Annotated in this window: 120 protein-coding genes and 1 pseudogene (1 of these 121 only partly in view); 71 read left to right on the top strand and 50 right to left on the bottom strand. The window is 68.6% G+C overall.

What is annotated here, in order from left to right; genetic code table 11:
• From AB0L60_RS29600 to AB0L60_RS29580, 5 genes are all read left to right on the top strand, one after another.
• Window positions 1-96, top strand: the final stretch of a protein-coding gene (locus AB0L60_RS29600) for a hypothetical protein (protein ID WP_364620360.1). It extends 258 nt beyond the left edge of the window; the window shows 96 of its 354 coding nt (coding positions 259-354); its start codon lies off the left edge, out of view; the stop codon is at window positions 94-96.
• Window positions 97-200: 104 nt separating this feature from the next.
• Window positions 201-1004, top strand: coding sequence for an ABC transporter ATP-binding protein (locus tag AB0L60_RS29595; protein WP_364620358.1), 804 nt, complete (start codon window positions 201-203; stop codon window positions 1002-1004).
• A gap of 11 nt (window positions 1005-1015) precedes the next feature.
• A complete protein-coding gene (locus AB0L60_RS29590; RefSeq protein WP_364620355.1) occupies window positions 1016-1777 on the top strand; it encodes an ABC transporter permease subunit in 762 nt (253 codons plus the stop codon).
• Window positions 1777-2619, top strand: a complete 843-nt coding sequence (locus AB0L60_RS29585; RefSeq protein ID WP_364620353.1) for an ABC transporter permease subunit — start codon at window positions 1777-1779, stop codon at window positions 2617-2619. Before AB0L60_RS29590 ends, AB0L60_RS29585 begins: the two co-directional genes overlap by 1 nt.
• A gap of 79 nt (window positions 2620-2698) precedes the next feature.
• Entirely contained in the window at window positions 2699-3796 is a 1098-nt protein-coding gene (locus AB0L60_RS29580; protein WP_364620350.1) for an ABC transporter substrate-binding protein, read from the top strand.
• Window positions 3797-3835: 39 nt separating this feature from the next.
• On the opposite strand, the gene AB0L60_RS29575 is transcribed toward AB0L60_RS29580, so the two are convergent.
• From AB0L60_RS29575 to AB0L60_RS29565, 3 genes are all read right to left on the bottom strand, one after another.
• Window positions 3836-4861, bottom strand: coding sequence for an XdhC family protein (locus AB0L60_RS29575; protein WP_364620347.1), 1026 nt, complete (start codon window positions 4859-4861; stop codon window positions 3836-3838).
• A gap of 13 nt (window positions 4862-4874) precedes the next feature.
• Window positions 4875-5534, bottom strand: a complete 660-nt coding sequence (locus AB0L60_RS29570; RefSeq protein WP_364620344.1) for an NTP transferase domain-containing protein — start codon at window positions 5532-5534, stop codon at window positions 4875-4877.
• A 535-nt stretch (window positions 5535-6069) separates the two neighbouring features.
• Window positions 6070-6546, bottom strand: a complete 477-nt coding sequence (locus AB0L60_RS29565) for a DUF1772 domain-containing protein (RefSeq protein ID WP_364620341.1) — start codon at window positions 6544-6546, stop codon at window positions 6070-6072.
• Between the two features lie 528 nt (window positions 6547-7074).
• Between AB0L60_RS29565 and aceA the strand changes: the two genes are divergently transcribed.
• The 7 genes from aceA to AB0L60_RS29530 all read left to right on the top strand — a co-directional run bounded on the left by aceA (window position 7075) and on the right by AB0L60_RS29530 (window position 14132).
• Entirely contained in the window at window positions 7075-8364 is a 1290-nt protein-coding gene (aceA, locus tag AB0L60_RS29560; RefSeq protein ID WP_364620339.1) for an isocitrate lyase, read from the top strand.
• Window positions 8365-8896: 532 nt separating this feature from the next.
• Window positions 8897-9781: a 3-hydroxybutyryl-CoA dehydrogenase gene (locus tag AB0L60_RS29555; protein WP_364620337.1), complete on the top strand. Its 885-nt coding sequence runs from the start codon at window positions 8897-8899 to the stop codon at window positions 9779-9781.
• 274 nt (window positions 9782-10055) lie between these two features.
• Window positions 10056-12371 carry a 5-methyltetrahydropteroyltriglutamate--homocysteine S-methyltransferase gene (metE, locus tag AB0L60_RS29550; protein ID WP_364620334.1) on the top strand — a complete coding sequence of 772 codons (2316 nt, stop codon included), beginning with the start codon at window positions 10056-10058 and terminating at the stop codon, window positions 12369-12371.
• A gap of 129 nt (window positions 12372-12500) precedes the next feature.
• Entirely contained in the window at window positions 12501-12626 is a 126-nt protein-coding gene (locus AB0L60_RS29545; protein WP_364620331.1) for a hypothetical protein, read from the top strand.
• A 43-nt stretch (window positions 12627-12669) separates the two neighbouring features.
• Window positions 12670-13374, top strand: a complete 705-nt coding sequence (locus AB0L60_RS29540) for a WYL domain-containing protein (RefSeq protein WP_364620328.1) — start codon at window positions 12670-12672, stop codon at window positions 13372-13374.
• Window positions 13375-13483: 109 nt separating this feature from the next.
• Window positions 13484-13864: a VOC family protein gene (locus AB0L60_RS29535; RefSeq protein ID WP_354847054.1), complete on the top strand. Its 381-nt coding sequence runs from the start codon at window positions 13484-13486 to the stop codon at window positions 13862-13864.
• 76 nt (window positions 13865-13940) lie between these two features.
• On the top strand, window positions 13941-14132 hold the full coding sequence (locus AB0L60_RS29530; protein ID WP_364620324.1) for an antitoxin: 192 nt from the start codon (window positions 13941-13943) through the stop codon (window positions 14130-14132).
• A gap of 56 nt (window positions 14133-14188) precedes the next feature.
• Here AB0L60_RS29530 and AB0L60_RS29525 read toward each other — a convergent pair whose 3' ends face one another.
• Window positions 14189-15241 (bottom strand): NAD(P)-dependent alcohol dehydrogenase, encoded by a 1053-nt coding sequence (locus AB0L60_RS29525; RefSeq protein ID WP_364620322.1) that lies wholly within the window; start codon window positions 15239-15241, stop codon window positions 14189-14191.
• Between the two features lie 106 nt (window positions 15242-15347).
• Here AB0L60_RS29525 and AB0L60_RS29520 point away from each other — a divergent pair, with 106 nt between their 5' ends.
• Together AB0L60_RS29520 and AB0L60_RS29515 are read left to right on the top strand one after the other, a co-directional pair.
• A complete protein-coding gene (locus AB0L60_RS29520) occupies window positions 15348-16085 on the top strand; it encodes a ZIP family metal transporter (protein ID WP_364620319.1) in 738 nt (245 codons plus the stop codon).
• Window positions 16086-16149: 64 nt separating this feature from the next.
• The gene (locus AB0L60_RS29515) at window positions 16150-17298 is read left to right on the top strand and encodes a trypsin-like peptidase domain-containing protein (RefSeq protein WP_364620316.1); all 1149 of its coding nucleotides are present in this window, start codon (window positions 16150-16152) and stop codon (window positions 17296-17298) included.
• On the opposite strand, the gene AB0L60_RS29510 is transcribed toward AB0L60_RS29515, so the two are convergent.
• The 5 genes from AB0L60_RS29510 to AB0L60_RS29490 form a co-directional block, all read right to left on the bottom strand.
• Window positions 17295-17861, bottom strand: a complete 567-nt coding sequence (locus AB0L60_RS29510) for a vitamin K epoxide reductase family protein (RefSeq protein WP_364620313.1) — start codon at window positions 17859-17861, stop codon at window positions 17295-17297. The genes AB0L60_RS29515 and AB0L60_RS29510 overlap by 4 nt on opposite strands.
• The gene (locus tag AB0L60_RS29505; RefSeq protein WP_364620310.1) at window positions 17861-18655 is read right to left on the bottom strand and encodes a thioredoxin domain-containing protein; all 795 of its coding nucleotides are present in this window, start codon (window positions 18653-18655) and stop codon (window positions 17861-17863) included. The genes AB0L60_RS29510 and AB0L60_RS29505 overlap by 1 nt, the downstream gene beginning before the upstream one ends.
• 162 nt (window positions 18656-18817) lie before the next feature.
• Complete coding sequence (locus tag AB0L60_RS29500; RefSeq protein ID WP_354847038.1) at window positions 18818-19669, bottom strand: polyphosphate kinase 2 family protein; 852 nt, start codon at window positions 19667-19669, stop codon at window positions 18818-18820.
• A 67-nt stretch (window positions 19670-19736) separates the two neighbouring features.
• A complete protein-coding gene (locus tag AB0L60_RS29495; RefSeq protein ID WP_364620306.1) occupies window positions 19737-20444 on the bottom strand; it encodes an ESX secretion-associated protein EspG in 708 nt (235 codons plus the stop codon).
• Window positions 20445-20570: 126 nt separating this feature from the next.
• On the bottom strand, window positions 20571-21200 hold the full coding sequence (locus AB0L60_RS29490; RefSeq protein WP_364620303.1) for a TetR family transcriptional regulator: 630 nt from the start codon (window positions 21198-21200) through the stop codon (window positions 20571-20573).
• Between the two features lie 83 nt (window positions 21201-21283).
• Here AB0L60_RS29490 and AB0L60_RS29485 point away from each other — a divergent pair, with 83 nt between their 5' ends.
• Window positions 21284-22240 (top strand): hypothetical protein, encoded by a 957-nt coding sequence (locus tag AB0L60_RS29485; protein ID WP_364620300.1) that lies wholly within the window; start codon window positions 21284-21286, stop codon window positions 22238-22240.
• A gap of 6 nt (window positions 22241-22246) precedes the next feature.
• On the opposite strand, the gene AB0L60_RS29480 is transcribed toward AB0L60_RS29485, so the two are convergent.
• The 3 genes from AB0L60_RS29480 to AB0L60_RS29470 all read right to left on the bottom strand — a co-directional run bounded on the left by AB0L60_RS29480 (window position 22247) and on the right by AB0L60_RS29470 (window position 25770).
• The gene (locus tag AB0L60_RS29480) at window positions 22247-23488 is read right to left on the bottom strand and encodes a saccharopine dehydrogenase NADP-binding domain-containing protein (RefSeq protein ID WP_364620297.1); all 1242 of its coding nucleotides are present in this window, start codon (window positions 23486-23488) and stop codon (window positions 22247-22249) included.
• 25 nt (window positions 23489-23513) lie between these two features.
• Window positions 23514-24947 carry an AarF/ABC1/UbiB kinase family protein gene (locus tag AB0L60_RS29475; protein ID WP_364620294.1) on the bottom strand — a complete coding sequence of 478 codons (1434 nt, stop codon included), beginning with the start codon at window positions 24945-24947 and terminating at the stop codon, window positions 23514-23516.
• A 112-nt stretch (window positions 24948-25059) separates the two neighbouring features.
• Entirely contained in the window at window positions 25060-25770 is a 711-nt protein-coding gene (locus AB0L60_RS29470; RefSeq protein ID WP_354847181.1) for a TetR/AcrR family transcriptional regulator, read from the bottom strand.
• 216 nt (window positions 25771-25986) lie between these two features.
• Between AB0L60_RS29470 and AB0L60_RS29465 the strand changes: the two genes are divergently transcribed.
• From AB0L60_RS29465 to AB0L60_RS29440, 6 genes are all read left to right on the top strand, one after another.
• On the top strand, window positions 25987-27282 hold the full coding sequence (locus tag AB0L60_RS29465; protein WP_364620491.1) for a DUF445 family protein: 1296 nt from the start codon (window positions 25987-25989) through the stop codon (window positions 27280-27282).
• Window positions 27283-27418: 136 nt separating this feature from the next.
• Entirely contained in the window at window positions 27419-27955 is a 537-nt protein-coding gene (locus AB0L60_RS29460; RefSeq protein ID WP_364620291.1) for a helix-turn-helix transcriptional regulator, read from the top strand.
• Window positions 27952-28620 carry a heparin-binding hemagglutinin gene (locus AB0L60_RS29455; RefSeq protein WP_364620288.1) on the top strand — a complete coding sequence of 223 codons (669 nt, stop codon included), beginning with the start codon at window positions 27952-27954 and terminating at the stop codon, window positions 28618-28620. The genes AB0L60_RS29460 and AB0L60_RS29455 overlap by 4 nt, the downstream gene beginning before the upstream one ends.
• A gap of 179 nt (window positions 28621-28799) precedes the next feature.
• Window positions 28800-29096, top strand: a complete 297-nt coding sequence (locus AB0L60_RS29450; protein WP_354847175.1) for a DUF2516 family protein — start codon at window positions 28800-28802, stop codon at window positions 29094-29096.
• Window positions 29097-29273: 177 nt separating this feature from the next.
• Complete coding sequence (locus tag AB0L60_RS29445) at window positions 29274-30296, top strand: alpha/beta hydrolase (RefSeq protein WP_364620284.1); 1023 nt, start codon at window positions 29274-29276, stop codon at window positions 30294-30296.
• 147 nt (window positions 30297-30443) lie between these two features.
• Entirely contained in the window at window positions 30444-31448 is a 1005-nt protein-coding gene (locus tag AB0L60_RS29440; protein WP_364620282.1) for an alpha/beta hydrolase, read from the top strand.
• Window positions 31449-31505: 57 nt separating this feature from the next.
• Here the strand turns inward: AB0L60_RS29440 and purU are convergent, their stop codons facing one another.
• Window positions 31506-32387, bottom strand: coding sequence for a formyltetrahydrofolate deformylase (gene purU / locus AB0L60_RS29435; RefSeq protein WP_364620280.1), 882 nt, complete (start codon window positions 32385-32387; stop codon window positions 31506-31508).
• Between the two features lie 82 nt (window positions 32388-32469).
• Window positions 32470-33018, bottom strand: a complete 549-nt coding sequence (locus tag AB0L60_RS29430) for an N-acetyltransferase (RefSeq protein ID WP_364620277.1) — start codon at window positions 33016-33018, stop codon at window positions 32470-32472.
• A gap of 72 nt (window positions 33019-33090) precedes the next feature.
• Here AB0L60_RS29430 and deoC point away from each other — a divergent pair, with 72 nt between their 5' ends.
• Window positions 33091-33750 (top strand): deoxyribose-phosphate aldolase, encoded by a 660-nt coding sequence (deoC, locus tag AB0L60_RS29425; RefSeq protein ID WP_364620275.1) that lies wholly within the window; start codon window positions 33091-33093, stop codon window positions 33748-33750.
• Here deoC and AB0L60_RS29420 read toward each other — a convergent pair.
• On the bottom strand, window positions 33747-34910 hold the full coding sequence (locus AB0L60_RS29420; RefSeq protein WP_364620272.1) for a DUF2993 domain-containing protein: 1164 nt from the start codon (window positions 34908-34910) through the stop codon (window positions 33747-33749). The two genes, deoC and AB0L60_RS29420, sit on opposite strands and share 4 nt — an antisense overlap.
• Window positions 34911-35022: 112 nt before the next feature.
• On the opposite strand from AB0L60_RS29420, the gene AB0L60_RS29415 reads away from it, so the two are divergent.
• Window positions 35023-35640 (top strand): hypothetical protein, encoded by a 618-nt coding sequence (locus AB0L60_RS29415; RefSeq protein ID WP_364620270.1) that lies wholly within the window; start codon window positions 35023-35025, stop codon window positions 35638-35640.
• A 72-nt stretch (window positions 35641-35712) separates the two neighbouring features.
• Window positions 35713-37203, top strand: a complete 1491-nt coding sequence (locus AB0L60_RS29410; protein WP_364620268.1) for a hypothetical protein — start codon at window positions 35713-35715, stop codon at window positions 37201-37203.
• Between the two features lie 24 nt (window positions 37204-37227).
• Here AB0L60_RS29410 and AB0L60_RS29405 read toward each other — a convergent pair whose 3' ends face one another.
• The 3 genes from AB0L60_RS29405 to AB0L60_RS29395 form a co-directional block, all read right to left on the bottom strand.
• Window positions 37228-38028: a class I SAM-dependent methyltransferase gene (locus tag AB0L60_RS29405; protein ID WP_364620265.1), complete on the bottom strand. Its 801-nt coding sequence runs from the start codon at window positions 38026-38028 to the stop codon at window positions 37228-37230.
• Complete coding sequence (locus tag AB0L60_RS29400) at window positions 37998-38513, bottom strand: DUF2505 domain-containing protein (RefSeq protein ID WP_364620262.1); 516 nt, start codon at window positions 38511-38513, stop codon at window positions 37998-38000. The genes AB0L60_RS29405 and AB0L60_RS29400 overlap by 31 nt, the downstream gene beginning before the upstream one ends.
• A 75-nt stretch (window positions 38514-38588) precedes the next feature.
• A complete protein-coding gene (locus AB0L60_RS29395; RefSeq protein WP_364620260.1) occupies window positions 38589-39074 on the bottom strand; it encodes a DUF2505 domain-containing protein in 486 nt (161 codons plus the stop codon).
• 41 nt (window positions 39075-39115) lie between these two features.
• On the opposite strand from AB0L60_RS29395, the gene AB0L60_RS29390 reads away from it, so the two are divergent.
• The 3 genes from AB0L60_RS29390 to AB0L60_RS29380 all read left to right on the top strand — a co-directional run bounded on the left by AB0L60_RS29390 (window position 39116) and on the right by AB0L60_RS29380 (window position 42845).
• Window positions 39116-40210 (top strand): UDP-N-acetylmuramate dehydrogenase, encoded by a 1095-nt coding sequence (locus AB0L60_RS29390; RefSeq protein WP_364620488.1) that lies wholly within the window; start codon window positions 39116-39118, stop codon window positions 40208-40210.
• A gap of 64 nt (window positions 40211-40274) precedes the next feature.
• On the top strand, window positions 40275-41516 hold the full coding sequence (locus AB0L60_RS29385; protein WP_364620258.1) for an Ig-like domain-containing protein: 1242 nt from the start codon (window positions 40275-40277) through the stop codon (window positions 41514-41516).
• 15 nt (window positions 41517-41531) lie between these two features.
• Window positions 41532-42845: a hypothetical protein gene (locus AB0L60_RS29380; protein ID WP_364620256.1), complete on the top strand. Its 1314-nt coding sequence runs from the start codon at window positions 41532-41534 to the stop codon at window positions 42843-42845.
• On the opposite strand, the gene AB0L60_RS29375 is transcribed toward AB0L60_RS29380, so the two are convergent.
• The 5 genes from AB0L60_RS29375 to AB0L60_RS29355 form a co-directional block, all read right to left on the bottom strand.
• Complete coding sequence (locus tag AB0L60_RS29375; RefSeq protein ID WP_364620253.1) at window positions 42813-44384, bottom strand: class I adenylate-forming enzyme family protein; 1572 nt, start codon at window positions 44382-44384, stop codon at window positions 42813-42815. The two genes, AB0L60_RS29380 and AB0L60_RS29375, sit on opposite strands and share 33 nt — an antisense overlap.
• Window positions 44381-45133: a glycosyltransferase gene (locus AB0L60_RS29370; RefSeq protein ID WP_364620250.1), complete on the bottom strand. Its 753-nt coding sequence runs from the start codon at window positions 45131-45133 to the stop codon at window positions 44381-44383. Before AB0L60_RS29370 ends, AB0L60_RS29375 begins: the two co-directional genes overlap by 4 nt.
• A 32-nt stretch (window positions 45134-45165) precedes the next feature.
• The gene (locus AB0L60_RS29365; protein WP_364620247.1) at window positions 45166-46065 is read right to left on the bottom strand and encodes a hypothetical protein; all 900 of its coding nucleotides are present in this window, start codon (window positions 46063-46065) and stop codon (window positions 45166-45168) included.
• A gap of 6 nt (window positions 46066-46071) precedes the next feature.
• Complete coding sequence (locus AB0L60_RS29360; protein ID WP_364620245.1) at window positions 46072-47106, bottom strand: 3-oxoacyl-[acyl-carrier-protein] synthase III C-terminal domain-containing protein; 1035 nt, start codon at window positions 47104-47106, stop codon at window positions 46072-46074.
• A gap of 137 nt (window positions 47107-47243) precedes the next feature.
• A complete protein-coding gene (locus tag AB0L60_RS29355) occupies window positions 47244-47978 on the bottom strand; it encodes an SDR family NAD(P)-dependent oxidoreductase (RefSeq protein WP_364620242.1) in 735 nt (244 codons plus the stop codon).
• A 59-nt stretch (window positions 47979-48037) separates the two neighbouring features.
• Between AB0L60_RS29355 and AB0L60_RS29350 the strand changes: the two genes are divergently transcribed.
• The 6 genes from AB0L60_RS29350 (at window position 48038) to AB0L60_RS29325 (ending at window position 55098) form a co-directional block, all read left to right on the top strand.
• Window positions 48038-48862, top strand: a complete 825-nt coding sequence (locus AB0L60_RS29350) for an alpha/beta hydrolase (RefSeq protein WP_364620239.1) — start codon at window positions 48038-48040, stop codon at window positions 48860-48862.
• A gap of 119 nt (window positions 48863-48981) precedes the next feature.
• The gene (gene mshA / locus AB0L60_RS29345) at window positions 48982-50349 is read left to right on the top strand and encodes a D-inositol-3-phosphate glycosyltransferase (protein ID WP_364620236.1); all 1368 of its coding nucleotides are present in this window, start codon (window positions 48982-48984) and stop codon (window positions 50347-50349) included.
• Window positions 50346-50936 carry a YbjN domain-containing protein gene (locus AB0L60_RS29340; RefSeq protein ID WP_364620233.1) on the top strand — a complete coding sequence of 197 codons (591 nt, stop codon included), beginning with the start codon at window positions 50346-50348 and terminating at the stop codon, window positions 50934-50936. Before mshA ends, AB0L60_RS29340 begins: the two co-directional genes overlap by 4 nt.
• A gap of 180 nt (window positions 50937-51116) precedes the next feature.
• Window positions 51117-52040 (top strand): ROK family protein, encoded by a 924-nt coding sequence (locus AB0L60_RS29335; RefSeq protein ID WP_364620230.1) that lies wholly within the window; start codon window positions 51117-51119, stop codon window positions 52038-52040.
• On the top strand, window positions 52037-52774 hold the full coding sequence (locus tag AB0L60_RS29330) for a phosphoglyceromutase (RefSeq protein WP_364620226.1): 738 nt from the start codon (window positions 52037-52039) through the stop codon (window positions 52772-52774). The genes AB0L60_RS29335 and AB0L60_RS29330 overlap by 4 nt, the downstream gene beginning before the upstream one ends.
• Before the next feature lie 275 nt (window positions 52775-53049).
• On the top strand, window positions 53050-55098 hold the full coding sequence (locus AB0L60_RS29325; protein WP_364620222.1) for a CocE/NonD family hydrolase: 2049 nt from the start codon (window positions 53050-53052) through the stop codon (window positions 55096-55098).
• An 87-nt stretch (window positions 55099-55185) separates the two neighbouring features.
• Here the strand turns inward: AB0L60_RS29325 and AB0L60_RS29320 are convergent, their stop codons facing one another.
• The 3 genes from AB0L60_RS29320 to AB0L60_RS29310 all read right to left on the bottom strand — a co-directional run bounded on the left by AB0L60_RS29320 (window position 55186) and on the right by AB0L60_RS29310 (window position 57603).
• Window positions 55186-56217 carry a medium chain dehydrogenase/reductase family protein gene (locus AB0L60_RS29320; RefSeq protein WP_364620220.1) on the bottom strand — a complete coding sequence of 344 codons (1032 nt, stop codon included), beginning with the start codon at window positions 56215-56217 and terminating at the stop codon, window positions 55186-55188.
• 80 nt (window positions 56218-56297) lie between these two features.
• On the bottom strand, window positions 56298-56861 hold the full coding sequence (locus AB0L60_RS29315; RefSeq protein ID WP_364620217.1) for a TetR/AcrR family transcriptional regulator: 564 nt from the start codon (window positions 56859-56861) through the stop codon (window positions 56298-56300).
• 16 nt (window positions 56862-56877) lie between these two features.
• Window positions 56878-57603 (bottom strand): NAD(P)-binding domain-containing protein, encoded by a 726-nt coding sequence (locus AB0L60_RS29310; RefSeq protein ID WP_364620214.1) that lies wholly within the window; start codon window positions 57601-57603, stop codon window positions 56878-56880.
• Between the two features lie 88 nt (window positions 57604-57691).
• Here AB0L60_RS29310 and AB0L60_RS29305 point away from each other — a divergent pair, with 88 nt between their 5' ends.
• From AB0L60_RS29305 to AB0L60_RS29295, 3 genes are all read left to right on the top strand, one after another.
• A complete protein-coding gene (locus tag AB0L60_RS29305) occupies window positions 57692-58078 on the top strand; it encodes a helix-turn-helix domain-containing protein (protein WP_364620212.1) in 387 nt (128 codons plus the stop codon).
• A gap of 165 nt (window positions 58079-58243) precedes the next feature.
• Entirely contained in the window at window positions 58244-59494 is a 1251-nt protein-coding gene (locus AB0L60_RS29300; RefSeq protein ID WP_364620210.1) for an ATP-binding protein, read from the top strand.
• A complete protein-coding gene (locus tag AB0L60_RS29295) occupies window positions 59491-60180 on the top strand; it encodes a response regulator transcription factor (protein ID WP_154790977.1) in 690 nt (229 codons plus the stop codon). Before AB0L60_RS29300 ends, AB0L60_RS29295 begins: the two co-directional genes overlap by 4 nt.
• 105 nt (window positions 60181-60285) lie before the next feature.
• On the opposite strand, the gene AB0L60_RS29290 is transcribed toward AB0L60_RS29295, so the two are convergent.
• From AB0L60_RS29290 to AB0L60_RS29265, 6 genes are all read right to left on the bottom strand, one after another.
• Window positions 60286-60642, bottom strand: coding sequence for a hypothetical protein (locus AB0L60_RS29290; protein ID WP_364620206.1), 357 nt, complete (start codon window positions 60640-60642; stop codon window positions 60286-60288).
• 256 nt (window positions 60643-60898) lie between these two features.
• Window positions 60899-61393 carry a hypothetical protein gene (locus tag AB0L60_RS29285; RefSeq protein ID WP_364620203.1) on the bottom strand — a complete coding sequence of 165 codons (495 nt, stop codon included), beginning with the start codon at window positions 61391-61393 and terminating at the stop codon, window positions 60899-60901.
• A 22-nt stretch (window positions 61394-61415) separates the two neighbouring features.
• Window positions 61416-61871: an Ig-like domain-containing protein gene (locus tag AB0L60_RS29280; RefSeq protein ID WP_364620200.1), complete on the bottom strand. Its 456-nt coding sequence runs from the start codon at window positions 61869-61871 to the stop codon at window positions 61416-61418.
• A 174-nt stretch (window positions 61872-62045) separates the two neighbouring features.
• Window positions 62046-62693: a hypothetical protein gene (locus AB0L60_RS29275; protein WP_364620197.1), complete on the bottom strand. Its 648-nt coding sequence runs from the start codon at window positions 62691-62693 to the stop codon at window positions 62046-62048.
• Window positions 62694-62731: 38 nt separating this feature from the next.
• A complete protein-coding gene (locus AB0L60_RS29270; protein ID WP_364620194.1) occupies window positions 62732-63484 on the bottom strand; it encodes a hypothetical protein in 753 nt (250 codons plus the stop codon).
• Between the two features lie 106 nt (window positions 63485-63590).
• Entirely contained in the window at window positions 63591-64556 is a 966-nt protein-coding gene (locus AB0L60_RS29265; RefSeq protein WP_364620191.1) for a hypothetical protein, read from the bottom strand.
• Window positions 64557-64621: 65 nt separating this feature from the next.
• Here AB0L60_RS29265 and AB0L60_RS29260 point away from each other — a divergent pair, with 65 nt between their 5' ends.
• The 9 genes from AB0L60_RS29260 to AB0L60_RS29220 all read left to right on the top strand — a co-directional run bounded on the left by AB0L60_RS29260 (window position 64622) and on the right by AB0L60_RS29220 (window position 73189).
• A complete protein-coding gene (locus AB0L60_RS29260; RefSeq protein ID WP_364620188.1) occupies window positions 64622-65614 on the top strand; it encodes a Ppx/GppA phosphatase family protein in 993 nt (330 codons plus the stop codon).
• Entirely contained in the window at window positions 65611-67323 is a 1713-nt protein-coding gene (locus tag AB0L60_RS29255; RefSeq protein ID WP_364620185.1) for a hypothetical protein, read from the top strand. The genes AB0L60_RS29260 and AB0L60_RS29255 overlap by 4 nt, the downstream gene beginning before the upstream one ends.
• A gap of 22 nt (window positions 67324-67345) precedes the next feature.
• Window positions 67346-68266: a sugar phosphate isomerase/epimerase gene (locus tag AB0L60_RS29250; RefSeq protein WP_364620485.1), complete on the top strand. Its 921-nt coding sequence runs from the start codon at window positions 67346-67348 to the stop codon at window positions 68264-68266.
• A gap of 99 nt (window positions 68267-68365) precedes the next feature.
• Window positions 68366-69262 carry a thioesterase family protein gene (locus tag AB0L60_RS29245; RefSeq protein ID WP_364620182.1) on the top strand — a complete coding sequence of 299 codons (897 nt, stop codon included), beginning with the start codon at window positions 68366-68368 and terminating at the stop codon, window positions 69260-69262.
• An 85-nt stretch (window positions 69263-69347) separates the two neighbouring features.
• Window positions 69348-70166 carry a pyrroline-5-carboxylate reductase gene (gene proC, locus AB0L60_RS29240; RefSeq protein ID WP_364620179.1) on the top strand — a complete coding sequence of 273 codons (819 nt, stop codon included), beginning with the start codon at window positions 69348-69350 and terminating at the stop codon, window positions 70164-70166.
• A gap of 209 nt (window positions 70167-70375) precedes the next feature.
• Complete coding sequence (locus AB0L60_RS29235) at window positions 70376-70621, top strand: helix-turn-helix domain-containing protein (protein ID WP_071812431.1); 246 nt, start codon at window positions 70376-70378, stop codon at window positions 70619-70621.
• Between the two features lie 192 nt (window positions 70622-70813).
• A complete protein-coding gene (locus AB0L60_RS29230) occupies window positions 70814-70915 on the top strand; it encodes an AURKAIP1/COX24 domain-containing protein (RefSeq protein WP_003402602.1) in 102 nt (33 codons plus the stop codon).
• A gap of 226 nt (window positions 70916-71141) precedes the next feature.
• Entirely contained in the window at window positions 71142-72173 is a 1032-nt protein-coding gene (locus AB0L60_RS29225) for an NAD-dependent epimerase/dehydratase family protein (protein WP_354847164.1), read from the top strand.
• Entirely contained in the window at window positions 72170-73189 is a 1020-nt protein-coding gene (locus tag AB0L60_RS29220; RefSeq protein WP_364620176.1) for a lysophospholipid acyltransferase family protein, read from the top strand. The genes AB0L60_RS29225 and AB0L60_RS29220 overlap by 4 nt, the downstream gene beginning before the upstream one ends.
• 185 nt (window positions 73190-73374) lie before the next feature.
• Here AB0L60_RS29220 and AB0L60_RS29215 read toward each other — a convergent pair whose 3' ends face one another.
• A complete protein-coding gene (locus tag AB0L60_RS29215; protein ID WP_364620480.1) occupies window positions 73375-74325 on the bottom strand; it encodes an HAD-IB family hydrolase in 951 nt (316 codons plus the stop codon).
• 183 nt (window positions 74326-74508) lie between these two features.
• On the opposite strand from AB0L60_RS29215, the gene AB0L60_RS29210 reads away from it, so the two are divergent.
• From AB0L60_RS29210 to AB0L60_RS29185, 6 genes are all read left to right on the top strand, one after another.
• Complete coding sequence (locus tag AB0L60_RS29210) at window positions 74509-74769, top strand: glutaredoxin family protein (protein ID WP_364620173.1); 261 nt, start codon at window positions 74509-74511, stop codon at window positions 74767-74769.
• A gap of 323 nt (window positions 74770-75092) precedes the next feature.
• Window positions 75093-75857, top strand: coding sequence for a redox-sensing transcriptional repressor Rex (locus tag AB0L60_RS29205; RefSeq protein ID WP_364620171.1), 765 nt, complete (start codon window positions 75093-75095; stop codon window positions 75855-75857).
• Window positions 75854-77242, top strand: a complete 1389-nt coding sequence (locus AB0L60_RS29200) for a glutamyl-tRNA reductase (protein WP_364620168.1) — start codon at window positions 75854-75856, stop codon at window positions 77240-77242. Before AB0L60_RS29205 ends, AB0L60_RS29200 begins: the two co-directional genes overlap by 4 nt.
• A complete protein-coding gene (gene hemC, locus AB0L60_RS29195; protein ID WP_364620166.1) occupies window positions 77239-78303 on the top strand; it encodes a hydroxymethylbilane synthase in 1065 nt (354 codons plus the stop codon). Before AB0L60_RS29200 ends, hemC begins: the two co-directional genes overlap by 4 nt.
• Entirely contained in the window at window positions 78300-79862 is a 1563-nt protein-coding gene (locus AB0L60_RS29190) for a bifunctional uroporphyrinogen-III C-methyltransferase/uroporphyrinogen-III synthase (RefSeq protein ID WP_364620163.1), read from the top strand. The genes hemC and AB0L60_RS29190 overlap by 4 nt, the downstream gene beginning before the upstream one ends.
• A 185-nt stretch (window positions 79863-80047) precedes the next feature.
• Complete coding sequence (locus tag AB0L60_RS29185; protein WP_364620160.1) at window positions 80048-80299, top strand: hypothetical protein; 252 nt, start codon at window positions 80048-80050, stop codon at window positions 80297-80299.
• 66 nt (window positions 80300-80365) lie between these two features.
• Here the strand turns inward: AB0L60_RS29185 and AB0L60_RS29180 are convergent, their stop codons facing one another.
• A complete protein-coding gene (locus AB0L60_RS29180) occupies window positions 80366-80686 on the bottom strand; it encodes a hypothetical protein (protein ID WP_354846878.1) in 321 nt (106 codons plus the stop codon).
• Window positions 80687-80894: 208 nt separating this feature from the next.
• Between AB0L60_RS29180 and hemB the strand changes: the two genes are divergently transcribed.
• From hemB to AB0L60_RS29155, 5 genes are all read left to right on the top strand, one after another.
• Window positions 80895-81872, top strand: coding sequence for a porphobilinogen synthase (gene hemB, locus AB0L60_RS29175; protein ID WP_364620156.1), 978 nt, complete (start codon window positions 80895-80897; stop codon window positions 81870-81872).
• Between the two features lie 22 nt (window positions 81873-81894).
• Window positions 81895-82407, top strand: a complete 513-nt coding sequence (locus AB0L60_RS29170; protein ID WP_364620153.1) for a hypothetical protein — start codon at window positions 81895-81897, stop codon at window positions 82405-82407.
• 277 nt (window positions 82408-82684) lie between these two features.
• Complete coding sequence (locus AB0L60_RS29165; protein WP_364620151.1) at window positions 82685-83251, top strand: hypothetical protein; 567 nt, start codon at window positions 82685-82687, stop codon at window positions 83249-83251.
• The gene (locus tag AB0L60_RS29160) at window positions 83248-83487 is read left to right on the top strand and encodes a hypothetical protein (RefSeq protein WP_364620148.1); all 240 of its coding nucleotides are present in this window, start codon (window positions 83248-83250) and stop codon (window positions 83485-83487) included. The genes AB0L60_RS29165 and AB0L60_RS29160 overlap by 4 nt, the downstream gene beginning before the upstream one ends.
• A gap of 82 nt (window positions 83488-83569) precedes the next feature.
• Window positions 83570-83794: a hypothetical protein gene (locus AB0L60_RS29155; RefSeq protein WP_364620146.1), complete on the top strand. Its 225-nt coding sequence runs from the start codon at window positions 83570-83572 to the stop codon at window positions 83792-83794.
• Between the two features lie 101 nt (window positions 83795-83895).
• Here AB0L60_RS29155 and AB0L60_RS29150 read toward each other — a convergent pair whose 3' ends face one another.
• Window positions 83896-84243, bottom strand: coding sequence for a hypothetical protein (locus AB0L60_RS29150; RefSeq protein WP_364620143.1), 348 nt, complete (start codon window positions 84241-84243; stop codon window positions 83896-83898).
• Between the two features lie 551 nt (window positions 84244-84794).
• On the opposite strand from AB0L60_RS29150, the gene hemL reads away from it, so the two are divergent.
• From hemL to AB0L60_RS29115, 7 genes are all read left to right on the top strand, one after another.
• A complete protein-coding gene (gene hemL, locus AB0L60_RS29145; RefSeq protein ID WP_364620140.1) occupies window positions 84795-86132 on the top strand; it encodes a glutamate-1-semialdehyde 2,1-aminomutase in 1338 nt (445 codons plus the stop codon).
• 446 nt (window positions 86133-86578) lie between these two features.
• Window positions 86579-87259, top strand: a complete 681-nt coding sequence (locus tag AB0L60_RS29140) for a histidine phosphatase family protein (RefSeq protein ID WP_364620478.1) — start codon at window positions 86579-86581, stop codon at window positions 87257-87259.
• A 70-nt stretch (window positions 87260-87329) separates the two neighbouring features.
• Complete coding sequence (locus AB0L60_RS29135; RefSeq protein ID WP_364620137.1) at window positions 87330-87965, top strand: TlpA disulfide reductase family protein; 636 nt, start codon at window positions 87330-87332, stop codon at window positions 87963-87965.
• Between the two features lie 5 nt (window positions 87966-87970).
• A complete protein-coding gene (locus AB0L60_RS29130; RefSeq protein ID WP_364620475.1) occupies window positions 87971-88795 on the top strand; it encodes a cytochrome c biogenesis CcdA family protein in 825 nt (274 codons plus the stop codon).
• Between the two features lies 1 nt (window position 88796).
• Window positions 88797-90416 (top strand): cytochrome c biogenesis protein ResB, encoded by a 1620-nt coding sequence (locus tag AB0L60_RS29125; RefSeq protein WP_364620134.1) that lies wholly within the window; start codon window positions 88797-88799, stop codon window positions 90414-90416.
• Window positions 90416-91405, top strand: a complete 990-nt coding sequence (ccsB, locus tag AB0L60_RS29120) for a c-type cytochrome biogenesis protein CcsB (protein ID WP_364620131.1) — start codon at window positions 90416-90418, stop codon at window positions 91403-91405. The genes AB0L60_RS29125 and ccsB overlap by 1 nt, the downstream gene beginning before the upstream one ends.
• A gap of 166 nt (window positions 91406-91571) precedes the next feature.
• Window positions 91572-92762, top strand: a complete 1191-nt coding sequence (locus AB0L60_RS29115) for a Rieske 2Fe-2S domain-containing protein (RefSeq protein ID WP_364620127.1) — start codon at window positions 91572-91574, stop codon at window positions 92760-92762.
• Window positions 92763-92822: 60 nt separating this feature from the next.
• Here the strand turns inward: AB0L60_RS29115 and AB0L60_RS29110 are convergent, their stop codons facing one another.
• Window positions 92823-93245, bottom strand: a complete 423-nt coding sequence (locus AB0L60_RS29110) for a hypothetical protein (protein ID WP_364620125.1) — start codon at window positions 93243-93245, stop codon at window positions 92823-92825.
• A 91-nt stretch (window positions 93246-93336) separates the two neighbouring features.
• Between AB0L60_RS29110 and AB0L60_RS29105 the strand changes: the two genes are divergently transcribed.
• The gene (locus AB0L60_RS29105) at window positions 93337-93915 is read left to right on the top strand and encodes a TetR family transcriptional regulator (RefSeq protein WP_364620122.1); all 579 of its coding nucleotides are present in this window, start codon (window positions 93337-93339) and stop codon (window positions 93913-93915) included.
• Here AB0L60_RS29105 and AB0L60_RS29100 read toward each other — a convergent pair.
• Entirely contained in the window at window positions 93903-94529 is a 627-nt protein-coding gene (locus tag AB0L60_RS29100; RefSeq protein ID WP_364620119.1) for a TetR/AcrR family transcriptional regulator, read from the bottom strand. The genes AB0L60_RS29105 and AB0L60_RS29100 overlap by 13 nt on opposite strands.
• A 110-nt stretch (window positions 94530-94639) precedes the next feature.
• Here AB0L60_RS29100 and AB0L60_RS29095 point away from each other — a divergent pair, with 110 nt between their 5' ends.
• Window positions 94640-95041, top strand: coding sequence for a Dabb family protein (locus tag AB0L60_RS29095; protein WP_364620116.1), 402 nt, complete (start codon window positions 94640-94642; stop codon window positions 95039-95041).
• A gap of 92 nt (window positions 95042-95133) precedes the next feature.
• On the opposite strand, the gene AB0L60_RS29090 is transcribed toward AB0L60_RS29095, so the two are convergent.
• Together AB0L60_RS29090 and AB0L60_RS29085 are read right to left on the bottom strand one after the other, a co-directional pair.
• A complete protein-coding gene (locus AB0L60_RS29090; protein ID WP_364620113.1) occupies window positions 95134-95322 on the bottom strand; it encodes a hypothetical protein in 189 nt (62 codons plus the stop codon).
• A 69-nt stretch (window positions 95323-95391) separates the two neighbouring features.
• The gene (locus AB0L60_RS29085; RefSeq protein WP_051152909.1) at window positions 95392-95625 is read right to left on the bottom strand and encodes a BldC family transcriptional regulator; all 234 of its coding nucleotides are present in this window, start codon (window positions 95623-95625) and stop codon (window positions 95392-95394) included.
• Window positions 95626-95875: 250 nt separating this feature from the next.
• On the opposite strand from AB0L60_RS29085, the gene AB0L60_RS29080 reads away from it, so the two are divergent.
• Both AB0L60_RS29080 and AB0L60_RS29075 read left to right on the top strand, forming a co-directional pair.
• Window positions 95876-96187: a DUF4229 domain-containing protein gene (locus tag AB0L60_RS29080; RefSeq protein ID WP_364620108.1), complete on the top strand. Its 312-nt coding sequence runs from the start codon at window positions 95876-95878 to the stop codon at window positions 96185-96187.
• On the top strand, window positions 96184-97269 hold the full coding sequence (locus AB0L60_RS29075; protein WP_364620106.1) for a PLP-dependent cysteine synthase family protein: 1086 nt from the start codon (window positions 96184-96186) through the stop codon (window positions 97267-97269). The genes AB0L60_RS29080 and AB0L60_RS29075 overlap by 4 nt, the downstream gene beginning before the upstream one ends.
• Here the strand turns inward: AB0L60_RS29075 and AB0L60_RS29070 are convergent.
• Window positions 97241-98191, bottom strand: a complete 951-nt coding sequence (locus tag AB0L60_RS29070; protein ID WP_364620103.1) for a helix-turn-helix domain-containing protein — start codon at window positions 98189-98191, stop codon at window positions 97241-97243. The genes AB0L60_RS29075 and AB0L60_RS29070 overlap by 29 nt on opposite strands.
• 272 nt (window positions 98192-98463) lie before the next feature.
• Between AB0L60_RS29070 and AB0L60_RS29065 the strand changes: the two genes are divergently transcribed.
• The 3 genes from AB0L60_RS29065 to AB0L60_RS29055 all read left to right on the top strand — a co-directional run bounded on the left by AB0L60_RS29065 (window position 98464) and on the right by AB0L60_RS29055 (window position 99727).
• Window positions 98464-98685 (top strand): hypothetical protein, encoded by a 222-nt coding sequence (locus tag AB0L60_RS29065; RefSeq protein ID WP_040813561.1) that lies wholly within the window; start codon window positions 98464-98466, stop codon window positions 98683-98685.
• Window positions 98685-99275 (top strand): Clp protease N-terminal domain-containing protein, encoded by a 591-nt coding sequence (locus tag AB0L60_RS29060; RefSeq protein ID WP_364620099.1) that lies wholly within the window; start codon window positions 98685-98687, stop codon window positions 99273-99275. Before AB0L60_RS29065 ends, AB0L60_RS29060 begins: the two co-directional genes overlap by 1 nt.
• Before the next feature lie 71 nt (window positions 99276-99346).
• Window positions 99347-99727 carry a phage holin family protein gene (locus AB0L60_RS29055; RefSeq protein WP_364620096.1) on the top strand — a complete coding sequence of 127 codons (381 nt, stop codon included), beginning with the start codon at window positions 99347-99349 and terminating at the stop codon, window positions 99725-99727.
• Window positions 99728-99744: 17 nt separating this feature from the next.
• On the opposite strand, the gene AB0L60_RS29050 is transcribed toward AB0L60_RS29055, so the two are convergent.
• Together AB0L60_RS29050 and AB0L60_RS29045 are read right to left on the bottom strand one after the other, a co-directional pair.
• Window positions 99745-100614, bottom strand: a complete 870-nt coding sequence (locus tag AB0L60_RS29050; RefSeq protein ID WP_364620094.1) for a 1,4-dihydroxy-2-naphthoate polyprenyltransferase — start codon at window positions 100612-100614, stop codon at window positions 99745-99747.
• A gap of 70 nt (window positions 100615-100684) precedes the next feature.
• Entirely contained in the window at window positions 100685-101140 is a 456-nt protein-coding gene (locus tag AB0L60_RS29045; RefSeq protein WP_364620091.1) for an SRPBCC family protein, read from the bottom strand.
• Between the two features lie 215 nt (window positions 101141-101355).
• Between AB0L60_RS29045 and AB0L60_RS29040 the strand changes: the two genes are divergently transcribed.
• Window positions 101356-104928, top strand: coding sequence for a BTAD domain-containing putative transcriptional regulator (locus tag AB0L60_RS29040; RefSeq protein WP_364620088.1), 3573 nt, complete (start codon window positions 101356-101358; stop codon window positions 104926-104928).
• Between the two features lie 40 nt (window positions 104929-104968).
• On the opposite strand, the gene AB0L60_RS29035 is transcribed toward AB0L60_RS29040, so the two are convergent.
• From AB0L60_RS29035 to AB0L60_RS29000, 8 genes and pseudogenes are all read right to left on the bottom strand, one after another.
• Window positions 104969-105808 carry an ABC transporter permease gene (locus tag AB0L60_RS29035; protein ID WP_364620085.1) on the bottom strand — a complete coding sequence of 280 codons (840 nt, stop codon included), beginning with the start codon at window positions 105806-105808 and terminating at the stop codon, window positions 104969-104971.
• On the bottom strand, window positions 105805-106815 hold the full coding sequence (locus AB0L60_RS29030) for an ATP-binding cassette domain-containing protein (protein ID WP_364620082.1): 1011 nt from the start codon (window positions 106813-106815) through the stop codon (window positions 105805-105807). Before AB0L60_RS29030 ends, AB0L60_RS29035 begins: the two co-directional genes overlap by 4 nt.
• Before the next feature lie 144 nt (window positions 106816-106959).
• A complete protein-coding gene (gene menE / locus AB0L60_RS29025; protein ID WP_364620473.1) occupies window positions 106960-108096 on the bottom strand; it encodes an o-succinylbenzoate--CoA ligase in 1137 nt (378 codons plus the stop codon).
• A gap of 109 nt (window positions 108097-108205) precedes the next feature.
• On the bottom strand, window positions 108206-108499 hold the full coding sequence (locus AB0L60_RS29020; RefSeq protein ID WP_364620470.1) for a DUF3349 domain-containing protein: 294 nt from the start codon (window positions 108497-108499) through the stop codon (window positions 108206-108208).
• 94 nt (window positions 108500-108593) lie between these two features.
• Complete coding sequence (locus AB0L60_RS29015) at window positions 108594-108863, bottom strand: hypothetical protein (protein WP_364620080.1); 270 nt, start codon at window positions 108861-108863, stop codon at window positions 108594-108596.
• A 9-nt stretch (window positions 108864-108872) separates the two neighbouring features.
• A complete protein-coding gene (locus AB0L60_RS29010) occupies window positions 108873-110114 on the bottom strand; it encodes an inorganic phosphate transporter (RefSeq protein ID WP_364620077.1) in 1242 nt (413 codons plus the stop codon).
• Window positions 110115-110210: 96 nt separating this feature from the next.
• Window positions 110211-110600 carry a VOC family protein gene (locus tag AB0L60_RS29005; RefSeq protein ID WP_364620074.1) on the bottom strand — a complete coding sequence of 130 codons (390 nt, stop codon included), beginning with the start codon at window positions 110598-110600 and terminating at the stop codon, window positions 110211-110213.
• Window positions 110601-110640: 40 nt separating this feature from the next.
• Window positions 110641-110733, bottom strand: a pseudogene (locus AB0L60_RS29000) (1,4-dihydroxy-2-naphthoyl-CoA synthase); the annotation flags it as partial.

Below are 110733 nucleotides of genomic sequence, written 5' to 3'. Positions count from 1 at the left end.
CCGGGGCCGCTGGGGCCGCTGGTCTCGCTGGCGGTGATCGTGCTGCTGTTCCGCCGGGAGGCGCGCGACTGGTTCGAACCCCCGGCCTGGTGGTGAGACCCAACTCTGGCAAGTTTCGCATTCCCGCTGCGTAACAAATAGGTCATCTCGTCTGCTCATTTGCAATCTGCGTGCAATTCCCGGCACTTACCGTTGGCGCTATGAGTTCGGAAGCCGCCGCGGGGACGGGTATTCACATCAGCGGGCTGAGCAAGACCTTCCGCTCCGGGCGGCGGGTGGTGCCGGCCCTGGACACGGTGGATCTGCATACCGCGCAGGGCGCGTTCCTGTCGCTGCTGGGGCCCTCCGGGTGCGGGAAGTCCACCATCCTGCGGATTCTCGCGGATCTGGAGTCGCCCTCGGCGGGGACCGCGAAGATCAATGGTGAGACGCCGGCCGAGCTGCGCAGGCGGCACGAGTTCGGGATCGCGTTCCAGGATTCGGCGCTGTTGCCCTGGCGCAGTGTGGAATCCAATATCAAGCTGCCGCTGCAGGTGGCGGGGCTGCCCGCGGACCGGGAGCTGGTCGCGGATCTGATCCGGCTGGTCGGCCTGGAGGGCTTCGAGAAGGCCAAGCCCGCGCAGCTGTCCGGCGGTATGCGGCAACGGGTTTCGATCGCCCGCGCGCTGGTGGTCCGGCCGACGGTGCTGCTGCTGGACGAACCCTTCGGCGCGCTCGACGATATGACCCGGCAGCGGCTGAACCTCGAACTGCTACGCATCTGGACCGAAAAACCCGCCACCACACTGATGGTCACGCACGGCATCGCCGAGGCGGTCTTCCTCTCCGACGTGGTGGCCGTCATGAGCCCGCGGCCCGGGCGGGTGGTGGAGGTCGTGAACATCGACCTGCCGCGGCCCCGCACACCGGAGATGATGCGCACGCCCGAATTCCACAAGCTGCACGACTATCTGTCGGAGCTGCTGTTCGGGCGCAGTGGCCGGGGCGGGGTGGCATCGGAATGAACTGGGGCGCAATGAGAGAGAGTCTGCGGATAACCAGGCTGGGCGGCTTGGCGGGCATTCTCGTGCTACTGGCGCTGTGGACCCTGCTCGCCGAACTGCGCGTCGCGGGCGGCACCGTCCCGAGCCCGTGGACCGTGCTGCACACCATGTACACCGACGGCTGGGCGCTGTACGGACCCAACTTCCGGATCACGGCCTGGGGTGCGCTGCAAGGGTTTCTGTGGGGCAATGCGCTGGCCATCGCGTTGGCGGTGCTGGTGGTGCTGATCCCGCCGATCGAAATGCTGGTCACCCAGCTGGCCATCCTGAGCTACTGCACGCCGCTGCTGGCGCTGGGGCCGATCATCCTGGTGGTGTTCGGCGGGCGCACGCCGACGGTGTTCCTGGCGGCCATGTACTGCTTCTTCACCACCATGGTCGGCACCGTATCCGGATTGCGGTCCGCGGACCGCACCAGCCTGGATCTGGTGCGCGCCTACGGCGGCGGCCGCTGGCAGCGGCTGACCCGGGTACAGCTGATCGCCGCCCTGCCGAATACCTTGGCCGCCTTGAAGATTGCCGCGCCCTCCGCGGTACTGGGTGCGATCATCGGCGAGTACCTGGGCGGCGTGGACAGCGGCATCGGGGTGGCCCTGACGGCCGCGCAGACCGCCTACAACGTGCCGCGCACCTGGGGCATGGCGCTGGCCGCGGCCGCGCTGGCCGGGCTCGGCTATGCGCTGGTGGCGCTGGTGGCGCGGGTGGCCGTGCCGTGGACGCGAGCGGAGGCATGATGACCGACAAGGTCGCGAACCCGGCGGCGGGCCGGGCCGGGCAGCTGCTGAACCTGCTGCGGCCGATCGGGAGATTCCTGCTGCCACTACTGGTTTCGCTGATTCTGCTGGTGGCCCTGTGGTACGGCTTCCTGAAGCTGTATCCGCAGGTCGGGCTGGTCGGCAAGAGTCCGGGGGACGTGTGGAAGTACCTGGTGACCGGACCGACTTCCGCCGGCGCCCGTCAGGTGATTTTCGACGAAATGCGAATCACCCTGCGGGACGCGGTGATCGGCTTCGGCGCGGGCATGGGCGCGGCACTGGTGGTGGCGGCGCTGTTCATCGGCGTTCCCGCGGTGGCGCAGGCGTTCATGCCGGTGGCGATGCTGCTGCGATCGGTCCCGCTGGTGGCCATCACCCCGATCATCGTGCTGGTGTTCGGGCGCGGACTGCTCGGCGTCACCGTCATGGCCGCCATCGTGGTGTTCTTCCCGGCCCTGGTGATGATCATGACCGGCTTGCGATCCGCGCCCCGGCAGGCCACGGAACTGGTACTGGCCTACGGGGGTTCGAACTGGACGGCCATGCGCATGGTGGCGGTCCCGGCCGCACTGCCCGCGGTGTTCGCGGCCGCCCGGGTCTCGGTGCCGGGCGCGCTGATCGGTGCGCTGCTCGGCGAATGGCTGGGCAGCGGAACCGGTTTGGGCGCGGGGCTGATCCGCGCCATCCCCACCTTCCAGTACAACCGGCTCTGGGCGTCGATCGCGCTGGTCACGGTGGTGTCGGTGTTCGCCTACGCGGTGGTGGGCGTGCTGGAAAACCTGGTGCTGGCGCGGTTCTCGCCGGAACGGAGCCGGGAATGAGCACACGAGTTAACGCGGCGCACACAAATACCTGCGGAAAAGCAAAAAATCGGAAATCGAAACGGCTTACATTCGCCGCATGAGTGGTGTGTTCCGGCCGGATTCGGCCTCGCAGTTGTCCATGGGTCGGCGATCCTTCCTCCGCTACGCCGGATTGACCGGTGCGGCGGTGGGCGGGGCCGGATTGCTGGCCGCGTGCGGTAAGGACTCCTCGGGCTCCGGCAATGGCTCGGTCGCCGACGGTTCCAAGTACGGGACGGTGGCCGTGCAGCTGTCCTGGTTGAAGAACATCGAATTCGCCGGTGAGTACTTCGCCGATTCCAAGGGCTATTACAAGGACGCCGGATTCGGGTCGGTGAATCTGATCGCGGGCGGCGCGGCCAGCACCTCCGTGGAGGCGGGGCTGGGCACCGGCAAGATCTGGATCGGCATGTCCGCGCCGCAGACCACCGCGCCCGCGATTCTGGAGGGCCTGTCCGCCAAGATCGTCGGCACCACGTATCAGAAGAATCCCTTCTGCATCGTGAGCTCCAGCAAGAGTCCGATCCTCAATCCGCAGGGCATGAAGGGGCGCAAGATCGGTGTGCAGGACACCAATCAGCTCATCTTCAATGCGCTGCTGACCGCCAATGGCATGTCGCCCTCCGACGTCACCATCGTGCCCGCGCAATACGATCCGACGCCGCTGGCCAACGGTGAGGTGGACGGCTGGGTGAGCTACGCGACGAATGAGCCGATCACCCTGGCCACCAAGGGGTTCCAGAACTACAACTTCCTGTTCGCCGACTTCGGGCTGCCGCTGGTCGCGGAGACGCTGACGGTGAGCCAGCAGACCATCGACAAGGAGCGCGACAAGCTCAAGGCGTTCCTGACGGCGGAGATCAAGGGCTGGAAGGACGCCGTCGCCAACCCGGGCGAGGCGGCGCGGCTGGCCGTCGAGGTGTACGGCAAGGATCAGCGCCTGGAGCTGCGCGAGCAGACCATGGAGGCGCAGGCGCAGAACGGGCTGGTCGAATCGGCCGACTCCAAGGCCAACGGGCTGTTCACCATGACCGACGCGCTGATCGAGCAGAACATCGTGGCGCTGGCCAAGGCCAAGATCGATATCAAGGCGGACAAGCTGTTCGACCTCTCGGTGCTCAGAGAGGTCTTCGCCGAGCACCCCGAATTGAAGTAGCTCAGCGCATCAGAGTCGAGTCAGCGCATCAGTGCCGAGTCAGCGCGCCAGCTGCACGTGCCGGCGGCCCCCGCCGGAGGAGGCGGACAGCGGTTCGGCGGAGGTGCCGTTGCGGACCGCCAGCAGTTCGGCGGCGATCGACACGGCGGTCTCGGCGGGGGTGCGGGCGCCCACGTCGAGACCGGCGGGGGAGTGCAGGCGGGACAGGGTCTCGTCGGTGAAGCCGCCCGCCTGCAGGGCCTCCAGCCGATGTGCGTGCGATGCCGGGGTGCCCAGGGCGGCCAGGTACCCCAGCTCGGGTAGTCGCAAAGCCACGGTGAGCAAAGGGATTTCGAACTTCGGGTCGTGCGAGAGCACCACCATGGCGGTGTCGGTGCCGATCTCCCCGGCCGAGGCGAGGGTGTTGAGGTAGCGGTGCGGCCAGTCGACCACCACCTCGCAGCCCGGGTAGGCGGTCGGATTGGCGAAGGTGGGGCGGGCGTCCACGATGGTGATCCGGTAGCCGAGCAGCCGGGCCTGGGTGGCAAGCGCGCTCGCGAAAGCGTTGGCCCCCACCAGGATCAGGTGCGGCGGGCGGGCGAACGAGGACACGAAGACATCGGAGTCGGGGAGCGAGACCAGCTCGGTGCCGTGCTTGCGGTCGGTGATGAGGTGCTGGCCGATCACATCCGGGTCCGAATGCCAGACCACGGTGAAGACGGTGACCTGCCGCTGGGCCGCCATATCGGCTGCCACATCCGGGAATTCGGGAAAGTGCCTGCGGGAGAAGGGTTCGGTGAACACGTCCAGAGTGCCGACACAGTCCATCTGCGCGTCGAGCCCGCTGCCCGGTCCGAATCTCTGCAGCCCGCGCCGTCCGGTGTGCGCCGAGTCGATGGCGGCCTCGTAGGCTGCGGCCTCGGCGCAGCCCGCCGAGATCGATCCGAAGGCCCGCCCGTCGGCGTCCACCACCATGGCCGACCCGATCGGCACGGGTGTAGCGCCTTGTGTCCGAACCAGAGTGGCCAGCCCCCCGGTGCGCCCGCTGTGCCAAATTCGAAGAAGGTCGTCGACGATTTCCCGCATCACATGCTCCCGATCACAGTGCGGTGTCCGCCGGATAATCCCGATCGATCCCCGTTGCGAGGTCATCGCACGTGACGCACACCATATCCGCTCGTTGTCGTAAATAAGTGCCTGCCCCCGAATTTCCCTCCGCGCTCGCGCACACCCCCGCCCAGTGCGCGCGTCCCAGCACCACCGGATGCCCGGGCGTGGTCCCGAAGAACGCCCGCGCCAACCGGCTCTCGCTCGCCCGCGCCGCCGCGATCACCCGCTCGACCACCGCGGGCCCGACGTCCGGCGTATCCACCGGCATGATCGCGACCAATTCCGCGGGGGCTGTGCCGTGATTCGTCGCCGTGGCACTCCCGGCGCTGAGGCCCGGTGCCGCGGCCGCCGCCAGACCCGCCCGCGTGGAGGCGCTCAGGCCGAGGTCCCAGTCCGCCGCCCAGACCGGGTGGACTTCCTCGGGCAGGGCGATGCCCGAGGTTTGCGATACCTGCCACTCGCCGCCCGGTGCGCGGTAGGCGGGCCCGGTTGCCCCCAGTACCACGAAGATTCGCGCGCACCCGCCGTCCCGCAGCGCCGCCACCGCCCCGCGTAGCCAGCGACCGTCCTCGGCCAGCACTTTCGGCATGCCATATCGCCGACCGGCACCGGCCGCGAGCAGAATTCCATCGCAGCGTTCGGGACTCACGCGAGCAGGGTAGTCCCGCCCGCGCACCTTCGCTGACCAAGCGACCATCAGGGATTGCCTCACCGCCCGGACCCTGGCAACCGGCAGCGCGCCGCCGCGTCATCGGAGACCTCCTCGCCCGCCCGGCCGCGCCCGGCAGTCGGAGATCGGGCTGTATTCAGTTGGCAGACAGCTGGATTCGCGTCCGGCGTAGCGAAGAAGTCGTCCGCCCGCGGGGAAACAAAGGCGGTCGCCCGGCAGTCCGCCGCAGGTCACGGCCGGATCGGGCGGAGAACAAATCCCGGGTCGATCGGGTAGCGGCCCGGCCGCTCCGGGGCGATCCAATGGAGGTGTCGGGCGGTGCCGGGTCGGGGCGGGGTCCGAATCGAACGGAGGATCGGATCGATGGCAATCACTGCGGGGTGGACGTGCCCGAGCCCGGCGGCCGCTACCCAGCCGCTGATCCCGTCTCGTCCGGGCAACAACGAGGCCCCGCACCGAGTTTGGTGCGGGGCCTTCGTGTGCGGGTGGCTCAGCAGCGGCGAATGCGGGTGGCTCAGAAGAGGGCCAGGGCGGCGAGCAGGCCGGACAGGGCGATGAACTGCAGGGCCACCCGGAGGTTGATGATGCTGTCCCACCTGTCCTGCAGCGCACGGGCATCGGCGGGGATGACCCCGGACTGGGCGGCGGCCTTCTGGGCGGTGTTCACCGGCTTGGCCACCTTCACGTAGAAGGCCAGCCAGGCGATCAGGGCGACCAGTGCGACGGCGGCGGCGACGGCCGCGCCGGTGTGGCCGGAGACCACGGCGACGATCAGCGTGAGGGCGGCGGTGACGACGCCGCCGGCGCCGAAGATCGGCATGCGCTTGTCGCCGTAGTAGTGGCCCCAGCCGGCGCTGACGGTGACGGAGGCGTCGTCGAGGCGGCGGTAGACGGATCGCATGATGAGGGCGGCGCACCAGTCGGTGCCGTAGACGACGGCATTGGCGAGGACGGCGAGGGCGGCGAGGAACTGGCCGGTCAGGACGAGCATGGGGGCCTCTTTCGGCGTGATCTAGCTGTGCTAGGAACTGAAGCAACGATAACAAGGCGGAGCTATATTGTCTAGCGGTGCTAGATCACGAGTCTTCAGTTCAACCGAATGGTCCGAAGCGGGCACCCTGGTGGCTCGCCTCACAACCATCAAGATCGGAATGCTCTGTGAAGGTGCTCACATCCGGACTGCCGTCGGCGCGTCATGCGCCGGTGGCCCCCGTCACGCAAACAGTACGGGCGTTATGCAAAACCGCACGTCAGCGCTACTGGCAAGTAGATTTCACCGCTGCTATTCGCAAGCAAATTTTGCAGGCTTAGCAAAATGCTGGTGAAAGCTAGCGGGGATTCACACTTGCAACAGGTAGACGCATATTTTTTCCTGTGCCATCGTGTGGAAGTACACCTCGCGGGCCTAGCAAGTCTGCAAATTGCCGCTCCAGCAGTGGTCGAACATCCTCGCTCCCTCATCCGGCGCATGGTTCGATCCGCGGGGCTACCGAGACCGAACGAAGAAGTGGAGTCAGAGATGTCGAAGGTCGGCACCCCGAAGACCGCTGCGGAAATCCAGCACGATTGGGACACCAACCCCCGCTGGAAGGGCGTCACCCGCAACTACACCGCCGAGCAGGTCGTGAAGCTGCAGGGCACTGTCGTCGAGGAGCACACCCTCGCCCGTCGCGGTGCCGAGATCCTCTGGGATCTCGTCAACAACGAGGACTACATCAACTCCCTGGGCGCCCTCACCGGTAACCAGGCCGTGCAGCAGGTCCGTGCCGGCCTGAAGGCCATCTACCTGTCGGGTTGGCAGGTCGCCGGTGACGCGAACCTGTCCGGCCACACCTACCCGGACCAGTCGCTGTACCCGGCCAACTCGGTTCCGGCCGTGGTCCGCCGCATCAACAACGCGCTGCTGCGCGCCGACGAGATCGCCAAGGTCGAGGGTGACACCTCGGTCGCCAACTGGCTGGCCCCGATCGTCGCCGACGCCGAGGCCGGCTTCGGTGGCGCGCTGAACGCCTACGAGCTGCAGAAGGCCATGATCGCCTCCGGCGCGGCCGGCGTGCACTGGGAGGACCAGCTGGCCTCCGAGAAGAAGTGCGGCCACCTGGGCGGCAAGGTGCTGATCCCCACCCAGCAGCACATCCGCACCCTGACCTCCGCGCGTCTGGCCGCCGACGTCGCCGACGTGCCGTCGGTGATCATCGCCCGCACCGACGCCGAGGCCGCCACCCTCATCACCTCCGATGTGGACGAGCGCGACCGTGAGTTCCTGGATGGCACCCGTACCGCCGAGGGCTTCTTCGGTACCAAGAACGGCATCGAGCCCTGCATCGCGCGTGCCAAGGCCTACGCCCCCTACGCCGACCTCATCTGGATGGAGACCGGCGTGCCGGACCTCGAGGTCGCGCGCAAGTTCGCCGAGGCCGTCCGTGGCGAGTTCCCGGACCAGCTGCTGGCCTACAACTGCTCGCCGTCCTTCAACTGGAAGGCGCACCTGGACGACGCGACCATCGCGAAGTTCCAGCGTGAGCTCGGCGCCATGGGCTTCAAGTTCCAGTTCATCACCCTGGCCGGCTTCCACTCGCTGAACTACGGCATGTTCGACCTGGCCTACGGCTACGCCCGCGAGGGCATGACCGCCTTCGTCGACCTGCAGGAGCGCGAGTTCAAGGCCGCCGCCGAGCGTGGCTTCACCGCCGTCAAGCACCAGCGTGAGGTCGGCGCCGGCTACTTCGACACCATCGCCACCACCGTTGACCCCAACACCAGCACCGCTGCGCTGAAGGGCTCGACCGAAGAGGGCCAGTTCCACTGAGTTTCCCAAGGTGACAACTGATTTCGTGAGAATCCGGTAACTCCCCGGTGACGATCGAAATTGGTTCGCCACCCAACCGCCGGCTCGGGTGCATGGCGACGACGGCTCTTGGCCGCCCGCTGAATACCCGGAGAGGCGGTGGCGTGGACAACCCTCGGGGCGGCAGTCGCATCACAACCTCGGCCGCCCCGGGGACCCGGAACTTCGCCGGGAGGGGATGGCAAGCCCTCTCCCGGCGAAGTTCACCCGCCCTTCCCGTCGACAGCCCCGGCGGGGAGGGCATCTTCCTATAGCGTTTTTTGCAAAGACCTTAAGAAGGCGCAGGGTCGAAAAAGTTAGTCCGACGCCTTCACCCACAGCCACGACGGCCGACTGGCGGCGTTCGATACGTGACAACTGATTTCGTACCGGTAGGGGTAACTCACCGGGTACGACCGAAATCGGTTCGGCACTCGACGCAGGCACGGATGCAGAAGTGGCAACGGCACTCAGCCGCCCGCAAAAGTTGCGGGGAGGCGGAACGGAGCGGGACGTGAGCAGCGAAAAGATTCAGCGCGTCGGCATTATCGGCGCCGGACAGATGGGTGCGGGGATCGCAGAAGTCTGCGCCCGGGCACATGTCGATGTCCTCGTCTTCGAACAGACCCGGGAACTCGCCGCCGCCGGCCGTGCCCGCATTTTGCGGTCGCTGGACCGCGGGGTGTCCAGCGGCAAGATCACCGAGCGCGAGCGGGAGCAGGCCGCCTGGCGGCTGCGCTTCACCTCCGACCTCGGCGACTTCGCCGACCGTCAGCTGGTCGTCGAGGCCGTCGTGGAGAACGAGGACGTGAAGACCGCCATCTTCGCCGAACTCGACAAGGTCGTCACCGATCCGAACGCGGTGCTGGCCTCCAACACCTCCTCCATTCCGATCATGAAGATCGCCGTGGCGACCAACAACCCGGAGCGGGTGGTCGGCATGCACTTCTTCAACCCGGTGCCGGTGCTGCCGCTCGTCGAGCTGGTCACCACCCTCAAGACCACCGAGACCGTCACCAAGCGCGCCGAGCAGTTCGCCGCCGACATCCTGGGCAAGCAGGTCGTGCGCTCCGCCGACCGCTCCGGCTTCGTGGTGAACGCACTGCTGGTGCCCTACCTGCTCTCCGCCATCCGCATGGTCGAATCCGGTTTCGCCACCAAGGAAGACGTCGACAAGGCCATGGTGCTGGGCTGTGCCCACCCGATGGGCCCGCTGGCGCTCACCGACCTGGTCGGCCTCGACACCGTGAAGTCCATCGCGGACTCCATGTACGCGGAGTTCAAGGAGCCGCTGTACTCCGCGCCGCCGCTGCTCATGCGCATGGTCGAGGCCGGCCTGCTGGGCAAGAAGGCCGGTGCCGGCTTCTACCAGTACAATTCCGCCTCCCCGCGTACTTAGCGGGCGGCTGAGAGCCGTCGGCGTCTCGCACCCGTGCCGGCGGTTGGGTGCCGAACCGACTTTGGACGCACCCGGCGAGTTACCCCGAACCTTGCGAAATCAGTTGTCGCGTTGGGTCGCGGAGCTCGCCGGGCCTTCGGCCACGGCGCCGTGAGAGTGCGGAGCATCTTTTACCAAGGTGCGCGTCGCCGGGCTTGTGGCGGCGTGCACCTCAACCGGGCATAAGCTGCAAACAGGTCGAGCAGGACCGGCAGCTCGGAAGGAGTGTCCGTTCATGGTCAACGTCAGCGGTGGGTTCGGATCGAGCATCCTGGGTTACCCGCGAATCGGAGAGCACCGGCAACTCAAGCGTGCTTTGGAGTCATATTGGCACGGCACGCTTTCTCGTGACGAACTGCTCGCGGTCGGGCGCGAGATCCAGGAGAGCCAGTATCTGGAGCTGGCCGCCACCGGGTTGACCCAGGTCCCGGGCAACACCTTCTCCTTCTACGACCACATTCTCGACAACGCGCTGCTGTTCGGGGCGGTCCCCCAGCGGTTCGAGTCCTTCCGAGAAGGCTTGGACCCGTTGGACTTCTACTTCCTGATGGCTCGCGGCCGGCCGGATCTGCCGCCGCTGGAGCTGGTGAAGCTGCTGAACACGCCGTACCACTACCGGCAGCCGGAACTCGAGCCCGACACCGAATTCTCGCTGCACCCCGAGGCGCTGCTGGACGAGTTCGATCGCGCCAAAGCGGCCGGCATCGAGCTGCGGCCGGTGATCCTCGGACCGCTGTCGCTGCTGCTGCTGTCCAAGACCGGCCATGTTCCCGGCGAGACCGAATTCGACAAGCTGGTGCTGCTGGACAAGCTGCTGCCGGTGTACGAGGAACTGTTCGAGATCCTCGCCAAGCGCGGCGCCACCTGCGTGCAGCTGGACGAGCCCTGTTTCACCAGCGACCGTTCGCCGTCCACGATGGAGCTGTTCGAGAAGACCTACCAGCGGCTGTCCAAGGCCCCGCTGCGCCCGCGCATGCTGGTCACCGGGCAGTACGGCGATTTCGGCGCGGCCATCGAAATCCTGTGCCGCACTGCGGTGGAGGCCATCGGTCTCGACCTGGCCAGCTACCGGGTCGTGCCGGAGGAACTGGCCAAGATCCCCGGCATCAAGCGCAAGCGGCTCTACGCCGGTGTCATCAGCGGCACCAATGTGTGGCGTGCCGACCGGTTCGTGACGCTGGAATACCTGAACGCCCTCGCCCAGGTCTGCCCCGACATGGTGGTCTCCACCGGCGCCACGCTGCTGCACGTGCCCTACGACGTGCTCGTCGAATACGAGCTCGAGGGTCCCGTCGCCGACCGCCTCGCCTTCGCCAAACAGAAGGTGCTGGAAGTGGTTTCGCTGGCCAAGGCGCTCACCGAGGGCCCCTCGGAGAAGTGGCGCCGGAAGCCGACCTCGGTGCACTTCAAGCAGAAGCACGCGGTGCGCCAGCGCGTCTACGCCGTCACCCCGCAGATGCGGGTGCGCGAGCCCTACGAGACGCGAAAGGTCGCGCAGCAGGCCAAGCTTCGGCTGCCGGTGGTGCCCGCCACCACGCTGGGCTCGTTCCCGCAGACCGAGACGGCCCGGCAGGCGCGCCACGACCTCGGCCAGGGCCGGCTGTCCTACGAGGAGTACCGCAAGCGCATCGAAGCCGAGATCGAGTCCACCATCCGGCTGCAGGAGGACATCGGCCTCGACGTGCTGGTGCACGGCGAGCACGAGCGCAACGACATGATCCAGTACTTCGCGGAGCTGCTGGACGGCTTCGCCACCACCCACTTCGGCTGGGTGCAGGTGTACGGATCCCGATGCGTGCGACCGCCGATCGTGTACGGCGACGTGTCGCGCCCCGAGCCCATGTCGGTGTCCTGGACCACCTACGCCCAGTCCCTCACCGACAAGCCGGTCAAGGGCATGGTCACCGGACCGGTCACCATGCTGGCCCGCTCCTTCGTGCGCCAGGATCAGCCGCTCTACGAGACCGCCGACCAGGTGGCGCTGGCCATCCGCGACGAGGTGGTGGATCTGGAGAAGGCGGGCATCGCCATCATCCAGGTGGACGAGCCGTCCATCCGCGAGCTGCTCCCGCTGCGCAAGAAGGGCCAGGCCGAATACCTGCGCTGGGCCGTCGGCGCGTTCAAGCTGGCCACCTCCGGCGTCGCTCCGGAAACCCAGATCCACACGCACATCGGCTATTCCAGCCGCGGTGACGTGGTGGCGGCCATCGAGGAACTCGACGCGGACGTCACCGCCATCGTTGCCACCCGCTCCATCGAGTGGGTGCTGGAGGCGCTGAAGGAGGACTGCGCCGAAGGCCGCGGTCTCACCCACGGCGTCGGCCCGGGTGTGTACGAGTCCCGCTCCGCCCGGATCCCGGACATCGACGAGCTGGACGAATTGCTCACCGCCGCAGCGGAGGCCGTCACCCCGGAACGCCTGTGGGCCAACCCGGACGGCGGCCTGAAGACCCGCCACCACTGGCAGCTCGACCCGTCCCTGCGCAATATGGTCGCCGCGGCCCGCCGCGTCCGCCGCCGCGCGGAGGCCGCCGCAGGCGAGACCGCCTGAGGCAGTAGCGCTCCCGGAACCCCGGTCCGATCCTCCGATCGGGCCGGGGTTCCGTGCGTCCGGGTCACGAATCGGTCATGAACCGACGATTAGCGTGCGGGACACAGGTTTTCGAGAAAGGCAGTGGGCATGGATCCGACGGGTAAGAGCGATCAGCCGGTGGACGATCCCGAAACCGAGAAGCAGTACAACGACACCTACAACCAGAAGGGGGATCAGGTGCCGCCGGATCCGCCCTGGAAGTCGGGTCGTTGAGCGCCGACCCGGGATTGTCGGTGGGTGCCGCTACCGTGTGGGCGTGAACCGCACGGATCGGCTCTACGCGATTGTCGAGGAGTTGCGGGCAGTGTCCCCGCGGCTGCGGACCGCACGGGAATTGGCCGCGCGGCACGGGGTGAGCGTGCGCACCGTCGAGCGGGACATCAGCGCGCTGCAGCAGTCGGGGGTGCCCATCTACGCCGATGTGGGGCGGCGGGGTGGGTACGCGCTGGAGAAGAGCATGTCGCTGCCGCCGCTGAACTTCACCGCGGCCGAGGCGGTGGCGCTGGCGGTCGCCGTGGCCCGCGCCGACGATGGGCCCTTCGCGGCGGCCGGGCGCAGTGCCCTGCGCAAGATCCTGGCCGCCATGTCCCAGCAGAATGCCGACGCGGCACGGCAATTGGCGTTGCGGGTCCGCCTGCTGGAGTCGCCGGAGGCCGTCGCGCCGATGCCGATCCCGGCCGAGGTGGAGCAGGCGGTGGTGGCGCGGCGCGTGCTGCGCATCGAATATCTGGATGGCTCGGGGGTGCTCAGCGAGCGTGAGGTGGAGCCGGTGGCGCTGCTGCACGGGACCAATGGCTGGTATCTGCTGGCCTGGTGCCGGCTGCGCGACGAACCGCGCAACTTCCGGCTCGACCGGATGAAGGGCATCGAGCTGACGGAGTGGACGGGGCCGGAGCGGACCATCGACATGTGCCGCCCGGACGAGGCGGTGCACGAGGTGCGGATGATCTCGCTCGGCTAGGCGGGCGAAGACCGACAAATAATCCGGAAACACCGACACAGGGTTGTCGCCGGGCCTGGAGATCGTGGTGCGGCAAGGAAATCCACCACGACTCTTCAGGGAGACAGAGATGACCACTCCGCCCTTCAACACCGTCGCCTGGTTCCAGGTCGGGAGCAATGAGCCCGAACAGGTGAAGGCCTTCTACCGGGAACTGTTCGGCTGGAACTTCGCTCCGGACCCGGACGAAGACGGCAAGTACGACATCGTCACCTACCCGGGCAACGAGATGCCCGCGGGCGGTATCGCACATCAGGACGACGCCTCCGGCAACCACGCCATCTTCTATGTGCTGGTCCAGGACGTGCCCGCGGTACTGGCCGCGGCCGAGCAGGAAGGCGGCAAGGTCTTCCTGCAGCCCGTCACCGCCAAGAACGGCCTGGTCTTCGCCGAGCTGCTCGACACCTCGGGCAACCGCTTCGGCGTCTTCAGCCCGCCGCCCGCGAACTGAGCCCCGCCGCTCCCTCCGCGCCGCGGAGATAGCCTGTCACGGAGGTTGATTCGAGACAGGAGTGTGGATCGTGGGCATGTTCGACCAGTTGAAGGATGCGGCGGGCAAGGCGGCGGAGCTGGCGGGTCAGCACGCCGACAAGCTGGAGCCGCTGATCGACAAGGCCGGCGATCTGGTGGACCAGCAGACCGACGGCAAGTTCGCCGGTGCGGTCGACAAGGTGCAGGACGCCGCCAAGCAGGCCCTGCGCGAGCAGTCGGGACACTAAGCGGCACAGGGTGTTTCGCGTCGGCCGTGCGGCCGGCGCGAAACCCGCCCGCGGCCTCACATGGTGGCGGCGTCGATCACGAAGCGGTAGCGCACGTCGGAGGCGATCACCCGCTCGTAGGCCTCGTCGATGCGGTCGGCGGCGATCACCTCGATCTCCGCGCCGATGCCGTGCTCGGCGCAGAAGTCCAGCATCTCCTGGGTCTGCGGAATGCCGCCGATCATCGAGCCGGACAGCGAACGGCGGAGGCCCGCCAACGCGGAAGCCCGCACGCTGTAGGGCTGCTCGGGTAGCCCGAGCGCCACCAGGCTGCCATCCAGCCGCAGCAGTTTGAGGTAGTCCTCGATCGGCAGATCGGCGGAGACGGTATTGATGATGAGGTCGAAGGATCCGCGCAGCTTCTTGAAGGTGTCGCGGTCACCGGTGGCGTAGTAGTGGTGCGCTCCGAACCGCAGGCCGTCCTCCTGCTTGGAGAGCGAGTGGCTGAGCACGGTGACCTCCGCGCCCATGGCCGCGGCGATCTTCACGCCGATGTGCCCGAGCCCGCCCATACCGATGATGGCGACCCGCTTGCCCGGCCCGGCGTGCCAGTGCCGCAGCGGCGAGAACAGGGTGATGCCCGCGCACAGCAGCGGCGCGGCCACATCCAGCCCGATGCCCTCCGGAATGGCCAGCACGAAGCTCTCGGTCACCACGATCTGCGTGGCGTAGCCGCCGAGGGTGCGCCCGCCCGCCTGCTGTTCGGCGGGCACCGGGCTGTTGTAGGTCCAGACCGCCCCGTTCTCGCAGTACTGCTGTTCGCCGGCCAGACAGGGGTCGCAGTGTCCGCAGGAGCCGACCAGGCAGCCCACCCCGACTCGATCGCCGACCCGGTGCCGGGTCACCTCGGAGCCCACCGCGGCCACGATGCCGGCGATCTCGTGGCCGGGCACGCACGGGTAGGCAGTCCCACGCCACTCGTTGCGGGCGGTGTGGATGTCGGAGTGGCAGATACCCGCGTACTTGACGTCGATCAGCACGTCGTACAGGCCCAGCTCGCGGCGCTCGATGGCGATTTTCTCGAAGGCCGCGTCGGGGGCGGAGACCGCGTAGGCGGTAGCAGTGCTCATGAAGTCATGCCTACTCCCGCATGCCCGAAATGACCAACCGATCGTTCGATTTCTCACCAGCGGCGCGGCATGGCAATCGGGCCGCCAACGGCGTCATGCTGGCGGAATGGCCATTCTGCTGTCCCTGCTCTCCATGTGCGCGACCCTGATCGGCGGGCTGCTGGCGGTGCGCATCGGTGATCGCAAACGGCTGGTGCTCGGCCTGGCCGCGGGCGTCATGCTGGGCGTGGTGGCCTTCGATCTGATGCCCGACGCGCTGGAACAGGACAGGCGCATCGTGCTCGGCGTTCCGGTGCCACTACTGGCCGCGGTGGTCGGTTTCTTCACCGTGCACGTGATCGAGCGCTCGATGGCCCTGCACACCGGCTACGAGGACGAATTCGTCGCGCACCGGCACAATCACGACTTCTCCTCGCTGGGCCTGCTCGCGGGCGCGGGCCTGGTGTTCCACTCCACCCTCGACGGCCTCAGCATCGGCTTCGGTTTCCAGGCCGGCGTGGCGGTCGGCGTGGCGGTGGCCATCGCGGTCATCTGCCACGACTTCGCCGACGGATTCAACACCTTCACCCTGACCACGCTGTACGGCAATGCCCGCACACGCGGCCTGATCATGCTGGGGCTGGATGCCGTCGCCCCGGTGGTCGGCGCGATCATCGGCACGCTGGTGCGGGTGCCCGCCGAACTCGTCGGCCTGTATCTCGGCTATTTCGCGGGCTTCCTGCTCTATCTCGCCACGGCCGATATCCTGCCCGAGGCACATGCGGGCAAACCCGCCCGGGGACCGCTGCTGTGCACCCTGGCCGGGGTGCTGGCCATGTTGGCTGTTGCGGCACTGAGCCATTGAAATACTGGTACATCAATAGACAGACATGCTCGAGCAGGCGGGCGAACCGCAATCGGGAGGGTCCGTGGACAGCGACACGCGCGGGGTTGATCCGGCGGGCGGCGCTACCGGCCCCTACCCGGCCCGGGGCCGTCGGCCCGGCCGGGGCGGGCGCGCCCTGGCACTGGTCGTCGCCGCAGTCCTCGGCATCACCGGATTCCTCGGCTACCGCGGCGAACTGCCGCGCTGGCCGTTCCGCGACGATGCCACCACCGCCGAGCTGGCCGGTCCGTCGCTGCCGCCGCTGGATGTCGATCTGGTCTCGCGGGTGGCCGAACCTGCGCTGGTGAACATCACCGCCGGCATCCGCCCCTATGGTCTGGGCGCGGCCGGCTCCGGTATCGTGCTGACCGCCGAGGGCGAGGTGCTCACCAGCCACCACGTCATCAAAGGCGCTGACACCGTGACGGTTTCGGATGTCGGCACCGGCGTGACCTATACCGCCACCGTCGCCGGCTACGACTCCGGCGCCGATATCGCCGTGCTGGATCTGAACGGTGCCGGCGGGCTCCCGGTCGCCCATATAGGCAACTCCGCCCCACTGCACCTGGGCGACGCCGTGCTGGCCATCGGCAATGCGGGCGGCACCGGCTCGCCGACCGCGGTGGGCGGACCCATCACCAATCTGGATTCGGCCATCGTCGCCCGCAATGCCGCCGACCTGTCGCGGAAATCGCTGCACGGCATGATCGAGGTCGCGGCCGCGGTGGCCGCCGGGCAGTCCGGCGGCGCGCTGGTGGACCGCTACGGCTCGGTCATCGGCGTCATCACCGCCGCCTCGGGCGACATGCAGAAGGCAACGGGCAAGGGCCCCAACGGTTATGCCGTGCCCATCGACACCGCCATGAACGTGGTCCGCCAGATCCGTTCCGGCACACCGACCGACGCCGTGCACATCGGCCCCACCGCCACCCTGGGCATCCTCACCTCCGACGCGCAGCCGGCCGGCGCGCGCATCGACGTGTCCATCTACGGGCTGCCAGCCTACGAGGCCGGACTCACCGACGGCGAGGTCATCACCGCCCTCGACGACCGCCCCATCACCAGCTCACAAATGCTGAAAGCCGCACTCAACGCCCATCGACCGGACGATGTGGTGCGGCTCGAGGTCAGCGAACCGAACGGCGGGCACCGGACGGTGAACGTGACGCTCACCGTCGGCCCGCCCAACTAGAACTTGCTGTCCCAGTACGACTGGAACTGGAGGTACACGATCAGGATGACCACCGCGTAGAAGACGGCGACCAGCGTCCACCGCCACTCCACCAGGATCTGCAGCAGTCCCCGCGAGCGTCCCCACAGCAGGTTGGTCACGATGGCCAGCAGCGCCGGCGTCACCGCCCACACCACCATGCACCATGGGCACAGCGCGTGAATCTTGAACACCGCTTCCCACGCCAGGTAGCAGATGAACACCACACCGAGCAGCAGGCCGAACCACAGGGCGCCGAAGAACCAGCGCGGCAGGGCGATTCCGCACACCACCAGCACGCCGATGGTGACGACCACCGAGAACCCCACCACGCCGATGATCGGATTGGGGAATCCGAACATCGCCGCGGTCGGCGATTCCATGACCGTCGAGCACGAGACGGTCTGATCGATGGAGCAGATCGGCTTGTAGCCGGGCTCGGTCAGCAGCTTGAACTTCTCGACCAGCAGCGTCACCGACGCCGCCCAGCCGATCAACGCACCCAGCAGCAGCGGCCAGGCAGAGCGGGGACCCGCTGCGATCATCACTTGCTCGCGTTCTCGATCGCCGAGGTCATGCCGCCCGGGCTCATGAGCGTCTTGGCATCCTGCACCTGGCTGCCGTTCACGTACACGGTCGGGGTGGACTGCAGGCCGGTGGCGAAGACCGCCTTGGTCTCGTCCTTCACGAACTGGATGTACTTGCCGTCCCGAATGTCCTGTGCCACCTGCGGATCGGTGTATCCGGCGTCGGCCGCGATCTGGATGAGCTGGTCATCGGTCATGCCGTTGCCGTTCTCCGGCGGCTGCTTGCCGAACATGGTGCCCAGCCAGGCCTGGAACTTCGACGGGTCCGCGGCCGCGACCACATAGGCGGCATTGGCCGCGCGGGTCGAGTACTGGTTGCCGTTGGAGGCCCGGTCCAGGAAGGAGATGATGTTGTAATCGATGGTGGCGGAACCGTTCTGGACCGCTTTGGCCAGCACGTCGGAGTTGTAGCCCTCGAACATCTTGCAGGCCGGGCACTGCAGGTCGGCGACGACCTGGATCTTCGCCTTGGCGTCCGGATTGCCGATGCGGATGGCGCCGCCGGGGGTGACGTTCGGCGGAGTCGCGCCCGTGCTCGGATCGTGGGTGACGGCTGGGGCGAACGACGCCGACGACGCGGCCGGCGCGCCCTTGTTGTCGTCGTGCTTGCGGATCGCCAGACCGATGCCGATGGCCGCCACCAGACCGACCAGGACCGCGGCCACGCCGACCTGGATGAAGATCTTGCGGTTGCGTTCGGCCCGCGCCGCCTTCGCGAGCGGATTTTTACGGTCACCCGGTTTAGTGCTCACCTCTGTGCTCACCACGCCTTCCGTTGTCACGACACGTGCGCGCCCATCTTCACCCGAGAACCTGAGAGATTCCTGCATGTGCGCGTGCCGAGTCGCGCCCGGTCTGCGACGACGAGCGATTTTCCGTGGTCAGCGGCGAGAATTCACCCGGTGGGGTGTGAATCACCCCTGGATGAGACGTTTTTTCTGTTCGGCGATATCGAACTCCGCGGGCGGCCAATCCAGCTTCAAGCCCTGCAGGGCGTCGATGAGCAGTTCGGTGACGGCCAGCCGCGCGTACCACTTGGAATCGCAGGGCAGCACGTACCAGGGCGCGTAGTCGGTATTGGTGCGATCCAGTACCGCCTGGTACGCCTCCTGGTACTGCGGCCAGTACGCGCGCTCGTCGATGTCGCCCGGGTTGAACTTCCAGTACTTGTCGGGCCGGTCCAGCCGCTGCATGAGCCGCTTCTTCTGTTCGTCCAGCGAGACGAACATGGCCACCTTCACCACGGTCGTGCCGTCGTCCACCAGCTTGCGCTCGAACTTGTTGATCTCGTCGTAGCGCTTCCCCCACACCTCCGGCGCGACCAGATCGTGCACCCGCACCACCAGCACGTCCTCATAGTGCGAGCGGTCGAACACGCCGAGCTGCCCGCCGCGGGGCAGCTTCTTGCGAATGCGCCACAGGTAGTGGTGCTTCTGTTCCTCCGGCGTCGGCACCCCGAAGGCCGCGTGGTCCACGCCCTGCGGGTCCACCGAACCGATCACGTGCCGGACGATGCCGCCCTTGCCCGCGGTGTCCATGCCCTGCAGCACCAGCAGCACACTGCGGGTGTCACCGGAACGGCCGTTGGCGTAGAGCTTTTCCTGCAGATCCGACAACACCGCGCGGCGTTCCTCGAGCAGGGCCTCGCCGGCGCGCTTGTCGCCCTTGAAACCCGGAGTCGCGGATGTATTCAGATCCTTCACCCTGACGCCATCGGCGCGTAGCGCCTTGGTGACCGGTTTCGACCAGGATGTCGCCTTCGCCATTCCTCATGCCTAGCACGGGGGCGTGGTTTCCCGCAGGCACCGTGCCGAACTTGATCGGTGCCCGCACTCACACCCGGGCCAGCTGCACCAGGTGCGCGGCCAATTCCTCATCGGTGACCGGGGTCAGGGTGAGGTCGGCGGCCGTGGTCAGCAGATAGCGGCCGTCGCCGGAGAAGTCCAGCCAGGTGCGGTGCCGGGTCGGCGGCGACAGCGGATTCGCCGGTTCGACCGTGACGGTGATGAATCCGCGCCCGTCCACCGGTTCCCGCAGTTTGCGGCGGAAGCGGTCGGCCTCCGCGCCGGTGCCGGCGGCGTCGGGATACAGCACCGCCTGCTGCGGTTCGCGCAGCGGCTCCAGCCGTCCCGGCGGCGCCGACCCGATGACCTCGACCAGTTCTCGCCCCAATTGCTCAGCGGGACACAGCGATACCGTCACCGCGTCCGGCAGTGAGACCAGGATGCCCACCCGCTGCTGGGCCACCGCCGCGAAGGCGAGAATGCGCCGGGCCTCCGGGCCGGCGGTGCGCTCGCCGTACAGGGTGACGGTGGTGGTGTCGGTGCGGGCGCACAGGGTCAGTGCCGCGGCCAGGTCGGGATCGGTGCGGCGCAGGAAGCGCGCCGGCGCCGCACCCGGGGTGACCGGCCCGAATTGCGATGCGTCGTCGAGGTTCTCGGGTGCCGCCGGAGTCGTGTCGAGTGGATAGGGACGGCGTTCCAGATCGGTTTCGCGGGTCCAGATCATCGCGAACTCGTCCGGGGTCAGGATCCATTTCACGTGGCCGCCCCCCCTTTCTTGGGTACCACCTCCGTCCCGTCCGCGACCCTACCGGAGAGATTCTGCGGGTGCTGCCTGTCACCGGCACGCGCAATCTGTGACCTGCCGCACTCATTCGGCGGGTTGCTATCGCCGGGTGGCGTAATCGGCGAGTCCCGCTACCGCCGTGTCGAATCCGTCGGTCGCCGCTCGGATCACGGTGGCGCGCACCGTCTCCGGGTCCGCGCCCGCCAGCGTGGCCCGGCGGATCTCCGCGTGCAGCGTGCGATCCAGGCCCGCGAGGGCGGCCGCGACGAGCCGCGCGGTGGGGTCGTCCGGGCTGGTACCGGTGGCCTCGGCGAGCGCCTCGGCCAGCGCCGTCTCGGTCTGCTCGCCGAGCCGGCGCAATCGGGCCTGCAGGGCGGGACTGTCGTCGATCAGGCGCCAGAAGGTGGTGGCGCCGGGGGAGAGGCCGAGGGTGGGATCGTCGCGCCGCACCCGGTCGAGGAAGGCCCGCCGCACGGCCGCGGCCGCCGACTCGCCCGGCACCCGGTCGCGCACCGCGGTGGCGAGCCGGTTCGCGACCTCGTCCTGGCGGTCGAAGAACAGGTCCTCCTTGGTCGGGAAGTAGTTGAACGCCGTGTTGACCGAGACGTTCGCGGCGCGCGCCACCTCGGCGACGGTCACCCTGTCGAAGCCCTTCTCCGCGAACAACGCCATGGCGGCGTCGGCCAGCGCGGTCCGGGTGGCGCGCTTCTTCTCCTCGCGCAGTGCCAACGGCCTCTCCTTCCTGTCGCAGAGCAGTATAGGTGTGACACTAAAATTGGTGTGACACCAAAATGTGGGCTACGGTCGGACCCATGACGCTCAGATTCGGCATCTATGCCGGCGGACTCGCCGGCGATCAGTTCGGCAATGTCACGCCCGGCCCACCGGAACAGGCCGACCGCATCACGGCGGCCCTGGACGAACTGCACGGCGAGCATCCGTTCGTGGTGCGCGGCTACGTCCTCTACAGCGACGCGCGCGGTGGATTCCAGGAGGCTCCGCCGCAGCCCTGGCAGTACGCCACGGCGCACCGGAAACTCGATCTGGTGGTGTGCTTCCACGAACCCGGCGACGACCTCACCGGCTGGCTCGCGTTCCTGCGCAAGCAGATTCGCGACTACGGACCGGTGCTCTGCGCACTGCAGATCGCGGAGGAGCCCAACCATGCCGGACCCGGCGGCAACGGCGGCTACCCGCAGGTCCGGCAGGCCATCATCGAGGGGGTGCGCGCCGCCCGCGCGGAGGTCGACCGGCTCGGCCTCGCGGTCCGCATCGGCTGCAACTCGACACCGATCTTCGATCCGGCCCAGGAGTTCTGGACCGATCTGGGCCGCCGGGGCGGGCGCGAATTCGCCGCCGCGCTCGACTATGTCGGCCTGGATTTCTTCCCCGACGTCTTCCGTCCGATCGCCGCCGAGAGCCTGGAAGCCGCCATCACCGCGGTGGTGACCGCCTTCCGCCGCGAAAGCCTGGCCGCCGCGGGCATTCCGGCCACCACCCCCATCCACATCACCGAAAACGGCTGGGCCACCGGGCCGGACCGGTCCTATGCGCGGCAGGCCGAGATGCTCGGGACCGTGGTGCGCCTAGTCGACGGCCTGGCCGGCGAGCTCAACATCACCACCTACGAGCACTTCGGTCTGCGCGACTCCTACAGCGGTCAGGGCGATATGAACCTCGAATTCGGGCTCCTGCGTTCGGATTACACGCCGAAGCCCGCCTTCGATCGGTACCGCGAGCTCATCGCGGAATACAGCACTCCGGCGTGATCGCCGTCAGACGGGCGCGACCTCGATGGTGATGCCCGCCGCGCGCAACCGCTCGGTCAGCGCGTCACCCATGGCCGAGGCCGGGGTGAGAATGCCCGCCAGCTCCGGCAGGCTGTCGAAGGCCAGGCACAGGCCGGACTGGCCCAGCATGACCGAGGTGGCCTGATAGCCCGGGTCGCCCTTGCCGGCGAAGGTGCACTCGTACTTCGCGCCCGAGGTGGTGTGTGCGAAGGTGCGCATGGTGAACCAGCCGCTGCGCCGGGCCTGCTCGCTCGGCCCGGTGCCCGGCTTGGGCACGATGCGGTCGATCAGCTTGCGGCCCACGGCCACTCGCGAGAGCACGGCGCCCGCCGCCATGGTGGCCACGATCCCGCCCGCGATGCCCGCGGCGACCAGCGGCGCGGTGGCCGAGGATCCCGCGCTCATGACCTCCCGGTAGCGGAAATTCTTGCCGTACGGCCAGCCCAGGAGGCCATTGGAGCGGCGCACGATCTTGGTATTGTGCGCGCCCATGACGAAGGTCGCCACCCAGCCGTCCAGGCTCGGATCGATGGCCGAGGCCCGCGAGAGCGCCTGATCGCTCTGGCGGCCGACATCGGGCTCCATCGCCTTGTCGGGGCTCAGCGAATACGGGTGCGACATCACCGACGCCTTGCTCGGATCCTCCGCGATGGCCTCCATCATGGCCCGCCCGGAATCGATGGTGCCGCCGCTGGCGCCACCCTTGAGCCAGGCCACCAGGGTGACGTCGGTGAGCTCGCCGGCATTGTCCGCGACACTGCGCTTGTACAGCTGATACACGCTCAGATCCGACGGAATCGAGTCGTAGCCACAGGAATTCACGATCTTCGCGCCGGTCTCGGCGGCCCGCTCGCCGAAGCGGTCGATGCACTCCCGGATGAACAGCGGCTCACCGGTGAGATCGGCGTAGTGCGTACCCTTCTCGGCACACGCCTGCACCAGCGGCAACCCGTAGCGCAGGTACGGGCCCACGGTGGTGACCACCACCGAGGTGCGCGCCGCCAGCGCGTCCAGGCTGGCCTGATCGGTGGAATCCGCCTGCACCAGCGGCCATTCCGCCGCCGCGGCCCCGAGTTCCGTGCGCACGGCGGCCAGCTTCTCCGGCGACCGCCCGGCCAGCGCGATGCGCGCACCGGCCGGTGCCGCCTCGGCGAGATACTGCGCGGTCAGCTTGCCTACGAAGCCGGTCGCCCCGAATAGGACGATGTCGAATTCCCTGTTGGCCATGGCCCTCTTTCCCGTCGGTGAGGTTTCACGCCTTGGCGGCGCGCTTACGGGTCTTCTTGGTCGGCCCCCCGGTGGTCGGCGCCGGCGCCGGGCGGCTTGCCAGCCAGTCATGATGGGCGCGGCCGAGTTCGGTGACCGGCTCGTCCCCGTAGAGCCACTCGCGCGCGATGCGATGCCAATTGCCGGTCGCCTCCAGCTGCCCCAGCATGCCGAAGGTGAGGAAGTCGGCCCGCCGGGAGAACAGGTGCTCGGGCGGCAGATTCTGCTGCTTCATCCCGGTGAACTCGCCGGCCCGCGGATCCACCGCCAGAACGAAAGCGCCGGAGGCCAATTCGGGAGTGATGGTGAGATCCTCGTCCACCAGCGCCCACTCGCAGGCCGCCAGCACGTATTCCAGGCACTCCTCGGGCGTGATCTCCTCCGGCGAATCGATGATCCCGCGCTCGACCATGAGATCGCGCAGATCCTCGGCCCGCTCCTCGGCCGCGGCGCGAATACAGATGGCCTCGAAGTGCACGTGCTCGGCATCCATCCGGTTGAAGAGCCCGAAGTCCAGGAACGCCACCCGGCCGTCCGGGCCCAGCAGCAGATTGCCCGGATGCGGGTCGCCGCAGAACTCGTTGAAGGTGAACAGCGAGCCCACATAGAAGCGGTAGATGATCTCGCCGATCCGATTGCGTTCCGCCGCAGGCAGTTCCCGGATCTCGTCGAAGCCGCGGCCCGGGAAGTACTCGCTCACCAGCACGCGGGTGGTGGACAGCTCCGGGTAGGTGGTCGGCACCACGATGAACGGGTGCCCGGCGAACAACTCCGAAATCTGTTTCTGGGTAGTGGCTTCCGCGACGTAGTCGAGTTCGCTCTCCAGATTCAGGCGCAGTTCGTCCAGCACGGCCGGGGTCACCCACGGCATGGCCGACTGCAGGATGCGCCGGAACATGGCCAGGTTCTTCAGATCCGCGCGCACCGCGACGTCGATCCCCGGGTACTGCACCTTCACCGCGACCTCGCGGCCGTCGTGCAGCGTCGCCTTGTAGACCTGCCCGATCGAGGCCGCGGCCACGGGTTCCGGATCGAATGCGGCGAAAACGGCCTCCAGCGGCTGCCCGAAGTCCTCCTCGATGACCGCCCGCATCACCTCGAACGACACCGTGGGCGCGCTGTCGCGCAGCACCGCCAGCCGGCGTTGGAACCGCTCCCGATGCTCCGGCGGCACCAGATCCAGGTCCAGCACGGACAGCATCTGCCCGAGCTTCATGGCCACACCCTTCATGGTGCCCAGCACCATGACCATCTGCTCGGTGGCCCGGATCATGGACTCCTCGGCCATCCGCGCCCGCACGGCCTCGGAGCGGCCGCGCATGGATCGTCGAGTCTTCTGGGCGCGCAAGGCATTACCGGCGACGGCAATTCCCAGCTTCGTCCCCCGCGCAAGCCTGGATGTGGGCAGCTCTTTCGCCATCAGTGACCCTCCATGGGGAGCCAACACCCCCGTTGGTGCCGACACGGCGGAGACCCCGTGGTGCGGTCCGCCGGGTTCAGACTAACCACACTGCGAACTCCAGTGCTAGCCGTCAGCTAGCACTGTTTTCGCGGTTTTCCGGGTCCGGCAGCACATGCGGGCGCGCGTTGAAGTAGTGCCGGTCGCCGCCTGCGCGGACCATGCCCTCGATGGCGCTCCACGCCATCATCGTGAGGTAGTCGAGCATTTCCTCGCTGGACATGGTGCGGTTGGAGATCCACCAGTCGGTGGCCAGCTGCACGCCACCGACCAGCACGTAGGACCACAGCATCGCGCCTTCGGTCTGGATGCCGCGGTCGAAGGACTTGTCGATGATGACCGCCGAGACCACCTGCGCGAAGAGCTTCTCGAAATCGGCGAGGGTGGAGGTGTCGGTGGCCGAGCCGTTGCCCATGATGAACCGGTAGACATCGGTGTCCGAGTCGACCGTGTGCACATAGGCCGCCAAGGTATTGCGGACCAGCTGATACTCGTCGAGGTCGTCGCTGATGGCCTCGTAGATGCGCGGCATCAGGGTGGTCTCGATGAACCGCTCCATGGTGGCGCGGGTCAGGTCCTGCTTGTCCGAGAAATATCGGTAGAGCACGGTTTTCGAGACGCCGATCTCGGCGGCGATCTCATCCATGCCGGCGTCGCCGCCGCGCTTGCGGATGGCGGCGAGGGTGCCGTCCACCAGCTCCTCGCGCCGGTCGATCTTGTGCTGTTGCCAGCGGCGTTTGCGGCCGTCGACACGACCACCGCGTGGACCGGTGGCCGCCTCCACGGCGGCACTCACGCTGCCTTTGGTGGTCACGCTGCGTTGGCTCCTTGTTCGCGTCCTGGGCCTGGGCCTATTCAGCTTAAGCCTCCCATGCTGTGGATCGTCGCCGATCGGGAAGGGCCCGGTGGCGGGGAGTTCGTCACACCACGCGCCAGAATGGACGATATGGAGCAACCTGCCGGCGGTGCCGGGGTACTCGACACGACCGAGCCGAAGCCGATGAAGACCACACCCAACGGCGGCGGAGCGTTCGCCGATCTCCTGGACGAAGAGGGCAAGAAGCGCGAACTGTGGCGCATGAAGGCCATTGCCACCGGCTTTCTCGCCGCGGCCACGATCATCTACATCGTCTGCGCCTGGATGAGTTCGCGCGGCGCGGGCGGTGGGTGGGTCGGCTATGTGAAGGCCGCCTCCGAGGCCGGCATGGTCGGTGCGCTGGCCGACTGGTTCGCCGTCACCGCGCTCTTCCGGCATCCGCTGGGCCTGCCGATTCCGCACACCGCGATCATCCGCAAGAAGAAGGATCAGGTGGGCGCCGGACTCGGCGAATTCGTGCGCACCAATTTCCTGTCGCCGGATGCCGTCACTGTCAAGGTGAATTCCGCGCAGATCCCGCTCCGGCTCGGCCGCTGGATGGCCGAGCCGGAGCACGCGGAACGCATCTCCGACGAGAGCGCGACCATATTGCGCGCGGTCATCGGCGTGCTGCGCGACGAGGATGTCGAGCAGATCATCGACAACACCATCGTCAAGCGCATCGCCGAGCCGCTGTGGGGTCCGCCCATCGGCAAGGTGCTCAACGAGCTGATCGCGGACAACCGGCAGGCTCCGCTGCTGGACCTGCTGGCCGAGCGCGCGCACCAGTGGGCGCTGGACTCGCAGGAGACGCTGGACCGCATCGTGAACCGGGACGCGCCGTCCTGGGCCCCGAAATTCGTGAATTCGCTGCTGGCCGAGCGCATTTATCGGGAGCTGGTGGAATTCACCTGGAAGGTGCGCACCCAGCCCGATCACGAGGTGCGGCTGGCGGCGAATCGCTTCCTCGAGGATTTCGCCCACGATCTGCAATTCGACGACGCCATGATCGAAAAGGCGGAAAAGATCAAGACCGAGCTCATGGGCCGGCGCGAGGTCACCGGGATGGCGCAGGCCACCTGGCGGGCGGCCAAGCGCATGATCCTGGAGTCGGCCGACGATCCGAATTCCACGCTGCGCCGCAAAGTGGCCGACAATGTGCAGCAGCTGGGCGAGCGGCTCTCGACCGACGCCGCCATGCGCGACAAGGTGGACGGCTGGCTCGAGCGCGGCGTCCGGTACCTGGTCACGAACTACGGCGCCGAGTTCGCGTCGCTGGTAAGCGACACCGTTGCCCGCTGGGATGCGGAGGAGGCCAGCCGCAAGATCGAATTGGCGGCGGGCAAGGATCTGCAATTCATTCGCATCAACGGCACGGTGATCGGTTCGCTGGCGGGCCTGGTCATCTATGCCATCTCCCATTTGCTGTTCAATGGCTGAACATTTGACCAATAAGCGCTGCGGGCGGAGCGCCGCCTGTTTGCCACGCGCCATTCGGTGAACTGCGCTAGCAGAGCGCTTGCAAGAGCTAGCACCCCGTCCTAGAATTGACCGCACAACCGCCGGAAGGTGAGTGATGAAGCACGATCCCGAGGTTCCCGAACCGATCGAGGGCGACAGCGCGGAGACATCCGCCGCCGCAGATCGGACGGGTCGCGTAGCCAACGCGGCTCACGACATCGGGGGCTTCATCCGGGCGCAACGCGAGGCCGCCCAGGTCTCGCTGCGTCAGCTCGCACAGCTGGCGGGGGTGAGCAATCCGTACTTGAGTCAGATCGAGCGCGGGCTGCGCAACCCGTCCGCCGAGGTACTCGCCCAGATCGCGAAGGGTCTGCGGGTCTCCTCGGAGGTCTTGTACATGCGGGCCGGGTACCTCGAGCAGAGGCCGCACGGCCCTGTCCGGGATGCCCTGCTGGCCGATGCCGGCCTGACCGAACGTCAGAAGCAGGTCCTCCTGGACATCTATGAATCGTTCTGCCGGGAAAACCAGGCGAACGAGGACAGAGGGGACGCAACGGACCTAATGGGGGGCGTTCCCGGGGGAGACAGGGACAACGAGGTTCCGCACCGCACAACCGAAGTTCCGCCACGCCAGGAGAGCGAACCATCATGACCGAATCGAACCTGACCGCGACCGTGACCAAGCCGATCTACGCCACGGTCGGCGCGGGTGACGCCATCTACGCCGCCGTGCTCGACGCCGTCTCGCAGATCCGCGAGCGCGCCACCTCCGCCGACGTCCAGGGCCGCATCGACGAGGCCCGCGAGCGCGTCGCCAACCTCCCGGCCGACCTGCAGGAGCAGGCCGAGACCCTGCGCCAGCGCGTGCAGGCGCTGCCGTCCGAGCTGCCCGAGGACCTGGCCGAGCTGCGCGAGAAGGCCACCGCCGAGGAGCTGCGCAAGCTGGTCGACCAGTACTACCACCAGCTGCTGGACCTGTACGCCGACCTGGCCGCCCGCGGCGAGGAGACCGTCGAGAAGCTGCGCAGCAACCCGGCTTTCGAGGAGCGCTTCGAGCAGGTCGAGACCCGCTACAACGACCTGCTGTCGCAGACCCAGGACATCATCGGCAAGGTGACCGACCAGGTCGGCCCCTACATCGGACTCGCCGGTAAGGAAGAGGCCGAGGCCGAGGAGACCGTCGACGCCGAGGTCGTGGACGTGACCACCGAGACCGCTCCGGTCGAGGACGAGGCCCCGGTCAAGAAGGCTGCCGCCAAGAAGGCTCCGGCCAAGAAGGCTGCCCCCGCCAAGAAGGCTGCCCCCGCCAAGAAGTAGATCTCGCACCTCGCGAAAGAGCTTGTCGCCCTCGCACACTCACGTGTGCGAGGGCGGCCGCGTTTCAGGGAACGCGGCCACCCTCCGCAGGATGCGGTGCCACCGGGCGGTGTGAGCATCGGAGTTCCGCAACCCGTGTCGTGGTGAGAAGCCCTGGTGGGCAGGGCTTCACCCGTATGATGGGTGAGGTGATGGGAATCCCCAGCTTGATCTTGACGGTGTTGCAGCTGTGTGCGCTCGGCATGACGGTGTTCGCGCTCGTACACGCGATTCGCCAGCGCCCGGACGCCTTCACGGCCGTGGACAAGCTGACCAAGCCGGTGTGGATCGCGATTCTGCTGGCGTCGCTGGGCGCCCTGCTACTGGCGCAGACCCCGGTGGGGATTCTGGGTATAGCGGCGATCGTGGCCACCGGCGTCTACCTCGCCGATGTCCGGCCCAAGGTGGATGAGATCCAGCGCGGGCCGCGCTGGTAACCGCGTTCGAGACACTCGGCCGCCACTCCGGATCATCCGGGTGGCGGTCATTTTTTCACATCAATGCGCTGGCCGGGGTGAGGTGGGTTCCGGCTCGGGAACTTTTCGGGTGCTTGCACTGGCAAGCGCGGGTCGGCGCGGGTTACTGTATCTGGCAGTAACACAAAGGAGTGTCCTATGCGGGCAATGCTGCCTCACCGGGCGAACCTCAGCCGGAAGGTCCGTGACCTGGTGCGTGAGCACCGGGCGGACCTGCGCACCCGGACCTACGGCACTGCGGATCTGAATCCGCCGGCCGGTCCCTGCGAGGTCGTCCCGGTCACCGCCTCCGATGGCGCCCGGCTCCGGGTGCACGCCTACGGCCCGGCCGACGGCGATGTGATCGTTCTCGTGCACGGCTGGACCTGCTGCCTCGAATACTGGAACCCCCAGATCAACGCCTTCGCCGGCGAATACCGCGTCATCGCCTACGACGTGCGCGGCCACGGGGAGAGCGACGAGGGCACCGCCCCGCTCACCATCGACCAGCTGGCGGACGATCTCGCCGATGTCCTGGACGCCGTGCTGAAGCCGGGCCGGCGTGCGGTGCTGGTGGGACACAGCCTGGGCGGCATGACGATTCAGGCCTGGGCGGGCCGGTATCCGCAGCGGGTGCGGCGGCAGCTGCTCGCGGTGCTGCTCACCAATACCGCGGCCGGCGACCTGATCGCCGAGACCACCGTGGTCCCGTTCTTCAATCGGGGCATTGCCAGGCTGCCGTTCCTGGTCGGCCTGCTCGGGCTGAGCGCCCCGATTCTCTTCCCGCCGATCCTGCCGGTGACGTGGGTGTTCCGACGGCAGATCATGAGCCTGGCCGTGGTCGGCGACGTAGCCGCCTTCGGCCTGAACATCGTGCGCTCGTGCCCGGCGCGGGTGCGCGGCCGGTTCGGGGCCCTGCTGTCCTACCTGGATGTCGGGCGCGGGGCGGCCAAGCTGACCGTGCCGACCACCGTCATCGCCGGGTCGGCCGACGATATGACCCCGCCGGTGCACTCGGAGCGGATCGTCGAGATGCTCACCGCGACCGGCAGCCTGGACGGGTACCGGATCCTGCCGACCGGTCACCTGGGGAATGTGGAGGCGTACCGGGAGTTCAATGCCGAACTCGACCGGATCGCCAAGTCCGCGTTCGGAATCCCCGCGCGGGTGGTGGGCGCCTGAGGGGTGGGCTCGCCCACCCCTGAGGTTCCTTAACGGAGACGGCAGTCACAACGAACATAGTTGTAGAGCAAGAAGATATATCCCTGCTTGCGATTGCAAGCACCTTGGTTAGCGCGCTACGGTGGTCTGGAACACAAAGGAGTGCTCATGCTGGTGAAACTGCCAGAGGCCGGTGTCGGCGCCGACGCGCTGACCGCGCCCTTCCGCTCCGGGCTGCGGTCCCGGAATTACCGGACCGCATCGCTCAATACCCTGCGGCCCACCGAGGTCATCCCCGTTACCACGCGTGACGGCGCGAAGCTGCGCGTGCACGCCTACGGTCCGGCCGACGGTGAGGTCATCGTGCTTGCGCACGGCTGGTCCTGTGCCATCGAATACTGGAACCCGCAGATCAATGCCTTCGCCGGTGAATACCGCGTGGTCGCGTTCGATCAGCGCGGCCACGGCGAAAGTGAAAGCGGCACACGCACTTTCAGCGCCCATCAGCTCGCGGACGACCTCTCCGATGTGCTCGACGCGGTGCTGCGCCCGGGCCGGCGGGCGGTGCTGGTCGGGCACAGCATGGGCGGCATGACCATTCAGGCGTGGGCCGACCGCTATCCGCACCAGGTCCAGCATCAGGCCTCGGCGGTGCTGCTGGCCACCACCGCCGCGCGTCAGATTCCCAACCGCGCCACAGTGATTCCGCTGCTCAATGATGTGATCCCGGGCCCGGACTGGCTGGCGCTGGCGCTGTTCGGCACGCCGGTGCCGCTGCCCGGCGGTCCCGCGGCCAACCTGATCGCCAAGCATCGGCTGATGACTCCGGCCGCCACCCGTGACCAGATCCTCTTCGGCACCTCGATCGTCCGTTCCTGCCGCCCGTCGGTGCGCGCGGCCGTGGCCCGGGGTCTGCTCGAACTCGATCTGCACGGTGCCGCAGCGCATTTGACGGTCCCGACCACGGTGATCGCGGGCTCGCACGATCGGCTGCTGCCGGAGGTGCATTCGCGCGAGATCGCCGACACCCTCGCCGCCGCCGGACATCTCGACCGGTACACCATTCTGCCCACCGGGCATCTGGTGAACATCGAGGCCGAGAAGGCGTTCAATGTGGAGCTGCACCGTGTGATCCGCCGGTCGCGCCGCGCCCCGGTCGCCGTCGCCGGCTGACCTCGGAGACGACAACGCCCGCCCTGGGAAAACCGAGGCGTGTTGGCCTTTCGGGTCCTATTCGAAGACGACGGTGCGGCGGCCGTGCACCAGCACCCGGCCCTCGAGATGCCAGCGCAGGCCGCGGGCCAGCACCACCCGCTCGATATCGCGGCCCTGGCGGACCATGTCGCGCACGGTGTCGGAGTGGTCGATGCGGGTGACGTCCTGCTCGATGATCGGGCCCGCGTCCAGCTCGGCGGTGACGTAGTGGCAGGTCGCGCCGATCAGCTTGACGCCGCGGGCGAAGGCCTGGTGGTAGGGGCGCGCGCCGACGAAGGACGGCAGGAAGCTGTGGTGGATATTGATGGCCTTGCCCGCCCAGTGCTCGCACAGCTCCGACGGCAGCACCTGCATGAACCGGGCCAGCACCACGGCGTGCGGGTCATGCGCGTCGACCAGGTCGCGCACCTGCTCGAAGGCCGGGCCGCGTTCGGCCGGGTCCTTGGGGAAGGGCACGTAGTGGAACTTGATGCCGTGCGCCTCGGTCATGCCGGCCAGGTCCGGGTGATTGCCGATGACGGCCTCGATGGTGGCGGGCAGCTCGCCGCTGGTGGCCCGGCCGAGCAGGTCGTGCAGGCAGTGGCCGTCCTTGGAGACCAGCAGCACCGCGCGGCGGCGCTCACCGGAGTCGTGTACCTGCCAGTCGGTCTCCGGGCCGAGGTCGGCGGCGACGGCGGTGAAGCGGCTGCGCAGCTCGTCCAGGTCGAACGGCACGGTGGTGGCCTCGAGCGCCTGCCGGGTGAAGAACCACCCGGTTTCCAGGTCGGAGTGATAGCCCGCCTCCACGATCGACCCGCCGAAATCGGCGATGAACGAGGTGATGCGGGCGATGATGCCGGGACGATCCGGGCAGCCCAGGGTGAGCACGTAACGACGGTCGTCCAGGGTGGAACTCATACCGGATATCCTCCCAGCAACCGCCGGGCACCGGATCAAAGGGGTGATTCAGTGCTGCCGCTCATCGCATGCCGGGCGCCGCTCACAGCATGTAGAAGGCGTCGGCGTAGCGGAATTCGCCCTTGATCTCGAGCTCGTAGGCGGTGAGCGGGCGGACCTGGAAGTGGGTGGCCCACTCCGGCTGGTCGGGGACGATGCCCAGCCGGCTGCCCGGGACGAAACCGAAGCGCGGGTAGTACTCGAGGCTGCCGAGCAGACCCACCAGTGGTTCGTCGAGAGCGTCGGCGGCGCCGAGGGCCGCGTGCATGAGAGCCGAGCCGATGCCCTTGCCCTGATGGTCGGCGCGGACGCCGATCGGGCCCAGCGCCAGCACCGGGAACGGGCCGATGCCGGCCCGGGTGAGGCAGACGTGCCCGACGATCTGATCGTGGAACTCCGCCACCAGCGACAGGGTTGGGATCCAGGCGGATCCGTCGTCGCGGAGGAGATGGACCAGACCGACTTCGACGGGGTCGCCGATCGGCTCGGAAGAGGGGGTATCACCGTCGGCATCCGCGGAGCGATCGAAGGCGCTGCGGTGCACCGCGTCGATCGCGGCGGCATCGCCGGTACGTTCACGACGGATCAGCACGCCTACAAGTCTGCGCGACAACGGTGGCGGCCCGCAACGAAATTCGCCGGGCGTGTGCCAAACTCGGTGCTCATGGCACAGATTTCCCGTCGCGACGTGGCGGCGATGATCGATCACACCCTGCTGTCGCCCGATGCCACGCCCGCCGAGGTGGCCGCGCTGGTGGACGAAGCGCGCGAACTGGGCGTGTTCGCGATCTGCGTGTCGCCGTCCATGCTGCCGGTGCGTGCGCCGGGGCTGGTGGTGGCCACGGTCGCGGGTTTCCCTTCCGGCAAACATCATTCGCTGGTCAAGGGGGCCGAGGCGCGGCTGGCGGTGGACCAGGGCGCGGCCGAGGTGGACATGGTCATCGACGTCGGCGCGGCGCGGGCCGGCGATTACAACGCGGTGCTGGCGGACATCGTCACGGTGCGCGAGGCGGTCGGGGATCGGGCGCTGCTCAAGGTGATCATCGAATCCGCCGCGCTCACCGACGAAGCCATAGCCGAGGTGTGCCGGACCGCCGAGCGGGCGGGCGCGGATTTCGTGAAGACCTCCACCGGATTCCATCCCGCGGGCGGTGCGAGCGCGCATGCCGTGCGGTTGATGGCGGAGACCGTCGGCGGGCGGCTCGGGGTGAAGGCCAGCGGCGGCATCCGGAGCGCGGCGCAGGCGGCGGAACTGATCGCCGCCGGCGCCACGCGGCTGGGACTGTCGCGGTCTCGTGAAGTGCTGGAAGGGTTTCCGGACTAGCAGTCGAGCGGTTGTTGCTGCTGCTGGTTCGGATCCGCCTTCAGCTCGGTGTGCCCGCCCTGCAGCGCGACGTGCAGGCCGTCCTTGGTGACCTCGACCTTGGTGGGCTGCAGGCCCAGCGGATAGCTCTGCAGGCTCTGCGTCATGAGATCCACGATGCCCGAGACGAGATCGGTGGGCAGGCCGAAGCCGAGCAGCGAGGCCTGCAGGGTGTCGACCTCGATCTTGTCGCCGACAATCTTTGGCTTGACCTGCAATTGGGCCAGGCCGCCCAGCACCGCGAAGCTCAGCGTGCCGGAGCCGGGATCGGCGGTGGTGCCGGAGACCAAGCCGCCCAGCGTCTTCGTGATGCCATCGGTGCTCCAGGTGACATCGGCGGTGGAGCTGTCGACGGTGGCCTGCTGGCCGCCATCGGACATTTCGAGGTTTTTGAAGGTGGCGTGCACGACCATGCCCTGCGCGGGGCCGAACTTGGAGTCGTCGCTGTTCACCGTCACCGAGTCGACCTTGTGGTCGAACATGGTGAGCAGCAGCGGTTTCCAGCCGAACGACACATCGATCTTGGAGCCCATCTGCGCCTGGAACTGCGAGCTGATGCACTTCTCGACCTTGTTGCGGGCGTAGGCCTCACCGCCCGCCAGGCCGCCCGCCACCAGCAGCGTCGACACCAGGCCCACGATGAGCAGGGTCCGCTTGCGATTTCGTCGCTTGCCGGACGAGCCGCCCTGCCCGCCGCCGCCGTTCATCGGGGGCGGCGGCGTGCCGGGCGGCAGCTGCGTGCCGCCGGGCTGCGGAATCGAACCGGAGGTGCCGGTGCCGGCCGGTAGCACCGCGGTCGGCGCGGCACCGGTCGAGTGGCCCGGACCGGCGGTGGCGCCGAGAGCATAGGCCGCCTCACCCGGGTGGAGGGCCTGGGTGGGCTGTGCGCCGAGGTCGGGGGCGGGCTGGGCGCCGTGCTGGGCGGTGGGGTCGTTCCACCAGTCGGTGGCGGCGCCCTGGCCGTTGAGCACCTCGGTGGGCGAGTCGTGCTCCGCACCCAGGACTTCGGTGGGCGTGCTGTCCGGCTTGCCGAATTCGACCGCCCGCGCGGCAGGGTTGTCCGGCTGCGCGACGGTGGCGTCGCGCTTGATCGCGTCGTCCGAGGTGGGTTCCGGATTCATGGAGGCGATTCTTCCCGAGCTTTCTGAGTGAGCTCTGTGCATCCTGTGAGGTGTCGGCTCACAGGTGTGGATTGTGACATAACGCACATGGGTGCCGCTTATCCTGAATGTCATGGCTGGGTACGCGGCACCGGAGCCCGATCCGGAGTACGGATGGCGCGCGTTGCGGGAGCAGGCCGCGCGGCACGCGGGGTATTTCACCACCCGTCAGGTGCTGCGCACCGGATGTGAGGTCCGGATTCGCGACGGGTTGCGGGACGGCAGCATCCTGCGTTCGGGGGTCGGGTTGCTGCGGATGGCCGACTGGCCGGACGGGCCGCTCGACGAGTACGCCATGTGGTCGGCCTGGTTCGACGGGGCCGCGGCGGTCTCGCACCACAGCGCCGCCGAACTGCACGGGCTGGGACGGTTGCGGCCGCGGTTCGTGCACCTGTCGGCGCGGGTCGGGCGGTTCCCGCTGTCGCCGCGGCTGGTGGTGCTGCGGCGCAGCTTCGCCCGCAAGGATGTGGAGTCGGCGGGGGCCTTCCTGGTGACCACGCCGCTGCGGACCGTGCTGGATCTGGCCGAGGCCGGGATCGGGCAGGCCGCGCTGGACGAGGTGGTGGCCGACGCGGTCGCCATCCACCGCTGCGCCCGCGCCGAAATACGTTCCGCCAGTACCGCTCTGGATCCGGCCACGGCGGCCCGGCTGCACCGGGCCCTGACCCGTGCCCAGGAGGACCCGCGTTAGGGGCCTGCCGGGGTTTTCGCGGAGTGATCGTCGAGTTTTGCGGCGGCTCATTTCATGGCAGGGTGACTGTTCATGCGGACGGTCGGTGCTGACGTGTGGGACCTGGTGTTTCCGCCGGGCCCGCCCGAGCGGATCGCGGACATGTTCTCGGCGGCCGTGGTCGCCGACGCGATCCGGCCCTACGACGCCGATCTGGCGCAGTCGGTGGAGACCTGCCGCGACTGGCGGCGCGGCTACCACCGGGTTTTCCGGGGCATGACGGCGCTGGCCATCGGCGCGCCGGAGGCTTCGATCGGCATGGCCGAGGCGGGGCTGGGCGCGGTGCGCCACATGCTGCGGTTCACGGTCGGGCGCACGGTGGCGGCGCTGGACACCGTCGATGTGGACGCCGAGGCCGGCGGGACGGTCCTGGAGACCGCCGAGGTCCCGGGCGAGGCCCCCGCGGTGAAACGCCTCGAGGTGCCGTGGCGCGGGCTGCTGCTGGCCGAGGAAGCACTGCGGTTGCGACTGGCCGAGTGGCAGACCCGCGGGATTCTGGAAGCCGACTTCGTGGCGGCGATCGAGCAGGTCGTCGATCATCCGGAATGGTTGCGGCTGCCCGGTTTCCGGGTGACCGTGACCGGTGCGGACGCCGAGCTCGGACCGCTGCGGCCGCTGCTGGGGTGGGGCGCGGACGTGCTCGCGGTGGATCGGCCGGGCCGGGTGCGATGGGAGCGGTTGCGGGCGGTCGCGAAGGCCGGGGCGGGGGTCATGCGGTTCCCGGTCGCGGACGGCGAACCCGGCGTGGACATCTCCCGGAGTTTTCCCGCTCTGGCCAGGTGGATCACCGCGCACAGTGACGCCCGGCCGGTGCTCGGGTTGTATGCCGGGCTGCCCGGGGCGGCCGGTGTCCGGCTCGCCGCCGCGTCCGACGTGCTCGCCGAAACCCTGCTGCGGCATCATTCCGATGCCGCTCTGGCGCTCATCGGCTCGCCGACCGACACCTACGCCGTGCCCGCCTCCGTGGTGGCGGCGGCCCGGGATCGCTTGGCGGAGCGCGGTATCCGTGGCAGCGCCCAGGACCTCCTGCACCGCGTGGCCCCGCACTCGCTCTATCGCCTCAACTACACGCGCCCGATCTTCGACTCCGAGGGCGGGGCCTGGGGGCTGTTCGATAATCTGCCCGCCCTGGCCGGACCGGATTACGCCCTGGCCCAACGTTTTCCGCGCTGGCGGGCCGTCCTGGCCCGGGCCGCGGAGCGCACCGTGTCCTTCACGGTCGCCCCGCCCGCCTGGACCCGCAGTGTCACCCGCGAATACCCCTGGCGCACTGCGGCATACCGTGCCGCCTCCCGTTTCGGCATCGAGGTCTTCGACCCCGCCACTGCCCGCACCCTGCTGGCCGCCAAGCTGGTGGCGGATCTGTTCGGGGGCGACGAGCCCCGAAATGCCAACCCGGAGGCCCTCTTCGCCGCCGGCGCGGCCCACGGGGGTCTCTGGCGGCAGCCTTTCGCCCCGCGCTCGTTGCTGGCCCCGGCCGCGATCTCCGGCACGATCCAGGAGCTGCGCCACAAGCTCCCCTGATCCGCGCTCGGCCGGCGTACCCGTTCAGGGCAGGGGTGCGACGGCGGACCAGGGGACGGTGAGCAGGTTGTCGCGCAGGCGGCGGCGGTAGGGGTGGAGCGGAAAACCCTGCTCGCGCAGGAGGTTCGAGGCGTGCCGCCAGCGGACCCGGGGGCCGTAGGGGGCCAGGGGCGCGGCGACGGCCCAGGCCCGGTCGGCGGCGGTGAGCAGGGTGTGGATGGGTTCGCCGGGGACATTGCGGTGGATGAGGGCCTTGGGGAGGCGTTCGGCGATGTCGGAGGGGGTGCCGACGGTGAAGGGGTCCCAGGCGAGGGTCAGGGAGAGGGGTGCGGTGCGGTCGAGGAGGATCCAGGCGCAGCGGCGGCCCAGTTCGTCGCAGGTGCCGTCGAGGAGGAGGCCGTCCGGAGCCAGACCGGACTGGATGGTCGACCAGGCTTCGGGGACAGCGGATTCCGGGTACTGGCGCAGCACATTGAAGGCCCGTACCAGGCTCGGGCGCAGGCCCGCGAGTTCGAAACCGCCGCGCGCGAACACCACCCCGTCCCGGCCGGGAACCACGCGCTCCGGATCGATCTCGAGGCCGACCACCCGCAGGTCCGACCGGACGGTCCGCAGCCGGGCCGCCATCTCCAGGGTGGTGACGGGGCTGGCGCCGTAACCGAGATCCACCACGAGCGGATCCGCGGCATCCAGCAATCGCCCGGCGACGAGGGAGTCGTGCGCCATCCAGCGATCGCCGCGGCGCAGCCGGTTGATGCCGGTGGTGCCGCGGGTGATCGTGCCGATCGGCTTGGCTACGCGACGGGGTGCTGCTGATCCAGCCAAACCTTCGTCACCTCGGCTTCGGCGCGGAACAGGTCCACCAGGTTGACCAGCATGAGCTGTTCGAGCCTGCGCCCGAAGAACGGAAGGTGGACCTGGGCCCGCGAGGAGGTGCGCAGCGTGCAACCGGTCTCGGTGGGGAACAAACGCATGGTGCCGCCGAGAGTGCCTGGGCTGTTGGGGATTTCGGCGGTGTACTGGCCGGTCACCTCGGGTCCGTAGGGGCCGTAGGTTTCCCGGCGGGTGATCACCATGTCCCTGTGCACCACCATCTGCGCCATCTCGGGCAGGGTGTCGCGGGGTAACACGTGCCGCAGTTCGATCGTGATGCCATGGTCCCCGGAGTCGAGGCTGACGACGTCGTTCGGGGAGTGCTTGCGCAGCTCCTCGATGCGGGCATCCCAGTGCTCGCGGTTCGTCATCGCGGCGTACACCTCTTGCGTGGTGTGCAGCGGATACCGCGCGGAGTAGTCGAGTCGGCGTGCCACGAGCGCTCAGGTTACTGCCGGGCGACCCCGGTCAGTGTGACCTTGGGGCGGGTCGGCGGCTGTGAACCGGGGTGCTCAATGCGAACTCAGCCAGGCGTCGGTGAACTCGGCCTCGCGCTCCAGCAGCTCGGTGAGGTGCTGCTGGATGGCGGCCTCGATCTTCTTGCCGAACAGCGGGATCTTCACGTCGATGGAGCCGTCCACCACGAAGGTGGAGCCGGAGCCGTCGTCGGTGACGATCAGGGTGCCGTTCACGGTGGCGGGCGCGCCGTCCACGCGGGCCTCGACGGTGCCGCCGCTGCCGTGCCAGGTCTCGGTGCGCGGAATGGTCAGGCCGTCGGGCTTGATCGCGGTGATCTGCGCGGGCAGCTCTTCGGCCGGAATCGTCTGCACCATGTCGACGCGCACCTGGTCACCGGTGATGACCAGGCTCTCGATACGGGCATTGGGGCCGCCGACCGCCTCGATGCGGTCCTTCCAGTACTGCTCGTCGGCGAACGCCGCGCGCACCGCGGCCATGGGATGTGTCGAGTGCGCAGTGAAGGCCAGAGGTGTCGCCATGGTCGGACAGGCTACCGTCTGTGCCTGTGCGTACTTCTCGGGTGGTGTCGTTCGACGACCTGCGGGACCGGTTGGCGGCGACCGGTGCGCGGCTGCGTGCCGCGGTCCCGTTGGCGGAGCTGACGACCCTGCGGGTCGGCGGTCCGGCCACGGTCGCCGACTGCGCGACCACCGATGCCCTGGTGGCGACCGTGCGCGAACTGGACGCGGCCGGAATTCCGGTGCTGCTCATCGCGGGTGGCTCCAACCTGCTCATCGGCGATGACGGGTTCGACGGGGTTGCCGTGCGGATCGCGACCGAGGATGTCGAGATCACCGGTGACACGGTGATCGCCGAGGCGGGCGCGAACTGGGACGCGGTGGTGGCCGCGACCGTGGCGGCCGGTTCGGGCGGTCTCGAATGCCTGTCCGGAATTCCCGGTTCGGCCGGTGCCACACCGGTCCAGAACGTCGGCGCCTACGGCGTCGAGGTGGCGAGTTTGCTGCGTCGGGTGCGGTTGCTGGACCGCGCGACCGGCGAGATTCGCTGGGCCGGGCCGGCAGAGCTCGGATTCGGTTATCGCACTTCGGTTCTCAAGCACAGTGACGCCGCCGTGGTGCTCGCGGTCGAATTCGCCCTGCGTGCTGACGGTTCCAGCGCGCCGCTCGCCTACCGCGAACTGGCCAACGCGCTCGGTGCGACCGAAGGCGAGTCCCGGCCCGCGGCGGAGGTGCGCGCCGCGGTGCTGCGTTTGCGGGCGGGCAAGGGCATGGTGCTGGATCCGGCGGATCACGACACCTGGAGTGCGGGATCGTTTTTCACCAATCCCGTGATTCCGGATGCACAGGTGGCCGCGGTGCGCGCGGCGATCGCGTCACATCTGGGGGCGGACGTGGCCGTGCCCACCTATCCCGCGGACGGCGGGGTAAAGTTCTCGGCGGGCTGGCTCATCGAGCGCGCCGGCTTCGCCAAGGGCTTTCCGGGCGACGGGTCTCCAGCGCGGTTGTCGACCAAACACACACTGGCGCTGACCAATCGGGGCGCGGCTACCGCGACCGATCTGGTGACCCTCGCCCGCACGGTTCGCGAGGGGGTTGCTGAGCGCTTCGGCATTCATCTGGATCCGGAACCCGTGACCGTGGGAGTCAGCCTGTAGCGAGTGGCTTTCGCCACCAATTCAGCGTCCGGAATACACGGTTTGCGGGGGTAGGGTCGAGCAAGTGAGTAATCGAGGACTGTCCCGCCGGGCGGCCGTGCGGGCCGCTCTGGTGGCGTCGACGGCAGTGATCGCGGCGGCGTGTTCGTCGTCGAACAAGGGTGGTGGCGGCCCCGCGCAGCCGGCCGCTCCGGTCGCGTCCGTCAAGCTGGAGCCGGGTAGCGGCACCGACAATGTCAACCCGACCACCGCGGTGTCGGCGACGGTCAGCAATGGCCGCATCGATCAGCTGGCGCTGACCAATTCCAATGGCAAGCAGGTAACCGGCACCTTCGATGCCACTCACAGCAAATTCACGGTGAACGAACCGCTCGGCTACGGCGCCACCTACATCTGGTCCGGCACCGCCATCGGCACCGACAACAAGCCGGTGGCCATCGACGGCAAGTTCACCACCATCAGCCCCAAGAACACCGCGCCCGCCACCATCAATATCGGTGACGGCCAGGAGGTCGGCATCGCGGCGCCGATCATGCTGCAGTTCAAGGGGCACGTCGAGAACAAGGCCGCGGTCGAGAAGGCGCTCGTCGTCACCGCCACCCCGGAGACCGAGGGCTCGTGGGCGTGGCTGCAGGACGACAACGGCGGCTCCCGGGTGCACTGGCGGCCCCGCGAGTACTGGCAGCCGGGCACCACCGTGCACGTCGGCGCCAAGCTGTACGGCCTGGACATGGGCAGCGGGCTGTTCGGCGACTCCGACCTGACCTCCGACTTCCGCATCGGCCGCGCCCAGATCGTGAAGGCCGCCGCCCCCACCCACCGCGTCCAGGTGGTGCGCGACGGGCAGACCGTCTTCGACTTCGCCTGCAGCTACGGCGAAGGCAACCAGGACCGCAATGTCACCCGCTCCGGCATCCACGTGGTGACCGAGAAGTACGAGGACTTCATGATGTCCAACCCGCCGTTCTACACGAACGTGCGGGAACGCTGGGCCGTGCGCATCTCCAACAATGGCGAGTTCATTCACGCCAATCCGGAATCGGTATCCGCCCAGGGCAATTCGAACGTCACCAACGGCTGCATCAACCTCAGCCCGGCCGACGCCCAGGCCTACTTCCCGACCGCCCTCTACGGCGACCCGGTCGAGGTCACCGGCACCCGCATCCAGCTCTCCGCGGCGGACGGCGACATCTACGACTGGACCATCGACTGGGAGACCTGGAAGGGCCTCTCGGCGCTGCAGGGCGAGCCGAAGAACCAGATCTCGGCCACCCCGCTCCCGCCCCAGCCCGTCGGCGGTCGCTGAAAACCCTTCCGCGACATGCGCGCCCTGAGCCCCTCGGAGCGGTGGTTCTGGATCATCGACCGGATCTCGCCGTCGAATTGCGCTGGGCGCGTGCGGGTTCACGGTCGGGTGTCGGCCCGGCGGCTGGAGGAGGCGGCCGCCGCGCTGGTGGCGGAGTATCCGCTCTTGCGGGTGGGGGTGGTGGACGAGGCGGGCCGGGATCCGTGGTTCCGGGCTTTGCCTGAGCCGCGAATTCCGGTGCGGCGCATGGAGTCGCACGATTCCGAGGCGTGGGTGCGGAAAATCGATGCCGAGATGGCCGATCCCTTCGATACCGCGAAGGGGTTGGCGCGCATTGTCGATATCGCCGTCGGGGCGGGGACCGCGGACGAGTTCCATGACGTCGTGCTCACGATCTCGCACCTCATCGTGGACGGCCGGTCGCTGATGGCGTTGCTGCAGAAGCTGATCGGGCATGCGGCGGGGGCGCGTGCCGGGGTGGCAGAGCGTGCGGAGGTTCCGGCCGCGGATGATCTGATTCCCGCTGGGGCGCGGGGGTGGTGGCGGTGGGCATATACGACGCTGTTCGATCAGGTGGCAGCGCTCGGGCAGCGGCCGCAGCGCGTGGCCGGTGCGCGGGCGGCGCTCCCGGAGCGGCGAACCAGGGTCGTGCACCGGGTGCTCGATCGGGAAGCGCTGGCGGCGTTGGTGACCGACTGCCGGCGCGCCGGAGTCACCGTGCACGGGGCGCTGGCCGCCGCGGCGGCGTCCGCGATCGGCGCCTCGAATTCCGGGGGGAGCGGAATCGCCGGGATCGCGTCGCCCGTGGATTTCCGGGAATTGCTCTCCCCGCGTCCGGCCGACGACGAGCTGGGGATCTATGCGCCGGTGCTCGTCGGATTCGTGCCGTTCGGAGTTCCGCTGTGGACCGCGGCCCGATCGGTGAAGCGCCAACTCGAGCGCGGGGTGCGGCAGCGGCGGCATCTGGCGACGGTGGCGGGCATGCGATTCGGGACGCCCCGGGCGCTGGAATCCGGCCGGCGCCTGGCGGACCTGGTGGATCGGCGGGCGCCGTGGAATGTGTCGGTCACCAATCTGGGACGGGTCGAATTACCGGAAACGGCCGGGACATGGCGGCTTTCGGGGCTGACGCTGGCCGCGTCGAATTCCTGTGTGAGCGTCCTGACGGTGGCGGTCGCGACCGCGCACGGGGAAATGCGCCTCGGGTTCTGCTACGCGGAACCGGTCCTGTCCGAGCGGCGGGCGGCGGATTTCGCGGACGCGATGCTGACCGCGCTGCGCGAGCGCCCGGATCCCTCAGCCGAGCCGCTGCGCCAGCCGGGCGCGTAGCGCGGCCCGGTCGGGCTTGCTGGTGCGCCCGCCGACGGGGATCTCCGCGACCAGCACGATGTCGTCCGGCAGCGCGGAAACATCGATCAGGGACGGTAATTCGCGGCGTAGCCGGTCCTCGATATCGGAGGCGTCCGGGTCCGGCACCACCGCCAGCACGATGCGCTCGTCGCCGATCTCGTCGGGAATGCCGACCATGATGGCCTGCCGCACGCCCTCGACGCCCGCGATGGCCGGTTCGTACAGGCCCGGATAGATATTGGTCTTGCCGCGGATCATCATGTCCTTCTTGCGGCCCATGAGCACCAGGGTGCCGCCCTCGAACCGGGCCAGGTCGCCGGTGGCGATCTCCTTCAGCGGTGGTCCCCCGAGGTAGCCGTGGCACAGATTGGGGCCGGAGAGGATGAGCTCGCCGTCGTCGGCCAGACGCGCGTCCACGCCCTCGACCGGCAGGCCGAGCGGGTCACCGGATCCCTCGAAGGCCAGCTTGTCCGCGCCGGAGGTGATGGCCACCGGCAGGATCTCGGTCATGCCGTAGACGGCCAGCAATTCGGTGTCCGGGAGTGCGGCGCGGGCGCGGCGCAGCAGCGCGGTGGTGACCGGCGCGCCGCCCAGCGAGATTTCCTCCAGGTGCACCGGCGCGACCAGTCGCCCGGCCTCGACGGCGTTCAGCACCACCGCCAGGTCGGCGGGGGTGAAGAAGGCGTGCGTCGCCGTGTCGAGGGTGCGCGCGAAGCCGATCGGGTCGATGTGGGTGCCGAAGCGCGGGTACCGCGGCATGGACCAGCGTGCGCCCTCCAGCACCGCGGGCAGCCCCATCATCAGCTGTTCGGTGTGCAGGTGCGAACCGGGCATGAGGCTGGTGCAGCCCGCCATGGCCGCCAGGCCCGCGCCCAGCGAACCGCGGGTGTGCACAACGGCTTTCGGGTCGGCGGTGGTGCCGGAGGTGAAGACGATGAGCGCCTCGGCGTCGGGGTTCTCGACGGGCGCGTCGAAGGTCGATGTGGTCGCGGGACCCTGCCAGCCGGGCTCGGAACCCACCAGCTGCCGCAGCGGGAGGGCCCCGCGCGGCGTGCCCGGTAGCCACGGCCCGCAGCGGATGTGCCGCACCGGCAGCTGCCCGAACTCCGGCAGCGACAGCCCGAACCGGCGGCCGAACCCGCGCAGCGGCCCGCTCAGCAGGTAGAGCAGCGACTCCGTCGCGGCCCAGCTCGGCTGCACCAATTCGATGCGGCGCGCGAACAATTCGGGCCCGACGCCCGGGTCCACGAACACGATGGTGCCACCCGCCGCGATGGTCCCGAACACCATGACCACGGCGTCCACACAGGGCCGGATCGAGAACAGCATGCGGTCGCCGGTCCGGAAGCCCATGCCGTGCAGGCGTTTCACGACCAGCCGGACGCGGGCGTCGAGTTCGGCGAAGCTGAGCGGCGGTTCGCCGATCATGCCCAGCGCGGGCGCGTCGGGGGTGCGTAGCACCTGCTCGCGGAGCAGCGCGGTGAAATCCTCACCCGCCGAGGGGTATCCAGCGTTCACCGGATGTCCACCAGCTCCGGTTTGTAGCGGTGGTCGGCGTACCAGGCGAGAGTCTTGCGCACACCCCAGGCTCGCACGCGCCGGTTGGAGCCGTACACCCGCATGTCCCGGCGCAGCCCGTAGTCGGTGGTGAGCGTGCGCACGGCGTTCACCAGCGCCCGATCCTCGTGCAGCTCCTCGATGGCGGTGCGCGGGAATCCGCCCGCGGCCTCGTACAGTTCGGCGGTGATGGCCATATTGCAGCCGGGCGTCATGACATACGGGCCCAGGTAGCGCGGATCGCGGTTGCCGGGCCGGAATTTCCCGAACAGGGAGGCCACCTCCAGCGCGACCAGGATGATGGTGCGATCACGCAGCCGCACGCCCTCGTCGGTGCGCGGGATCAGCTGCCCGCTGATCAGCCGCAGCCCCGAGTCGAAGGCGGCCCGGATGCGCGCGGTCCAGTCGGGGGCGGGCAGGCAGTCGGCATCGGTGCGGGCCAGCCGGGTCGCACCGGCCGCGATGGCGTGCCGCATGCCGGTGTCGGCGGCCGCGCCGGTGCCCTTGCGCGGCTCGGTGATCACCTCGACACGCAGACCCGGATGGGCGTCCGCGAAATCGCGCACCACCTTGACGGTGGCGTCGGTGGAGTTGTTGTCCACCACCAGCAGCGTGAAGTCCCGGTCCTGCTGCCCGGCCAGGGCGGACAGCGTGCCGGCGATGCCGTGCTCCTCGTTGTAGGCGGGCACGATCACCCACAGTTCGTTCATGTGGCCTCTCCCGGCGGATTCCTCGCCCCGGCTTACGGTTTCGGCAGGCGGTAGGCGATGGCCGCGGCCGACGGCCCGGCCCCGGCGGCCACGAACAAGGCTACGTCGGCCCGATCGAGCTTGCCGCTGTCGCGGGCCGCCAGATACGCCACGGGGAGTGCCGAGGTGTGCGCGTCGAAGCGCGGGGAGGCGGAGTGCTCGGTGTCGTCGGCGCTGATCGCCTCCGGCGGGATGCCCAGGCGCTCGGCCAGTAGTCCGGGGAATCCGGGGGTGGGCCGCCCGCAGATGAGCACCGTCCGCGCGGGGGGAGCATCGGCCACGTCGAGCGCCTCGGACGCTGCCGAGACCGCGTGGTGCAGCAGCTCTTCCACATCGCCGGTGCGGTTCACGGTGATCGAGGACCGGCCGGTCGAGCCCATCTCCGACAACCGCACGAAGCCCTCCGCGGCGGGCCGCCCGTCGGTGGCGCTGATGTGCAGCGCCCCGAATCCGGCTGTGCCCGGCCGCTTTTCCAGCAGCATGGCCGCGCCCACCGGCTTGATCGGGAACCCCGGCTGCGGCTCGGGGGATTTCGACGGATGCGCGTCACCGGAGACCAGCAGCACCCGGTGCACGGTCGGGGCCTCCAGCAGCGCCTGGCTGACCTGGATGGCATTGAGCATGCCGCAGGCGCCGTTCATCAGGTCGAAGGACAGGCACGGCACATCGCCGCTGCGATACTCCAGCCCGATGCCGGCCTGCTGTTGAATCAGCGCGGACATGGCGGGTTCCACCATGTTCGAGTCGCGATAGACGCCGGTATTGATCAGCGCGTCGATCTGCTCCGGCGTGGCGCCGGCCTCCGCGATGGCCCGGCGTGCCGCGGCCGCCGCCTGCTCGATGGAGCTGCCGCCGCCGATTTCGGTGGTTACGGAAGAAATGACGATTCCCATGCTGCATCACACCCGAAGGTCGCCGAGCGTCACCGACAGAAACCCGGCCACGACGCCGGAAGCCGCGGGCACCATCAGTACTTTCGCCCCGGACGCTATCCGCTGTTGTTTGAGCGCGTCGTGCAATACCACGAAATGCGAGGTGGATGCGGTGTTGCCATAGCGGTCCAGGACCATGAGCGCGGGCGGCACCGGTGCGTCGAATTCGCGTTCGGCGATCTTCGATACCAATTCCACCGCGGGTGCGCTGAATTGATGATGGATCACGTGGTCGTAGCCTTCCGCCGCGAAACTGCTGCCGTTCTCGCGCAGGAAATCCCGCTGCCGGGTGGTCCACAGCAGATACCGGGATTCATTGTGCATCGCCCGGTTGTCGGTGTACAGCGCGATGCCGGAACTGCGATCGCTGGGCATGCCCAGGCACAACTGTGCGAAACCGGCGCTGGTATTGAGTTCGATGTAGTCGATGCCCTCGTCGGCGCTGCCCTCGCTGTCCAGAATGACGGCGGCCGCACCGTCGCCGACGGTCAGCGAGGCGAACTGCGGATCGTATTTCTCGGACATCTCACGCACGGCGGTGTCGGAGATGGGCGTGATGTACTCCCCGGAAACCACCAGCCCGCGTTTCACCATGCCCGCACGAATCATGCGATCCAGCACGAGAACTCCGCTCATCATGCCCGCGCAGGCATTGGAGACGTCGAAGTGGATCGCCCCGGTCGCGCCGAGTTGATTGCGGATCATGAGTGCGAAGGACGGCTCCAAGCAGAATTCGCCGTCGCGAATGCGGGTGATGGAGCAGGAGATGACGATATCCAGATCGGCAGCGTCATAGGACGAATTGTCCAGTGCGGTCCGCGCCGCGGCCAGCGCGACGCTCAGGGAATCCTCGTTCTCGGCGCAACGGCGGCGGTGCCGCACGCCGCTGATGCGCTCCAGGTCGATGGGGGAGTCGATGGCCAGCTGGGCCAGCAACTCCGCGGTCGATATCTCGGTGTCGGGCAGATAGGACCCGACCGCCTCGATTCGTGATCTCACCATGTTCACTCCAAGCAGCCCTCGGTTGCGGGCGACGCTAGCAGTGCCGGTATTTCGGTTTTGAAAAATCTATGATTCAGATCATGTGAGGTGAACTACATTGCGGCACAACACCATTTGACCTACCCGAAGGGGTGACTTCACGAGCGGCGGGCGAAACGTCCCGCCTCGGCCTGATCGCGCGGCTTGACGACAATGGTGTCCAGGTCGACGTGCGGCGGGCGCGAGGCCACGAAGCCCACGATCTCCGCGATGTCCTGCGCGACCAGCGGATCGATGCCCTGGTACACACTCGCCGCGCGCGCGGCGTCGCCACCGAAACGCACCAGCGAGAATTCGGTCTCCACCGCGCCCGGCGCGATCTCGGTCAGCCGCACCGGCTGACCCAGCAGCTCGCCCCGCAGCGTCCGGTGCAGCACCGCCTGCGCATGCTTGGCCGAGGTGTAGCCGGAGCCGTTGTCGTAGGTGGAGAACGCGGCCACCGAGGTGATGGTGACGATCAGGCCGTCACCGGAGGCGATCAGCTTGGGCAGCAACGACTTCGTGAGCCGCAGCGTGCCCAGCACATTGGTCTCCCACATCCAGCGCCAGTCGTCCAGATCCGCCTCGAGCACCGGGGCCAGGCCCTTCGCGCCGCCGGCATTGTTGACCAGCACATCGCAGCGCTCGACGGCCTCGGTGAAGGCGCGCACCGACTCCTCGTCGGTCACGTCCAGCGGCAGCGCGGTCCCGCCGATCTCCGCTGCCAGCTGCTCCAGCCGATCGACCCGGCGGGCGCCGACGTACACGTGGTACCCCTGCTTGGCGAGTTCGCGGGCGGTTGCCTCGCCGATACCCGAACTGGCTCCGGTCACCACAGCGGTACGAGTGCTCATGTCCCTGAGCTTAGGCAGGGCGTGTCGCCGGTGCGTCGCGGGTGGTTAGCCTCACTCCTATGGCGATTCGGGAAGTAGCAAGCGCGGACGGCACGACCATCGTTTACCGGGTGACCGGTCCGGAGGAGGCCCGGCCGCTCGTGCTCCTGCACGGCTGGTCCGGAAACCTGCACTGCTGGGGGCAGGCCGCCGACCTGCTCGCCGAGCAATTCCGGGTGATCGCCGTCGACCTGCGCGGCCACGGCTACTCCGACGCTCCCGAGGCCGGATACGACGACCCGAAGAACTGGGCAGCCGATATCGCCGCGGTGCTCGCCGCCGAGGACATCTCCTCCGGCGCGATCCTGCTGGGCTGGTCCTACGGCGGCATCGTGCTGTCCGATTACCTGACCGCCTACGGGACCGGCGCGATCGCGGGCGTCGTCTACACCGGTTCACAGGCCAATATCGGCCGCGGCGTCCAGGGCGCGGAGACCGGTCCGGGCATGAGCAAGGCCATCCCCGACGTCTTCGACGAGAGCGCGGGCAAGGCCATGCGCGGTTTCGCCGCCTTCGGCAATGCCAATACCGGGCCCGGCCGCGACAAGGGCGTGGACGCCCAGCGCCTGTTCGGCGGCAGCATCGCCACGCTGCCCCGGGTGCGCAAGGCCCTGTTCTATCGCACCGTCGACAACACCGAGACCCTGCGCGGCCTGGACGTGCCGGTGCTGGTGCTGCACGGCACCGCCGATCCGGTCGTGCCGATCGAGAACGGCCGCTACATCGCCGGCACCGCGCCGGACGTGCGGACCTCCTACTGGGAGGGCGCGCAGCACGGCCTCTTCATCGAGGATCCCGGCCGGTTCGTGACGGAGATCACCAATTTCGTTGAGGCGCTGGGGTAATCGCGCGTCGCGGGAGTTCGGGGGCGGAGGCCGCGAGCGCCTCATGCGAGTTGTGACCGACCTCACTTGGGAAGGTAACCCGTGCATGGGGTGTTACTACCCCCGTGCACACTGGAGTGGTGAGTCAGCGCCTGGACCTACGGCCCAATCGGATTGCCGTGCTATCGGTGCATACCTCACCACTCGCCCAACCCGGGACCGGCGACGCGGGCGGCATGAACGTCTACGTGCTGCAGACCGCCATCGAACTGGCCCGTCGCGGCACCGAGGTCGAGATCTTCACCCGGGCAACCTCCTCCAATGACGAACCGGTCGTCGAGGCCGCGCCGGGCGTACTGGTCCGCACGGTGGCCGCCGGGCCCTTCGAGGGGCTCGACAAGCACGATCTGCCCACCCAGCTGTGCCCCTTCGCCGCCGAGGTGCTGCGCACCGAGGCCCGCAATCTGCCCGGCCACTACGACCTCATCCACTCGCACTACTGGCTCTCCGGCCAGGTCGGCTGGCTGGCCCGCGACCGCTGGCGGGTGCCCATGGTGCACACCGCCCACACCCTGGCCGCGGTCAAGAACGCCTACCTCGCCGAGGGCGACTGCCCCGAGCCCGCGGTCCGCGAGATCGGTGAGAAGCAGATCGTCGCCGAGGCCGACCGGCTGGTCGCCAATACCGCCGACGAGGCCCGGCAGCTGATCGAGCTGTACGGCGCGGACCCCGACCACATCGATGTCGCCCTGCCAGGCGCCGACCTGACCCGCTACCAGCCCGGCGACAAACTCGCCGCCCGCCGCGAACTCGGCCTGCCCGCGCACGAGCGCATCGTCGCCTTCATCGGGCGCATCCAGCCGCTCAAGGCCCCCGACGTGCTGGTGCGCGCGGCCGCCCAGGTGCTGGCCGAGGAGGCCGCCATGCCGACCCCGCCGCAACGCCCGCTGCGCGTGGTGATCGTGGGCGGCCCGTCCGGCAGCGGACTGAAGAAACCCGAGGCCCTGATCGAACTGGCTGCGGCCCTGGGCATTTCGGACCGGGTCACCTTCCTGCCGCCCCAGCCCGCGCACCGGCTGGTGCAGGTCTACCGGGCCGCCGACCTGGTGGCCGTGCCCAGCTACAACGAATCCTTCGGCCTGGTCGCCATCGAGGCGCAGGCCAGTGGCACCCCCGTGCTCGCCGCCGATGTGGGCGGGCTGAGCACCGCCGTCCACAACGGCGTCTCCGGCCTGCTGGTCCCCGGCCACCAGACCGGCGACTGGGCCGCCGCCCTGCATTCGCTGCTCGACGATCCGTCCAAGCTCGAGGACATGGGCCGGGCCGCGGTCGGGCACGCCGCCAACTTCTCCTGGGCGCACACGGCCGAGGCGCTGCTCGACAGCTATGCCGCCGCACTCGCCCAGGCGCCGGCCATCCGGCCGCACAGCGGTAACCTGCACACAGACAGCAATCACGCCAGATCGCTGGCGCTATGGCGGCGTCGGATGGGAGCAGTACGCAGATGAGCGAGGCGGACCGTATCGAGGAGTGGACGCCTCGCCCGCATGCCAGCACCGGCGGCCTGAACGACGAAACCGCCCGCGCCACCGCGCAACTCATCGACGAGACGCTGCGCGAACGCGAGATCGAGTACACCCGCGCAGCCCCCGACCTGTTCGTGGTGGTGCTCCCCGGTGAACGCAAGCTCAAGACCGTCATCGGCGTCAGCGTCGGCAAGCACGGCGTCCGCATGGAGTCCTTCGTCTGCCGCAAGCCCGACGAGAACTTCGAGGGCGTCTACAAATTCCTGCTTCGCCGCAACCGCCGCCTCTACGGCGTGGCCTACACCATCGACCGCGTCGGCGACATCTACCTGGTCGGCCGCATGTCCAACGACCGCGTCACCCCCGACGAACTCGACCGCTGGCTCGGCCAGATCCTCGAGGCCGTCGACGCCGACTTCAATACCCTCCTCGAACTCGGCTTCGCCGAATCCATTCGCAAGGAATGGAAATGGCGGGTCGCCCGCGGCGAATCCCTCGCGAACCTCCGCGCCTTCGAACACCTGGTAGACAGCGCTGACTGCCTCCCCGGGACTTCAGCGCACGGCTGAGGGCCGTCGGCGCCGGGAACGCGTGCCGGAGGCTGGGAGCCGAACCGATTTCGGACGTCCCCGACGAGTTACCCCGACCGTTACGAAATCAGTCGTTACCTCGGCATACGGAGAACGAGCTCCGTGCGCGAGAATCGGCCGGGCCATCGGGACACGGAAGCGCACAGGAGGCGGTCGGCGATGACGGTAGTGGCGCTGGATATCGGAGCGACCAAATTCGCTGCGGCGACCGTGGATTCGGATGGGGTGGCGGGGGAACCGCGGCGGATCGCGGTGCCGGAATCCGGCGTGTGGGATGCCTGCCGGGCATTGCTGACCGATGTCGCCGGGGATGCCCGAATCAGTGCGGTGGGCATCGGGTCGGCCGGGCCGGTGGATGTGGGTGCCGGAGTTTGCGGGCCGCTCAATATTCCGGAGTGGGCAGAGGGATTTCCGATCGTGGATGCGGTGCGGAAACTGTTTCCGGAGGCCGAGATTCGGTTCGCCATCGACGGTGTGTGCCTGGTGCTGGCCGAGCAGCGGTTCGGGGCTGCGCGCGGGGTGCCGAATGTGCTCGCCATGACCGTTTCGTCGGGAATTGGTGGCGGCATCATCTCCGATGACCGGGTTGTCATGGGACGCACCGGAAATGGCGGGCACGTCGGTCATATCGTCGTACCCGGTCAGGACGAGCCCTGCGCGTGTGGTGGATTCGGTTGTGTGGAAGCCGTGGCGAGTGGCAAATCCGCGGTGCGCTGGGCGCGGCGGCAGGGCTGGACCGGAACGACCGGTGTGGAGCTCGCGGCCGCGGCGCACGCGGGGGAGCCGATCGCGGTGGCCGCCCTCGAGCGCGCGGGCACCGCGATCGGGACGGCTGTCGCCTCGGCCGCCGCTCTGCTCGACACCGATCTCGTGGTCATCGGGGGCGGCTTCGCGCAATCCGGCGAACCGCTGTGGGGTCCGCTGCGGACCGCCGCCGCGGCACACGCGCGGCTGAAGTTCTTGCGCGGACTGCGCGTGGTGCCGTCCGAATTGACCGATCAGGCCACCCTGCAGGGTGCCGCGATTCTCGCCCTCGGGGCCGCGAATGCAGGCGAAACCCCGCGTGGGAGGATGACCTCATGACGTACACCCTCGTGTTGCTGCGCCACGGCGAGAGCGAATGGAATGCCCTGAACCTGTTCACCGGTTGGGTGGACGTTCGTCTCACCGACAAGGGTGTCGCGGAAGGCAAGCGTGCCGGTGAATTGCTCGCCGAGCACGGGATTTTGCCGGATATCGTCTACACCTCGCTGCTGCGCCGTGCCATCAGCACCGCCAACAATGCCCTCGACGCCTGCGACCGGCACTGGATTCCGGTGGTCCGCGACTGGCGCCTGAACGAGCGCCACTACGGCGCGCTGCAGGGCAAGAACAAGGCGGAGATCAAGGAGAAGTACGGCAACGACCAGTTCATGCTGTGGCGCCGCAGCTACGACACCCCGCCGCCGCCGATCGAGGTGGACAGCGAGTACAGCCAGGACGGCGACCCGCGCTACGCCGGCATCGAGGTGCCGCGCACCGAGTGCCTCAAGGACGTCGTGGCCCGCATGGTTCCCTACTGGGAGGACACCATCGCGGCCGATGTGCGCTCGGGCAAGACGGTTCTCGTTGCCGCGCACGGTAATTCGCTGCGCGCCCTGGTGAAGCACCTGGAGAACATCTCGGACGAGGAGATTTCCGAGCTGAACATCCCCACCGGTATCCCGCTCAAGTACGAGCTGGACGAGAACCTGCGGCCGATCGGCAAGGGCGAATACCTCGACCCCGAGGCCGCCGCGGCGGGCGCCGCAGCCGTGGCCGGCCAGGGCGGCAAGTAATTCGAAACGAAACTCGCGCTGCGACCGGATTATCCGGTCGCAGCGCGTTTTTCATTTCCGGCGAAGGTTTCGCGTCGAAGCCTCGATCGGAATGCCTTATCCACTACTGTGATCCGCGTCTCGCTACGTGAGCGTAGGGTATTTCCCTGCCTCGCAAAAGAATTTGTCGAAGCGTTGCCAGTTTAAATCGGTGTCTGTAACCGGGGTTTGCAACTTACTTCGCAGTAGATATGCTGCTGGGCGTTCGACCATTTGCGAGAGGTAGATCACCTTCGATGAAGCACGCGCTACGGGCCACGGTCTCGGCCGCCGCGGCCGCTCTGCTCCTGCCTGTTGCCGGCATCACCGCCGATGCCGCCATACCCACCGGCCCCGACGGCGGTGCCGCGGGCGCCGAATGGACCACCACCGAGGACGGGCAGCAGCAGTACCCCCACGTCTTCATCGACTGGGACGTCCCGATCACCATGAGCGACGGCACCGTCCTGAAGGCCAATGTCTACCATCCGGCCGACGCCGCGGGTCATCCCATCGACGCCCCGACGCCGACCGTCGTCAATATGACGCCCTACACCAAGCTGGTGTCGAACGTCGCCGACAGCGCCTTCTCCATTCCCGGCCTGTCCGACGCGCTCCTCGACGTCTTCCGCAACATCCACCTCGACGGCACTCCGCTCACCGGCTTCGGTGAACTGCTGAACGCGGCGGGCAACGGCGAACTCCGCAACTTCTCCGTCGACCGCCAGCTCATCAAGTCCGGGTACACGCAGGTCGTCGTGGACGTGCGCGGCACCGGCTTCTCGCAGGGTGAGTGGGACATGCTGCGCGGCCGCGAACAGCAGGACACCGTCGAGGTCATCGACTGGGCGTCCAAACAGGGCTTCAGCAATGGCCGCATCGGTATGAACGGCCTGTCCTACTCGGCCATCAACCAGGTGCAGGCCGCCGAGAAACAGCCGCCCGCGCTGAAGGCCATCTTCCCCATCGTGCCCGGCAGCGACCTCATCGACGACGTGCTCGCGCCCGGCGGCGGCTTCGGCTTCAACTTCATTCCGCTGTGGCTGAGCGCCATCAACGGCCTCAAGTGGGTGCCGGACCTGGCCTCGATCGCCAACGGCGCCTTCGACTTCCAATGGCTGCAGGACCGCGTCAACGATCCCTTCGGCTACCTCGACGTGCTCATGTCGGCCTACACCAGCACGGACATGAACAGCATCGACCCGCGCGTCAAGGACATGCTCAACGGCTTCAGTCAGGAACGCCAGGAGTGGCTGGGCGACCCGGCCAAGATCCAGGTGCCGACCTTCGTGACCGGCGGCTGGCACGACCTGTTCACCTACTCGGAATCCAAGATCTACAACCAGATTCCGCTGCCGCCCGGCCAGAAGCAACTGCTCATGGGCAACACCTACCACGTCACCTCGGGTGCGGATGTCAACCGGGTCGGGGCGCCGCCGCGCCTGGACGTGCTACAGCGCGCCTGGTTCGACAAGTGGCTCAAGGGCATCGACAACGGCATCGATCAGTACGGCCCGGTGACCCTCAAGCAGCAGGGTGGCGGCTGGACCACCCAGGGCGGATTCGGGCCCACCGCACCGGTTTCCGAGGCCGCCGACTACCGCCGCATGTACCTCTCGTCGCAGCGCTCCGGCACCGCGAACAGCGTCTACGACGGCTCGCTCACCGCGGACGCCAATGGCGACACCGACCGGCTCACCGTCGCGCCCGGCCTGTCCACCGTCTGCTCCAATGACGCGGCCCAGGCCACCGCGGGCATCCTGAACCTGGTCGACGCCTGCGCCAAGGACTCCCGCATCGCCGAGACCAACGCGCTCACCTTCACCAGTGCGCCGGTGGCCGCGGCCACCACCGTCTCGGGCCCGATCGCGGTGCACCTCAACACCGTTCAGGACGCCGCCGACGGCTACTGGACGGTCACCGTCAACGACGTCGCCCCCGACGGCCAGTCGACCGTGCTGACCTCCGGCGAACTCATGGCCTCGCTGCGCCAGGTCGACGAGGCCAACAGCACGCGCTCCGCCAACGGCGACTACACCGACCCGCGCGCCTTCACCTCCCTGGACAAGCGCGAGGAGACCGTCCCCGGCGAGGCCACCACCCTCGACATCGCCCTCGGCGGCACCCAGGCCGTCCTGCAGCCGGGCCACCGCCTGCGCGTCGACGTCTTCGCCGGCAACTTCCCCAAGGGCCTGCCCATCCTGCCGATGCTCATCGACACCGGTCTGAAGCCCGAACACCTCCAGCTCGACCCCGATCGGCCGAGCTTCGTGAACATCCCGGTCCGCGGTAACACCGGCTGGTGAATCCGTCCCTCCGGGATCGAAGCCCCGGGTGCGCACAACGGCGTGCACACCCGGGGTTTTGCTTTTCGCCCGCATCGGTGCCGAGGTTCAGGCCTCGCCGAGGATGACGACTTTGCCGGTGACGGTGCCGGATTCGGCGAGGGTGAGCGCCCGAGCGGCCTCCCGCAATGGGATTCGGGCCGCGATCTGGGGGTGCAGCACGCCGCGCTCCGCGAGATCGAGCACCGCGCCGAGGTCCGCGGCGAGCTGGGCCCGGAACCGGGCGAGGCGGCGGCGTCCGGCCCAGATGTTGTAGAAGGACGCATTCCGCCCGTTGGGCAGCGCGTTCCACCACAGCAGCCGGGCGAACAGCTTCAGCACCGGCAGCCGGGAATCGCCCTCCTCGTCCCTGGTGGCCGCGCTGCCGTAGGAGACGAGGGTGCCGCCGGGCGCCAGCAATGCGAAGGAGTCCGCGATGCCGGGACCGCCGACATGATCGAAGACGGCGTCCACCCCGTTCGGCGCGAGCGCCCGCACCTGGGCCGCCACGTCCCCGCGATAGTTCACCGGCAGTGCGCCGAGCGCGGCCACCGCGTCCGCATTGCGCGCCGACGCCGTCCCGATCACCCGGATTCCGGCGGCGCGGGCCAGCTGCACCAGCGTCGAGCCGACGCCCCCGTTCGCCCCGTGCACCAGAATCGTCTGCCCCGCACGGGCCTTCGCCTTCCGGTGCAGCATCTGCCAGGCGGTGATGCCATTGACGACGAAGGTCTCCGCCGCGTCCGCCGCCAGCCCGTCGGGTACCGGCACCAGATCGCCCGCGGGCACGGTGAGGTGACTGCTCCAGCCGCCGGTCTTGGTCAGCGCCGCGACCCGGTGGCCGACCAGGGCCGGATCGACCCCGGCTCCTACCGCGAGCACCTCGCCGACGATGTCGTAGCCGGGCACGAACGGGAACGCGGGCTGGTCGTAGTACTTGCCGCGCCGCATCTGCTGTTCGGCGAAGGACACGCCCGTCGCCTCCATGCGGACCAGCGCCTCGCCGGTGCCCGGCGGCGGCAATTCGCGGTCGGTGACGGTCAGGCCCTCCGGCTCGACGCGTCCCGGCAGCACGACCTCGGTGGCGACGATGTTCGACATCGGTGTGTCCCTCTCAGGTGTGTGATTGGTCAATCACTCTGTGGTTGAAAGAAACGCCCTCGTCGGAGGGCGCGTGAAGGTCAGTTGAAGTGGCGAATTCCGGCGGTCAGGGTGGCGGCCCAGGCGCCCTCGCCGGCATCCAGGCCGAGGGTGGTGATCAGGTGGCACAGCTGTCCGTAGGCCATGAAGTGCTGCACCTGCTCACTCGTTGCGCCGGAACGGGTTTCGGCGAAGGCGGTGATGCGCTGGAGGCCGCGGCGCATGGCCGCGGCGATATCGGGCGTATCGGCCGCGGATAGGGCGTGCACCTGCAGCATGAGCAGGCTCTTGTCCGCGATCAATTCGGCGTAGGCCCCGCCCATTTCGTGCAGCACCCGCTCCGGATCGCCGCCCGGTGTCCGGGCGGCTCCGGTGGCCAGCGCCCTCTCGACCCGCTCGAAACACCGGTCCAGCGCGGCGACGAACAACTCCACCTTGCTGGGGAACAGCTTGAACACGTACGCGGGGGAGATCCCGGCCGTCGCGGCGACGGTGTTGATCGGGGTCCCGTGGAATCCGGTCTTGGCGAATTCGGTGATGGCCGCGTCCAGTACGGCTTCCCGCCGGATGTCCGAAGTCGAGAGTGCGATCCCGCGCCTGTTCATGTGAGTGACCGTACACTCACTCTCGGATTCCCGGCAAGCCATCGGCCTGATCGGCAGCGGCGAAGGCGGACTCCAAGGGCGGGAACATGGCTCGGGCGTCGTGGCCCGCGAACCAGAGGCCGACGACGAAAGCCGAAGTCGCTTCGAGGTATCGGGCCTGGACGAGGCCGCCCGCGTGGACCGGATGCAGCTTCAGGTCCGTGGCCAGGGCGGCCACCGTCGCCATGGCGTTCGGGTCGTCGCCGCACAGCGGAACGGTCAGGGGGCGGCCCTCGAACTCGCGGTGCTGGCCCGCCCAGACCTCGGCCGCAAGCAGATTGAACGCCTTCACCACCCGGGCTCCGGGTGCGGTGGCCGCGATCCGTTCCGCGACAGCGGGTTCGGAGAGGGTGAACCCTCCGCTGTCGGGCGCGAAGGCATTCGTACAGTCGATCAGCGTGCGGCCCGCCAGGGCATGTCGTCCGTCGGTTCCGTCCGCCGCATCCACGCCCGTCGCGTTCGCCGAGTTCGCCGCGGCGAGCACCTCGGCGAGGGCGTCGACCGGGACGGCGAGCAGTGTGACGTCGCCGAAGCGAGCGGCGTCGGTGATGGTGGTGGCTCGTGCGCCGTGGCCGATGACGGCTACTGCCTCGTCGGCGCGGGCCGAAGTGCGTGCACCGAGCGCGATTTCGTGTCCGGCCGCGGCCCAGCCGCCGCCGAGGGCGCGGGCCATCTGTCCGGCTCCGATGATTCCGATTCGCATGTGAACTCCTTGGTCTGGCTTGCGAAATCGACGCTAGGGATTCCGATGCGCACTCCCGGGTGCCCAATGGCGGTGGCAGGCTGGATTCATGACGGCCGAGATCATCGAACCGGTGGAATTCGCGGAGTACGGCGGGCTCGAATCCGATTGCCCCGCGCGGCTGGCCGTGGACGTATTCGGCAATTCGTGGCTGACTGTGATCGTTTACACACTTCGCGAGGGCCCGATGCGCCCGGTGGAGTTGCGGCGGGCGATCGGCGGCATCAGTCAGAAGATGCTCACCCAGACGCTGCGGCGCATGGAACGGATGGGATTGCTGGAACGTCGCCGATACGCGGAAGCCCCACCGCGCGTGGAGTATTCGCTGACTCCGGCGGGCGCGGACCTGCTCATCCCCATCTTCGCGCTGGGGGAGTGGGCGGACCGCCACGGGGACACCGTCCGCACCGCCCTCTACGGCGACGCCGAGGACTGATCCGCGATCGCGAAAGTGGTTGCCGCAAGGGCGCTCAGCGGTCGAGACACGCTGACCGAACATTGCGTAAACGCCGGGCTAACGAGGATGGAAGTGCCCATGACCTGCGTGAAACTTCCAGCACCCGGGGTTTGACCCCGCGTCGGCGACCGTACGATTCAAAGTGTGAGCGTTCCACAGGCCGTGCTTTTGGCAGTCCTGGCGGCCGTAGTCGGACTGGCCGTCGGAGGACTGCTCATTCCGTATGTGAACGCTCGCCAGGAGCGCCTGCGCGCCGTCACCGACACCGGGCTGACCATGTCCCAGGTCCTGGACCTGATCGTGCTCGCCTCCGAGTCCGGCATCGCCGTGGTGGACCAGTACCGGGACGTGGTGCTGGTGAACCCGCGCGCCGAGGAGCTGGGCGTCGTCCACGACCGCCTGCTCGACGAGCGCGCCTGGGCCGCGGTGGAACAGGTGCTGGCCGGCGGCCAGGATGTCGATTTCGAACTCACCGCCAAGATCCCCATGCCGGGCCGCGCCCGCCTCGCTGTCCGAGGGGTTGCTCGGCCGCTCTCGCAGGAGAATACGAACTTCGTGGTCCTGTTCGCGGACGACGACTCCGAGCAGGCCCGCATGGAGGCCACCCGCCGCGACTTCGTCGCCAATGTGAGCCATGAGCTCAAGACCCCGGTCGGCGCCATGAGCCTGTTGGCCGAGGCGTTGCTGGAGTCCGCCGACGATCCGGACTCGGTGCGGCACTTCGGGGAACGCCTGCACGGCGAGGCCCGCCGCATGGGCAAGATGGTGACCGAGCTCATCGCACTGTCCCGCCTGCAGGGCGCGGAACGGCTGCCGGAACTCGAAGCCGTCGACGTCGACACCGTCGTCACCCAGGCCATCGAGCGCTCCCGCAACGTGGCCGAGGCCGCGGGCATCACCGTCTCCACCGACGCCACCAGCGGCCTCGAGGTGCTCGGCGACCAGACCCTGCTGGTGACCGCCCTGTCCAACCTGGTCGAGAACGCCATCGCCTACTCCCCGCGCGGCTCGCATGTGTCGGTGAGCCGGGCGCTGCGCGGCGGCTACGTCAATATCGCGGTCACCGATCGCGGCATCGGCATCTCCAAGGAGGACCAGGAGCGCGTCTTCGAGCGTTTCTTCCGGGCCGACAAGGCGCGCTCGCGTGCCACCGGCGGTACCGGCCTCGGTCTGGCTATCGTCAAGCATGTGGCCGCCAACCACAACGGTGAGATCACCCTGTGGAGCAAACTGGGCACCGGATCGACGTTCACCCTGCGTATCCCGGCCCACCCTGCCGATTCCAACGGGCAGGTCGACAAGAGACTTGCCACCGGTGTTCCGGTGGCCAAGAAGGAAAACGGCTCGCGCCCCCTCGGGCGGGCCAGAACCAACGGTGTGGAGGCAACCCGATGACGAGTGTGCTGATCGTCGAGGACGAGGAGTCGCTGGCCGATCCGCTCGCGTTCCTGCTGCGCAAGGAGGGGTTCGAGGTCACCGTGGTGGGTGACGGCCCGGCCGCCCTGGCCGAGTTCGACCGTTCCGGCGCGGACATCGTCCTGCTCGATCTCATGCTCCCCGGCATGAGCGGCACCGACGTGTGCAAGCAACTGCGCGCTCGCGGCAGCGTCCCGGTGATCATGGTGACCGCGCGCGACAGCGAGATCGACAAGGTGGTCGGCCTGGAACTGGGCGCCGACGACTACGTCACCAAGCCCTACTCCTCGCGCGAGCTGATCGCCCGCATCCGGGCCGTGCTGCGCCGCGGCGCCGGCGAGGAACCCGACAACGGCAGCGAGACCAGCGTGCTGGAGGCCGGCCCGGTGCGCATGGACGTGGACCGCCACACCGTCCAGGTGAACGGCAAGGCGGTGACCCTGCCGCTCAAGGAGTTCGACCTGCTCGAATACCTGCTGCGCAATTCGGGTCGCGTGCTCACCCGCGGACAGCTCATCGACCGCGTCTGGGGTGCCGACTACGTCGGCGACACCAAGACCCTCGACGTGCACGTCAAGCGCCTGCGTTCGAAGATCGAGGCCGACCCGGCCAAGCCGGAACACCTGGTCACCGTGCGCGGCCTGGGCTACAAGCTCGAGGCGTAGCCCACCCGGACGACAAAGAACCCGCCCGCTTCGAATTCGCGAAGCGGGCGGGTTCGGCTTACTCCCGACCAAGTCCTTCGTGCGGCCCCCGGCGGTCTCCGCTGCTCAGGCGTTGGGGTCGTTCTTCATGGTGTCGACCCACGCGGGGCCGAGGCCCGGCAGGTCCTGCTTGTCCAGAATGATCCAGCCCAGGCCCGGGTTGTCCTGCTGCATGCAGCCGTACCACGGCACGTCGGCGCCATTGCCCTTGCACGCGATGGTGTGGCTGGTGCCGTACGGGCTGACGATGATCTGCTTGCCGGCATCCTTGGCGCCCAGGGCTGCGGGATCGTTGTACGCGACGAAGTCGGCGGTGCGATCGCTGTACGCATTGGGGTCGGCGTTGTCGGCGAACGCCTGCGGCGCGATGGCGAGAACGGAGCCTGCGGCCAGCGCAGTGGCGGCGAGAGTTTTCTTGATCATGGCCAGGATGTCTAACACGCTCCGGTGAATTCGCAACAGCGGAACGATGTCGCGCATACTTCGGGCTATTCACATCCCGAGGTCATCGGACCGGACGGGATGCGAAATATACTTCTGCGCAGCCTGATTCGTTTGTCGCCCGGCCACACCGGTTGTTCACCTCCCGGACATCCGCGATCGCGTCACATAACGACGCGGGCCGGACTCGGGATGTTCGCGCCCGCCGCGATGTGACGGCGGGCACGAAACCGATGCGCTACGAGCCGGCGCTGCCGGTCAGCCCGCCGAGCAGGCCGCCCAGCGCCGAACCCGCGCTGCCGGTCCCGCCGCTACCGCCGGTGCCGCCACCTGTGCCACCGCCACCGCCCGGCTGGGACGGATCGGTCACGTTCACGATGATGGTCTTGGTGTTGCCGCCCTGCGAGGCGGTGATCATGTGCTGGCCCGCGGTGGTGGGCTTCCAGTCGACGTGGGAGTAGCCGACCGGCGAGGGCACGACGCCCAAGCCGTTGGTGATGTTGGCGCCATTGTCGGACCAGTAGACGAGCAGGCCGACGCCCACGCCGCTGAGGTTGGCCGTGAGGGTGTAGCTGGTGTTGATGGTGTACGGGGCACTGCCGGAAATGGCGACCGAGTCGACCGTGGCGGCGGCCTGCGGTGCGGCCAGCACGGCCACAGCGGCGGCGGTCGCGAGGCCCGCGACGCTCGCGCCGATCCGTCGGGCTGATCTCGAGCCACGAATGCTGCTCATGCGGAAAGTCCTGTCTTGCTTGCTAGTTCGGTGTCGTACCGCTGCTCCCGCTGCCGAGCGGACCGGCGGGCCCGAAGCCGCTGCCGGTGCTGCTGGACCCCGAGCCGAGGGGCGCGTCGGCGACCTGCACCACGATCGACTGGCTGTTGGGACCCTGGGACGCGGTGATGATGTGCTGTCCGCTGGTGGTGGGCCGCCAGCTGATGGACGCATGCCCGGGCGGCGACGGGATCTTGGGCGGGCCGATCTCGTTGCCGTTGTCGCTGAAGTACACGAGCAGGCCGATCGAGGCTCCGCTGAGGGTGGCCGAAATGGTGTAGGCCTTATCGACCACCGGGTTCGCCTGATCGATGCTGACGGTGTCCACCGCGGCCAGCGACGCGGGTGCGGCGACCACGGCCGCGGCGGCGAGGGCGCCGAAGCCGGTGATCCCCACGCCGGCTCGGCGCGCGCTGATCCTCTGTGATGTGTTGCGCATGTATTGCTCTCCTGTGCTCCCGCGCTGCGGTGTGCGGGCTTCCGCACCCTAAGGGACCAGGAGTCTGAAGCGGATGCTTTTCGCAGAAATTATGAAGCAAGCGTCCGCTTGGTTTAAGTGGGCGTGACCGGGCTCGGAAGAGAACCCTGTCACGCCCCTCGATGCGGAACCGGTCTAGCTGCTGCCGAACAGCCCGCTCAGCAGACCGCCGACCAGCGTGCCCGCACTGCCGGTGCCACCACTACCCGTGCCGACGCTGCCCGGCGTGGTCGTGGTCGCCGGCACCGTGGTCGTCGGGGGGACGGTGGTGGGCGGGACCGTGGTGGTGGTGGTGGTGGTGGGCGGTTCGGTGGTGGTGGGCGGGACCGTGGTCGTCGTCGGGGGGACGGTGGTCGGCGGGACCGTGGTGGTGGTCGGGGGGACCGTCGTCGTGGTGGGCGGTGTGGTGGTGGCGCTGCTGACGTTCACGACCAGGCTCTTGGACGAGCCGCCCTGTTTCAGGGTGATGGTGTGCATGCCGGGCGTGGTGGGTGTCCAGCTGGCGCTGGAGTGGTTGACCGGCCACGGCACCTGGGCGGCCGGGTTGGTGATGGCGACGCCGTTGTCCTGCCAGTAGCAGAGCAGGCCGAATTCCCAGCCGCTGACGGTGGCGCTGACGGTGTAGGTGCCGCCGACCACGGGGTTCTGGTCGGAGATGGTGATCGTGTCGACGGTGGCGTGGGCGGCGGGCGCCTCGTGGAACTGCAGGGTGAGGGCCCCGCCGGTGACGACGGCGAGCCCCGCCAAACCGGCGCCGAGGCGGCGGACGGTGGTTGTGCGCATGTGTACTCCTGTGCGTACCAAGGAAATTCGGTGACCTGTCAGAGACCGAAGGGCAGGCCGTTGGCGCTACCGGTGCCGCCGTTCGGTGCGGGCGTGGTCGTGGTGGTCGGCGGGGCCGTGGTGGTGGTCGGGGGAACCGTCGTCGGCGGTTCGGTGGTGGTGGGCGGGACCGTGGTGGTCGGCGGGACTGTCGTGGTGGTCGGGGGCACCGTCGTGGTGGTGGGCGGTTCGGTGGTGGTGGTCGGCGGGACCGTGGTCGTTGGCGGGACTGTCGTGGTGGTCGGGGGCACCGTCGTGGTGGTGGGCGGTTCGGTGGTGGTGGGCGGGACCGTGGTCGTCGTCGGGGGGACGGTGGTCGGCGGGACCGTGGTGGTGGTCGGGGGGACCGTCGTCGTGGTGGGCGGTGTGGTGGTGGCGCTGCTGACGTTCACGACCAGGCTCTTGGACGAGCCGCCCTGTTTCAGGGTGATGGTGTGCATGCCGGGCGTGGTGGGTGTCCAGCTGGCGCTGGAGTGGTTGACCGGCCACGGCACCTGGGCGGCCGGGTTGGTGATGGCGACGCCGTTGTCCTGCCAGTAGCAGAGCAGGCCGAATTCCCAGCCGCTGACGGTGGCGCTGACGGTGTAGGTGCCGCCGACCACGGGGTTCTGGTCGGAGATGGTGATCGTGTCGACGGTGGCGTGGGCGGCGGGCGCCTCGTGCGTGGCGAGGACCGAGACGGCGCCGGTCGCGATGGCCAGAACGGCCAGTCCGGCGCCGATGTGGCGGCCGCCCAAGGGGATTGTGCTCACTATGCGTTCTCCTGTACTGCGACCCACTAGGTAGGGGTCCGACGCACAGTAGGCGAGCGTGAATCTGAAATTAGTATTTTTCAGAAAATTACCGGCAAGTACTCCGCTATTTCTTCGCCGGCCTGACCCTCTTCGCCGGCCTGGCCCTCTTTGCCGGCTTCGCGGCGGTCGCGGCCTCGGCGGCGGCGGCGGTCGCGGCCTCGGCGGCGGACGCGGCCTCGGCGGCCTTCTCCTCGGCGATGGCCGTGGCCGGGTGCACCGCCACGATGCCCAGGCCCTGACGGCGTTTGCAGTGCTGCGCCAGCGCGTCGTAGGCGGGCTTGCCGATGAGCTCGATCAGCTCGGGCGCGTAAGCCTCCCACACCGGTCGGGTGCCGACGTGCGCATCCGGCGAACCGGTGCAGTACCAGTTCAGATCGAGGCCGCCGGGCCCCCAGCCGCGGCGGTCGTACTCGGTGATCACGGTGCGCAGGATCTCCACCCCGTCCGGCCGGTCCACCCATTCCTGGGTGCGGCGGATGGGCAGCTGCCAGCACACTTCCGGCTTCACGGTGAGCGGCTCCAGGCCCTTGCGCAGCGCCATGGTGTGCAGCGCGCAGCCGATGCCCCCGGCGAAGCCGGGCCGGTTGAGGAAGATGCAGGCGCCGTCCACCCGCCGGGTGCGCAGGGCGGGCTCGTCGTCGAGGTCGTCCTCTTCCAGGTACAGCTTCTTGCGGACCCGGCCCTTCTCGTCGGCGGCCTTGTCCATCAGCTGCCAGTCCTCAGGTGTGAGCATTTTCACAGCCTGATGCAGCTTCTTGCCGTCCTCCTCGTCGGAGAGGAACGCGCCGTGCGAGCAGCAGCCGTCGTTCTCGCGGCCGTCGATGATGCCCTGACATGCCGGAGTGCCGAAAACGCAGGTCCAGCGCGAGAGCAGCCAGGTCAGATCGGCCGCGATCAAATGCTCATCATTTGCTGGATCGACGAATTCGATCCACTCCCGCGGGAAGTCGAGTTCAACTTCGGGCGCCGGGTCGATCTTCGCCGCTGGTCGCAGCCCGGTCGGTCCGCTCGCCGATGCACCTGCCGTCACAATGCGGAACGCTAACAGCTCAGTCGCCTGGCCAGAAGTCCTGACCCACCCAGTACCGTGTTCTTGTGCGGCTCGGTGTACTCGATGTGGGAAGCAATACCGTCCACCTGCTCGTGGTGGACGCGCATCGGGGTGGACACCCGATGCCTATGAGTTCGACGAAGTCGGCCCTGCGTCTGTCCGAGAACATGGACGACCAGGGGCGGATCACCTCCGCGGGCGCGACGCGGCTGACCGCGACGGTAGCCGAATTCGCAAGTATCGCAAAGACTTCCGGCTGCGTGGAGCTGATGGCGTTCGCCACCTCCGCGGTCCGCGAGGCCACCAACTCCGACGAGGTGCTGGCCCGGGTGCGGCGCGAGACCGGAGTCAATCTGAAGGTGCTCACCGGTGTCGATGAGGCTCGGCACACCTTCCTCGCGGTGCGGCGCTGGTACGGCTGGAGCGCCGGGCGGATGCTGAATCTGGACATCGGCGGCGGCTCGCTCGAGATGAGCAACGGCGCGGACGAGGTGCCGGATGTGGCGCTCTCGCTGCAACTGGGCGCCGGCCGGCTGACCCGCGACTGGCTGCGCCACGATCCGCCGGGTAAGCGCCGGGTCGCGGTGCTGCGCGACTGGCTCGACGCCGAGCTCGTGCTGCCCAGCAAGCAACTGCTCGAGGTGGGCCGCCCGGATCTGGCGGTGGGCACCTCCAAGACCTTCCGCTCGCTGGCCCGGCTGACCGGCGCCGCCCCCTCTGTTGCGGGACCCCGGGTGCGGCGTACTCTCACCAGTTCCGGCCTGCGGCAGCTGATTGCGTTCATATCGAGAATGACGGCCGCCGACCGGGCAGAATTGGAAGGCGTAAGTTCTGATCGGTCGCAGCAACTGGTGGCCGGTGCGCTGGTCGCGGAGGCGAGTATGCGGGCTCTGTCCCTGGACACGCTCGAAATCTGTCCCTGGGCACTGCGAGAGGGATTGATCTTGCGCAAACTGGATACCGACCTGGATAGCGAACCGATTACCGGCGGCCCCGACAGCGGCCTGTCGGGCCCGATCGAAACGGTGTCTCGATGACCGAGGATTCAAGCCAGCTGTCCGTCGCCGAGCTGCTGGCGCGGAACGGCCAGCAGAGTGGGGCCCCCGCCGGCGGCGGCGGGCGCAGACGTCGAAGCGGCCGTGGCATTTCCGTCGCGGAACTGACCGGCGATATCCCGGTGGTGAGCGCGGGATCGTCCTCACACGCCGCGCCCGACGAGGACGTGGCCGAGCCCGCCCCGAGCGAATCGGACTATTCAAACTCTTCGAATTTCTCGAATCATCCTGATTATTCGAGCTTTCCGGATTATTCGGACCTGGTAGCCGCCGCATCGGGCAAGCCGGACTATTCACAGTACGATGCGGTACCCGATCCGGACCCCGCGTATTCGCCGCTCTCCGGGCCGATCTCCTACTACGACCCGCTGGCCCCCGTCCCGCAGCCGCCGTCCCTACCGGAGCCGTCCCAGGACTGGTCCGCCGGTCTGGACTGGCCGCCGACCGAGAATCCGCTACCGGAGGCTCGCCCGAGCGGCGGCCGCCGCCGCAAGCCGGACCCGCTGGACTCCGATGTCGCGCTGGGCCGGTTGCCGGGCATCGAACCTCCCGCCCCGCCCGCCGCGCCGCGCGAGGGCGGTCGCCGGCGCCGCTACGACCCGGACGACGAGAACACCGACGAGGTGCGTCCGTTCCGCGGCGATACCGGCCAGCCCGTCGACGGGGACGCCCGCACCCAGTTCAACCCCGCGGTCCGCCAGCCCTTCGACGACCGGCCGCCGTACGAGGACCAGCCGCCCTTCGGCGACCCGGCCCGCACCCAATTCCAGCCGGCCGCCCCCGCGTGGTCGCCGGTGCCGGGACCCGAACCGCTACCGCGCACCCCCGGGCAGGATCGGCCGCCCTTCGAGCCGCCGCAGGCCGCGCCCGCCGCGCCGCCCATGTCGCGCTCGGCGCGCCGGCATGCGGAATCGCAGGTCCAGAATGCCCCCCAGGGCCCGGCCGTCGACCGCCGCGGAGTCGACCACGGTGCGGCGAACGGACTTCCGGAATGGTCCGCGCACCGACGACCCGACGTCGATCCCGTCCGCGACCGCCAGGATCAGGCCGCGGTGCCGACCGCCGCGTGGTCGTCGCTGGCCGACTCCGATCAGCAGCTGCTCTCCGGCGAATCGGTGGCGGGTGATCTGCTCCGCGAGGCCCAGCAGCGCGACGATCAACGCGCGGAACGGAATTCGCGAAATGCCGGCAAACGTCCCGGCGGGCGCGGTCGTGCGGTGGCGCCCGAGCCGGAGCCCGACGACCACCTCACCGATTTCTACGAGCCGTTCGACGACTACGACGACTATGACGACGACGAGCCCGAGACGTCGCTGGGCGGACGGCTTTCCGCGCTCACGCAGAAGGCCGGCTCCTTCGCCCGCAAGAGCAAGAGCACGCGCGGCGCCCCGGCCCGCCCGCGTGCCGCGGCCCGCTCCGACGACGATGAGCATCGCCGGCAATGGCTGATGATCGCGGGCCAGAGTGTGGGCGCCGCCGTCGCGGGCATGTTGCTGTTCAAGGGCTTCGAACGCATGTGGGAAATGCTCCCGTGGGTGGCCCTGGCCCTGGCCATGATCGTGATTCTCGGCCTGGTCGCCCTGGTGCGGGTACTGCGCCGCACCGATGACATCTTCAGCACTGTGATTGCCGTCGTCGTAGGCGTCTTCGTGACGCTCGGACCGCTAGCCTTTCTACTCAGTACGAACTGAGCAGGGAGCAGCAGTGGGGAACATCGTGCAAGCGCAGGGGGCGAGCACCGAGGACCGGGCGGGTCGAAAGGAAGTCCGGGTCGGGCTCTCGACCGCATCGGTGTATCCGGAGAACACCGAGGCCGCCTTCCGCTATGCGGCCGAACTCGGATACGACGGCGTGGAACTCATGGTGTGGGCCGAGCCCGCCAGCCAGTCCATTTCGACCGTGCAGCATTTCGCGCACAGATACGACCTGCCGGTGCTGGCCGTGCACGCGCCGTGCCTGCTGATCTCGCAACGGGTCTGGGGGTCGGACCCGATCGCGAAACTCACCCGCAGCGTGCACACCGCCGAGGCGCTGGGCGCGGCCACCGTGGTGGTGCACCCGCCCTTCCGCTGGCAGCGCCGCTACGCCGACGGGTTCGCGAAACAGGTTGCCGAACTGGAGAATTCGAGCCCGGTCGCGGTGGCCGTGGAGAACATGTTCCCGATGCGCGCCGACACCCTGTTCCGTCGCAGCTCGATCGAGCGGCTGCAGCGCCGCGGCGGCCCCGGCCCCTCCATCACCACCTTCAGCCCCTCCTTCGACCCCACCGACGTCGGCTTCCGGCACTACACGCTCGACACCTCGCACACCGCCACCGCGGGTATGGATCCGCGCGTGCTGGCGGGACGCATGGGTACCGGCCTCACCCACCTGCACCTGGCCGACGGCCGCGGCGCCGCCACCGACGAGCACCTGATCCCGGGCGAGGGCACCCAGCCGGTGGTCGAACTCTGCGACATGCTGGTGCGCAACGGTTTCGACGGCCAGGCCGTCATCGAGGTGAACACCCAGATGGCCCGCACCACCATGGACCGGGCCGCCATGCTCAACCGGGCGCTCACCTTCGCCCGCACCCACCTCAACCCCTTCACCCCCGCTCCCACCCCCGAGCCGACCGTCGCCCACCGCGGCTGAGAGCCTCGGCGAGGGTTGCGTGATTCATCCCACCGCTGGGGCGGAATGACCCGACCGTCCGTTTACGCTGTACAAATCGCGACAGTGGAAGGACAGCGGATGACAACGGAGTTGACCGTCGATCTCGAATCGGCGAGCGAACTGGCGAACGCGCCGTTCAGCCGCGTCTGCGCGCTGACCGAGGTCGAAGCGGGGACTCCCGAGCTCGGCCGCTACGCGGGCCTGATCGAACCCACCTGGACCATCGGCGACAAACTGCACGGCGGCACCATGGTCGCCGGCAGCGCGGCCGCCGCCACCGAATGGCTGCGCCGCACCGCGCCCGCGCAGGCCGCCATGTTCCCCATCTCGGCCAGCACCGACTTCCTCGGCGCACCCGTCCCCGGGGAGGTCGAGTACGAGGTCCGCACCCGCAAGCTGGGCCGCCAGATCGCCCTCCTCGACGCCAGCCTGATCCAGGACGGCCGCACCCTGGTGCACACCGCCTTCACCTTCAGCCACCTCGACGACGCCGTCCCGCAGTACGCCGGCGACCACGCCGGCGACATGCCCGCGGAACCGCCCGCCGACGCCCTCGTCTACGACGAGCGCAACCCCATGGGCAAGCTCGTCCATGTCGCCCAGGGCTCCTCGGTCGCCATCGACCCGGCCTGGGCCCGCTTCCTCGCCGGCGAGAAATCCGAACCGCGCCTGCGCCTCTGGATCCGCCCCTTCGCAGGCGACGAACAGGACTCCGACGTCGCCGCCTTCTTCGCCCTGATGGCCGCCGACATGAGCCCCCCGGTCCCCATGAACCTCGGCCACTTCGGCTGGGCCCCCACGGTTCAGCTCACCACCTACCTGCGCCGCCGCCCGGCCCCCGGCTGGCTGCGCGTCATCGCCCACAGCCGCGAGGTCGGCAATCGCATGTTCGACGAGGACCAGCTCGTCATCGACTCGACGGGCGCCATCGTCGCCCAGAGTCGCCAACTGGCCCTCATCCCCCAACCCCGCTGACCCCGCCGGCACGCGTTCTCAACGCCAGCGCTCCTCGGCTGTGCGCTGAAGGCCCGGAGGGGCGGGACAGCTAGCCTTGACTCCCATGACGAGGATTGCGGTTATCGGTGGGGGTCGGATCGGGGAGGCGTTGATCGCCGGTCTGCTCGAGTCCGGGCGGGCGAACAAGGATCTGGTCGTCGTGGAGCCGGTGCCGGCGCGGGCCGAAATGCTGGCCGACCGGTTCGGGATTCGCGCCACCGACGACATCGCCGATGCCGCCAAGTCCGCGGACCTCATCGTGATCGCGGTGAAGCCGAACGATGTGGACGCCGTGGTCGCCGAGCTGGGCAAGGCCGAACTGGGCGACGACCACGATCAGGTGCTGGTGTCGCTGGCCGCCGGCGTGCCGACCGCGCGCATGGAGGCCCGGCTGCCCGCCGGCTTCCCGGTCGTGCGGGTCATGCCGAACACGCCGATGCTGGTGGGCCAGGGCATGAGCGCCATCGCGCCCGGCCGCTACGCCCGCAAGGAACAGCTGGCCCTGGTCACCGAGATGCTGGAGTCGGTGGGCAAGGTGGTGACGGTCGCCGAATCGCAGATGGATGCCGTCACAGCGGTGTCGGGTTCGGGCCCGGCGTACTTCTTCCTGATCGTCGAGGCCATGATCGACGCCTCGGTGGGCCTGGGTCTGAGCCACGATGTGGCCGCCCAGCTGGTGACGCAGACGATGCTCGGTTCGGCGGCCCTGCTCGAGGAGTCGGGGCAGTCTGCTCCGGAATTGCGTGCTGCCGTCACCTCGCCCGCGGGCACGACCGCGGCGGGCCTGCGCGCGCTGGAGCGGGGTGCGGTGCGCTCGGCTTTCCACGACGCATTGGACGCCGCAAAACGCCGTTCCGCCGAACTCGGCGCGATCGCGGACTAACGTTGAAGGTGCGGCGAGTGCGCTCCCCGCATTCCAATACTGCTCGGTTGCTGGTTTGCTGCCGAAGGCCGACTCGCCACGGCAAAGGCTGATTTCTCACACCCGTCGCAGCAATCCCACTGGTCCCGCTAAGCTTCAAGGAGCACGTGCGTGTCTGTTCCGCCGGTGGGGAAGCCGGCGGCGCGGACGTGCCGGAGGTCAGTGGCGCAATGATGTCTGGAAACAGCCAAGCGAGGTCCGGAAACAGCCCAATCAATGCAGGATCCGTCATCGGCGGCGGAACTCAGTTCCTCACCGTCGCCGAGGTCGCGAATCTGATGCGGGTATCCAAAATGACGGTGTACCGGTTGGTGCATTCGGGAGAGCTGCCCGCGGTGCGGGTGGGGCGTTCCTTCCGGGTACACGCCAAGGCGGTGCACGACTATCTGGAGACGTCCTACTTCGACGCGGGGTAGTACACCCGGATAACCGATCGGCCACCCGTTTCGTTCGCCGGAGAGTGGCCCGGTAGCATGGACCGGCATCCTGTACGTGCCGGTGGTGCCGCCGGGTCCATTCGGCCCGTATCGGGTAGGGACTGTGCAGGGTCAGACAGTGTGCACCCCGCGGAAGCGGGGATGACCCGAGAGAACGCGAGGAACAACCCTATGGGTTCTGTGATCAAGAAGCGCCGCAAGCGCATGTCGAAGAAGAAGCACCGGAAGCTGCTTCGCCGCACGCGTGTTCAGCGGCGCAAACTCGGCAAGTAAGCCGCTGTGTCGTAGCTGGAAGCCCGTCACCTCAGGTGACGGGCTTTCGTTTTTCACAGGTGATTGAAGTCATCGTTAGATCCTGGTTAATACCCTTCGGATGGTCCCTACTCGCCGGTTACCCTGGGAGCGCGGGAATAACACAGCGGCGATATTCAAGACATGGGGGCTGCGAGTGGGATCCGGAGTGGCAGGGACTCGGGATGGGCAGGCGCCCAGGGTGGTGATGGTGACCGGTGCGAGCCGGTTCTTCGGCGGCAATGTGGTGGCCCGGCTGGCGGCCGACCCCGCGGTCGAACGCGTCATCGCCGTGGACGCCAAACAGCCCAGCCGGGAGCTGCTGCGCCGTATGGGCCGCGCCGAATTCGTGCGCGCCGATATTCGTAATCCGTTGATCCGCAAGGTTATCGACGGAAATCAGGTGGACACGGTGGTGCATCCCGCGGCGCTGTCGCGCCCGCCCTCGGGCGGCGGCCGGGCCGCCATGAAGGACATGAACGTCCTCGGCGCCATGCAGTTGTTCGCGGTGTGCCGCAAGGCTTCCAGCGTGCGGCGGGTGGTGGTGAGGTCCTCCTCCGCCGTCTATGGGTGCAGCGCCAAGGACCCGGTGAAATTCACCGAGGAAATGAGCGCGCGCACGCCGCCGCGCGGCTGGTTCGCCCGGGACATGATCGAGGTGGAGGGCTTCGTCCGCGGGCTGGCGCGGCGGCGGCCCGATATCTCGGCGGCCATTCTGCGCTTTCCGCCGATCGTGGGGCCGCAGCTGGCCAAACGAGGTGTGCAGTATTTCCGTTCGCCGATCACCCCGACCATCCTCGGGCGTGATCCGCGCATGCAGCTGTTGCACGAGGAGGACGGCATCGCCGCCCTCGTCCACGGGGCCATGACGGCTCCGGGCGGGACCTTCAATGTGGCCGGTGACGGCGCGATGGCGCTGTCGCAGGCGATCCGCCGGGCCGGGCGGGTCGAATTGCCGGTTCCGTACGCGGTTTTCCGCACCGTCGGGCGGACCGTGATGGGCCCGGTCATGCGGGAGTTCACCGCGGAGCAGATCGACTACTTCCATTTCGGGTGTGGTCTGGACACCACCCGGATGCGCACCGAACTGGGCTTCCAGCCCCGCTGGACCACGGTGCAGGCGTTCGACGACTTCATAGGGGGCGCAGCGTTGCGGCCCGTGATCGATCCCACGTGGATCGACGCCGCAGAAAACAAACTTCTCGGCCTGCTCGGGGCCGGGACGGGAGCACACCAATGAGTGATGTAGCGAAGGTGATTCGACTTCACGACGTGGATTTCGAGACGCGGCACAGCCGGCCGTCCCGGGCGTGGCCGGTGGGGGAACCGGCGCTCACCCCGGTGACCTCGCTGACCGATCGGCTCGCCGAAGCCGAAGCACGCCAGCCCAAGTCGCTGGGCGACCTGATCCGGGGGACCGTTGCGGACGGGGTCCGCTACACCGCCGACTTCGCGCGCCGCCGCCTGACCGGCGATTATCAGGTCGACGAATTCGGTTTGGACGAGCACCTTCTCGAATCGGTGATCCTCCCGATGCTGCGCCCGCTATCGGACCTGTGGTTCCGGGTCGAGGTGTCGGGCATCGAGAACATTCCGGAGGTGGGCGGCGCGCTCATCGTAGCCAATCACGCGGGCACGGTGCCGCTGGACGGGCTGATGCTGCAGCTGGCCGTGCACGACCGGCACCCCAAGCAGCGGGCGCTGCGCATCCTGGCCGCCGATCTGATCTTCGAGACGCCGATCCTCGGCGGGCTGGCCCGCAAGGCCGGGCACACCCTGGCCTGCCCGGCGGACGCCGAAAGGCTGTTGCGCGCGGGCGAAGTCGCGGGCGTGTTCCCCGAGGGCTACAAGGGCATCGGCAAGCCGTATTCGGACCGGTACAAGCTGCAGCGTTTCGGCCGTGGCGGTTTCGTGTCGGCGGCGGTGCGCACAGGCGTGCCGATCATTCCGTGCTCCATTGTGGGTTCGGAGGAGATCTATCCGAAACTGGCCGATCTGAAGCCGCTGGCCCGCCTGCTCGGTATCCCGTATTTCCCGGTGACGCCGCTGTTTCCGCATCTGGGTCCGCTCGGTGCCATTCCCTTCCCGTCGAAGTGGTACATCGAATTCGGCGAACCGATTTCGACCGCCGGATACGAACCGGCGGATGCCGATGATCCGATGACGATGTTCGAAGTCACCGATCAGGTCCGCGAAACCATTCAGGGGACGCTGTACAAGAATCTGATCAAACGCCGTAATCCGTTCACCGGCTAGCTCTTGCTCCCCGCCTCCCCGGGAATTTCAGCGGACAGCTGAGAGCCGTTGACGTTGGTCACCCGTGCCGCCGGTCGGGTGCCCGACCCATTTGGGCGTACCCGGTGAGTTACCCCACCCCTTACGAAATCAGTTGTCGCAGTTGGTATTTTTCCGCGCTGTGGCCAGCGGTCAACGAAATCGATTCAGCTGGCCTTGGCTTCCCGCTTACGCGAGAGTACGGCCGCGGCCGCGCCGCCCGCCGCGCCGAGTGCGAGGGCAGTGGGCACACCGACTTTCGCGGCCTTGCGGCCGGTGCGGAAATCGCGGATCTCCCAACCCCGGTTCTTGGCGACCTCGCGCAGGTCCGCGTCCGGGTTGATGGCCACGGCGGTGCCGACCAGCGAGAGCATCGGCACGTCGTTGTGGCTGTCGCTGTAGGCGGTGCAGCGCTTGAGGTTCAGGCCCTCGCGAATGGCCAGGGTGCGCACCGCGTGGGCCTTGCCCAGCCCGTGCAGGATGTCGCCGACCAAGCGGCCGGTGAACACGCCGTCCTCGCTCTCGGCGACCGTGCCCAGCGCGCCGGTGAGGCCCAGCCGCTTGGCGATGACCTGCGCCAGCTCCACCGGCGTGGCGGTGACCAGCCACACCTGCTGGCCCGCGTCGAGATGCATCTGGGCCAGCGCCCGGGTGCCCGGCCAGATCTTGTCGGCGATGATCTCGTCGTAGATCTCCTCGCCGAGCGCGGCGAGTTCGGCGGTCGGGCGGCCGGCGATGAAGGAAAGCGCCTTCTCCTTGCCGGAGGCCATATCCGAGTGGCTCTCTTTGCCGGTGACCCGGAATTTGACCTGCTTCCAGGCCATATCGACCAGGTCGGAGGTCTTGAAGTACTTGCGCGCGGCCAGCCCGCGGGCGAAGTGCACGATGGACGCGCCCTGCACCATGGTGTTGTCGACATCGAAGAAGGCGGCGGCGGTCAGGTCACGGGGGACCGCGAGGGGCGGCGCGCCGTCGTCCCGCAGCGCGAGTTCGGCGTCGTGCAGGGCGATGGCGGCGTCGGCGCTGGCCTCGCCGGCCAGGTTGGCGCGGACCTCTTCCTCGCTGGGACCGAACGGACTGCGGGTGACGCGAGTGAACTGATCCTGCAGGTCCTGCAGGCCCTGACCCCAGCGCGCCGGGAATTCACCGAAGCGGCCCGCGATGAAGCCCGTCCCCTGCTCTTTCGAACGTTCCGGCACCAGTACCTCCGCCTGTTAGCGCGAACAAGTCCACAGTAACGCCCGGGGGTGGCCGCAACGTAGACGGTGAACGACATATCGGAGAGTTGTTAGATGGTGGCTATGAGCGATTCGACACATGCTGTGACTCTGTTGACCCGCAGCGGCTGCGGCCTGTGCCACACGGCACTGGAACAATTGCGGCCGATCTGCTCCGAGTTCGGCATCGAGGTCGCGACCGTGGACGTGGACGAGGCCGCCGCCACCGATCCGGGCCTGCGCGCCGAATACGGCGACCGGCTGCCGGTCGTGCTACTCGATGGGCGCGAGCACAGCTATTTCGACGTGGACGAGCCGCGACTGCGTGCCGACCTCGCGAAATAAGGCGCAATAGGGGCTTTTCGGGGGTTCGCGACAGCGGGCCTCCTCGGCCCCTTCCCACCGGTGTGTTGCGTAGCGGGTTCGCGCTGATGAGGGTTGAATGAAGCCGGGGCCGGAGCCTGTCGCAAAGTGACTGAATTCACCGACTTTGTGCAGGGCTTCACAAGCGGTTACGGTGGTGGCACGCAACCCGCCTTCTCGGGCAGCGGAAGCGACCCCCTGAACCTGACTCGACCTCGCCTGCAAGGACCGCGACGGTCTCCCGGCGTCGGGTCGACAAAAGAACCCGGACACTCACCCCCGGCCGGACGAGGAGCGCAAGCGACGTGACAGAGCAGCACGAGACGCCGCCGACTGGCGTCTCCAAGGCTCTGCAGAAGGACATCCCGCAGGCCACGGTGGCCCGGCTGGCCACTTATCTCCGCGTGCTCGCCGTACTCGCCGACGACGGTGTAGCCATCGTATCGAGTGAGGAACTGGCTGTCGCGGCGGGTGTCGGTTCGGCGAAGTTGCGCAAGGATCTTTCCTTCCTGGGACCCAACGGTGTTCGCGGCGTGGGCTATGACGTGATCAAGCTGCGCGACCGCATCGAGGATGTGCTCGGCCTGTCCGAGGGGCACCGGGTGGTGCTGGTCGGAGCCGGTCATCTGGGCCGGGCGCTGGTCGGCTACGGCGGTTTCCGCCGCCGCGGGTTCGCCATGGTCGGGCTTTTCGACAACGATCCGGCGGTGATCGGCACGACGGTGTGCGGACTGGTCGTTCGCGATGTCGCTGAATTGGCCGACGCCATGGACACTCTGGAGCCCACCATCGCCGTCATCGCGGTGCCGGACGCGGCCGCGCAGGGCGTCTGCGATCTGCTGGTCGAGGCCGGCATGCAGTGCATTCTGAGCTTCTCCGCCCTGGCGCTCGAGGCCCCCGCCACCGTCGAGGTGCGGCGCGTCGATCTCGCGGTGGAGATGCAATTGCTGTCGTTCGAGCGGGCCCGCAGCGCGGAATCGGCCGCAGAGGAAGCGATGAGCGCGGCCGCCGGGAGCCTGATGCCCCGGGTACCGATGACAACCAGCAAGGGAGCGGTGGTCCAGCCATGAGTGTGCTTCTCGTCGGGATCTCGCATCGCAGCGCACCGGTGTCGGTGCTCGAGAAGATCGCCATCACGGAGACCGACCGGCCCAAGCTGACCGACAAGATGCTGGCCTCCAGCCACGTCTCCGAGGCGATGATCGTCTCCACCTGCAACCGCATCGAGGTCTACGCGGTCGTCGACGCCTTCCACCCGGCGCTGGGCGAGATCGGCGAATTGCTCACCAAGCATTCGGGTCTGCCGCTGCCGGAGCTCACCAAGCACGCGTACGTGCGCTACGCGGAGGCCGCGGCCGAGCATCTGTTCGCGGTGGCCTCGGGCCTGGACTCCATGGTGGTCGGCGAGCAGCAGGTGCTGAGCCAGATCCGCGCCGCCTACGCCGCCTCCGACGCGCAGCAGGCCGCCGGGCGCACCCTGCACGAGCTGGCCCAGCACGCGCTGCGGGTGGGCAAGCGGGTGCATTCCGAGACCGGGATCGACCGCGCGGGCGCGTCGGTGGTGTCGGTGGCGCTGGATCGGGCGCGCATGGTGCTGGGTCCGCTGGCGGGCCGCACCGCGCTGGTGCTGGGTGCGGGCGCCATGGGCGGGCTCGCGGTGGCGCAGTTGGCGCGCGGCGGGGCGGCGCAGATCCTGGTGGTGAACCGGACGCTGGAAAAGGCGCAGCGCCTGGCCAATACGGCCACCACCATGCACGGCGTGCCGGCCGAGGCCATCGAGATGGACCGGCTGGCCGAGGCGATGGCCGCCGCCGATGTGGTGGTCACCTGTACCGGCGCGGTCGGCGCCGTGGTGACGCTGGCGGATGTGCATCGCGCGCTGGCCGCCAAGACCGGCTCGGAGGAGCTGGTCATCTGTGATCTGGGCCTGCCCCGCGATGTGGACCACGCGGTGGCCGGGCTGCCGGGTGTGACCGTCATCGACATGGAGACGCTGCAGCGCGATCCGTCGGCCGGCGCGGCCGCCGACGACACCGCCGCCGCGCGCACCATCGTCGCCGACGAACTCGCGAAATACCTTGCCGGACAGCGCATGGCCGAGGTCACCCCGACCGTGGCCGCGCTGCGCCAGATGGCCGCCGACGTGGTCGAGGCCGAGCTGCTCCGGCTGGATTCCCGACTACCGGGACTCGAATCCACCGAACGCGACGAGGTGGCCCGTACCGTGCGACGGGTGGTCGACAAGCTGCTGCACGCACCGACGGTGCGGGTCAAACAGCTGGCGTCCACGCCCGGCGGCGACAGCTACGCCGAGGCGCTGCGCGAGCTTTTCGAACTGAAACCCGGTGCGGCACAAGCGGTTGCCGCGCCGATGGAGATCTCCGCCCTGCAGGGCGAACTGGCCGACGATTTCACCGCCGCTCACCCGGGCGACGAACAGGGGCACACCGCATGACCGGAGCAATGGTGCACGAGAACGAGACAACCGTCCCCTCCACGGAGCGGATCGTTGGCCGCGGAACCGTCGAGGCGCCCTGGCGCATCGGTACCCGCGGCAGTCTGCTGGCCCTGACCCAGGCCGGGCATGTGCGCGACGCCCTGATCGCCAACGGCCAGCAGGCCGAGCTGGTCATCGTGAAGACCGCCGGTGACCAGAACGCCACCGATCCGGTGCAGCAGATCGGGGTGGGTGTCTTCACCGCGGCGCTGCGCGAGGAATTGGCCGCGGGCACGGTCGACATCGCGGTGCACTCCTACAAGGACCTGCCGACCGCGCAGGATCCGCGCTTCGACATCGCGGCCATCCCGGCCCGCCAGGATCCGCGCGACGCGCTGGTGGCGCGCGACGGTCTGGTGCTCGGTGAGCTGCCCGCGGGCGCGAAGGTCGGCACCTCCGCGCCGCGCCGGTCCGCGCAGTTGAAGGCGCTGGGCCTCGGCATCGAGATCGTGCCGTTACGCGGCAATCTCGACACCCGCATCTCCAAAGTGACTTCCGGTGAATTGGATGCCGTCGTGGTGGCGCGGGCCGGGCTGGCCCGCATCGACCGCCTCGACGCCGTCACCGAATCGCTCGAACCGGTGCAGATGCTGCCGGCTCCGGCGCAGGGCGCGCTGGCGGTCGAATGCCGTAGCGCCGATACCGAACTCGTGACCATCCTGTCGGCTCTCGACGATCTCGGCACCCGTGCCGCGATCACCGCGGAGCGGGCATTGCTGGCCGAACTGGAGGCCGGCTGTACCGCACCGATCGGTGCGCTGGCCGAGGTCGTCGAATCGCTCGACGACGCCGGCCGGGTGGTGGAGGAGTTGTCGCTGCGCGCTTGCGCGGCGGCGATCGACGGCTCGGATGTGATCCGGGCTTCAGTGGTCGGCTCGGTCGCGGATGCCGCGGACCTGGGTCGAGCACTGGCGCGCGAGCTCTTGGAGCTGGGGGCGCGCGACCTGCTCAGCGTCACAGCGGAGCCCGCTGAGCTCACCGACGACAGCAATCCCAGCCCAATGGAGAACCAACGATGAGCCGAGTGACGAAGAAGAATCCCGGTCGGATCCTTTTCGTGGGGTCCGGGCCTGGTGACCCGGCGCTGCTCACCGTGCGCGCCCGCGAGGTGCTCGGCCGGGCGACGCTGGCGTTCACCGATCCCGATGTCGACAAGGGCGTGCTCGCCCTGATCGGCGCCGCGGTCGAGGAGAACCCCGACGGGACCCGTCCCGTCGACGTGCGTCCCGCGCTCGGTGACGCCGCCGAGGTGGCCAAGACGCTGATCGCCGAGGCGCGCAATGGTTCCGACGTGGTGCGCCTGGTCTCCGGCGACCCGATGACCACCGATTCGGTCATCCAGGAGATCAACGCCGTCACCCGCTCGCACCTGAACTTCGAGGTGCTGCCGGGTCTTTCGGCCGGCACCACCGTCCCCGCCTACGCGGGCATCGAAATCGGTTCCAGCCACACCGAGGTGGATGTGCGCGGCGAGGTGGACTGGGCGGCCGTGGCGGCCGCGCCGGGCCCACTGGTGCTGCACGCCACCTCCGGGCACCTGGCCGAGACCGCGTCGGCGCTGGTGGAGCACGGCATGGCGCCGCAGACCCCGGTCGCGGTGACCGTGCGCGGCACCACCCGGCAGCAGCGCACCATCGACGCCACGCTGGCGACGCTGAACAATGCCGCCTCCGAACTGGTCGGCCCGCTGGTGGTCACGGTCGGCAAGGCGGTGGAGAAGCGCGCCAAGACCTCCTGGTGGGAGTCGCGGGCCCTGTACGGCTGGACCGTGCTGGTGCCGCGCACCAAGGAGCAGGCCGGTGAGATGAGCGAGAAGCTCGTCATGCACGGGGCCATCCCGATGGAGGTGCCGACCATCGCGGTCGAGCCGCCGCGCAGTCCGGCGCAGATGGAGCGCGCGGTCAAGGGTCTGGTCGACGGCCGCTACCAGTGGGTGGTGTTCACCTCCACCAACGCGGTGCGCGCGGTGTGGGAGAAGTTCGGCGAATTCGGCCTGGACGCCCGCGCTTTCAGCGGCGTGAAGATCGCCTGCGTCGGTGAGGCCACCGCGGAGAAGGTGCGCTCCTTCGGCATCAACCCGGAGCTGGTGCCCAGCGGGGAGCAGTCCTCCGAGGGCCTGCTGGCCGACTTCCCGCCCTACGACGACGTTTTCGACCCGGTCAACCGGGTGCTGCTGCCGCGCGCGGACATCGCCACCGAGACCCTCGCCGAGGGCCTGCGCGACCGCGGCTGGGAGATCGACGACGTCACCGCCTACCGCACCGTGCGGGCGTCGCCGCCGCCCGCGGAGACCCGCGAGATGATCAAGACCGGCGGTTTCGACGCGGTGCTGTTCACCTCTTCCTCCACCGTCAGGAACCTGGTCGGCATCGCCGGCAAGCCGCACGCCCGCACCATCGTGGCCTGCATCGGCCCCAAGACGGCCGAGACCGCAATCGAATTCGGCCTGCGCGTGGACGTGCAGCCCGAGATCGCCCAGGTCGGCCCGCTCGTCGAGGCGCTCGCCGAGCACGCCGCCCACCTGCGCGCCGAGGGCCTGCTGCCCCCGCCCCGCAAGAAGAGCCGCCGCAGCCGCTGACGCTCGCGGCCGGGCCCGGCGGTATCGCCGTGTTCGCCGGCCGGAACCGGGCCCCGCATCCAATGATGCGGGGCCCGTGGCATTTCCCGTTCGCTGGGCGGATGCCCATGAAAATGCTGGCGTTTCATTTCGACCCGAAATGCATACGCTGCGTTCAGCATTCGATCTTCGAAGGGTGAACGCCTATGAAGCGCACGGTAGTCGGCCTGATCGCGATGTCAGGGATTGCCCTCGCGGTGCTGTCTCCGGCCGCGGCGTCGGCGGCGCCCGTACCGCTGGAGCAGGCCCCGGCCGCGGTACAGACCACCGTGGTCACACCGATCGATGCCACCAGCTCCGGTAGCGCGGCCGTGAACACGCTGCAATTCCTGCTGAAGTGCCTGACCGCCGGCTCGGGCACCCCGGGCACCACCGGCACCGGCTGCCTGGTCTCCTAGCGGCCGCCGTGCGCGGTGGAGGTTCTCCGACGTCTCTTGCGCGGCCTCGGAGAGCCTCCACCGTGGTCAGCGTTGCGCTGCCATCAGGCGGCGGACCATGCGGCAGGTGGCGTCCGAGGGCCGGTGCACGCCGATGACTTCCGCTGTGTGGCGGATGTTTTCATTGGTCGCCTGATCCGGGCTGAAGGATCCGGAGTCCAGTAGCGCGATGGCCAGCCGCATGGCCTTCAGCCTGCGATTGTGCGAGATGTACCATGACCGCGGCCGCCCCGCGGGCAGCGGCTGTTTGGACAGCGGCCGCCACGCGTGATCGATCACGTCCCCCTTCTTCGGCACTTCGCCGGCCCTGTTCACCTTGTCGGACATGCTGGTAACAGCTGCGAGCACGACCATTCCTCCCGTCGCGATCCGGATCCGCACCCCACATCGGCGGCGCGACTCCTTCGAACACATCTTCGATTCTACCCGTCCCCACCGACAAACTCCGCTGCTCACAATGACTTTGGCGATGCGACCCGATGACCGTGACGGCGCGGCGCGGCCCGGCCGCGGAGGCGCGCGCACCCGGGTCCAGGGGCGGGCATATCATGCGAACATGACCGGAATGGACCGCCCTCGGCGGTTGCGCCGCACTCCCGCCATGCGTCGGCTCGTCGCCGAGACCAGCCTGGAGCCGCGGCATCTGATTCTGCCCATGTTCGTCGCCGACGGGATCGGCGAACCGCACGAGATCTCCTCCATGCCAGGCGTTTTCCAGCACTCGATGGACTCGCTGCGCAAGGCGGCCGTGGAGGCGGTGGCCGCCGGCGTGGGCGGGCTCATGCTGTTCGGCGTGCCCAAGCCGGAGGACAAGGACGCGCAGGGGAGTGCCGCCAGCGATCCGGACGGGATCCTGAACCGCGGCCTGCGCGCGCTGGTGCACGAGGTCGGCGGATCGACCGTGGTCATGGCCGACACCTGCCTCGACGAGTTCACCGACCACGGCCACTGCGGTGTGCTCGACGACAGCGGCGCGGTCGACAACGACGCCACCCTGACCCGCTACGTCGAAATGGCGTTGGCGCAGGCCGAAACCGGCGCGGACCTGCTCGGCACCAGCGGCATGATGGATGGCCAGGTGGCCGCGATCCGTGCGGGCCTGGACGACGCCGGGTACTCCGACACCGGCATCCTCGCCTACGCGGCCAAGTACGCCTCGGCCTTCTACGGTCCCTTCCGGGAGGCTGTCGGCTCCTCGCTGCAGGGGGATCGGCGCACCTATCAGCAGGATGCGGCGAACCGCCGCGAGGCAATTCGTGAGCTGGAGCTGGATCTGCTCGAGGGCGCGGACATCGTCATGGTGAAGCCCGCCATGTCGTATCTGGACATTCTGCGCGAGGTCGCGGACCGCTCCACCGTGCCGGTGGCGGCCTATCAGATCTCCGGTGAGTACGCCATGATCACCGCGGCCGCCCAGCACGGCTGGATCGATCGCAAGGGCGCGGTGCTGGAGTCGCTGCTCAGCATCCGGCGCGCGGGCGCGGACATGGTGCTGACCTACTGGGCCACCGAGGCCGCGCACTGGCTGTCGTGAGCGTGACCGAGTAGTTCCGATCGTGAATCCGATGGTCCCGCCGGGTGTTTCGCGCCCGGCTCCGGAAGACGTGCGCACCGCCTGCCAACTCTGGTACGCCACACTCGCTGTCGGGCTGGTGCAGTTGATCGCCTCGCTGGTGACGCAGTTCGGGCAGCGGCAGGATCTGGCGCAGCAGATGTTCGACCAGGTCAAGGAGCAGCAGCCAGCCGTGACGCTGGCACAGGTGCAGGGCTGGATGGCGATCGTGTTCATCCTGGTCGGCGTCTTCTGGCTGGTGCTCACCGGCGCCGGAGTGGCCGTGGTGTACCAGCTGGGACGCGGAAAGGCCTGGGCGCGAGCGCTTCTCACCGGGTTCGGTGTCTTCCTGGTGCTCGGCGCGGCGGGCACGCTGTTCGGCATCGGGGCCAAGGAGGGTGCGGCCGCGCTGGTCGCCGGCGGGGCCGGAATCGTGGCGGCCGTGCTGGCGGGCGGGGCCGTATTCCTGTGCTATCGAAGCGAATCCGAGGCCTTCTTCCGTCCCGGACCGCAGTAGGTACGCCTGAGTTTGTGACAAGCGTACTAGCGGGTATGGTGAGGGCAGTCACAGAGAATTCGGGAACCGGGTGCCGGTCGTCATACGTTGTGTTATGGCGCGTTCGGCTCCGGGAAGGCGGAGGCAACGATGCGAGTGGTGATCCAGCAGCCGCACAGCCTGCGGCGCGATGTGCTGGTGCTGAGTCTGCTGTTTCTGTTCGGGCTGCTCACCCTCGCCGTGCTGTTGATTCCGGGCCTGGCCCGCTGAGCGAATCCACGATCTTTACGCTCGACCTATGAGTGAGGCCATCAACACCCCCGGGGCCATGCTGTTCTCCGAGCCCGGTGCGCGCTGGCGGACCATCGCCTACGGACCCGCGCTGTGCGCGATCATCCTGGTCATCGAGCTGATCCGGGGCGGCGCCATCCACTGGTTCGGGCTGGTTTTCTGCGCGGTGCTGCTGGCCGGATTCGTGTGGTTGCAGGTGGTGGCGGGCAAGCGGCACATCAGTGTCGAGCTGACGCCGGCGCAACTGCGCGAGGGCACGGAGGTGGTGCCGCTGCGCGACATCGCCGAGGTGCTGCCGGAGGAGGACGAGGAGTCCTGGGAGTATGAGGACTGGCAGTCGGCGCGGGCGCTGGGCGAGCTGACGGGAGTACCGCGGCGGCGCAAGGGAATCGGGCTGAAGCTGACCGACGGGCGGCTGGTGCAGGCGTGGGCGCGGGATCACGTCACGCTGCGCGCCGAGCTGGCAGCCGCGCTGGAGCGGACGCGCGGTACCGATGGCGACCCCGGCACCGATGACGAGCCTGGAACCGATGACGAGCGCGGGTCGGACGACGAGCGGAAGGAAGCGCTGTGACGCGATGGCTGACCGTATTCGCCGAATTCGTGCTGGTGCCGGTGCTGGTGGTGGCGGCGGTGTGGTGCTGGCACAACGGGATTCGGACCACTGTCTTCAAGCCGCAGGGTGAGGCGCCCGCGTTCACCGCGACGCGGTACATCGGGCCCTGGCTGGCGGGGTGCGCGGTGCTGGCCATCATGTCGGGGCTGGCGTTGATCGACGTGGTGGCGCGGGCGGTTCGGCTCGCGCGCTGAGCTTTTCGCGACACGCGACGCGGGGGGTGCGAAGTCAGGATTCGCCTTGGGGGCGTCCGGGCGGTCGCGGAGAATCATGGGCATGAAGCGCACAGATCTCGTGAAACGCATCGCCACCGCGGTGCTGGCCACGGGGGTCGTCGGCGTCGCGGCGGTGGCTCCGGCCACCGCCGCTCCGGTCGATGCCGTCCCGGATTACCGGTCACACCCGGTCGCGCTGTCCTGGCAAGACCTACTACCGCCCCAGCTGAATTGCCTGCTGTCCACCGGATGGTCGGCGTTCTGCCTGGGGACTCCACTCCCGTAATGGGTCGCGGCGGCGCGACCGCGGACCGCGCCGCCGTCTCCGCTGCGGAAAAAGGTGTCAGCCCCGCTTACGCGACGGCCGGCTGCTGCGGTGCGAAAGCCTCAGCCCCAGTTCTGGTAAATATCCAGCACTCGTCCGCTCCGGCTGCCCGGCAGATCGAGGAAGATCGCGACGCTGCCGTCGGGATGATCGGCGGCCTCCGCGATCACCTGCCGGAGCGAGGCGTGCACGCCGCCTTTGTCGTCCTTGTAGATGGTGGTGTCGGGCCGCAGGCCCGCCCCCATCCGGTTCAGCGGCACGACCATGCTGATCACCGCGGGCACAGGACCATCGCCCAGCGCGGCGGTCTCACTGTGGGACAGCATCACCCCCACCCGTCCCTGATCGATCTGCACCACCGGCTCCGCCGCTGCCGCGACGCCGGCCCCGGCGGCGAGCCCGGCCGTCACCGCGACGATCCCAACCCCGATTCGAACGACCCGCATACGTCCCGCCCTCTCTCCCAAGTCGTCTCCTGTATCAAGACATTACGCATCAGCAAACGTGTAGCGAATAACGTTGTACGAAACTGGACTCCGGCGTGTTGCCCCACCGTCCCAGTGAGCCCACATCGGAGTCCGCGCACTGCGATTCGGAAGCCTGCGGCTACGGGCTGGGAGGGCACCCGCGGGTATGTGATGTCGGGCAGCTCGCGGTTGAACCGCCATGGGTATTCGGGTGCCGGGTAGCGGTTGACGGTCGCGCCGCGCCCCCGCGGACCCGGCACCAGGCCGTTCACCCTCGTCGCGGCCGGGTCGCCCGATGGTCCGGCCGATGCCTCGGGGAGTTCGGGGGAGGCGGTATCGGCAGCGAGGGCTCGGACGCCGGGGTGGGCGGCGGGGCCGCCTTCGGGATGCGGTGTTCGTATCGGGGTGAAAGGATGGCGGGTTGGCTGTGGGAAGGGCCACTCGACTACACCCTGTCGTCGACGGGGGCAGAGGCGGCTGAGAGACTGGGTGCCGTGAGTTCTTCTCCGCGTGTGAGCCAGGTGTCGGTCCCGGTCTCAGCCCAACTTTTCGAACGCGCCGCAACGGTCATCCCGGGTGGCGTGAATTCGCCCGTGCGTGCGTTCAACTCCGTGGGCGGCACGCCGCGGTTCATCGCCTCCGCGCGCGGTTGCACGCTGACCGACGCCGACGGCAACGACTACGTGGACCTGGTGTGTTCGTGGGGCCCGATGATTCTCGGGCACGCGCACCCGGCGGTGGTCGAGGCGGTGCAGCGGGCGGCCACCGGCGGGCTGTCCTTCGGCGCGCCGACCGAGGCGGAAATCGAGCTCGCCGAGGCCATCGCGGGCCGGGTCGCTCCGGTGGATCGGGTGCGGCTGGTGAACTCCGGCACCGAGGCCACCATGAGCGCGGTCCGGCTGGCGCGCGGTTTCACCGGGCGCGGCAAGATCATCAAGTTCAGCGGCTGCTACCACGGACATGTCGACGCGCTGCTGGCCGACGCCGGATCGGGCGTGGCCACGCTGGGCCTGCCGACCTCGCCGGGCGTCACCGGTGCGCAGGCGGCCGACACCCTCGTGCTGCCCTACAACGATCTCGATGCGGTGGCCGCCGCGTTCGCCGCCTACCCGGGTGAGATCGCGTGCGTCATCACCGAGGCCGCGGCGGGCAATATGGGCGCGGTCGCGCCGGTGGCCGGATTCAACGAGGGGCTGCGCCGGCTCACCACCGAGCACGGCGCGCTGCTCATCATGGACGAGGTCATGACCGGTTTCCGGGTGAGCCACTCGGGCTGGTTCGGCATCGACGGTGTGGGGGGTGACCTCTACACCTTCGGCAAGGTGATGAGCGGTGGCCTGCCCGCCGCGGCGTTCGGCGGGCGCGCCGACATCATGAATCACCTGGCACCGCTCGGTCCGGTCTATCAGGCGGGCACCCTCTCGGGTAACCCCGTCGCGGTGGCCGCGGGTCTGGCCACGCTGCGCGCCGCGGACGAGCAGGTGTACGCGACGCTGAACAAGAACGCCGAGCGGCTGGGCGCGCTCATGACAGAGGCGCTGACCGCCGAGAGCGTCCCGCACCGGGTGCAATTCGCGGGCAATATGGTGAGCGTGTTCTTCGCCGAGAACCCGGTCACCGACTACGCCGCCGCCAAGGCGAGCGAAACCTGGCGTTTCCCAGCCTTCTTCCACGCGCTGCTGGATGCCGGTGTGTACGCGCCGCCGAGCGCCTTCGAAGCCTGGTTCGTCTCGGCCGCCCTCGACGAGGACGCGTTCGACCGCATCGCCGCCGCCCTCCCCGCCGCCGCGCGCGCCGCGGCGACCGCCACCCCCGAAGGATCCGCCGCGTGAGCTCCGCCCACCCCGACTCCGGCCTACCCGCACCCACCCAGCATGAGGTTCCCCTCTCCGCCGCCGAGGCCACCCGCCTCCTGGACTCCATCCGTCAGGCCGAAGAGGAACTGGCCGAAACCGGCGAACACATCGCCGTCTCGCTGGCCGAGCCCGCTTCCGCCCCAACAGAATCCGACAATTCCGGCGCAGTAGCCGATGAGCTCGGCGCCGATGTAGCCGAGGTCGAGCGCACCGCCGAAAGCGCGTCCGATGACGCCACGCCGGCGTTCGAGGCTGCGGCCGAGTCCGAAACGGATCCGGATGACTCCGATGCGGGTGAATCCGCTGCACCGGTTGCGTCGTTCTCGTCCGAGATCGTGGTCGAGATCGACCCCGATGCGGGTGAATCGGGCACGGAATTCGCGGCCGCGAGCGATTCGGATACGGCTGCCGCCGGTGCCGACATGGCCTCCGGCACCACGGGCGGGTTGATCCTGCCGGGTGACGTGGCGAGCGATCTCGAGACGATCGTGCACGTCATGCGGCACGGCGAGGTCCACAATCCCAAGGGCATCCTGTACGGCCGGTTGCCCGGGTTCCAGCTGTCGGTGACGGGACGGGCGCAGGCGCAGGCCGTGGCGCGGTCGCTGGCGGATCATGACATCGCGCTGGTGGTGGCGTCGCCGCTGCAGCGGGCGCAGGAGACCGCGGACCCCATTGCGGCGGGCCACGGTCTGGTGATCCGGACCGACGACAATCTGATCGAGGCCGGCAATACCTTCGAGGGGCTGCGGGTCTCGGCGGGGGACGGCGCGCTGCGCAAGCCCCGGCACTGGTGGAAGCTGCGCGATCCGTTCACGCCGTCCTGGGGTGAGCCGTACCTGCAGATCGCGCACCGCATGCTGGCCGCGGTGAACAAGGCGCGGGTGGAGGCCGCCGGCCGGGAGGCCGTGCTGGTCTCGCATCAGCTGCCGGTCTGGACGCTGCGCCGCTTCCTGCAGGGACAGCGGCTGTGGCACGACCCGCGGCACCGCCAGTGCTCGCTCGCCTCGCTGACCTCGCTTGTCTACCGGGGCGATACCTTGATCGACATCGTCTACTCGGAGCCGGCGGGCGCCTCGGATCCCAAGGTGACCGGGGCATGAGCGGGTCAGGCCCGGAGGAGGCGGCTTGCGTAACCACGCAGGGCCCCCGCTCGTGCCGAAAGGGCACAGCATGAGCCGCGCCATCGCGTCCCGGCCTGCCCGCCGCCCGCTGCGCCGGGGCGCGGCGTTGCTGGCCGGTGTGAGTGTGGTGGCCGTGCTCGCCGGGTGTTCGACGGCGGGCAAGGACGCGGTGGCCCAGGGCGGCACCTTCGACTTCGTCTCCCCGGGCGGCAAGACCGAGATCTTCTACGATCCGCCGTCCTCGCGCGGCACCATCGGCAAGCTGTCCGGCCCGGATCTGCTGCACGACGGCAAGACCACGTCGGTGGACGATTTCCCCGGCAAGGTCGTGGTCGTCAATATCTGGGGCCAGTGGTGTGGCCCGTGCCGCGCGGAAGCGCCCGCGCTGGAACAGGTCTACGAGGCGAGCAAGGACAAGGGTGTCGCGTTCCTGGGCATCAATGTCCGCGACAACCAGAAGGACAAGGCCCAGGACTTCGTGACCGACAACAAGGTCGGGTACCCCTCCATCTACGACCCGTCCATGCGCAGCCTGCTCGCGCTCGGCGGCAAGTTCCCCACCAGCGTCATTCCCACCACCATCGTGCTGGACAAGCAGCACCGGGTGGCGGCGGTGTTCCTGCGCGCCCTGCTGGCCGAGGACCTGCAGCCGGTGGTGGACAAGCTCGCGCAGGAGCAGGCGTGAACCATGTGACCTCCCTGGCGAGCGTGGGGGATTCGTTCCAGCAGACCGCCGCCACCGGACCGCTGCTGCTGGCGCTGGGCGCGTGCATGCTGGCGGGTCTGGTGTCGTTCGCCTCGCCGTGCGTGGTGCCGCTGGTGCCCGGCTACCTGTCGTACCTGGCCGGTGTGGTGGGCGCGGAGGCCCCGCCGGTGACGGTGGAATCGGCCAAGACCACCAGCACCGCAGTGGCGGGCCGCAATTCCGCGCGCCTGCGGGTGGCGGGTGCGGCGGGCCTGTTCGTGGCGGGCTTCACCGTGGTGTTCGTGCTCGCCTCGGCGACCGTGTTCGGCGCGATCCAGGTGCTGAACGTCAATCGTGATCTGCTGCAGCGCATCGGCGGCGTGGTGACCATCGTGATGGGCCTGGCGTTCATCGGTCTCATTCCGGCGCTGCAACGCGACACCCGCATGGAGCCGCGCCGGCTCAGCGGCCTCATCGGGGCTCCGCTGCTGGGCGCGGTCTTCGCGCTCGGCTGGACACCGTGCCTGGGTCCGACGCTGTCGGGCGTGATGGCGGTGTCGGCGGGCACCGAGGGCACCACCGCGGTCCGCGGCGTGGCCCTCATCGTGGCCTACTGCCTGGGCCTGGGCCTGCCCTTCGTGATCCTGGCCTTCGGCTCGGCGACCGCGCTGCGCGGCGTCGGCTGGTTGCGCCGCAATTCCCGCACCATTCAGGTGATGGGCGGCCTGCTGTTGGTGGCCGTCGGCATCGCCCTGGTGACCGGGGCGTGGGACCAGTTCGTCTCCTGGGTCCGCGACGCCTTCGTCTCGAATGTGACCCTGCCGATCTGACATGACTGCCACCATCGAAACCCCCAGCGCCCCCGTCCGTCCGCCGCGTCAGTCGCCGCCGCGGCACGTACTCGGCGTCCTGCGCAATACCTGGCGCGGACTGACCAGCATGCGCACCGCGCTGATGCTGCTGTTCCTGCTGGCCCTGGCCGCCATCCCGGGCGCGCTGCTGCCGCAGCGCAGCCTGAACGCGGGCAAGGTCGACGACTACATCCGCAACCGGCCGACCCTGGGCCCGTGGATGGACCGGCTGCAGCTGTTCGACGTGTTCTCCAGCTTCTGGTTCACGGCCGTGTATGTGCTGCTGTTCATTTCGCTGGTGGGCTGCATCCTGCCGCGCTGTGTGGACCACTACCGGGCGCTGCGGACGCGGCCGGTCAAGGCGCCGCGCAACCTGTCTCGCCTGCCGCATCACTGGTCGGGGACCGACGCGGCCACCCCGGAGCAGGTGATCGAGCGGGCTCGCGGTCAGATGCGCGGCTGGCGCACGGTCGTGCAGCCGGGCGATCGCGAAGGGGAACTGACTCTTTCGGCGGAGAAGGGCTACACCCGCGAGCTCGGAAACCTGGTCTTCCACCTGGCGTTGGTGGGTCTGCTGGCGGCGATCGCGGTCGGCAAGCTGTTCGGCTACGAGGGCAATGTGGTCGTGCTCGCCAACGATGGCCCGGGTTTCTGCACCACCTCGCCCGCGGTATTCGACTCGTTCCGCGCGGGCAATGTGAACGACGGCACCGGCCTGACGCCGATGTGTGTGCGGGTCAAGGACTTCCGGGCCGACTACCTGCAGAACGGCCAGGCGTCCATGTTCACCTCGAACATCCAGTACCAGACCGGTAAGGATCTGAACTCCGACACCTGGCGGGACACCACCATTCAGGTGAACCATCCGCTTCGGGTCGCCGGCGACCGGGTCTACCTGCAGGGCCACGGTTTCGCGCCCAAGTTCACGGTGACCTTCCCGAACCGCCAGACCCGCACCGAGGCCATCCAGTGGAAGCCGGACGACGCCACCACCTTCCTGTCCTCGGGTGTGCTGCGCATCGATCCGCCGGGCGGCATGTATCCGAACGAGGAGGAGCGCCGCAAGCATCAGGTGGCGATCCAGGGCCTGTTCGCGCCGACCGCGCTCATGCACGGGCAGCTGCTGACCTCCATGTATCCGGCCATGAAGGATCCCGCGGTGGCGATCGACATCTACCAGGGTGATACCGGCCTGGACACCGGCCGCGCGCAGTCGCTGTTCGCGCTGGACCCGGAGATGATCAAGCAGGGCCGCCTGGTGAAGGAGCAGCGGGTGAACCTGAAGCCGGGTGAGTCCGCGACCCTGTCCGACGGCACCAAGGTCACCTTCGACGGCGCGGAAGAGTTTGTGAACCTGCAGGTTTCGCACGATCCAGCGCAGCAGTGGGTACTGGTGTCGGCGCTGACCATGATGGCGGGCCTGCTGGTCTCGCTGCTGGTGAAGCGTCGTCGCATCTGGTTGCGGGTGTACCCGGGTACCGAAACCGACGGGGTACGACGTACCGTAGTAGAAATGGGCGGATTGGCCCGCACCGACCAGGCCGGGTGGGGCGGCGAGTTCGACCGCCTGCGCGAGCGGCTGCTGACGGGAGAGAAGTAATGCCGATCGACGAGAACATCGCCTCCTACAGCGATCTCGCGTTCAAGTCGGCCATCGTGATCTACGCGCTGGTCTGGATCATGCTGGTCTGGCAGTTCGCCCTCACCCGCACGGTGCCGACGGGCGCCGCCCGCCAGCTGGTCACGGCCGGAGGCGGTTCCGGCATCGTCGACGAGCCGCCCGCCACTGTGCCCGGCAAGGTGCAGCCGCGCGGGGGCGAGCGTCCCTTCTCGGAGCGCCTGGGCAATATGGCCTTCGCGGTGCTGTTCGTGGGCTTCGGCGTGCACCTGGTCTCGATCGTGCTGCGCGGCTTCGCGACCCACCGCTTCCCGCTGGGCAATATGTTCGAGTTCATCTCGATGGCCACCGGCGCGGCCGTGCTGCTCGGCCTGATCCTGCTGCGCGACCAGCGTTATCGCGGCATGTGGTCGTTCCTGCTGGTGCCGGTGCTGATCCTGCTGTTCCTGGCGGGCACCAAGCTGCACGTGGACGCGGCCCCCGTGGTCCCGGCCCTCAAGTCCTACTGGCTGCCGGTGCACGTCACCGTGGTGTCGATCGGCTCGGGCGTCTTCCTGGTCTCCGGTGTCGCGAGTCTGCTGTTCCTGTTCCGCCTCTGGCAGCCCGCGGGCGCGGAGTCCGACACCATCTTCGGCCAGCTGGCCCGCCGCCTCCCCGATGCCCAGCTGCTGGACCGGCTCGCCTATCGCACCACCATCATCGGCTTCCCGATCTTCGGCGCCGGCGTCATCCTCGGCGCGATCTGGGCCGAGGCCGCGTGGGGCCGCTTCTGGGGCTGGGACCCCAAGGAGACCTGCTCCTTCATCGCCTGGGTCCTCTACGCCGCCTACCTGCACGCCCGTGCCACCTCCGGCTGGCGTGACACCAAGGCCGCCTGGATCAACATCGCCGGTTTCGTGGCCATGCTGTTCAACCTCTTCATCATCAATATCGTGGTGAGCGGTCTGCACTCGTATGCGGGTCTGAACTGACCCGACAGGCTTCCTGAACTGGCCCAATGGGTTTCGGAAGGTCCCGGCACGTTTCAGTGCCGGGGCCTTCTTCTTTTCTGGGGAGCTTCCGATCGGTGCTCGGGGGCTGTACCGTATTAAGCGACCGTGATTAGAACACGTTCTAGTTTTAGTGAAGGGGCTCGTCATGGCAGTGGCGCCGCAGGGTCGGGTTCGGAAGGTGCGGGAGATCGACGTGGGCGAGGCGCCCACGCGGTACGCACGCGGATGGCATTGCCTCGGGCTCGCGAAGTCGTTCCGGGACGGGAAGCCGCATCAGATCTCCGCCTTCGGGACCAAGCTGGTGGTCTTCGCCGACAGCAAGGGTGAGCTGCACGTGCTCGACTCCTACTGCCGGCACCTGGGCGGCGACCTCAGCATGGGTGAGATCAAAGGTGATTCCATCGCCTGCCCGTTCCACGACTGGCGCTGGGGCGGCGATGGGAAGTGCACCGGGATTCCGTACGCGCGGCGGGTGCCGCCGCTGGCGCGGACGCGGTCGTGGATCACCTTGGAGCGCAACGACCAGCTCTTCGTGTGGCACGACCACGAGGGCAATCCGCCGCCGGACGAGGTGACGATCCCCTACATCGAGGGCCCGTACACCGATGCCGAGGGCAAGGGCACCGAGGGGCTCGCCGACGGCTGGACCGAGTGGACCTGGGAGTCCATGGTGATCGAGGGCTCCAACTGCCGCGAGATCATCGACAACGTCGTGGACATGGCCCACTTCTTCTACATCCACTACGCGTATCCGACGTTCTTCAAGAACGTCTTCGAGGGCCACGTCGCCACCCAGTTCCTGGACTCCACGGCGCGCCCGGACAAGGGCATGGCCACGCAGTACGGCGGCAACTCGACGCTGAAGTCGGTGGCCTCGTACTTCGGGCCGTCCTACATGGTGAATCCGCTTGTCAACAACTACAGCGGGTTCGAGCTCGAGACCGTGCTGATCAACTGCCACTACCCGATCTCGCAGGACGCGTTCGTGTTGCAGTACGGCATGTCGGTGCGCAAGCCGCAGGGTGTGGACGATGTCGCGGCCGATCGGATCGCGAAGAAGATGACGGTCGGTATCGGTGAGGGCTTCCTGCAGGATGTCGAGATCTGGAAGCACAAGTCCAAGATCGAGAATCCGCTGCTGACCGAGGAGGACGGCCCGGTCTACCAGCTGCGCCGCTGGTACGAGCAGTTCTATGTGGACGTCGCCGACATCGACCCGAAGTCGGTGCAGCGCTTCGAGTTCGAGGTCGACACTACCAAGGCCAATGAGGCGTGGGAGGCGGAGGTCGCCGAAAACCTCAGGCGCAAGGCGGAAGAGGATGCCGTCAGCCACTGACGAGGATCGGGTTCCGGACGGTCCGGGTGGGCGCGTGCTGCGCGCCCACCCGGACCGTCGTCAGTTGGCGGCCGCGGTGACCGCCGCGATCAGCGCCTCGCCGGTGTAGGCGCGGCCGCCGATGCCCCAGGCGCCGTCGAGGGCATTGAGGATATTGACCCAGATGTCCTCGCGCCGATGGCCCGCGGTGGTGAGCCCCGCGACGATGTCGGTGGCCGCGGTGATGAAGGCCGCGCGGGCGTCCGGGTCGGGCAGGCCGATATTGGGCAGCTTGAGTTCGACCATGACGATCGGCCGGTTCTCGCCGCCGGCGTAGATGTCCTCCGGCGGCAGCAGGTGCACGCTGCCGCCGATGATTCCGGTGAAGAAGTCATTGCCGGCGCCGCCGCTGACCTCGGCCAGGGCCGCGGTGAGGGCGGGCAGGATCTCGCGTTCGCCGCGGGCGGTGAGGACGCCGCGCGGTGCGGTCACGGTGATGGGCACTGGGCTCTCCGTTCTCGAGGGGCTAGTACGTACGTACTAGCTAGTCGAGTGTGTACTAGGATGGACGTACTAGTCAATGGTGGGAGGAAGAATGGCGGCGACCACGCGGGATCGGATGATCGACGCGGCCATCGACGCGCTGCAGAAGAAGGGTGTCGCGGGCATGTCCTTCACCGCGGTCCTGGACGCCAGCGGCGCCGCGCGCGGCGCGATCTACCACCACTTCCCCGGCGGCAAGGCCGAACTGGTGGCGACGGCCGCCGCCCGCAACGGCGATCAGGTGCGCGAGCGTCTGGCCGCGCTACCGGCCTCCGACCCGGTGACTCTCGTCGAGTCCTTCCTCGCTCTGGTCCGCCCGGTGGTGGCCGCCTCGGCCGACGGGGCGGGTTGCGCCGTCGCCGCCGTCACCGTGGACCCCGACAGCGGCGACCTGCGCACCGTGGCCGCCACCGTATTCGATTCCTGGACAACCACTCTCGCCGAGCGCCTGACCGCCGCCGGCGCGGACCCGGCCACGGCTGCGGACCTGGCAACCACCCTGCTCACCCTGCTGCAGGGCGCGCACGTGCTCTGCCGCGCGGCGGGCGAGATCGAGCCCTTCGATCGAATGGTGCGCGCCGCAACGGATCTCGTCCGCCACCGCTTCGCGCCGGGCGCTCAGGGGCGGTAGGCGCGCAGAAACGTGTCCACGGCCGCGTCGGCGACGGCTCGGAGTTCGGCGGCGGCGACGGCCCGATTGCCCTGGCGCGAGCGCGCTTCCAGCGGACCGCTCAGTAGCGCCAGGAACTGCTCGGCGGCGACCGCCGGGTCGCCGTGGCGCAGCCGCCCGGCCAGCGCGAGCCGGGCCAGCCGGTCGGCGAGCGCGTCGCGGAGCCGAATCGTGGTGCGGTCCAGGACGGTATCGACCAGATCGGGGAAGTCGCCTGCCTGGGCGTAGGTGAGCCGGTGCAGGGCGAGCGCGCGCTCGCCCGAGCAGGCCTGCAGCAGCAGCGCGGCGGTCGCGCCGAAGGCGGCGGCCAGATCGTCGCCGGGCTCGCGCAGCGGTTCGAGCGCGCCCAGGGCCTGCTCGCCGATCGTGTCCGCGGCCGCCGACATCGCCGCGCGGAACAGGGTTTCCTTGTCGGTGAGGTGGTTGTAGACCGTCGGTTTGGCGACGGATGCCGCGTCGGCGATCTCCTGCACACAGGACTGGGCGTAGCCGCGTCGCGCGAACACCGTCAGGGCCGCCGTGAGGATGGCCTCCCGCTTGTCGATGCGGCCGCGGCTCGCCTTCGCTGTGGTCACCTCGCCATCTTACTGGCTTGTCCGCCCTATTGAACTCATGGGTTCAATCCTGTCTACTGAATCATCTGGTTCGAAATATTGAACTGTTCAGTTCAAATGAAGGAGTTGGCATGATCGTTCACGTCCTGCGGTTCCGATTCCGCGACGAGTCCACCGAGCAGCAGCGGGCCGAGGTGCTCGCGGCCATGCGCCGCACCGCGTCGGTGGAGTCGGTGAGTTTCGCGACGGTCGGGCAGAGCCTGGGGGATCCGGCCGAGGGCCTCACGCATGCCTACTGCGTGGGTATCGAGGATCTGGCCGCGTTGGAGCGGTATCTGCACGACCCGGTGCACCTGGCCGGGGATCCGGAGATCGCGCCGCATTTCGCGAAACTGGTGATCGGCCCGGATATTTCGGATGATCCGGACCCGGAGCTGTCCGAGAAGATCAAGGCGCTGCATCTGCGCAAGGTCGAGATGTATCCGGAATGGGAGGAGCTCATGGCCACCATTCCCGAGGTGGCCTTCGCGTGAAACGACACGTCCCCCGTGGGTCCGCTGGTGCAGGTCCGCGGGGGACGGTCACATCTGTCTATATGGCTATCTGGTTGGCGAGCTTCGGTCATTCAGGTGGATTCGCCGTCACGATGCTCCCGGGAGAGCTTGGCGAGGAAATCCGGATCATCTTCGGGACCGATAACGCGGTTGCGCCGAGTGCGTGCTGGGCCGGTGCCGGCCGATCGCTGGGGTCCGAAAGCCTTCCAGCACAGCATCGCGATGGCCACTACCGCGATGAGTGCCAACAGGTACGTCACGTCGCTCACCTCCTGACAACGAGGGTAATCCGAGTGCGTACCCGCGGCACCTGAAGCGGGAAATAGGTGTTACACGCGGGTGGCCTCGGTGGTGAGGGACCGCAGGAGTTGCAGAACTTCTGATTCGCGGAACCGGCGGTGGCCGCCCGGAGTCCGCAGGGAGCCGAGCCGACCTGCGTGAGCCCAGCGGGTCACGGTCTTCGGATCGACGTGGAACAGGGCAGCGACCTGGCCTGGGGTGAGCAGAGTGTCCTGGCCGTTGACGGAACCCAATGCGCGGCTCGCCGCGGTGAACGCAGTCATTCGCAAACCTTTCCGTTTCGACAGATCCCTCATCAGTAGCGACATCGTTGCACTGGACCCCCTGGGTGTTCGAACGGTCTCGCTTTGGTAAAGGGGAAGTAATAGACAAAACGGATATCCGTTATGTGTTTACGGTCACTTTTGGCTCTAATGCAGCGAATTACCAGCGACATACGGGCTGGTCGGATTGATTTTCTGCCGGGCGAGGGCCGCGGCGGCGCCCGAACGCCCGTCACCTACGCTGGTCTGCGTGAGTGATGCAAACCGGCCCGAAGGTGCGGGCCGCCGCCTGGCGCGCAGTTTGGCTATCTACACGGTGGCCCGGCTCGGCCTGGTCGCCGTCATCACCGCGATCATCATGGGCGTCGCCGCCGTGGTGAAAGTGGCCATCCCCCTCATCGTGGCCCTGCTGTTCGGGCTGCTCATCGCGATGCCGCTGTCGCTGCTGCTGTTCAAGAAGCTGCGTACCCAGGTCAACAAGGACATCGCGGCGGTGGACGCCAAGCGCCGCCGGGACCGCGACCAACTGATGTCGAGACTGCAGGGCAAGGACGAGCAGTGAAACGCTGCGATCGCAGCGCACCCAGGGACTGGGTCGACAATGCGGTCCGGCTCATCGACGCCGATACCCAGCGCAGCGCGGACACCCATCTGCTGCGCTATCCCCTGCCGCCGGAGTGGGGCGTCCAGCTCTATCTGAAGGATGAATCCACCCATCCGACCGGCAGTCTCAAACACCGCCTGGCGAGATCGCTGTTCCTGTACGCCATCTGCAACGGCTGGGTGACCGAGGGCACCACCGTGGTGGAGGCATCCTCGGGGTCGACGGCCATCAGCGAGGCGTATTTCGCCAGGATGCTGGGTCTGGACTTCGTGGCCGTGGTCCCGGCCAGGACCTCGCCGGAGAAGCTGGCGCTCATCGAGGCCCAGGGCGGTCGCTGTCACCTGGTCGAACGCCCACCGGATATCTATACGGAGGCAGCACGTCTGGCGGACGAGACCGGCGGCCACTATATGGACCAGTTCACCAATGCCGAGCGGGCCACCGACTGGCGAGGTAACAACAACATCGCCGAATCCATCTTCCAGCAGATGACCCTGGAGGCACATCCGGTGCCGGAGTGGGTCGTGGTGGGCGCGGGGACCGGCGGTACCAGCGCGACCATCGGCCGCTACCTGCGCTACAAGCGGCACGCGACCCGGCTGGCCGTGGTGGATCCGGAGAACTCGGCCTTCTACGGCGGCTACGAGGTCGACGACCTGGGCTATCAGACCGGAATGCCGTCCCGGATCGAGGGCATCGGGCGGCCGCGGGTGGAGCCGTCGTTCGTCCCGAGCGTGGTGGACTGCATGATCGAGGTGCCCGACGCGGCCTCGGTGGCGACCGCCAGGCACGCGACCGCGGTGCTGGGCCGGCGCGTGGGCGGGTCCACGGGCACCAATCTGTGGGGGGCCTTTGCCCTGATTGCCGACATGATCGCCGCGAACCGTACCGGCAGTGTGGTGACGCTGCTCTGTGATGGCGGAGACCGTTATGCCGGAACCTATTTCAATGACGAATGGGTTGCCGACCAGGGGCTGAGCTTGACCGAGCCCACCGCGGTGCTGACCGAATTCATCGCCACCGGTACTTGGTCGGGATAGTTTTCGCACGGCACGACGGGTCGGCTGATATCGGTTCATCACCCATCGAAAGATTGCTATCTATTTGCTGAAGTGGCTTGGTTGGGATCGGATCGTTAGCGGGCGCAGCGTTTTTCGTGCGTCTCGACGGGGTAGCGGGGCCCCCAGAAGCGTTAATAGGCCTTGACGTTTCGGGGCGTTCCCGGACCACCGGACGGGTCGCCGCGGTCGGTCGGTCGACCGTGGTGCCGAGCATCAGGAGCCACGATTGCAGGCTCGACTGGGTGCGCCACATATTGATGCGCAACTCGGTGATGGCCAGCGTGCGCGGCTCGCGCACCAGCTTGGTGAGATCGGTGCGCTCGCCGGCGACCGTGTCGGAGCGCCACAGCAGTGCGAAGTCCGAATCGGTGAGGCACTTCCCCAGGATCTGGCGGCCGCGCTCGTCATCGTCGCTGCGGGCCAGCTGCATACGAAACCGACCGGCTGCCATTCGCACTTCGGCATCCCAGTTCACCATGACGGTGCGCGAGATCGGATTGAAGATCAGCCACTCCAGGTAGTTCACCCCGGGGACGAGTTCCGGAAAGTACTCCTGGTGTGCGGCATTGGCGGCGACGGTGTCCCAGAGCTCGGTGATGTACGCGCCGATGGCGGGGTTGAGCAGATCCAGGTACTCCTGGTCGGCGGGGGCGGGGTGGTCGGCCTCGAGGCGCGGCAGCGGCCCCTCGGCCAGCGTCAGCGCGTACTCGAATTCGGCCGGCGGCAGTTTCAGTGCGGTGCAGAGGGATTCGATGACCCGCCGGGACGGAGTGGCCCCGCCCTCGATCTTGGTCAGGTAGGGGACCGAGAGGTTGGCCAGCCAGGCCAGTTGGGGACGCGTGAGATTCGCGGTGGTGCGGCGCTGGCGAATGTATTCGCCGAACGTGGGAACTCCATCCATTGCTTGGGCAGACCTTACTTGTATGGCCGTCAGGTACACGCGCGGTTGCCGACGGATACCCGCACGGTCCCCGGGTGTGGGCGATGCGGCCTTCCGTTCTGCTCCAATAGTTTGAAGCAACAACAAATCAGAAGTGCGGGGTGGGGTCGTGAGCGCCTGGGAGCCTGCGGCTTTCGGCCTGTTGCGCGACTACGCACTGCCGTCGGCGAACATCTCTCCGATTGTGTCAATTTTCGTTGACGTGCCGCGAGTGTCAACGTAAATTGACACTCATGAGTGAAGCAACGACTCTGGCGGCCGCCGCCGGCAGCCCCGACCCCCAGGTCGGGCTCCGCGCGGTGCTGGCACTGCGCCGGTTGCTCGAGCGGCTCGAGGCCATTCAGGTCGGCAATGCCCGCAAGCAGGGCTGGTCCTGGCAGGCCATCGCGGACGCGCTCGAGGTCAGCCGGCAGGCGGTCCACCAGAAGTACAACCGGAAGGGCGGTATCCGCTGATGTTCGAACGATTCGACAAGGCGGCCAGGCACGCGGTCGTCATGGCCCAGGAGGAGGCCCGCGACCTGTGCTCGTCGACCATCGAGGTCGAGCACATGCTGCTGGGTCTGCTCGTCAGCCCCGACCATGGTCTGCGGGAAGTCCTTGCGGCACACGGTCTCACCGCCGACGGCGTGCGAGACGCGGTGGCCCGCGAGCGGACCGGCGAGCCGCTCGGTGCGGAGGACGCGGCCGCCCTGCGTTCCATCGGCATCGACCTCGACGCCGTGCGCGAGAGCCTGGAGGCCACCTTCGGCGAGAACGCCCTCGACCAGGCGGCCGTGCCCGCCGAGCAATCGCGCTGGGGTAAGTACTGGGGCGCGGAGGGCGGCCCGCGCGGCCACATTCCCTTCACCAAGGACTCCAAGAAGGTCATCGAGCTGTCCCTGCGTGAAGCGGTGTCGCGCAAGGACAATCGCATCGAGGCCGGGCACATGATGCTGGCCGTGCTGCGCGCGCCCAATGCCGTCACCCGCCGCCTGCTCGGCGACGACGAGGCGATGCGCGTCCTGCGTGCTGCGGTGTCCGGCTATCTCGACCGCGCGGCCTGATCCGGCCCCGCGTAGCGACCGCCCTACCCGGATGTCCGGCCCGCGAGTTGATCTCGCCCTACGATCGGGGCATGACGCTACTGATACGTCTGCTGATCAACGGGGTGGCCATCTGGCTGGCCGCCGCCTGGGTGAACGGCATCGAGATCAAGACCCCCGAGGACACCACCCAGAGCAAGATCCTGGTGATCGCGGCCATCACGGTGGTGTTCGCCCTGGTGAACACGCTGGTGAAACCGATCGTGAAGGTGCTCTCGTTCCCCTTCATCGTGGTCTCGCTGGGCCTGTTCCTGCTGGTGATCAACGCGCTCATGCTGTGGCTGACCGCGAAGATCACCGGCACCACGGATTACGGCCTGCGCGTGGACGGCTTCTGGGCCGCCGTGTTCGGCGGCATCATCATCTCGCTGGTGAACTGGGTGCTCGGCGTCCTGGTCCCGGACGAGGACTGAGATCGGCCGGCCGTCGATCAGACGACGGCCAGCGCCACGGCCACCACGGCCGACCAGACCAGCATCGCCTGACCGGTACCGGCAAGGGCGGGAATCAATCCCGGACCGTTCTTGCCGGTTCGCACCGGCTCGTTGGCGCGGATTGCCAGCGGCAGCGCGACCAGCGCGGCCAGGCTCCACGGGCTGCGCCAGACCAGCAGTGCGAGCGCGAGGAACGGGATCAGGATCAGCACCATGTGCAGGGTGCGGGTGTGCGCGTCGCCCAGCCGCACCGCCAGGGTGAGCTTGCCCGATTCGGTATCGGTGGGAATGTCGCGCAGGTTGTTGGTGACCAGCACCGCGCTGGAGAACGCGCCGACGGACACCGCGCACACCAGGCCCGCCCAGTCCACCCGCCCGGCCTGCACGAACTCGGTGCCCAGCACCGCCACCAGGCCGAAGAACACGAACACCGCGATCTCACCGAAACCGCTGTAGCCGTACGGGTTCCGGCCGCCGGTGTAGAACCATGCCCCCGCCAGGCAGGCCGCGCCCACCAGCAGCAGCCACCAGGCGCTGGTGATCACCAGCACCAGGCCGATGACCGCGCCGACCGCGAGGCAGGCGATGGCGGCATTGCGCACCGCGGCCGGAGCCGCCAGCCTGGAACCGACCAGCCGCAGCGGGCCGACCCGCTCGTCATCGGTGCCGCGAATGCCGTCGGAGTAGTCGTTGGCGTAGTTGACGCCGATGATCAGCGCCACCGAAAGCAGCAGGCACAGTATCGCTTTCCACCACACGAACCCGTCGATCGAGGCGGCCGCCCCCGTGCCCGCCAGAACCGGGGCGATGGCATTCGGGAGGGTGCGCGGCCGAGCGCCCTCGATCCACTGTGCTGCTGTAGCCATGCTTGGCAGCCTAGTGCGAGAGTCGGTGGCCGCGCCCGCCCGAGTATCCGCGGGCCGACGCCGGCCCCGGTCAGCTTTCGGCCGCGGCCTTGAGCTGGGCCAGCCCCTTCTCGAAGTCCTTGCCGACCAGGCGATCCATCGGGAACAGTTTCCCGATGATGGCCATCGGGCCGTTCTGTGTGCCGGTCATGCGCCAGGTCACCGCGGTGGTGTCGCCCTGCGGGCGGAATTCGAAGGTGACGTGGTTGGTCGCCTTGAACGGCTTCTCGAAATGCAGCTTGATGCCGATGGCGTCGGAGGTGGCGGAGGTGATCTCCATATCACCGCGGCCCGCCTTGCGGTTGCCGCTCCAGGAATAGCGCGCGCCGATGCCGCGATCGGCCCCGCTGTAGACGCGCTCCATCGCGGGATCGGTGTCCTCCCACGGCGACCACTTGCGCCATTGGCGGAAGTCGTCGACGAGCGCCTGGACCTGTGCGGGATCGGCCTTGACGACCGTTTGCCGGTGAATGTCGAATTCGGCCATGGCATGAGGGTAAGCGCTGCCGACGCCGAATGGGCCTTGCCGTCGATAAACCGGTTGAGCCGGGCCCGGCGCGTCGGGTAAGCACGGGTCCCGTGCGACGGCCCGGCACCGGCCGTGCGCATCCGGCGACCGCCCGCCGGCTCACCTACGATTGGCAAGGAATGAATTCGCACAACGGCAGTTCGAGCAGCACGGGAAGCGCGCGGGTGGCGAACGTGGGCGACTCGACCCTGGTGGCGCTGCTGGGTGAGATCGCACTCCGCCGCGACGGTGCGCTGGCCGCCGTACCCGGCGCGCGGGCCCGGCTGCTGGTGGCGGCACTGGCCGTGCACCCCGGCCGCAGTCGCAGCGCGCAGGCGCTCATCGACGACATCTGGGGTGAGGACCCGCCGCGCGCGCCCATGAACGCGCTGCACACCCAGGTCTCGCGACTGCGCTCGGCGCTGCCGGAGGGCGCACTCGAAATCGGTCCCGCCGGATACCGTCTGGTCCTGGCACCCGAGCAGGTCGATCTGTCGCTGGCCCAGCAGCTGGAAAGGCAAGCCCGCCAAGCCCATACGGTCGGTGACGGCCGCGCCTGCCTGGACCTGGTGGCCGCGGCCCGCGCGCTCTGGCGCGGCGAACCCGCCGCCGACCTGCCGCCCGGTCCCGTCGCCGAGGAACTCGCCACCCTGGCGGCCACCCGCCGCCGCGCGCTGGACGCGTTGGAGCTGACCGCCCGCGAAGCCGTCGGTGACCTGCCCGCCGCCATCGAACTGGCCCAGCAGGCCGTGGTCGCCGACCCGCTGGACGAGCCCGCCCACGGCACCCTCATGCGCCTGCTCGCCGGGGCCGGCCGCACCACCGAGGCCCTCGACGTCTTCGCCACCCTGCGTACCCGGCTGGTCGACCAGCTCGGCGCCGACCCGGGCCCGGCGCTGGTCGCCCTGAATACCGCGATCCTGCGCGGTGAACCGCTGCCCGGGCAGCCGGTGGCATCGATCGGCGGTGCTGCCGGCGCGCAAGGATATTCGGCGACAGCGCCCGAATCCGGGGTGGTCCGGCCCGCCGCATTCGCGCCCTCGGCCGACAGCGGCGTCCGGCCGGATGGGCCCGCCGGCGCCGAGCACAGACTGGCCGTGGTGCCCGGCGTGGCCGGTGGGATCGGTTTCGGCAGTGATCGTTCCGCGGCGAACGGACAGGTGGCGTCGATCGATGGCCGCGCGTCCGGCCACGCGCGCACCGCGGGCCGTGCCGCGGGATCCGCCCGGGCGGCCGAGGCGCGAGAACTGGCGGGCGAGAACGCGATCGGACTGCGTGCCGCACCGAATCCGCTGCTGGGCCGGGAGGCCGATCTGGCAGCACTGGAGGAGATCCTGCGGTCCTCGCGGGTGGTCACCGTGCTCGGTCCGGGCGGGACCGGGAAGACCCGGATCGCCAACGAACTGGGTGCGCGGATAGCGCACGAGACCGCGGTGATGATGGTGGAATTGGCCTCGCTGCGTTCGGAATCCGACGGTGCGGCCGAAACCCGCGACGAGATCGAGGTCGCCATCGCGACCACCCTCGGCGTGGCCGATGTCGTGTGGGAGACGAACGTGCTGCGGCAGGTGCGGGGCCGCGATATCCGGCAGAAACTGCGGGAGGCCCTCGGGGCGCGCCCGGTACTGCTGATCCTCGACAACTGCGAACACCTCATCGAACCGGCGGCCGAGGTGGTCGCCGATCTGGTCGGGGTGAGCGATCAGCTGACCGTGCTCACCACCAGCCGCGCACCGCTGGAGATCACGGCCGAGGCGGTGTATCCGTTGCCGCCGTTGACCATCGACGCCGCCGGGTCACCGGCCACCGATCTGTTCGAGGCGCGGGCCCGCGCGGTGCGCCCCTCGGTGCGGCTGGATCCGGAGGTGGTGGCCAGGCTCTGCCGCAACCTCGACGGACTGCCGCTGGCCATCGAACTGGCGGCGGCGCGGGTGCGCACCATGAGCGTCGAGGAGATCGAATCCCGCCTCGACCATCGATTCGCCCTGCTGCGCAGCGGAGATCGCAGTTCTCCGCAGCGGCATCGCACATTGCACGCGGTGATCGAGTGGAGCTGGAACCTGCTCGACGAGCCACAGCGGGTGGCGCTGCGCCGACTGTGCCGATTTCCCGCCGGATTCACGCTGGCCGCCGCCGAATGTCTGCTGGCCGGGCCGGAGATCGACGAACCCGCCATGGCCGTCGACGGTCTGGTGAGCCAGTCGCTGCTGACGGTGCTGGAGGACGAGAAGGGCGGCACCCGCTATCGGATGCTGGAGACCGTCCGCGAGTTCGGTGAGGAGCAGCTGGCCTCCACCGGCGAAGCCGGCCTGGTCATGGACCGAATGTCGAAGTGGGCCAGGGAATTCGCGGTCGACACCGCACAGCGGTACGACACCACCGAACAGGTGTCGGCGGTGCTGGCCCTGAGCGCGGACATGGACAACCTGATCGCCGTGCTGCGCTACGCGCTGGAGCGGCACGATCCCGAGACCGTGCACACGGTGTTCCCGACCCTGGCGGGACTCTGGGTGTTGCGCGGCGCGCACGCCGAACTGATCAGCTGGTCGCCGCGCGTCATCGCGTTGCCGCCCACGACCTTTCCGACGGTCGCGGCGGAGACCGACCTCTACGTTCACGGTCAGTTGATGCTCGGCATGCACCTCATGTTCGGCGCCTCCGACCTGCGCGCGGTGGGGCGGGTGCGGATCACGATCCGGCGCATTCTGGCGTCGGGCGCGCCGATGAGCCCGGTCGCACGGTATCTCAGCGAACTGATCACCCGGTCCCGCAACACCACCCAGCTGGCCCGGAGATTGAGCGCGGGCGTGCGGTCGCCGGATGAACAGACCCGGCTCGCGGCCCTGCTGCTGCGCGCGAACCTGTGCGAGAACAACGGCATGGCCTACCGCTCGATCAAGGACGCCGAGATCGCCATGCGCATCAGCGGTGACCGGGACACCTGGGGCACCGCCATGACCACGCAGCACCTCGGCAGCATGCACGGCCAGTCGGCGCGCTACACCGAGGCGGTCGGGTATTACCGGCGGGCGGTCGAGCTGCTCGAGGAACTGCGGGCCTGGGACGAAGCCGTGGAGGTCCGCGGCCTGCTGGCCATCTCGCTGGCGGGCAGCGGGCAGCCCGCGGCGGCCCGGCAGGTCCTCGAACCGGCCCTCGGGGTGGTCGGCGACCTGCCCCTCGACGCACCGGTGACCAAGCCCAACCACCGGATCGCCGCCGTCGCGGCCGCACTGGCGGAAATCGAACTCGCCGAAGGGGATATCGACACCGGGCTGCGTCGCTTCCGGCAGGTGCCCGCGCTGATGGACTGGCCGCACAATGTCGGAATGCCGGGCCCGGCGACCCTGATCTTCGTATCCGCCGTCATCGATGCCCATGTGCTGTCCGGCCGGGTCGAGCAGGTGCACCGGACCGCGGGGGAACTCGCCGATGTCGCGGTCCGCGTGATCGGCGGCCAGTTCTGGGATCTACCGCAGATCGGCTCGATGAGCTGCGCGATCGGCACCTATCTGCTCGCCACCGGGCAGCACGTCGAGCGCGGTCTGGAACTGATCCTCCTGACGCCGAAGGTGTTCGGCCGCCAGGACTATCCGTCGATGCAGTGGCGGCGGCACCTGGACCTGCACCGAGCCGCGGTGGGGGAGGAGCGGATCGCCGCCGCGCTGAATTCGGTTGCGGGACTGGGGCGTCGCACGGCCGCCGAGCGGATCATGGTTCACCTGAGGGCGATCGGCGGCACCCAACGCGAAACGCCCGCCCACCGGTGACCGGTGGACGGGCGTCCCAACCGCGGGGCGAGCGGCCGCGTCAGGCGCGGCGCATGTACGCCTTCACCGCGAGCGGGGCGAAGATCGCGATCACGACGATGGAGCCGATGATCGAGTACGCCACGTTCGAGCTGTAGACGTTGCTGTTCATCAGCTCTCGAGCCGCATTGACCATGTAGTAGATCGGGTTGGCCTTGTTGAGGCCCTGCAGCCAGCCGGGCATGGTGGACACCTGGGCGAACGCGCCGGACATGAAGGTCAGCGGGAACATGATCATCATCGAGATGCCCTGCACCGCGGGCGCGCTCTTACCGGTGATGCCGATCAGCGCCCAGATCCAGCTGATCGCGAAGGAGCAGAACACCACCAGCAGACCGGCGACCACCACGGCCACGAACCCGCCGTGCGGGCGATAGCCGAGGATCATGCCCATGACGACCGTCAGCACCGTGGCCAGGCCGTAGCGGACCATGTCCGCCAGCAGCGCCCCCGACAGTGCCGAAATGCGGGCGATGGGAAGGGATTTGAAGCGGTCGAAGACGCCCTTGTCCATGTCCTCGCGCAGCTGGGTGCCGGTGACCACCGAGGTCAGCACCACGGTCTGCACCAGCAGGCCGGGGATCAGCGTCGGCAGGTAGGCGCTCACGCTGCCCGCCATGGCCCCGCCGAAGATCCCGGCGAAGAGCGCCGTGAACAGGATGGGCTGGACGGTGACGTCGAAGAGCTGTTCGGGATTGTGCTTGATCTTCAGCAGTCCGCGGTAGGCCATGGTGAACGAGTTCGCCACGGTCTGCCGGAACGGAATATGGTTGCTCACTTCGGGAATCGGTGCGACCGTGGCCGCGTGCCGCCCGGCGGGGGCGGAGAGAGTCGTGGTCATGCCGCGCTCCGTTCGGTGTCGTCGGTGTCGTCCTCGGCGGCGTGCCCGGTGAGTGCGAAGAACACTTCGTCCAGGCTCGGCTTGGCGACATTGATCTCGTCGATCCGGATGTCGTTCTCGCGCAACCGGATCAGGATGTCGGTGGTGATGCTGGGGTCGGGCAGGGGCGCGGTGATGCGTCCGGCCTCCGGACTGATGGTGGCCTCGACGATCCGGCCCGCCGCGCGGGAGAGGACCTCGCCGACCACGATCCGGGCCGCTTCGATGCGGTCGCGGTCGGTCAGCGTCAGCTGCAGCGCGGACAGCCCGACCGAGGACTTGAGTTCATCGGAGGTGCCGTCGGCGATGACCTTGCCGTGGTCGATGACCGCGATCCGGTCGGCCAGCTGGTCGGCCTCGTCCAGGTACTGGGTGGTGAGCAGCACGGTCGAGCCCTCGCTCACCAGCCGCCGGATGGTGTCCCACATCTGGGCGCGGGTGCGCGGGTCCAGGCCGGTGGTCGGCTCGTCCAGGAACAGCAGCGGCGGCCGCGCGATCAGGCTGGCGGCCAGGTCCAGGCGGCGCCGCATGCCGCCGGAGAAGTTCTCCAGCGCCTTGTCGGCGGCCTCGGTCAGGCCGAATTCCTCGAGCAGCTCGGCCGACTTGCGCCGCGCCTCGGTCTTCGACAGGCCCAGCAGTCGCGAGAAGATCACCAGATTCTCGGTGGCCGTGAGCTTTTCGTCGACGGACGCGTACTGGCCGGTGACGCCGATCAGCGACCGTACCGCCGTGGGCTCGGCGACCACGTCGCGGCCGAAGATGCGGGCGCTGCCGCCGTCCGGGCGGAGCAGGGTGGCGAGCATGCGGATGGTCGTGGTCTTGCCGGCCCCGTTGGGTCCCAGCACGCCGTAGACGGCCCCCCGCGGCACCGCGAGACTCACGCCGTCGACGGCCCGCTGCTCCCCGAAGACCTTGACCAAGCCGTCCGCCTCGATGGCGAGAGTCTCAGCAGGTGTGTAAGAAGTCATGGCTACACCCTGCGGGGCTTGCCTTGCACCCCCCTTGCATGGCGATTGCGTGCTCCGCGCAAGAGGTGAGCACCTGTGCGCAAGCGGCCATCGCTGCGGTGCAAGTGGCCATCAGCGTGGTGCAAGCGGACCGGACCGCTGCGTTCAGTGCGTGGAATCCGCCAGCAGCAGCTGTCGCAGTTTGGCGCGGTCGGGTTTGCCCGGGCCCCGCAACGGAAGTTCGTCCAGCACGGCCAGTTCGCGCGGGGCGGCGATGGCGTCGAGTTCGGCGACCACGTGGTCGCGCAGTTCGTCGAGGCTCGGCGCGGTGGCGCCCGGGGCGGGGACGATGGCGGTGGCCACGCGCTGGCCGAGGCGGTCGTCGGGCAGGCCCAGCACCACGCACTCGGAGACGGCCGGGTGGGTGATGAGGACGGCCTCGACGACCTGGGGGATGACCAGCAGGCCACCGGTCATGATGGCCTCGTCGAGGCGGCCGGTGATGGTCAGCACGCCATTGTCGAGGTGACCGGCGTCCTCGGTCCGGAACCAGCCGGGTTCGGCGAAGGCGGGGTGGTCGGGGATATTGCGGTAGCCCTTGGCGATGGTGTCGCCGCCGAGCAGCACCCGCCCGTCCTCGATCCGTACCCGGGTGCCCGTCAGCGGTACTCCCTCGTACACACAGCCGCCGCAGGTCTCGCTCATGCCGTAGGTGCGGAACACCTTGATGCCCGCCGCGCGGGCCCGGTCCAGCACCGGCTTCGGGGTGGCCGCGCCGCCGACCAGCACGCCGTCCAGGCCGGCCAGCGCCGCGGTGGCGGCCGGCTCGTCGAGGGCCTTGATCAGCTGGGTGGGGACCAGCGAGGTGTAGCGGCGCGGTCCGCGCATGCTCGCGATCGCGCCGACCAGGGCTTCGGGCAGGAAGCCGCCGGAGACGTCCAGCACGATGGGCTCGATCCCGGCCAGGATGCTGCGCAGCAGCACCTGGATGCCCGCGATGTGGTGAGTCGGCAGGGCCAGCAGCCACTGTCCGGGCCCGCCCAGGCGCTCGTGGGTGGCGTCGCCGCTGGCCCGCAGATTGGCCGCGGTGAGCATGGCGCCCTTGGGGTTTCCGGTGGTGCCGGAGGTGGTGACCACCAGGGCCACGTCGTCGTCGATCTCCTCGCCGGGGCGCAGGCTGCCGCTCAGGCGCTGGGTCTCGCGGCGGTCGGCGGTGGGAACCGGAAGCCAGGCCGGGCCGTTGCCCTCCAAGGCTTCCCGCAGATGCGGCAATACATCGCCCACCGCTGCGCCGGTGGGCATGGGGAGGATTCGGAGGGTATTGCTCACGTTCGCGATCGTGTCATTCCGTGGGGTGGCGGCGCGCGCTGGGGTCGGCGGCCGGATGTCGATGCTGCAGGGTCTCGTGCGGTCAGTCGGACGTCGGTGTCGCCAGCGGCCATCCACCGGCTGCGAGCCTGGAGGCCACCCGAGCGATATCGTCCTCGCCGGGCTGCTCCTTGGCAACTCGGGCGATCGCCGCCTCGATGTCGCCGCGCTCGATATCGGCGACGGCCACCCGCTCGCGGATCAGCTGCTCCACCACCAGATGCACCTCGTAGTCGGTGAGCCGCCGGTGCAGCACCGCGAGCAGCGCCACATAGTCCGACTGCGGAATGCCCTGCGGGTATCCGGCTTTCAGCCAGTCCAGCACCTTCTGCAGCACGTTCTGACGCGGCGGCGGGGTGCGGGCCGGGTCGGCGGCGGCCTGGTTCGTTCGTTCGGGGGTGCTCACGAGCGTGCCTTTCGATGAGGCGGCGTCACGCGCCGAGCAGGTGAATTCCGAGTCGGGAGGCCAGGAAGCCGCGTGCGATGAAGAGCACACCGGCGACCACCGCGATCATGACCACCGCGAAGCAGAGCAGGGACGCGGCCAGGGCGGCGGTCCGGGTGGCACCGGTCGCACCGTCGTCGACCTGGGAGCGGAAGCGGATGCCGACGGCGAACACGGTCGGCAGCCCGGCCCCGAAGATCAAGGCGGCCAGCACGACTCGCCACAGGTCGGAGAGGTTGTGCAGCAGGGTGTGCATCGCGGTCTCCTAGCCGATTCCGACGGTGTCGTCATTGCGCGGAGCGGCGGGGCCGGCACCGCGGGGAGCAGCGGAGTTCGCACTGCGACCGTTCGAGGTGGCCGGGTCCGCCGCGCCACCCCACTCCTCGGTGACGTTGTGCGAGTTGACCACCGCGCGCTTGGACCGGAGCCAGATGAACGCGGCCATGGCGATCAGCAGCGCCAGCACCACCAGCACACCGGCCGTGCCGCCGATGCCGTGCAGGATGGCCCAGCAGATCGCGCCCGCCACGCCGGCCAGCGGCAGGGTCAGCACCCAGGCCACCACCATGCGGCCGAGCACGCCCCAGCGCACCTCCGCGCCCGGGCGTCCGATGCCGGAACCGAGGATGGATCCGGTCACCACCTGGGTGGTGGACAGCGGCAGGCCGAAGTGGGCCGAGGTGAGAATGATCGCCGCACTGGTGGATTCGGCGGCGAAGCCCTGCGGCGGCACGATGTCGACCAGGCCCTTGCCCAGGGTGCGGATGATGCGCCAGCCGCCGAGGCAGGTGCCGGCGGCCATGGCGATGGCGCAGGACACGATGACCCACAGCGGCAGCGGATCGCTGGCCTTGGCCGAGCCGTGCGCGATGAGCGCCAGGAAGATGATGCCCATGGTCTTCTGCGCGTCATTGGTGCCGTGCGCCAGCGAGACCAGGGAGGCGGTGCCGATCTGTCCCCAGCGGAAGCCGCGGGTCACGGTCCTCTCGTTGCTGTCCCGGGTGATCCGGTACACCACCCAGGAGGCGATGGAGGCCACCAGCGCCGCCACGATCGGGGAGAGCAGGGCCGGGATGATGATCTTGGCGAGCACACCCTTGCTGCCCGCCGTCCAGATCACCCCGTGCAGGCCCAGCGCCGCGATGGTCGAGCCGATGAGACCACCGAACAGCGCGTGCGAGGAACTCGACGGCAAACCCAACAACCAGGTGAACAGATTCCAGAGAATGCCGCCGACCAGTCCGGCGAAGACGATGTCGAGCAGGGCGCGGCCGCTCACCTCCGACAGGTCGACGATGCCCGCGGCGACCGTGGCGGCGACGGCGACGCTGAGGAACGCACCGACCAGATTCAGTGCTCCGGACAGGAGTACGGCGGTACGCGGGGCGAGGGCACCGGTGGCGATGGAGGTGGCCATCGCGTTCGCGGTGTCGTGAAATCCGTTTGTGAAGTCGAATGCCAAGGCTGTGCAAACAACGATCAGCAGAACGAGCAGTTCGGCAGACACACCGATCAGTTTGCGTCATGCTCTTTACGCTCCGTTAACCGGTGCCCCCGGACGCATTTCACAGTTACCGCCGTGCTAAGGGGTGATCCGCCGCGCTCAGTCGCCCCGGGTGTCGCGCCGGAGCGGGTGATTCGCCGGTACCTCGACGAGCACCAGCGGCGTCCCCTCGGGATCGCGGATCCACATCTCGATCAGGCCCCACGGTTCGCGCTCGGGCGCGCGGTCGATGATGACCCCGCGCAGCGCGAGTTCCGCGGCGGCGTCGTCACAGTCGCGCACCTGTAGCCAGATGGCGCCGGCGAACCCGCTCGGAGCATCGTCCGCGCGCCCGTGCCCGGCCACCTCGATCAGTGACTGCCCCGCGAAAAACACCGTCCCACCCGGATACTCGCGGGCAATGGCCAGCTCCAGCGCATCGCGATAGAACTCGACCGTCCGCTTGTAGTCGCGGGGCCGCAGGATTACCCGACTGCTCAGTATCTCCATGAGTGCAGCATGACAGCTTGCGGTTTGCTGCGGTCCGGGTTCAGAAGTACCAGGGGTAGGGCTTCCAGTCCGGTTCGCGCTTTTCGAGGAAGGCGTCGCGGCCCTCGACGGCTTCGTCGGTCATGTAGGCCAG

Origin of the sequence: Nocardia sp. NPDC051981 (assembly GCF_040680715.1) — a bacterium.
Taxonomy (GTDB): domain Bacteria; phylum Actinomycetota; class Actinomycetes; order Mycobacteriales; family Mycobacteriaceae; genus Nocardia.
The sequence above is the reverse complement of the archived record's forward strand: the minus strand, read 5'-3'. Positions and strand labels throughout refer to the sequence as shown.

Coding starts and splice junctions, on each gene's coding strand:
- AB0L60_RS29595 (WP_364620358.1), top strand. CDS start 201: ATGAGTTCGGAAGCCGCCGCGGGGACGGGTATTCACATCAGCGGGCTG.
- AB0L60_RS29590 (WP_364620355.1), top strand. CDS start 1,016: ATGAGAGAGAGTCTGCGGATAACCAGGCTGGGCGGCTTGGCGGGCATT.
- AB0L60_RS29585 (WP_364620353.1), top strand. CDS start 1,777: ATGACCGACAAGGTCGCGAACCCGGCGGCGGGCCGGGCCGGGCAGCTG.
- AB0L60_RS29580 (WP_364620350.1), top strand. CDS start 2,699: ATGAGTGGTGTGTTCCGGCCGGATTCGGCCTCGCAGTTGTCCATGGGT.
- AB0L60_RS29575 (WP_364620347.1), bottom strand. CDS start 4,861: ATGCGGGAAATCGTCGACGACCTTCTTCGAATTTGGCACAGCGGGCGC.
- AB0L60_RS29565 (WP_364620341.1), bottom strand. CDS start 6,546: ATGCTCGTCCTGACCGGCCAGTTCCTCGCCGCCCTCGCCGTCCTCGCC.
- aceA (WP_364620339.1), top strand. CDS start 7,075: ATGTCGAAGGTCGGCACCCCGAAGACCGCTGCGGAAATCCAGCACGAT.
- metE (WP_364620334.1), top strand. CDS start 10,056: ATGGTCAACGTCAGCGGTGGGTTCGGATCGAGCATCCTGGGTTACCCG.
- AB0L60_RS29545 (WP_364620331.1), top strand. CDS start 12,501: ATGGATCCGACGGGTAAGAGCGATCAGCCGGTGGACGATCCCGAAACC.
- AB0L60_RS29535 (WP_354847054.1), top strand. CDS start 13,484: ATGACCACTCCGCCCTTCAACACCGTCGCCTGGTTCCAGGTCGGGAGC.
- AB0L60_RS29530 (WP_364620324.1), top strand. CDS start 13,941: ATGTTCGACCAGTTGAAGGATGCGGCGGGCAAGGCGGCGGAGCTGGCG.
- AB0L60_RS29525 (WP_364620322.1), bottom strand. CDS start 15,241: ATGAGCACTGCTACCGCCTACGCGGTCTCCGCCCCCGACGCGGCCTTC.
- AB0L60_RS29520 (WP_364620319.1), top strand. CDS start 15,348: ATGGCCATTCTGCTGTCCCTGCTCTCCATGTGCGCGACCCTGATCGGC.
- AB0L60_RS29510 (WP_364620313.1), bottom strand. CDS start 17,861: ATGATCGCAGCGGGTCCCCGCTCTGCCTGGCCGCTGCTGCTGGGTGCG.
- AB0L60_RS29500 (WP_354847038.1), bottom strand. CDS start 19,669: ATGGCGAAGGCGACATCCTGGTCGAAACCGGTCACCAAGGCGCTACGC.
- AB0L60_RS29485 (WP_364620300.1), top strand. CDS start 21,284: ATGACGCTCAGATTCGGCATCTATGCCGGCGGACTCGCCGGCGATCAG.
- AB0L60_RS29480 (WP_364620297.1), bottom strand. CDS start 23,488: ATGGCCAACAGGGAATTCGACATCGTCCTATTCGGGGCGACCGGCTTC.
- AB0L60_RS29475 (WP_364620294.1), bottom strand. CDS start 24,947: ATGGCGAAAGAGCTGCCCACATCCAGGCTTGCGCGGGGGACGAAGCTG.
- AB0L60_RS29465 (WP_364620491.1), top strand. CDS start 25,987: ATGAAGACCACACCCAACGGCGGCGGAGCGTTCGCCGATCTCCTGGAC.
- AB0L60_RS29460 (WP_364620291.1), top strand. CDS start 27,419: ATGAAGCACGATCCCGAGGTTCCCGAACCGATCGAGGGCGACAGCGCG.
- AB0L60_RS29455 (WP_364620288.1), top strand. CDS start 27,952: ATGACCGAATCGAACCTGACCGCGACCGTGACCAAGCCGATCTACGCC.
- AB0L60_RS29450 (WP_354847175.1), top strand. CDS start 28,800: ATGGGTGAGGTGATGGGAATCCCCAGCTTGATCTTGACGGTGTTGCAG.
- AB0L60_RS29445 (WP_364620284.1), top strand. CDS start 29,274: ATGCGGGCAATGCTGCCTCACCGGGCGAACCTCAGCCGGAAGGTCCGT.
- AB0L60_RS29440 (WP_364620282.1), top strand. CDS start 30,444: ATGCTGGTGAAACTGCCAGAGGCCGGTGTCGGCGCCGACGCGCTGACC.
- purU (WP_364620280.1), bottom strand. CDS start 32,387: ATGAGTTCCACCCTGGACGACCGTCGTTACGTGCTCACCCTGGGCTGC.
- deoC (WP_364620275.1), top strand. CDS start 33,091: ATGGCACAGATTTCCCGTCGCGACGTGGCGGCGATGATCGATCACACC.
- AB0L60_RS29420 (WP_364620272.1), bottom strand. CDS start 34,910: ATGAATCCGGAACCCACCTCGGACGACGCGATCAAGCGCGACGCCACC.
- AB0L60_RS29415 (WP_364620270.1), top strand. CDS start 35,023: ATGGCTGGGTACGCGGCACCGGAGCCCGATCCGGAGTACGGATGGCGC.
- AB0L60_RS29410 (WP_364620268.1), top strand. CDS start 35,713: ATGCGGACGGTCGGTGCTGACGTGTGGGACCTGGTGTTTCCGCCGGGC.
- AB0L60_RS29395 (WP_364620260.1), bottom strand. CDS start 39,074: ATGGCGACACCTCTGGCCTTCACTGCGCACTCGACACATCCCATGGCC.
- AB0L60_RS29380 (WP_364620256.1), top strand. CDS start 41,532: ATGCGCGCCCTGAGCCCCTCGGAGCGGTGGTTCTGGATCATCGACCGG.
- AB0L60_RS29370 (WP_364620250.1), bottom strand. CDS start 45,133: ATGAACGAACTGTGGGTGATCGTGCCCGCCTACAACGAGGAGCACGGC.
- AB0L60_RS29365 (WP_364620247.1), bottom strand. CDS start 46,065: ATGGGAATCGTCATTTCTTCCGTAACCACCGAAATCGGCGGCGGCAGC.
- AB0L60_RS29360 (WP_364620245.1), bottom strand. CDS start 47,106: ATGGTGAGATCACGAATCGAGGCGGTCGGGTCCTATCTGCCCGACACC.
- AB0L60_RS29355 (WP_364620242.1), bottom strand. CDS start 47,978: ATGAGCACTCGTACCGCTGTGGTGACCGGAGCCAGTTCGGGTATCGGC.
- AB0L60_RS29350 (WP_364620239.1), top strand. CDS start 48,038: ATGGCGATTCGGGAAGTAGCAAGCGCGGACGGCACGACCATCGTTTAC.
- AB0L60_RS29340 (WP_364620233.1), top strand. CDS start 50,346: ATGAGCGAGGCGGACCGTATCGAGGAGTGGACGCCTCGCCCGCATGCC.
- AB0L60_RS29335 (WP_364620230.1), top strand. CDS start 51,117: ATGACGGTAGTGGCGCTGGATATCGGAGCGACCAAATTCGCTGCGGCG.
- AB0L60_RS29330 (WP_364620226.1), top strand. CDS start 52,037: ATGACGTACACCCTCGTGTTGCTGCGCCACGGCGAGAGCGAATGGAAT.
- AB0L60_RS29325 (WP_364620222.1), top strand. CDS start 53,050: ATGAAGCACGCGCTACGGGCCACGGTCTCGGCCGCCGCGGCCGCTCTG.
- AB0L60_RS29320 (WP_364620220.1), bottom strand. CDS start 56,217: ATGTCGAACATCGTCGCCACCGAGGTCGTGCTGCCGGGACGCGTCGAG.
- AB0L60_RS29315 (WP_364620217.1), bottom strand. CDS start 56,861: ATGAACAGGCGCGGGATCGCACTCTCGACTTCGGACATCCGGCGGGAA.
- AB0L60_RS29310 (WP_364620214.1), bottom strand. CDS start 57,603: ATGCGAATCGGAATCATCGGAGCCGGACAGATGGCCCGCGCCCTCGGC.
- AB0L60_RS29305 (WP_364620212.1), top strand. CDS start 57,692: ATGACGGCCGAGATCATCGAACCGGTGGAATTCGCGGAGTACGGCGGG.
- AB0L60_RS29295 (WP_154790977.1), top strand. CDS start 59,491: ATGACGAGTGTGCTGATCGTCGAGGACGAGGAGTCGCTGGCCGATCCG.
- AB0L60_RS29290 (WP_364620206.1), bottom strand. CDS start 60,642: ATGATCAAGAAAACTCTCGCCGCCACTGCGCTGGCCGCAGGCTCCGTT.
- AB0L60_RS29285 (WP_364620203.1), bottom strand. CDS start 61,393: ATGAGCAGCATTCGTGGCTCGAGATCAGCCCGACGGATCGGCGCGAGC.
- AB0L60_RS29280 (WP_364620200.1), bottom strand. CDS start 61,871: ATGCGCAACACATCACAGAGGATCAGCGCGCGCCGAGCCGGCGTGGGG.
- AB0L60_RS29275 (WP_364620197.1), bottom strand. CDS start 62,693: ATGCGCACAACCACCGTCCGCCGCCTCGGCGCCGGTTTGGCGGGGCTC.
- AB0L60_RS29255 (WP_364620185.1), top strand. CDS start 65,611: ATGACCGAGGATTCAAGCCAGCTGTCCGTCGCCGAGCTGCTGGCGCGG.
- AB0L60_RS29245 (WP_364620182.1), top strand. CDS start 68,366: ATGACAACGGAGTTGACCGTCGATCTCGAATCGGCGAGCGAACTGGCG.
- proC (WP_364620179.1), top strand. CDS start 69,348: ATGACGAGGATTGCGGTTATCGGTGGGGGTCGGATCGGGGAGGCGTTG.
- AB0L60_RS29235 (WP_071812431.1), top strand. CDS start 70,376: ATGATGTCTGGAAACAGCCAAGCGAGGTCCGGAAACAGCCCAATCAAT.
- AB0L60_RS29230 (WP_003402602.1), top strand. CDS start 70,814: ATGGGTTCTGTGATCAAGAAGCGCCGCAAGCGCATGTCGAAGAAGAAG.
- AB0L60_RS29225 (WP_354847164.1), top strand. CDS start 71,142: ATGGTGACCGGTGCGAGCCGGTTCTTCGGCGGCAATGTGGTGGCCCGG.
- AB0L60_RS29220 (WP_364620176.1), top strand. CDS start 72,170: ATGAGTGATGTAGCGAAGGTGATTCGACTTCACGACGTGGATTTCGAG.
- AB0L60_RS29210 (WP_364620173.1), top strand. CDS start 74,509: ATGAGCGATTCGACACATGCTGTGACTCTGTTGACCCGCAGCGGCTGC.
- AB0L60_RS29200 (WP_364620168.1), top strand. CDS start 75,854: ATGAGTGTGCTTCTCGTCGGGATCTCGCATCGCAGCGCACCGGTGTCG.
- hemC (WP_364620166.1), top strand. CDS start 77,239: ATGACCGGAGCAATGGTGCACGAGAACGAGACAACCGTCCCCTCCACG.
- AB0L60_RS29190 (WP_364620163.1), top strand. CDS start 78,300: ATGAGCCGAGTGACGAAGAAGAATCCCGGTCGGATCCTTTTCGTGGGG.
- AB0L60_RS29185 (WP_364620160.1), top strand. CDS start 80,048: ATGAAGCGCACGGTAGTCGGCCTGATCGCGATGTCAGGGATTGCCCTC.
- hemB (WP_364620156.1), top strand. CDS start 80,895: ATGACCGGAATGGACCGCCCTCGGCGGTTGCGCCGCACTCCCGCCATG.
- AB0L60_RS29165 (WP_364620151.1), top strand. CDS start 82,685: ATGAGTGAGGCCATCAACACCCCCGGGGCCATGCTGTTCTCCGAGCCC.
- AB0L60_RS29155 (WP_364620146.1), top strand. CDS start 83,570: ATGAAGCGCACAGATCTCGTGAAACGCATCGCCACCGCGGTGCTGGCC.
- AB0L60_RS29140 (WP_364620478.1), top strand. CDS start 86,579: ATGGCCTCCGGCACCACGGGCGGGTTGATCCTGCCGGGTGACGTGGCG.
- AB0L60_RS29135 (WP_364620137.1), top strand. CDS start 87,330: ATGAGCCGCGCCATCGCGTCCCGGCCTGCCCGCCGCCCGCTGCGCCGG.
- AB0L60_RS29125 (WP_364620134.1), top strand. CDS start 88,797: ATGACTGCCACCATCGAAACCCCCAGCGCCCCCGTCCGTCCGCCGCGT.
- ccsB (WP_364620131.1), top strand. CDS start 90,416: ATGCCGATCGACGAGAACATCGCCTCCTACAGCGATCTCGCGTTCAAG.
- AB0L60_RS29115 (WP_364620127.1), top strand. CDS start 91,572: ATGGCAGTGGCGCCGCAGGGTCGGGTTCGGAAGGTGCGGGAGATCGAC.
- AB0L60_RS29105 (WP_364620122.1), top strand. CDS start 93,337: ATGGCGGCGACCACGCGGGATCGGATGATCGACGCGGCCATCGACGCG.
- AB0L60_RS29095 (WP_364620116.1), top strand. CDS start 94,640: ATGATCGTTCACGTCCTGCGGTTCCGATTCCGCGACGAGTCCACCGAG.
- AB0L60_RS29085 (WP_051152909.1), bottom strand. CDS start 95,625: ATGACTGCGTTCACCGCGGCGAGCCGCGCATTGGGTTCCGTCAACGGC.
- AB0L60_RS29070 (WP_364620103.1), bottom strand. CDS start 98,191: ATGGATGGAGTTCCCACGTTCGGCGAATACATTCGCCAGCGCCGCACC.
- AB0L60_RS29065 (WP_040813561.1), top strand. CDS start 98,464: ATGAGTGAAGCAACGACTCTGGCGGCCGCCGCCGGCAGCCCCGACCCC.
- AB0L60_RS29060 (WP_364620099.1), top strand. CDS start 98,685: ATGTTCGAACGATTCGACAAGGCGGCCAGGCACGCGGTCGTCATGGCC.
- AB0L60_RS29055 (WP_364620096.1), top strand. CDS start 99,347: ATGACGCTACTGATACGTCTGCTGATCAACGGGGTGGCCATCTGGCTG.
- AB0L60_RS29050 (WP_364620094.1), bottom strand. CDS start 100,614: ATGGCTACAGCAGCACAGTGGATCGAGGGCGCTCGGCCGCGCACCCTC.
- AB0L60_RS29045 (WP_364620091.1), bottom strand. CDS start 101,140: ATGGCCGAATTCGACATTCACCGGCAAACGGTCGTCAAGGCCGATCCC.
- AB0L60_RS29035 (WP_364620085.1), bottom strand. CDS start 105,808: ATGACCACGACTCTCTCCGCCCCCGCCGGGCGGCACGCGGCCACGGTC.
- AB0L60_RS29030 (WP_364620082.1), bottom strand. CDS start 106,815: ATGACTTCTTACACACCTGCTGAGACTCTCGCCATCGAGGCGGACGGC.
- menE (WP_364620473.1), bottom strand. CDS start 108,096: ATGCCCACCGGCGCAGCGGTGGGCGATGTATTGCCGCATCTGCGGGAA.
- AB0L60_RS29015 (WP_364620080.1), bottom strand. CDS start 108,863: ATGCACACCCTGCTGCACAACCTCTCCGACCTGTGGCGAGTCGTGCTG.
- AB0L60_RS29005 (WP_364620074.1), bottom strand. CDS start 110,600: ATGGAGATACTGAGCAGTCGGGTAATCCTGCGGCCCCGCGACTACAAG.